The following is a 115,343-nucleotide window of genomic DNA, read 5'->3' as shown; positions in this document are numbered from 1 at the left end:
GAAAAAGCGTTAGATGAAGTTGGAATTACAACGAATAAAAACACAATTCCTTACGACCAACAAAGTCCATTTGTAACAAGTGGAATTCGTATTGGAACAGCTGCTGTGACGACTCGCGGATTCGGTGCTGAAGAAATGGATGAAATCGCTGCTATCATTGGCTTAACATTAAAAAACATTGATAATGAAGAAAAGTTAGCAGAAGCAACAGCTCGTGTAGAAGCATTAACAAGTAAATTTGAAATGTATGCATCTCTATAATCTATATAAGGTAAATAGTAAAATACAAAAAGAAAAGTTGGGAAGTTACCCAACTTTTCTTTTTGTATCAACGTTTAAAGTTGAATAATATGGTTACAAAATTGTTATAGAAAAATATCTATTTTTGGATTAAGCTTGAACTCAAAAATAATTTTCTGTAAAATAGATGCAATGCTTAAGTTATGTTAACGTTATCGTTTTTTTAAAGTAGGTACCATTCAAGGGCTTGAATGGTATTTAAATGTGGACATTTTTAAATTCAAAGGAGAGATTTTAATGGGCAAAGTATACGTATTCGATCATCCTCTTATTCAACACAAATTAACATACATACGTGATGTAAAGACGGGAACAAAAGAATTTCGTGAGCTAGTAGATGAAGTAGCGAGCTTAATGGCGTTCGAAGCAACTCGTGATCTACCTTTACAAGATGTAGAAATTGATACACCAGTATGTAGAACAACTTCTAAAGTAATTGCTGGTAAAAAGTTAGGAATTGTACCGATTTTACGTGCAGGTATCGGAATGGTTGACGGTTTCTTAAAACTAATGCCTGCAGCAAAAGTAGGGCATGTTGGCCTATACCGTGATCCAGAAACACTGCAACCAGTTGAATACTATGTAAAATTACCAAATGATGTAGAAGAGCGTGATTTTATTGTTGTAGACCCAATGCTTGCAACAGGTGGTTCAGCAGTTGAAGCAATCAATTCGTTGAAAAAGCGCGGTGCAAAAAACATTAAATTTATGTGCTTAATTGCTGCTCCAGAGGGAGTAGAAATTGTAAAAGAAGCGCACCCAGATGTTGATATTTATATCGCAGCTTTAGACGAAAAATTAAATGACCATGGTTACATTGTTCCAGGTTTAGGAGATGCGGGAGACCGTTTATTCGGCACAAAATAATTTCTCAGATACGGGTGATAAATAATGAAGCAACCAATTAAAGTAATGACGATATTTGGTACTAGACCGGAAGCTATTAAAATGGCACCACTTGTTCTTGAGCTAAAGAAACGTCCCGAGGAATTTGAAGCAATTGTGACTGTTACTGCTCAGCATCGTCAAATGCTTGATCAAGTGCTATCCATCTTTAATATTGAACCAGATTATGACTTAAACATTATGAAAGACCGTCAAACATTAATGGATGTAACAACTAGGGGATTAGAAGGTTTAAACGATGTAATGCAAAAAGTAAAGCCAGATATTGTGTTGGTTCATGGAGATACAACAACAACATTTATTGCGGGACTAGCAGCGTTTTATAACCAAATTCCTGTAGGGCATGTAGAAGCAGGTCTTCGTACATGGAATAAATATTCACCTTATCCTGAAGAGATGAATCGACAGTTGACGGGTGTACTAGCAGATTTACACTTTGCTCCAACAACGAAGTCTTCTGTTAATTTGAGAACAGAAAACAAGAATGAAGAAAATATTTTTGTGACAGGAAACACAGCTATTGATGCGCTGAAAACAACTGTAAAAGATTCGTATGAGCATGAAGTCTTACGTAACCTTGGTACTGATCGTCTTATCTTATTAACCGCTCATCGTCGTGAAAATTTAGGTGAGCCAATGAAAAATATGTTTAGAGCCGTAAAGCGCATTGTAACTGAACATGATGACGTACAAGTTGTTTATCCTGTGCACTTAAATCCTGTTGTACGTGAAACAGCCAATGAAATATTAGGCGATGATGATCGTATTCATCTTATTGAGCCATTGGATGTAATTGACTTCCATAACTTTGCGAATCGAGCACATCTTATTCTAACGGATTCCGGTGGCGTTCAGGAAGAAGCACCTTCTCTTGGTGTACCTGTGTTAGTATTACGTGATACAACGGAGCGTCCAGAGGGTATTGAAGCAGGAACGTTAAAGTTAGCTGGTACAGAAGAAGAAACGATTTACACCTTAGCGAAAGAGTTATTAATCGACACATCCGTTTATGAAACAATGTCGAAAGCATCTAATCCTTATGGAGATGGTCATGCTTCTGAACGTATTTGCGATGCGATTAGCTACTATTTTAAACATCGTGAAGAAAGACCTGAAGAATTTAAGCCGTTATAAAAATAAACCTAACACCTCTCACATGAATGCAGTCTATTTGTGACACGCTATGTTGAGAGGTGTTTTTATGTGGAAAATAACCATTTTATTATTATTAATATTTGGAGTAAACAGTACAATCACGTACAGTGAAGGCGTAGAGTTTCCAGATATTCAATCATTTGAAAAACAGGTGCAAAAAACATACATTCTCATACTGAACGAGCAGAATGTGGCAGTTGCAAAACAAGAAATAAAGAAAAAATATCCCAACGTAAGCATTAACCACGAATTTCGAGAAGTATTTACAGGTCTATCCGTATCGGGGACTTTATACGACTTACAAAGACTGCGAGAAGAATCTTATATTGATAGTTCACATGCTTCTGTTTCGTATCATGCAAAAAATGAAGGAAGCGCATCTTATATTGGCAGTGAAAAGGTAAGGGGCATGTTTGATAAAAAAAACCAACGTTTAACAGGTAGAGGGATAAAAGTTGGAGTGATTGATACAGGAATTGACTTTAATCATCCTGATTTAAAGTCAAATTATCGAGGTGGATATGACGTTGTCGACCAAGATTACTCTCCAATGGAAACAGTAAGTAAGCAAGGAGAGCCTACGCTTCATGGTACGCATGTGGCTGGTATTATCGGAGCAAACGGGAAGATGCGTGGAGTGGCACCTGAAGCTGAAATTTATGCTTATCGAGCATTAGGTCCAGGCGGTTCTGGTTCTTCTGAAAACGTTATTCTAGCTGTTGAAAAAGCCATTCAAGATGGAGTCGATGTTATTAACTTATCCCTAGGAAACGATATTAATGGGCCAGATTTACCGACTAGTTTAGCTCTGAATAAGGCCGTTGAAAAAGGAATCGTAACGGTAACGTCCAGCGGTAATTCAGGGCCAGGATTGTGGACTGTCGGATCTCCTGGAACAGCTCGAGAAGCAATTTCAGTTGGTGCATCCGTTTCTCCAACAAGCATTCCATTTATAAAAATGGAAAGTTTCCCACATGATATTTCTCTATCTCCATTACCCAATGCTGAGAAATGGGATATGGATCAGAAAATTGTATTAAAGGACGCGGGAAGCGGAAGGGAAATGATTGATGTTGGAAATAAGGTCGTCCTTATGCATACCGGGGAAATTCCTCTATCGAATAAAATAAACAAAGCTAAAAAAGCTGGAGCTAAAGCGGTAATTGTATACCATGCTATCAACGGAGTGGTAGATGAGACTGTAAGCGAATTGTTTTCAATTCCAGTAGTTATCGTTTCGAGTGATGTGGGGGAAGTCATAAAGAAAGAAATTCAAAAAGGAAACGTGTATGCATCTACTTTCTCCAAGACTATAGAGGATATTATTACCCCTTTTAGTTCAAGGGGCCCGGTTACGAGCACATGGGACATTAAGCCTGATGTAGTAGCGCCAGGCTATCAAATCATGAGTACGGTACCGAACGGGTATGAGCCTTTAAATGGAACGAGCATGGCAGCACCTCACGTAGCGGGAGCCTGTGCTTTACTTTTACAGGCTCACCCTGATTGGTCTCCTGAACAAGTAAAAGCTGCACTGATGAGTACGGCAAAGCCAATTAGGAATTTGAAGGGTGAATTATATCACGTATATGAGCAAGGCGCAGGAAGGATTCAAGTGGAACGTGCAGTAAAAGCAACAACGCTGTTATCACCTAGCACGTTACCTTTTGGAATTTTTGAAGGACAAAGTAGTAAAAGAATTAAAATGAGCATCTTTAATGAATCAAATTATAAAAACGTTTATCATGTTACGCCTCCAACAAAAAAGTCTGGTGAAACTTGGAGAGTACCGCTTTCTTTCACATTAAATCCTAAAGAAGCGAAGACTATTTCATTTGATCTTCAGGTAAACAGCCATCAAAAGAAAAAAGGCATATATGATGGACGGTTGGAAATTCGTGATTCACGTGAAACAATATCAATACCGTATTTGTATATGGTCGAAAAGCCAAATTACCCTCGAGTTATGGGACTGCAGGCTATGCAAGGAAGTGATGCTAATACTTATATATATGAAGCATTTTTACCTGAAGGAGCGGATGAATTTGGAATTGCTGTTTATGACACGGATACCCTTCGATTCGTCTCTTATTTAGATGTAGATAAGAAATTAGAAAGAGGAATGTTAAAGCGGAAAATTCAACTGCAGGAAGAGCTACCTAAAGGTGATTATAAAGTATTCGCATATGCTAAAAAAGATGGTAAAACAGAGGTAGTAAATGCGAGGCTGATGATTGAGTAAAAGGGCATCAAACCAAGGTTTGATGCCCTTTTACATTGTTCTTATTTAATTATGAAATATGTGTGGCAAAAATGTGAACATCCCTTTTTAGATTGTGAAGTTTTTAGCTTAAACACATTGACATTAAATATGTGCTATTGTATGCTAACAATGGATATAAATGATAAGGTTTTCAACACTTGAAAATCAAGGTTCGCTTGTGTTTTCGACTAACTGTTTTTAACTTTTTTGGTAATTTATACATAAGTTTGCATAGCTTTAGAGTATGTAGATTTTTTTGAAAAAAAAGAATTTACCAAAAAGGGGTTTTCTAAATGACTAAGCAAAAACGGCAGTCATTACAAGCGATTGCATTAATGTCCACCATTCTTTCTCAGTTAGCAGGTTCCGTATTAATCGGTCTATTTGGTGGCAAATGGATTGATGGAAAAGTTGGGACTGAGCCACTTTTTTTAGTTTTAGGCCTTCTTTTAGGGCTTGCAGTTGGCGTCTATGCCATGCTGCGCACAGTCCGACAATTTTTTTCAGGAGATTAATAATCCATGCAAGAATTGCAACATTTATTTCCAAGACTTCGATCCTACATATTTTATTTATTAGCAATATACGTTCTCGGATGGGGATTTACTCCTTATCAAACCGTGTTTTTAGGCCTGATTTTAGGTACAGCACTCAGTTTGTATAACCTTTGGGTTTTAGTAAGAAGGGCTAAACAGTTTGGACAAGCGCTGGATGAAGGAAAACGACCTCGTTCAGTAGGAACATTTGCAAGGTTTGCAACCGCTGCGCTAGCAGTTGTAATTACAATCTCTTATCCAAATACTTTTCATATTATTGGTGTAGTTATGGGATTAATGACATCCTATCTTGTCATTATCATAGATTTAGTTGTTCAAAATATACGCAGGAGATGGGAAGAGAGGTGAATATAGTTGGGTCATGAATCACCAACTCAAGATTTCTTTGGTCTTACGTTTAATCTCAGTAACATGTTGATGATTACCGTGGCGTCAGTCATTGTGTTTTTAATTGCAGTTTTATGTACTCGTACTTTAGCAATGAAGCCTACAGGTATGCAAAACTTCCTGGAGTGGGTATTAGACTTTGTAAAAGGCCTCATTAACAGCACAATGGATTGGAAGACAGGTGGACGCTTCTTAACACTAGGTGTAACGCTCTTAATGTATATCTTCGTTGCCAATATGTTAGGATTGCCATTTGCCGTTGTTGTCGATCACGAATTATGGTGGAAATCACCGACTGCTGATCCGACGATTACATTGACTCTAGCAGCAATGGTCGTTGTCTTATCACATTATTATGGTATTAAGATGAAGGGGTTCGCAGAATATGGTCGAGATTACTTCAAACCAATGCCTTTTCTATTCCCATTAAAGATTATTGAAGAGTTTGCAAATACGCTAACGCTTGGTCTACGTCTTTTCGGGAATATCTATGCAGGAGAAATTCTGTTAACTTTATTAGCAGGGCTTGCTACAAGTGGTACTGCTCTTGGATTATTTGGGGCGGTTGTGCCAACATTGGCATGGCAAGGCTTCAGTATTTTCGTAGGTGCAATTCAAGCATTTATCTTTACAATGTTAACAATGGTTTACCTGGCACACAAAGTGAGTCAAGACCATTAATTTATAAAACCTTCGCTCAAGCTTTACCCGTTTTGAGCGAGTTTAAAACATGTTGAAAAAATTCTATTTCACTAAGGGAGGACTTTATAAAATGGGTTTATTAGCAGCTGCAATTGCAATTGGTTTAGCGGCACTAGGTGCTGGTATCGGTAACGGTCTTATCGTATCAAAAACAGTAGAAGGTATCGCTCGCCAACCAGAAGCACGTGGTACATTAACAACAACAATGTTCATCGGGGTTGCATTAGTAGAGGCGATTCCTATCATCGCTGTAGTAATCGCGTTCATGGTTCAAGGTCAATAATTAGTAACTTAAAACGTTTAAAAGTGGCGAAGATCATTCGAAAAGAACCTTCGCCATTGCTTTATGTCTTTAATGAGCAAAATCATAGATGTTAAGTCTTTGAAGGGAGTGAAGCAGCCGTGTCAAATACGTTTGTATTAGGAGCATCAGGCTTTAACGGTGGAGATATTTTATTCCAATTAGTAATGTTCCTTATCTTGCTAGCATTGTTACGAAAGTTCGCGTTTGGTCCAGTAATGGGTATCATGAAACAGCGTGAAGAGCATATTGCAAGTGAAATTGATTCAGCTGAACAGCAGAATCAACAAGCACAAAAGCTTGTTGAAGAGCAACGCGAGCTGTTAAAACAGTCTCGTGAAGAGGTTCAAGTTTTAATGGAAAACGCAAGAAAATCCGCTGAAGAGAAAAAAGAAGAAATTGTTGCTGCTGCGCGTGAAGAGTCTGAGCGCTTAAAAGCATTAGCAAAACAAGAAATTCAGCAAGAAAAAGATCAAGCAGTTACTGCACTTCGTGAGCAAGTTGCATCATTATCTGTATTAATCGCGTCGAAAGTGATTGAAAAAGAATTGTCAGAGCAAGATCAAGAGAAGTTGATCAATGAGTACATTCAAGAAGTAGGGGATGTACGATGAGTCAGCCGGCAGTCGCGAAGCGTTATGCATTAGCTCTTTTTCAATTAGCTTCTGAAAAGCAATCTATCGATGCTTTACAAGAAGAATTAGACGTAGTGGAAGCAGTTTTCGCTCAAAACGATGATTTAATTGAAGTGTTAACGCATCCAAAGATTTCAAACAACCGAAAAAAAGACTTAGTTCGCCAAACGTTTTCAACGTTGACAGAAACGGTTCAAAATACGCTCCTTTTATTATTAGATCGTCATCGTATTCAAGTAGTAGGGGAGATCACTCGTGAGTATCGTGCTCTTGCAAATGAAGCACGAGGTGTGGCTGAAGCTACCGTTTACTCTGTAAAAGCATTATCTTCAGATGAAGAGCGTGCTATTTCTGAAACATTTGCACCAAAGGTAGGAAAGCATTCATTATATATTACAAATGTAATCGATAAGAGCCTAATCGGCGGCGTGAAGCTTCGCATCGGCAACCGTATTTATGACGGAAGTATTTCCGGGAAATTAGAATCGGTACATCGCGAACTTCTTGCACATAGATCGTAGATAGGGGTGAAATTCATGAGCATCAAAGCTGAAGAAATTAGTGCGCTGATAAAACAGCAAATTGAAAACTATCAGTCTGAGATTAAAGTGAGTGATGTAGGTACTGTTATCCAAGTAGGGGATGGTATCGCACGTGCTCATGGCCTCGACAATGTCATGGCTGGAGAGTTAGTTGAATTTTCAAACGGTGTCATGGGTATGGCACAAAACTTAGAGGAAAACAATGTCGGTATCATTATCTTAGGACCTTACACTGGAATTCGTGAAGGGGATGAGGTACGTCGTACGGGAAGAATCATGGAAGTTCCTGTAGGAGAACAATTAATTGGTCGTGTTGTAAACTCGTTAGGTCAACCTGTAGACGGTTTAGGCCCAATTGGAACAACAAAAACACGTCCAATTGAAAGTCAAGCTCCTGGTGTTATGGATCGTAAATCTGTACACGAGCCACTTCAAACAGGTATTAAAGCGATTGACGCGCTTGTACCAATTGGCCGTGGTCAACGTGAGCTTATCATTGGTGACCGCCAAACAGGTAAAACATCTGTGGCAATCGATACAATTTTAAATCAAAAAGACCAAGATATGGTTTGTATTTACGTAGCTATTGGTCAAAAAGAATCAACAGTACGTAACGTAGTAGAGACATTGCGTAAGCATGGAGCACTTGATTACACAATCGTTGTAACAGCATCTGCTTCTCAACCAGCACCAATGCTGTTCTTAGCACCTTATGCTGGTGTAACAATGGGTGAAGAGTTCATGTATAACGGCAAACACGTACTTGTTATCTATGATGATTTAACAAAACAAGCATCTGCATACCGTGAACTTTCATTATTACTTCGTCGTCCTCCAGGTCGTGAAGCATATCCAGGGGATGTATTCTACTTACACTCTCGTTTATTAGAGCGTGCTGCAAAATTATCAGATGCTAAAGGTGGAGGATCATTAACAGCTCTTCCATTTATTGAAACACAAGCAGGAGACGTATCTGCTTATATTCCAACAAACGTAATCTCGATTACGGATGGACAAATTTTCTTACAGTCTGACTTATTCTTCTCAGGTGTACGTCCAGCGATTAACGCAGGTCTTTCAGTATCACGTGTAGGTGGATCAGCTCAGGTTAAAGCGATGAAGAAAGTAGCTGGAACGCTACGCTTGGATTTAGCATCTTATCGCGAGCTTGAATCATTTGCTCAGTTTGGATCAGACCTTGACCAAGCTACACAAGCAAAGCTTAACCGTGGTGCGCGTACAGTAGAGGTATTAAAACAAGGCTTACACAAGCCGCTTCGCGTAGAAAAACAAGTAGCGATTTTATATGCGTTAACAAAAGGCTTCTTAGATGATGTACCAGTTGCTGATATCACTCGTTTCGAAGATGAGTACTTAGCATGGTTGGATTCAAATCGTAAAGAAGTTCTTGAAACAATTCGTACAACTGGTGGACTGCCTGAAGATGGTGCGTTTGAGTCTGCTCTTGAAGCGTTCAAGAAAACATTTGTAGCATCTGAGTAATCGTTAACTTTGTCAAAATGGTATGTTAAGACAAGCTTTTATTAAGGTAAAGGTGAACTTACGTTCACCTTTCATACCACGTGATCTTCTAAAACAAGGTGGTGAAACCTGTGGCATCATTACGTGATATACAAACGAGAATTACATCAACGAAAAAAACGAGTCAAATTACAAAAGCAATGGAAATGGTTTCAGCTGCAAAGTTAAACCGTGCCGAGCAAAACGCTAAGTCTTTCGTTCCTTATATGGAAAAGATTCAAGAAGTAGTTGCAAGCGTAGCAGGAGGCAGCAAAGGCGCTGCACATCCAATGCTAACGGCTCGTCCTGTAAAGAAAACAGGATACATTGTCATTACTTCAGATCGTGGCTTAGCAGGAGCTTATAATAGTAACGTTTTACGCGCTGTCTCACAAGCAATTGAAAAACGTCATGCATCTTCCGATGAATATGGTGTAATTGCAATTGGGAAAGTTGGGCGTGACTTCTTTATCAAGCGTGGTATTCCAGTGTTTTTAGAAATTACTGGTTTATCCGACCAACCATCTTTTGCTGATATTCAAGGAATTACTTCGCAAACGGTGCATATGTTTGCAGACGGTACATTTGATGAATTGTATTTATACTATAACCATTTTATTAATACAATCTCTCAAGAAGTAACGGAAAAGAAGCTGTTGCCGTTAGCTGATTTAGCTCCAACAGGGAAGCTTGTATCCTATGAGTTCGAGCCTTCTCAAGAGGAGATATTAGAAGTGCTATTGCCACAATATGCAGAAAGCCTTATTTATGGTGGCTTACTGGATGGAAAAGCAAGTGAGCACGCAGCGCGTATGACAGCGATGAAAAATGCAACGGATAATGCAAAAGACCTTATTAATAATCTTACCTTATCATATAACCGTGCTCGTCAAGCAGCAATCACGCAAGAAATTACGGAGATTGTTGGTGGAGCAGCGGCTTTAGAATAGAAATAAGACTTGAAAAGCAAGTTAGGAGGGAACACGATGGCAAAAGGACGCGTTACTCAAATCATGGGTCCAGTTGTAGACGTAAAGTTTGACAGCGGACACCTTCCAGCAATCTATAACGCCCTTAAAATTTCTCATAAACCTGTTAGTGAAAGTGAAGTAGCAATCGAATTAACATTAGAAGTTGCAATTCACTTAGGTGATAATACAGTTCGTGCAGTAGCAATGTCTTCAACTGATGGACTAGTTCGTGGACTAGAAGTAGAAGATACAGGCGCACCAATTTCTGTACCGGTTGGTGATGTAACGTTAGGTCGTGTGTTTAACGTATTAGGTGAGCATATCGATTTAGATGGACCAATCAGTGCGGGAGCTCGTCGTGATCCAATTCACCGCGAAGCACCAAAATTTGAAAACTTATCTACACAAGCTGAAATCCTAGAAACGGGAATTAAAGTAGTTGACCTTTTAGCTCCTTATATTAAAGGTGGTAAAATCGGTCTGTTCGGTGGAGCAGGTGTAGGTAAAACTGTACTTATTCAAGAACTAATCAATAACATCGCACAAGAACACGGCGGTATCTCAGTGTTCGCAGGTGTAGGTGAGCGTACTCGTGAGGGTAACGATCTATACCACGAAATGACAGATTCTGGTGTTATTAAAAAGACAGCGATGGTATTTGGTCAAATGAACGAGCCACCTGGAGCACGTCAACGTGTTGCATTAACTGGTTTAACAATGGCTGAATATTTCCGTGATGAGCAAGGACAAGACGTTCTGTTCTTTATCGATAACATCTTCCGTTTTACACAAGCTGGTTCAGAGGTATCAGCTCTACTTGGTCGTATGCCTTCAGCGGTAGGTTACCAGCCTACACTAGCAACGGAAATGGGTCAATTACAAGAGCGTATTACATCTACTAGCGTTGGTTCTGTAACATCAATCCAAGCGATTTATGTACCAGCCGATGACTATACGGATCCGGCTCCTGCAACAACATTTGCTCACTTAGATGCAACAACTAACTTAGAGCGTAAGCTATCTGAGATGGGTATTTACCCAGCGGTGGATCCGTTAGCTTCGACTTCGCGCGCGCTTTCTCCGGAAATCGTAGGTGAAGAGCACTATAACGTTGCACGTCAAGTTCAGCAAACGTTACAGCGCTATAAAGAATTACAAGATATTATTGCAATCTTAGGTATGGACGAGTTATCTGATGAAGATAAGCTTGTTGTACAACGTGCTCGTCGTGTTCAATTCTTCTTATCTCAAAACTTCCACGTTGCGGAGCAATTTACTGGTCAGAAAGGTTCATACGTACCAGTTAAAGAAACGGTTCAAGGATTTAAAGAAATTCTTGAAGGTAAATATGATCATTTACCAGAAGATGCTTTCCGTTTAGTAGGACGTATTGAAGAAGTAGTTGAAAAAGCGAAAAGCATGGGAGTAGAAGTATAATATAGGGACATAGGAGGTTTTTTGAATGAAGACAATCCATGTCAGTGTAGTCACTCCTGATGGCCCAGTTTACGATTCGGAAGTGGAAATGGTCAGTGCTAGAGCTCAAAGTGGTGAGCTTGGTATCTTACATGGACATATTCCGATGGTAGCTCCATTACAAATTGGAGCCGTCCGCTTGAAAAAAGGAAGCAGCAGTGATGAAGTTGTAGCTGTTAGTGGAGGCTTTCTTGAAGTAAGACCTGACAAAGTAACAATCTTAGCACAAGCAGCAGAGACGTCAGATATGATTGATGTTTCTCGTGCAGAAGAAGCAAAAAAGAGAGCAGAAACACGACTGCAAAGCAAACAAGATGACGTTGATCATAAACGTGCTGAGTTAGCTTTAAAGCGTGCTTTAAATCGCATAGAAGTTACTAAACAAAAAATGTAATAACTAAAGCCTCCTTAAGCTTTTAAGGAGGCTTTTTACATGTAAATAAAAAGATTATATTAAGTTAAAATATGTAAATTAAGTTATATAGAGGTAAATCTTTGCACATTGCGCTGGACTGTGATTAAATGAGATAGTGGCTTTTCTTTGTTTTTTATCATTATGTTAAGGAGGTGTGATCATGCTAATTGGTGGTATTGGTCCACAGGCGCTATTAGCGATGGTTTCTCACCTTATTTTTATTGTCATTACATGGTATGCGCTTCAAGGTTTTCAGATTGAGAAATTAATGAAGCCAAACCGGGTAGTACAAGCAAGAATCATGTTAATCTTGCTAACCATTACAATCGCTTCTACTGTTAGTAATTTCTTTTTGGATTACTTATTCTGGTCGCAGCGAATTCCTTCCTTATTTCAATAGAAAGTAGTGCTACCCTCTTAAAAGGCTGTCTAAAAATGACGACGAAACAGGTGTATTCATCTGGTTAATTTGGACAGGCTGATAGTAAGAAGAGGGAGTGAGGAAATGGGTAAAAAAATTAGTGTCTTTTTGGCTATTTTCATTGCAGGTATAATCGTATATTATGGAAGTTACGTGACCAATGCACAAGCTTCGAATTCAACGCTTGAAAAAATGGTTAACGTCTTAAATAAAGAAGCTGTAGAGATGAAAGAATGGTCATTGTATGCACGTGAAGAAGCTATGGACGTTACTAGTCTAGTAAACTTCCAAATGAAATCAAAACAGCTTCAAAGTAAATTTAGAGGTTTTAAATGGGACATTAAAAGGGAAAACGATGTATGGAAAGCTGAGGGTACAAGACAAACGGAATCTGTGAAAGAGTTGATTATGTTAACCTATACGGGAGATGAAAAAAGTAAGGGTGGATATATCTCATATGAGTTAATAGGACAAGGATTCACGACTCGGAATGTCAACGATGCCGAAGAGATTTTTAAAGACAATTATGAGCAACTTTTCCTAACAAATCCATTAATTTTCTCTTGTATAAAAGGTGAAATAAATGATAAGATGGAAAGTGTTTTGTCTTTACAAGTCAAGCAATTACTAACAGCATTCAATGCCCAGCAGATTGAATCGCTAATGGAAGAGTCATTTGTATCAGTATCAGCATATACTGGACTGTGGGAAGAAGCTCTTTCAAGTCAACAGCAGGAAATGAACTTACAAATTGCATTACGCAAGACAGGAATGGGCGGTCAAACAACCCTAGTTGTTGGCACACCTATTATTACGTCTGAATATTAATATATAGAAAATGGACGCGGAGGGGAATACCTTGGAAAAAATCATCGTCCGCGGTGGAAATAGATTAAACGGTACAGTAAAAGTAGAAGGTGCAAAGAATGCCGTTTTACCTATTATCACTGCAACATTATTAGCTAGTGATGGAAAAAGCATTTTAAATGATGTACCAGCTCTCTCCGATGTATTTACGATTGGCGAAGTTTTAAGACATCTGAATGCAGAAGTGGATTTTGAAACAAATCGTGTAGTTGTAGATGCATCAAGAGAATTAGAAACAGATGCACCTTTTGAGTATGTAAGAAAAATGCGAGCATCTGTATTAGTAATGGGTTCTTTATTAGCCCGTACTGGTAAAGCGCGTGTTGCGTTACCAGGTGGATGTGCAATTGGTTCTCGTCCAATTGATCAGCACCTTAAAGGTTTTGAAGCAATGGGAGCAAAAGTTACGGTTGGAAACGGCTTTATCTATGCTGAAGTTGAAGGAAGATTACAAGGTGCAAAGATTTATTTAGATTTCCCAAGTGTAGGTGCCACTGAAAATATCATGATGGCGGCAACGCTTGCTGAAGGTACAACAATTATTGAAAACGTAGCAAAAGAGCCTGAAATTGTGGATTTAGCAAACTTCTTAAATGCGATGGGTGCGAAAGTACGTGGAGCTGGAACTGGTACAATCCGAATTGAGGGTGTTAACAAATTATATGGTGCCGAACATTCAATTATTCCTGATCGCGTTGAAGCAGGTACGTTCATGGTAGCAGCAGCGATTACAGGTGGAGATGTGCTTGTACGTGGAGCTGTATCTGAACATTTGAGCTCGTTGGTAGCAAAAATGGAAGAGATGGGCGTGAAGATTATTGAAGAAGGCGACGGTTTGCGTGTTATTGGACCGGAGAAATTAAAGCCTGTTGATATTAAAACGATGCCACACCCTGGCTTCCCAACAGATATGCAATCTCAAATGATGGCATTATTGTTAGCAGCTGAAGGCACAAGTATGATTACAGAAACAGTTTTCGAAAATCGTTTTATGCATGTCGAAGAGTTTCGTCGTATGAATGCAGATATTAAAATTGAAGGTCGTTCTGTGATTATTAATGGTCCTTCAAAACTACAAGGCGCAGAAGTAGCAGCAACAGATTTACGTGCTGCAGCAGCATTAACGCTTGCTGGCTTAGTGGCTGATGGCTATACGCGCGTTACTGAATTAAAGCATTTAGATCGTGGCTATGTGAACTTCCACCAAAAGCTAGCGGGATTAGGTGCTGATATTGAACGTGTAAATGATAAAACACATCAAGTGGAAACATCACAACAAGTATCTGATGTAAATATGTAATAAAAAAGTATCTCGCTTTGTCGAGATACTTTTTTTTATGGACAAATTTAGAAAAGGTTTTGGATTGTCATAAAAGCTTGTCCCTATCCATAAATATGAATTATAAGGATTATTGAGTTCCTTGATAAATTCATAGATATGGAGGCTCTGTGTACATGAAGCAAATAAAGCCAATGATTATTCTAGCAGCGATCTTCTTTCTCGTCATTCTTTTAATTCCAACTTTATTGGTGATACCTTTTATTGAAAAGGAAAGCGATTCATTAATGAATAAAGAGAATAAAAAAGCGGAACAGTCTGAGGTAGAGGAAGCGCCTAGTTCACAGCTAGATGTTGATGTAGGCGTATATCGCTCTCAATCAGAGCAGGTAGAGACGTTGCCTCTTGAAGAATATCTAGTAGGAGTCGTAGCTGCTGAAATGCCTGCAGAGTTTGAATTGGAAGCATTGAAAGCCCAAAGCCTTGCAGCGCGCACTTATACTGTTCAAAAGCTTATGAATAGAGCAAATGCAGGCTTACCAGCCGGAGCAGACATTACAGATACTGTAAACGATCAAGTATATTTAAGTGAAAAAGAATTAAAAGAGCAATGGGGAAAAGAGTATGAGTGGAAAATCAAAAAAGTAAAAGATGCGGTTAAAAAAACAGAGGGACAAATCTTGACGTATAAAAATAAGCCCATTGATGCCACATTTTTTTCAACTAGCAATGGTTATACGGAAAATTCAGAGTCGGTGTGGTCAAATTCTATCCCTTATTTAAAGAGTGTCGAGAGTCATTGGGACACGAAATCACCTAAGTTTAAAAATCAAAAGATGGTATCTATTTCAGAGTTTGAACAGAAGCTAGACGTCAACATCTCACAATCTGGTGATGTAGGTAATATTATTTCAAAAACGCCTGGAAAACGAGTAGATTATGTGCAGGTTGGCAATAAAAAGATAGCTGGAACTGTGGTACGTAATAAGCTAAATCTTTCATCAGCTGATTTTACATGGAAGCGTGAGAATGACCATATTGTCATTGAAACTAAGGGATATGGGCATGGAATTGGTATGAGTCAATACGGTGCTAACGGTATGGCTATGGAGGGTAAATCTTATAAAGACATAGTGACTCATTATTATACAGGTGTAGCAATCGCCGGCTCAGACCAGTATGTTACACAGCTAACGGCTAAAAAGTAAATAAAAAAGCTTACTCTAGACATAGATCTAGAGTAAGCTTTTTTTGGGGAAATAAATAGCTTTATGTATATTTTTAAAACGTTTGTCGAAAAATAATCGAAAAAAACTTTTAGGTTGTGTATATATTCTTAAAATTGTGTTCAAACTGGTTGCTGAGGTGATGATACATGAGAGAGGAAGAAAAGAAACGTACTTCTCAACAATCAAAGGTTCACAAACTTTTTAGAAAGCGTTGGATTTTCCCGGCAATCTATCTGGCAAGCGCAGCAATTATCCTTACAGCCGTTCTTTGGTTTCAAGCGAATGGAAATAGTAACCTAAGCGAAGATGCTAAAGATCGTTATGGACAAGATGGGACTGCATATACAGAAGATGCAATGGAAGTAAATGCATCGCTTGAGAATTTAAAGATGCCACTTGTAAATGATAAGGATGCTGTTGTGAAGAAACCATTCTACGATGATCAAGCATCAAAGAAACAACAAGAAGCAGCACTCGTATTTTATAATAATACGTATCACCCAAACACAGGTATTGACTTAGCGGTAGAAGGTGATAAATCATTTGATGTAACAGCAGCTGCAAGTGGAACTGTTACAAAAGCCGAAAAAGACCCGTTGCTTGGATTTGTAATTGAAGTGGATCACAAAGATGGACTTGTTACGCAGTACCAATCGTTAGATGGAGCGACTGTTGAAGTAGGAGATGTTGTGAAACAAGGTCAAGTGCTTGCTAAAGCTGGAAAGAGCTTATATAACCAAGAAGCAAATAACCATGTTCACTTTGAAATTCGTAAAGATGGCGTTGCTATGAATCCTAGCGATTACTTTGGTAAATCAGTCTCTTCTATTAAAGAAGTGAAAGCTGCTGAAGTGACAGAACCGACTACAGCTGATGAGCCATCGAAAGGTGAAGAGCCATCAAAGGATAAAGAAGAGTCAAAGCAGGAAGATAAAACTGGTGACGAAGCACCTAAAGCTCCTGAAAAGAAAGAGCAATCTGCGGATGAATTAAAATCAAATGCATAATATAAACTAATAAAAGCCTACCTTCTCTTAAACTCAGTTTTGGGTTAAGAGAAGGAGGTTTTTCTCTATTTTTTGATAAAATAGATGAAATTTTTAAAAAAATAAAATAAATCACTTGTCCCTCTTGACTTTTATAGCATATATCTTCGTATAAGCTAATACACTGTTACAAACCTACAAAGAGAATGGTGGAAAAATATAGAATGTTTTTCATCATCTCACATCCAATTTAGGGAGGGCGAGTAGAGTGCACGATTACATCAAAGAGAGAACTATCAAGATTGGGAAGTATATCGTGGAAACCAAAAAGACCGTTCGTGTAATTGCGAAAGAGTTTGGTGTTTCTAAAAGTACTGTCCATAAAGATTTAACAGAAAGACTACCTGAAATAAACCCTGAACTAGCAAATGAAGTAAAAGAAATACTTGATTACCATAAATCAATTCGACATCTGCGTGGAGGGGAAGCAACAAAATTAAAATACAAAAAAGAAGAAGAAATTGTAAAGTAGTACGATTCCCCTTTACTATCGTAAGCAATAGGGTAGGAAAGGGGAATTTATATTGGTTAAAAAAGTAAAAAAATAAAAATTTTTATTAATAAATACATACATATACAATTTGTGATAAAATAGTAAATTAGGAAAAAAGAATGGTATGCATGCAATGATATGTAAACTGAAGGAGGATTTAAGGTATGTTAGCAAAAGACATCGGTATCGACCTTGGTACGGCTAACGTCTTAATTCATGTAAAAGGCAAAGGAATTGTATTAAATGAACCATCGGTTGTAGCAATCGATAAAAATACAAATAAAGTGTTAGCAGTTGGGGAAGAAGCACGTCAGATGGTTGGACGTACACCTAGTAATATTGTAGCAATTCGTCCTCTTAAAGATGGTGTAATCGCGGACTTTGATATTACAGAATCTATGTTGAAATACTTCATTAATAAGTTAAATGTAAAAGGTTTTTTATCGAAACCTCGCATTTTAATTTGCTGTCCTACGAATATTACATCCGTAGAACAAAAGGCAATACGTGAAGCAGCCGAAAAAAGTGGCGGCAAAACCATTTATTTAGAAGAAGAGCCAAAAGTAGCAGCTATTGGTGCGGGAATGGATATCTTTCAACCAAGCGGTAATATGGTAGTGGATATTGGTGGTGGAACAACAGATGTGGCTGTGTTATCAATGGGCGATATTGTAACAGCTTCATCTATTAAAATGGCTGGAGATCGTTTTGATGCTGAAATCTTACAGTATATAAAAAGCAAATATAAGCTGTTAATTGGTGAGAGAACAGCTGAAGAAATTAAGGTGAAAATTGGTACAGTTTTCCCTAACTCAAGAGAAGAAGAATTAGATATTAGAGGTCGAGATATGGTGTCAGGCCTTCCTCGTACAGTCACAGTAAAATCTCATGAGGTAGAGGAAGCGCTTAGAGAATCTGTTAGCGTCATTGTACAAGCATCAAAAAGTGTCTTAGAACGTACACCTCCAGAGCTTTCTGCCGATATTATAGATAGAGGTGTTATCTTAACAGGCGGAGGAGCTTTACTACACGGTATTGATCAGTTGCTAGCAGAAGAACTAAAAGTTCCCGTACTGATTGCTGAGAGTCCAATGGATTGTGTTGCAGTTGGTACAGGTATTATGCTAGACAATATCGATCGACTTTCTCGCCGAAGTATTATTTAATAATGAAATTCTTATCATACGCTTTTTGTAAAAGCGTAAATAAGATGATAACTCCTCTTTGTAAAGTATTACAAGAGGAGTTTTATTATTTCTAAAAGTGTGAGGTGGACAAGTTGTTTAAAGGTTTTTATACAGCGACAGCAGGAATGCTATCCCAACAGCGAAGAACAGATATGCTTACAAATAATATTGCTAATGCAAATACTCCAGGCTTTAAAGAGGATCAAGGAGTTATTAGAGCGTTTCCGGAGATGTTATTGCAGCGTATCGAAGAGCAGCAAAAAGGAAAAACTGTAACTCGTTCTCAAGAGAACATTGGAAGATTAAATACAGGAGTATACTTACAAGAAACGGTTCCTAATTTTGTGCAAGGAGATCTCCAGCAAACCGATTACCAAACAGATCTCGCACTGTTACAAACGAACTTACCAGACCAGAATGGTGGCTTATTTTTCGTAGTACAGAGTTCTGAGGATAACCTTTCTTATACACGAAATGGTAATTTTTCAGTAGACCCGGCAGGATTTTTAACCACTAATAATGGTGAATATGTGCTTAATATAAATAATGAACCTATCAATGTCGGAAGTGAAGAATTTAAAGTGGATAATCAAGGGAATGTAATGGTTAATGGTGAAGTAACGGGGCAATTAAATATTGCGTATGCTGATTCTATGGAAACAATCATTAAAACAGGAAACGGACTATACCAAACTGAAAATGGTGAGCTGTTGCCTTCAACTATTGAAAACGGTGACGCTTCTTACGAAATTAAACAGGGCTTTGTGGAGCGCTCTAATGTAAATATGTCACAAACTATGACTGAACTACTTACTGCTTATCGTACATTTGAAGCAAATCAAAAAGTGATGCAAGCTTACGATCGCAGCATGGAAAAAGCAGCCAATGAAATTGGTAAAGTAAGATAAGCATTGTATCAAATAATTGGAGGAATAATACGTGAATCGCTCGATGATTAATGCTACAAACACAATGACTCAATTGCAACAGCGCTTAGATTTAGTTGGAAGCAACTTGGCAAACGTAAATACAGTTGGTTACAAAAAGCGTGACGCGTCATTTAGTGATATGTTGTATCAACAAATCACTAATCAGTCGGATAAAGCAAGTGAACAAGGAAGAAAGACACCGCTTGGCATTCGTCAAGGAGCAGGAGCCTTTCTTTCTCAAACGAAACTTGTTACTACACAAGGTTCACTTCAAGAAACAGGGCGACAACTAGATGTTGCATTAACCAACCCAAACGTTTTCTTTCAGGTGCAGAGAGATAATAATGGTACAGTAGAAACGTACTATACAAAAAGCGGTTCCTTTTATCTTACCCCACTTGGAAACGGAGAAGTACAGTTAGTGAACGCAGATGGAAATGCAGTCTTAGATAGTGAAGGCAATATTATTTCCTTTAGCAAGGACTTTCGTGAGCTTCAAATTAATAAAGCTGGTGAATTAACTGTTGTTGGAAGTGAAGAAAATGAAGTTATTACGCTAGGTTTAACTCGAGTAAACCGTCCGCAGTCACTTGAGGCAGTTGGTTTATCTTTATTTAAGGTTCCTGATGCTCTAAATCAAGAAAATAGTATTCAAAGCTTACAGGGTGATGAACGTATGGAATCGGGGATTCAGCAAGGGGTCTTGGAACAATCGAACGTTGATATGAGCAAAGAAATAACGGATATGACATTGACGCAAAGAGCCTACCAGTTTAATTCGCAATCCATTTCAATTGCCGATCAAATGATGGGACTGGTAAACAGTATACGTTAATTATTCGCTTTGCTTTTTATAAAGTAGTAAATTATAACTAATTTTTTAATTTGTTCATAAACTATACCTTCACGTGGCATTCTAAGTACGTAGATTGAATTTATGTAAAAGGAGAGTTGCTACGATGAAGAAAAAAATACTTATGGGTTTAGGTTCAGCTGTGTTTGCACTTGCAACACTAGGGGCGTGTAACACGCAAGACCCACCGCCAGAAGAAGAGCAAATGGAAGAGCAAGAAAACATGGATGAGCAAAAAGAAGAAAATATGCAAGAACAAGAGATGCAAGACGAAAACGATATGAACAACATGGATGATAACCAGAATCAAAATGATGATGAAAACAATGAGAATGATCAAGAAGACCCAGTAGAAGATATGAATGATATGGAAGATAAAGATCGTAAAGATGAATAGAATGAGTATAAACAAACATGTCAGCTTAGGTTGTCATGTTTGTTTTTGTTTGAAAGCGTATACAATTGCCGGAATAAAGGGGTGATGGTATTTAATAGCTCTTTTTGAGGTACTTCTGGTAAAGAGTGCAGTTTTTGTAAAGCTTTTTTTAAATCAGGGTATTTTTGAAAGAGCATAAGTAGAGTGTGAACATCGTTGTCGGAAACATGATAAGTAGCAGATGAAGAGTTGAGTTTGTGGGGTTGTTGAAGGTGAGGTTCAGATTCTAAAAACTCATCTAGATTTATTTGGAAATGACTTTTAAGCAAAAGGCAGTCTGCTATATCGGGATATTGAATGGAAGTTTCCCATTTGGAAACTTTAGAGCGAGAAATATTAAGCAATTTTGCAAATTGATCTTGAGTCAAACCTGCATTAGCACGAAGCATTTTAATCTTAACAGCAATTTCTAACATAAGTACCACTTCTTTCTTCATATAGATTGTGTTCGGAATTAGGTCTAAAGTCATGTAAATGAGTAATATTCGAACTTAATTAAAAAAATACAGCAAAATGACAGAAAATTCAAGGTAATATTCGTTTATTTTTAAATTAAATAAAGTAAGATAGGGGTTTTTTAAAAAAAAGTGGTGAAAAAAATAAAGCTTAACTGATAAGTAAAAAAAGGTGAAGAAAAAGCTGTTGAATCATGGTAAAAAATATATTAATATACATAATACAAACAAGAAAGGAGTAGAGAAATGGCGAAATATTACTTGAAACGTAATCAAATAAAACATCGCAAAAGAAAGAATAGTCGAATGAATGATTTACCTTTATTTTTGGGGAAGCATAGAGAGTTTAAGCCTATTAATCCTTTACCCTCCAACCATAACCTTCACCGTATGACTCAACACCCTTTTAAGTAATATAAATTTTTAAATCTTCACGTGTTCTTTATATTTTCTCTTTCATTAGTAGGAAGAGTTTTGTTATTTCGTTTTTTATTATGAAGCTGATATTTAAACTGTGCTAATAATTCAGAACCTGTTAAACCTTGTTCAATCAAGTTAGCGAGAATCATTTCAGCAAAGTGTAGTTTTCTTTCAAGTAATGTACCTTTCATTAATACGCTTATCTGCTTATCGTTAATTGCTTTGACTGAAACAACCTGAACCGAAAACAAGGCAGGATCGTTGGTTGGTTTTGAGATAAGTGCCTCAATTTGTACAGGTTGATGATCTTTTAGTGGCAGCTCAAATAAGCGTGTAAACTGCTGATCAATAACAGCTTCGAGAATCCAATGGTTATCTGTATCTTCTTTATTAATAATTAACCCTTTATTTAATTCTAAATTATGTTTCTCTCCTTCATGATCAATTAGTTGTAGGCCGACTAATCGAAATGTTTTCATACAAAAGCTTCCTCCTTTAACAAATATGTTACTCGTATACCACTATTATAACATGAGGTATAAGAATATTCTTATTATTCAACCTTTTGATTGTGTAGAAATTGAATAAAGAGGTGATCAATTGATTAATGAAGTAGTGTTAGTAGGGCGTTTGACACGAGCTCCTGAACTAAAATATACTTCCGAAGGAATTCCTTTTTCTCACATTACAGTAGCTGTGAACAGAAATTTTCGTAACCAGGAAGGAGAAGTGGACGCAGATTTTGTATCAATAACGCTATGGCGGAAAAACGCTGAAAACATGACGAAATACTGTGATAAGGGGTCTATTATAGGAGTCGTAGGTCGTGTGCAAACACGTACGTTTGAAAACAACTTGCATCAACGCACTTATGTTACAGAAATTATCGCAGAATATGTTCGGTTTTTAAGCGGTAAGCCTTCCTCACCTGAAAATCAGCCATGATGCTTTTGAGCACTATAAGCTAAATGGAATTGCTTCATTATCTCTTTTATCCAAGATCAGAAAAACTTACTTTCCTCTCTTTATTATAATCCCCACTTTGCCATTGAACTCTCATCAATGGTTCTTTTTTGTGAAAAACTCCTCTAGCTGCAAGTAACAACTAGAGGAGTTTAGCTTTTATTTTGAGAAACGTTTCGCTCCTAGGTAGCGTTTGTTCCAATAGCTATTATCTAAGCTTGAAATAGTTACACCTGTTGAAGAGCCAGCATGAATAAACTGACGATTTCCTAGGTAAATTCCTAGATGTGAAGGTCCTGACGTATATGTAGTAAAGAACACCAAATCTCCAGGTTGTGGCTGACTTACCGACTTTGAAGCATTCCAAAAGCCCATTGTTGTATAACGAGGCATTGAAACTTGTTCTTTCATTACATAGTAAATAAATCCACTGCAATCAAAGCCAGATGGTGTTGTACCACCCCATTTATAAGGAACACCTATATATTTCTTTGCATCAGTAATCATTTTAGAAACATTTAGTTGTCCATTGGTTGGCGTTGTAGTTGAAGGAGTGCCAGTGCTTGGCGTAGATGGCGCTGCTCCAGATGTAGTTACTTTTAAGACCTGGTTGACATAAATAATATCAGATTTTAAGTTATTTGCTGTTTTAAGAGCAGAGACGCTCATTTTAAACTGAGCTGCAATTTTAGAAAGCGTATCACCCTGCTGAACTTTGTATGTACCATTTGTTGAAACCGACGGCGTTTGTGGTTCCGTTACTTCCGGCTTGGGGTTAGAAGATGTAGCTTGTCCATTTACTTTTAATGTTTGGTTGACATAAATAACATTTGATGAGAGTGAATTTACCCTTTTTAAATCTGAAACGCTCATTTTAAATTGAGCTGCAATCTTATATAGCGTATCGCCACTTTGTACTTTATAAGTAGAAGCAGTACTCGGTGTGGAAGGTGTTGGTTTTGCTGTCTCAACAGGTTTCGTAGCCTCTGATGGTTTTGATGCATTAGACGAAATCACGAGTGTTTGTCCTATATGGATAACATCAGACTTTAGGTTATTTTGAGTCTTTAAGTTTTGTACACTAGTTTGATATTTAGTAGCTATTGACCACAAAGTATCGCCTGACTTTACCTGAACAGAAGTAGAAGCAGCGTCAGCAGACGTTTGAAAAAGGGTAATTCCTCCTAATATCGATCCTATCGACAGGACAATTTGCTTTTTTTTCACTAGTAATCCTCCTTTTATATATGAATCTTTTAGACTATTTTCGACTCATTTTAATCATAATCTAAAAAAAAAGAAGAAGTAAAGGGTATTTTGTCACACAAAACACCTTTTTTCTTCTTTTGAAGCCGAATTTAATAAGGAGGTGGCTTTTTCTTTTCTTTTATTAATTGTATTGAAATAATTCTTGCAGTTCTTGCTGTGACAATTCTGTGATCCATTTGTCATTTTGAACTAACTGTTCACTTAGCGCGTATTTTTTCATCATCATATCATCAATCTTTTCTTCAATCGTCCCTAAGGAAATAAATTTATGAATATGGACAAATTTTTGTTGACCAATTCGATATACGCGATCCGTCGCTTGATTTTCGACTGCTGGATTCCACCAACGATCAAAATGAATTACGTGATTCGCGGTTGTTAGGTTCAAACCAACTCCACCTGATCGTAAGGATAAGATGAAAATGGAATGCTGACCAGATTGAAAAGATGCTACCATGTCATCACGCTCTGCTTTTGATAAACCTCCATGCAAGAATAATACATCTTCTTTTAAAGCTCTTTTCAAAGTACGTTTTAGCATGTTCCCTGTTTCAAGATATTGAGTGAAGATTAAGCAGCTTTCATTTTGTAGTTTAATTTGTTTTAGTAGCTCAACTGTCTTCTCAAGCTTAGGTGATCGAGTAATAGCTTGCTTATTAATTGGCTCTTTTAACAACAAAGCAGGGTGGTTACAAAGTAGTTTGAGCTTTGTTAGAAGTTGAAGAACCTGACCGCTTCGTTCAATTCCTTTTTGTTCTTTAAGATCGTTAAGAGTCGAATGAACAAGCTCTTCGTATAGCACTTTTTGTTCAGCTGTTAACTCAATATGCACTTTTTCTTCTTGTTTATCAGGTAGGTCTAAAGCAATTTTTTTATCTGATTTAGTACGTCTTAATAAAATGGGAGAAAGCAGTGCTTTTAACTGTTTCGATTTTTTTAGGTCTTGTTCTTTCTCAATTGGAATAACAAATTCTTTCTTAAACCTTTCTAAGCTATCTAGATAACCAGGATTTAGAAAATCAACAATAGACCATAGCTCGGTTAACCGATTTTCGATTGGTGTACCGGTCAGAGCAAATCGATGAGCTGTATTTAATTTTTTAACTGCTTTTGCCTGTTTAGTATGAGGATTTTTAATATGTTGAGCTTCGTCCAAACATACTGTATCCCAAACTTTCGCTTGAAAAAGTCCGGCTTCTTGAGCTACCAATTGATAAGTTGTAATGACTAGATCATAATCACTTATTTCATCTAGACTTGTTGTGTTTTCTGACGATAATCGGTTTTTACCATAGTGAGTATACACTTTGAGGTAAGGTGAAAATTTACTCAGCTCTTTCTCCCAATTCCCAATCAGTGAAGTTGGGCAAATAAGTAAAAAGGGCTTTTGTGCAGCGGCTAGTTCATTTGCTTTTGTAAAATAACTAATCAACTGAATCGTTTTACCAAGCCCCATGTCGTCTGCTAACAAGCCGCCTATCCCTATTTGACGTAGGTGGATTAACCAATTTAATCCTACCTGCTGATAATGGCGCAGGTTTCCTTTAAAAGCAGAAGAAAGTTGGGTAGGTGGAAGTGTATGAGCTTGCTTTAATTGATTAACAAGTGATTGAGAGTGTGAATTTAAGTGATATTTAATTGGCACGTTATTGCAATCATTATCAAATGAAAAAGGCTGTTTTAGATGCGAACGTAATACTTGATGGACGCTAACGCCTCGTTGCTTTGCTTCTTTTAGCAGCTTTTTCGCTTTTCTGATAAGCGTACTGTCTACATGAATCCATTGACCATCTAATTTTAGCAACTGTTTTTTCTTTTTAATCAAGTCGTTGAGCTCATCTTCCGTTAACCTATGTGAGTCTATAGAAACCGACCATTGAAAGTTTGTTAAAGCTTCTATTCCAAACGAAGACGCTTGGTTTTCTTCATGGACAGCGTGTACTTGAATTCGACCTTTTTTAATTCCTTTCCACCAGCTAGGTAGCTGCATGTGCACACCTTTTTGAATTAATTCATTGCTTTCCTGAGTCAGAAAGTTCCATAGCTCTTCATCGGATAACGTAGGTACCTTTCCTGACAAGGCATGTCGTAAGGTAGGTGATGAGTGCTTAATTCGTTCAACCTCATATAAAATAGCTTTTTCATTTTGATACTCATGAATCATGTCATCACGAATAAGAAAAGGGTCTTGATCGCTATCTGCAGGAATGGCTACTAGCTGAACTTCCCAAAAAGAACCTTCAAATAACGGTTCTTCAAATCGCACAGATACGGTATATTCACTTTGAGGATAAGGGATATTAGCCTCCTCGAGCAGCTGATAAGTATGATTGAGAAAAAGAAATTCAAGCACATTTTTTTCCCAAGTTGAATTGCTATTTCCCAATAAAGGCTGTGTTAATCCATCGACAGTTAATAGGTTCTCTTTTAGCTTTAAAGCTCTATTAAAGTAATCCTGAACTTCTTCTGAAAACGTTGGTTTTAATAAGTGTCCTTTTTCAATGGACAAAAAGAATGTGAAGCTATCCCATGCTGACAATAGAATACCACTCTTGCCGTCCAGCTCAAAAGGAGATAGAGTTGTACCGTAATAAGAAGAAGAATGCCATAAAAATAGGGAATTCTTCCATTTAGTTAGCTGTAGAAGCTGTTGGTTTCTGTCGGTGCAGTATAAAAACAACTTATCTTCGTATTTATCAATATGGAGCGTTAGTTCAAATAAATCAAACATCAGCATGAAGCCCTCTTTCTTTTAGTAGCTTTTGAAATAAGGATAGTGATTTTGTTTCACCATGTAAATAGTGTATATAACGATGAAACAACTTCGCTTTATTTGTTTTAATATAAATTTCTTGTAGTTTTAGTAAGTAATCACATGCAAGTGCATAGCTTGTTTTCTTACGCTCTGAAATAAAGTGACTAATAATTTGATGCAGGATTGGAATCGCATAATCTGCACGTTGTTGAATAACATATTCAGCTATTTCACTTGCTTGTTCGGCATCATCAAAGTCTAGCAGTACTTGAAGTTCCATCCATTCTTTTAAATATCCTTTGTTATGTAGATACTGGCTATATTCAATAAAGCTATACGGTAATAACAGCTGAAGGCACATGATATAAGGATCTTCTTTCTTTATTAGAAGTGCGTATTGTTTAAAAAGGTTCACTAAGATTGAAACCATATTTCGACTTCCTTGATAAGTGGAGGGAACAATCCTTACATACTCACCCATTTTATTTGAAAGATAGGTTATCCACACTGGCAAGCGCTCTGTTTCTTTTTGAGAAAGCAGTTCCTTTACCCAAGAGATATAGTAAGGAAGCTTTGATAAGTCATCTGGTTTTAGAGTTAGGATAGCTTCTTCATCTTTTCCATTTAAAAATAATAAATAGCTACGGGCAATAGTCGCGTGAATAGAGGTAAAAGGTTTAAGAATGGTTAATTCTTTGTTGATCCATTCCTCGTCATTTAATAAATTTGCCCATATAACCTCATATAACTTCATCAATTCATATTGTAATGAGTCACTTTCATCTAATAATAAGCGAATAAAAGATAAACTACTTTCAATAATGATTTTCTTATCATCTGGAATTGAACTTAGCTTATTAACTTTAGCTAATTCACTTACTTTATTAGTTAGCTTATAAAGGTGCACATATAAGAAGGACTCTTTTGTGTTAGCAGAGAGCTGAATCTGCTTTAACTCATTATTAAATTTTAAGACAGCGTATAGACCTCCATATAAAAGAAAAAGGTTTCGTAAGGTCGGTTCAGTTGGAGCTGTCTTAGTTAATAACATAAAAAACTCCTCATATAGATTTTGAAAAATAGAAAGGTTTTTGGTGGATTGTGCTTGCGAGAATTGATCGTATATTATATCAAACTGCTCGATCCACGCCTTAAAAGAAAGGTCATTGGAAAGAGAAGAAGGCTTTTTCGGTTGAATGAATAAGCTTTTTTTCCCTGCGCTTCGCCACTCTTGAAATAGTATTGTCAGCGGCTCATATTGGGCATAAAGAAAGAAAACCAAAGCGAATTGATGTTGGCAAAAATCACCATCATTGCACGTACACGAGCTTTTGAGTAAGTTGCTTGTATTAATTGTTGTGGTGAATCCATCTACGCGGTTAGAGATGGTGTCTGTGTCTTGCTTTATGCCAGTGTTTGAAATCTGCTTATATAATTGAAGCCCATCAGCAGCTTTTGCTTTATAAATTGGATTATTGTAGGGAAGAGTAGAAATAAATTTTGATTTTAATTTATAAATAAACTCGGTCATTTGACTCATCCTTTCAAAATGGAAGCGATGTAGAATTTCGTGACAGTTGTAATAAGGTTATTATAAAATACATTTATATGAATTGTAACAACCATGAATTTAATGGGAGGTAAATGAAATGACAGTACGTAAAGCAATCATACCAGCTGCAGGATTAGGAACACGATTTTTACCTGCAACGAAAGCGCAACCAAAAGAAATGTTACCGATTGTTGATAAACCAACGATTCAATATATTATTGAAGAGGCAGTAGCTTCTGGTATTGAAGATATTCTAATTATTAGCGGTCGCGGTAAGCGCGCGATTGAAGATCACTTTGATAAATCATATGAATTAGAAGAAACGTTAGCAGCTAAAGAAAAATGGGACATGCTTAAAGAAATCCAAGAAATTTCAAGCTTAGCCAATATTCATTACATTCGCCAAAAGGAACCAAAGGGGTTAGGGCATGCGATTAACTGTGCACAAAGCTTTATTGGTAATGAACCTTTTGCAGTTTTACTCGGTGATGATATTGTACAATCGGAAAAGCCTTGCTTAAAACAACTTATGGATGTTTATGAAGAACACCAATGTACGGTAGTAGGTGTTCAGGAAGTACCTCGTCAAGAAACGAATAAATATGGAATTATTGGAATTGAAGAGTCAATCCAAGATGATGTTTTTGAAGTAAATACGTTAGTAGAAAAGCCAAATCCGGCTGATGCACCTTCTACGTACGCAATTATGGGAAGATACATTTTAACACCTGAGATTTTTGATATTTTAAGTCAAGAGAAAATTGGTGCTGGGGGAGAAGTGCAGTTGACAGATGCAATTTTACAACTGAATGAATCTCAGCGCGTGTTAGCTCACTATTTCCAAGGTAATCGCTATGATGTAGGAGATAAGTTTGGTTTTATTAAGGCTACGGTAGATTTTGGTTTGCAAAGAGATGAACTGAAAGAAAAACTAATGGACTACTTTCAAACAATTGTAAAAGACAAATGATTATAGTAGATGAACTAGCGCACTGCAACTAGTGCGTTAGTTCTTTTGGTTTAGAAAAAGCTTAAAAAGATAAATCATTTGTTCGGTGATGAACAAAACAAAACTGATGCATAATATAAATAAGAAGACAATTTGAATAGTGTTTTTATATAAAAGCTATCATGATGCAAAAATTTTCGCTATAATATCATGTAGGTTTCATTTATAAAGTATGTCATATAAAGGAGATTTTCTGTAATGGCAAAAAAATTATGTGTAGTTGGCTTAGGGTATATTGGTTTACCGACAGCCGTTATGTTTGCAAATCATGGTTTACAGGTTCACGGCGTTGACGTAAACGAGCATGCAGTCAACTTAATTAAAAATAAACAGCTTCATATAGAAGAGAATGGACTACAAGAGCGCTTAGAAGAAGCAGTCGACAAAGGCTTATTCACGGTTAGTACAAAACCTGAAGAAGCAGATGTATTCATTATTGCAGTACCTTCGCCAATTAATAGTGATAAAACAGCTAATTTAAATTATGTAAGAGAAGCAACCAAATCAATCGTTCCTTATGTTCGTAAAGGGAATTTGGTTATTTTAGAGTCAACAGTTCCTCCTCGTACTGTAGAGGATGTTATGCTACCTGTTTTAAAAGAAACAGGACTAGCGTTTGGAACAGAATTATTTGTGTCTCATTCACCTGAGCGTGTTATTCCAGGTAAGGTATTTGAAGAACTGGTAAACAATGATCGCATTGTGGGTGGAATTAACGAAGAATCAAGTCGATTAACAGTGGAATTATATAAAGTATTCGTAAAAGGCAATATTCACGTAACAGATGCTACAACGGCTGAAATGGTCAAGGTTATTGAAAATACGTACCGCGATGTGAACATTGCTTTCGCGAATGAGTTAGCAAAAATTAGTGAAAAACTAGGTGTTAATGCTTGGGAAGCGATTAAGTTAGCGAACTATCATCCACGTGTAAACATTCATTTACCAGGGCCGGGTGTAGGGGGACACTGTATCGCAGTTGACCCATGGTTCTTAACAGAACTACAACCTGAGTTAGCGAAAATCATTTCTCTTTCTCGCCAAACAAATGATTCAATGCCAGAATATACCGCGCTAAAAGCAAAAAGCATTCTTGATGCAAAAGGCATTCAGCACGGTCGTGTTGCCGTATTAGGCCTAGCATTTAAAGGGAATATTGATGATATGCGTGAAAGTCCATCAACGGATGTATTGGCACATTTAGATAAGTTAAATGTTGATTACACGGCGTTCGACCCGCACATTAAAGAAAATAAAATTGAAAAGCAAACACAAGACTTAGAGGAAGCTGTAGCTCATGCAGACTTAATCTTAATTCTCACAGACCATAACGAATTTAAAGAAATGCTTCCGTCTGCAGTTGAAGATAAAATGCGTACCAAAGCTATCTTTGATACGAAAAATTGTATTCAGCGTGATGCATGGAAACAAGCAGGATTTGATGTTATTTTATTAGGTGATTCTAAAGTTTCTACAATGTAAGCATAATAAAGATAACAATGAAAGACGGGCTATAGCCTGTCTTTCATTACGAATAAACACAAAATTTTAGTATCTTTAAATAGGTGATTTGATGAAAGAGAATATCTTAGGTGTAGATGTATGTCACGACACATATGATGAGTTAGCAGTAAAGCTAATGGAAGATATTAATCAACGTAACACCTCGTTTATTGTAGCCATTAATCCAGAAAAGATCATGAAAGCCCAAGAAGATCGGGAGCTACGTACATTGCTAAATAAAGCAACGTATCAAATTCCAGACGGTATTGGTGTTATTTTGGCTTCTAAGCTTCGCAAAGGTAAAATCCGCGAACGAGTAACGGGAATTGATATGATGATGAAGCTTTGTGAAACAGCTGCTGTAGAAGGCAAGAAAATCTTCTTGTATGGTGCCAAGCCAGGCATAGCTGAAGAGGCGAAAGTCAAGCTAGAAGAGAAGTTTCCAGGTATTCAAATTGTGGGTGTACTTGATGGTTATGAAAAAGACGAGCATGTAATTGAAACAACTATTAATGAATCAAAAGCAGAGATCGTTTTTGTTGCATTAGGAAGCCCAGCACAAGAAAACTGGATTTTAGCAAACAAAGATCATTTATACCCTTCCGTTTACCAAGGGGTAGGAGGATCGTTTGATGTAATTTCTGGTCGCTTAAACCGTGCTCCAGAATTTTTTCAACGATTCGGGTTAGAATGGTTATATCGCTTAATAAAAGAGCCATGGCGTTTAAAAAGACAACTAGCACTACCAAAGTTCTTACTTAAAGCGCTAAAAGGATAATAAAAAAGAGAGCCTAGGCAAAAGGCTCTCTTTTTTATTACGCTTCTTTTTTATCTTTAATTTCTTCTGTTAGCTGATCTAAGCTGTGACGAACGTTTCCTTTTCCAGAAAAGTTTTCAATCAATTCTTTAACATCTAACCCAGATGAAGCTTTTAACGATTCTTGTAAAGTAGACATTAGGTTGGTAGCATAGCCAGTTACTTTATTGGCACCGCCATTTTCACCTGAGCTACCTGTATCAACGACTGTAATCTTATCAATATTAGATAAAGGTGCAGCAACTTGCTTCGCATATTCTGGTAGCATTTTGATAATCATATCCAATATAGCTGCTTGACCGAACTGTTCAAACGCTTCTGCGACTTTTTGTTTTGCTTCCGCTTCTGCAAGTCCTTTTAAACGAATAATTTCTGCTTCAGATTCACCCTGAGCACGCTCAGCATCCGCTTTTGCAAGACCATCAATACGAACGCGTTCAGCTTCTGCTTTAGCCATTGTTTCAACACGATACTTATTTGCATCCGCTTCTGCAAGTTGCTTCGCTTTTTCAGCAGCAGCAGCCTGCTCAACTGCGTAGCGATCCGCATCTGCTTTCTTTTTAACTTCAGAATCATATTGGCGTTCACGACGAAGAATTTCTTTTTCTTCTAACTCAATTTGTTTTTGACGCTCAATGATACGAATTTGCATTTCATGTTCTGTTACTTCCTGTTTTGCACGAGCTGTTTCTAAATCATATGCTTGGTCAGCACGAGCTTTTGCAATATCTTGTTCACGGCGGTATTCAGCCGTTTTTAATTGGTTTGCTTTTTCAGCTTCCGCAATTTCAGTATTTCGCTCTAGTTCCGCTTTTTGAGCATCTTTGTGTGCTTCTGCGCGCTTAATTCTCGTTTCTTTTTCAGCTTCAGCAGTAGCAATGTCAGCGTCACGTTTTACTTGGGCGATACGAGGTTTACCAAGGGATTCTAAGTATCCATTTTTATCACGTACATCCTTGATTGTAAATGAGACGATAACAAGCCCCATTTTTGCTAAGTCTTGAGAGGCTACGCGCTGTACTTCTTGTGAAAATTTCTCTCGGTTTTTATAAATTTCTTCCACAGTCATTGATCCTAAAATCGAACGTAAATGTCCTTCAAGAACTTCACGCGCTTCCGTTTCACGATCTTCTTTTGCTTTACCTAAGAACTGTTCAGCTGCAGTAGCAATTTCTGATATAGAACCGCCTATTTTAATAATAGATACACCATCGGCCATCACGGGTACACCTTGTTCTGTATATACTTCAGGTGTTGATACTTCTAATTTGCTTGATAATAAACTCAATGGTTCAGCTTGTTGAAATACGGGTAATACAAATGTACCTCCGCCTCGAACAATTTTGATTCTATTTCCAGATTCATCAACGTGAACATTCTTTGATCCTAAATAGCTACCTGTGACAATCAGTGCTTCATCAGGACCTGCAGTACGATATTTGGTAATAAATACTCCAATCAATACGATTAATAAAAAGACAACGATTCCAGCAATAATAAAAATGGACATAAATATCCTCCTCTTGATTATGAATTTGGTAGTGTGTAGTTGGTCGATTCGTAAGTAACAACAACCGCATTTCCATTTTTGATTTCAACAATCAATACTTTGGTACCTGACAAAATTTCTTGATTTTTTAAGCTAATAGCTGGTTTTGAAATAGTACCACTTACGTCTTTAACAACAACTTCACCGTATCCGTCAATAGGAATAGGAATGATGAGTTCGCCAATTCGGCCTTGAAGAGATGACTCTGTAAAAGCAATTGATTCTTCAGCAGATGATAAAGGAATAAGAACAAAAATATTAAGTAGTGTTACGAGTAATAGGGCAATAATTCCAGAGACAATCAGGTTTAAAATACTAGAAAATAGCTGTAATTGTTCTAAGATATAGCCGCTTGCACTGAAGATTGTAAAAAAGGAAAAAATGAGCGTAGGATTTAATCCAGGAATACCCTCAAATAATGCATCTAGTACGTCACCGAATAAAATGTATAAAAAGGTAAGGGTACCAAAACCAATTAGCGTGTAAAGGTAAATTGTCTGAATAGGTACCGAGAACAGTTCCAATTTGAAAACCTCCCTTCATTTAATTCTTATAAAAGGTAATACGCTCAAAAAATGGAAAAGTTTCATTTTTTATAAAAATAATAATTTTTTTTCAACTTTAAGGTTGAGATGATGCAGTAGATAAGCAATTGGTTCATTCATCCATTCGAATGTTCGTATATTTAAAAAGGCGGTTAAATACAATAGATAGGGTGTTGGTTAGCAAGAGAAAGATAGAAGAAAAATATAAGAGTGCAGGTGTGTATTAAATGATAGATACATAGAGAAAGTTAGTTTAAGCTTTATAAAGACAAATTCTTATTTAAGTAGTAAAATCAATATGGTATAATCCAGTTTAGGAGAAAACTAGTCAAAAAATTTTGTGCAATAGCTCGCTCATATGTAATATTATCCAAATCTAAATAACAGTAACATTTACTGCGATTTTGGTTAACATAAACCTGAGGAGGGTCTACATGTTATATTTGACCTTGTTTATTTGTTTTATTTCGTCTATTTTAGTCACTCCGCTTGTTAAAAAATTAGCATTTAAAATAGGTGCAACAGATAAGCCAAATCAACGAAAAGTTCACCAGAAAATTATGCCTCGTCTTGGAGGATTAGCAATATTTATTAGTTTTTTAATCGGTTATTTCCTTTTACAACCAACTAGCCCTTACGCTTTAGCAATTATCATCGGAAGTTTTATCATCATTATCACAGGTGTGTTGGATGATATGATGGAACTTTCAGCAAAAATTAAGCTAGGCGGTCAATTGCTTGCAGCATTAATCGTGGTGGTATATGGCGGTGTACAAGTTCAGTATATCAACCTTCCTTTTAACGGCAGTCTTGAGTTTGGCGTTTTGAGTATTCCTCTTACTATCATTTGGATTGTAGGGATTACCAATGCCATCAACTTAATTGACGGATTAGATGGTCTTGCAGCTGGAGTTTCTTCAATTGTATTAATTACAATTTCAGGAATGGCCATTATGATGAACGACGTGTTCGTAACGAGTATGGGCTTTATCCTGTTAGGCAGTACGCTTGGGTTCTTGTTTTATAATTTTCATCCTGCCAAAATCTTTATGGGAGATACAGGGGCACTGTTCTTAGGGTACATGATTTCGGTTTTATCTCTGTTAGGATTTAAAAATGTTACGTTAATTTCATTAATCGTACCGGTTATTATTCTCGGTGTACCGATTTCAGACACGTTCTTTGCAATTATTCGCCGTATCGTTAAAAATCAGCCGCTTTCGGCTCCTGACAAGTCGCACCTGCATCACTGCCTGTTGCGCTTAGGGTACAGCCATCGCCAAACAGTTTTAATTATTTACGGTATGAGTGCAATCTTTGGCTTAGCAGCGGTTATCTTTTCTCAGGTACAAACCATGTGGGGATCATTCCTCGTTCTCGCCATTTTAATTTTTGCAATTGAAATTATTGTGGAGAAAATTGGTCTGGTAGATAAAACATATCGACCACTACTCAATATGTTTCAAGCTCTGCGATATAAATAAAAAAAGCCTGTCGGCTCGGCCGACAGGCTTTTTTCTATTCTTTGCTTTCTTCGTCTAGACCTAAATGTTCGTGTAGCGTATCGCTTACTTCTTGAACAGCCATATCATCCAAGTCATAATAATAAACCCCATTAATCGTATCATCTGTCCCAGCAAGGTTTAATGTTTCAATCTCAATATTTTTTGAAGCGTAATCGTAGAACGAAAGCATCTCGCCAAACATTAAGTTTGTTTTCATGTTATCACCAACAGCTTCGATTAAGTTACCATATTTTGTCATAGACCCAATTGACGATGCTTCCTTAGCGATAGCTTGCATAAGCTGCTGCTGTCGCTTGCCTCGTTCAATGTCACTATCTTGTTTTCTTGTTCGAGCAATGGCTAGTGCTTCTTCACCGTTTAAGTGCTGTTTACCAGCTTTTAGTACGACCCCTTCATGATGGTCACTAGAGTCTTTTTCTTTTAAGTCGTAAGGTACATCAAATTCGATGCCTCCTAAAGAATCAACAATTTCAGTAAAAGCCTGAAAATTAAGCTTTACATAGTAGTCTACGGGAACATCGAATAGCTCTTCAACTGTTTCGACCGTTGCTTTCGGTCCACCATATGCATGAGCATGCGTAATCTTATCTTTTTTGCTGACTTCTGGAATATATACACGAGAGTCGCGAGGAATACTCACAAGCTTCACCGTTTTTTCTTTTTCGTTTAGCGTCGCTAAAATTAGTGCATCTGTACGAGCAGATTTCCCGAAATTTCGCGATTCGCTGTCATCAACCCCCATAAATAAAATGGAGATGTTGTCTTTCTTAGGGTCGATTTTTCGATCGCGCATCGGTGAAGAGTCACGATCTCCTAAGCTTTGAAATGAATCAGATGCAACGCTTTTTGCTTTAGCGAACAAATAAGAGCCGTACGCCGTAGCGGATAATCCAATGATTAAGATTGGCAAAAGAAAAAAAGAAAGCAATCTTCTTTTTCGCTTTTTTCGATTTACTCGTTTTTCAAAACGCCTATGCTGAGCCATATACGTTCTCCTTTAGTTTAGTAAGTTTTTACATAATTTTATTGTTTGTTGTTAGAATTCAATTTAAACAGTATGGTTTCAATATTACCTTATATTTTAGTAAGGAAAAGAACGACGCACTGTGACTCAGTGCGCTGTCTTTCATTTTACAATGTTTTTAATTCACAGTAAATAATTCATTATATCTCTTCTTCTAAATAGGTCACTTCGCCTGCTGAAATGTCTGCTTGGCCATTTGTAAGTTCCGTCATCCATGCTGTAAATGCATCTTTTTGACTCTCTTCGACAAATGTATCTACAATCACGTTATCTGCATAATGAATTTCTTTTAAGGCATAAGGTGAATTGCGTAATTCATTTTCTAGCTTGCCAAGCCACGTATAATCGACTTTTGTATGCATGATTTGCATAAGTGTACATTTTACGATGCCAATGTTTGTAAGGCCTTCAGATACTGAGTTGCTATATGCGCGAACGAGTCCTCCAGCCCCAAGCTTAATCCCGCCAAAATAACGCGTTACTACCACAACAGTATCTTTTAGCTCTTTTCGCTTCAGTACTTCAAGCATTGGTACACCGGCAGTACCACTAGGCTCACCGTCATCATTAGCTTTTTGAAACTGATCTCGCTCTCCGATTAAATAGGCAGAACAGTTGTGGTTTGCGCTCCAATGTTCTTTTTTTATCCCTTGAATAAAGTCTTGTGCTTCTTTTTCCGTTGTAGCACGCTTTGCATGGCAGATAAAGCGCGATTTTTGAATCACAATTTCATGTGCACCAGACTGTTTTACAGTATAATATTGAGGTAACAAGGTAGTAAAATGCCTCCTGTTTATATGATTTTATGTGTTTATTAAAGAAAAGTGGGTAATAGGTAATTAAAATTAAGAATAAAAGCAATTTTTTCTTATCTCACTTATTATAAAGCTTCAAAACTGATACATCAATTTGGAGCCTTGAATTGTTACAGTGTTGTAAAGTATTTATCAATGATAATGGACAAACTAACTAAACCAAAAGTTTTAAAAAAATAATCACATAAATGTTACGAATGACATGTAATTGTTAAACGAAACAGGATGTTTGTCCCTGTTAATGGTGAGATAGAAATGGTAGTCTTTTGGAGTAGAGTGTATATCATGCATGAAAAAAGTAGTGAGCAAAGATGTACACCAAAAGAACTTATTCTATTCTAATATAAGAAAAACAAGAAGGTATCTCATATGTTTTTCTATAGCCATGCTGTTTCTATAGATGCTGTCTTAATCATGTAAACTGGAGTCTATCCAGATTTCCTCGCAGTTCAAGTAAGTCGTACGAGAAAGCGTAATAACGTATTGGCATTTCTTCGAATGTGAGTGTAAGCTTGAGGTGAACAAATGTCAAAACATAAATTAACAAGTAAAATGTTAGATGAAATATTAGACAAAATCATTGGCACAGTTGGAAATAGTAAAGATGAAGTATATCGCTTATCTGAAAGTGCACGACAGGAATATGAAGAGATAAAAGAAGAACTAGAAGGTTTAAAAGCCAAAGTTTTGCATGTTATTGAACAAGGAGATCGCTTAGAGGCTCAGGCACGTTTAGCACGAAAGCGCTTAGCTGAGGTAAGTAAGCATTTTCAAATTTATTCTGAGCCAGAGGTGAAAGATGCCTACGAAAAGGCTCATGAACTGCAAACAAAGCTTTTGATGAATCAGCAGTCAGAACATCAGCTTAGAAGTAGGCGAGATGAACTTGAACGTCGATTGATGTCGTTGGAAGAAACCATTAAGCGTGCAGATCATCTGGTAGGGCAGATTTCAGTAGTGTTAAACTATTTAACCAGCGATTTGAAGCAAGTTGGAGAAATTGTTGAAGATGCTATTCAAAAAGAGTATTTTGGCTTTCGGATTATTGAAGCACAAGAGGAAGAGCGTAAAAGATTATCCCGTGAAATTCATGATGGTCCAGCACAAATGCTAGCTAACGTGATGATGAGGTCGGAATTAATTGAGCGTATTTACCGAGAGCGCAGTGCTCAGGAAGCTATGGATGAAATTCGAGATTTACGAAAAATGGTGCGTTCAGCACTTTATGAAGTGCGAAGAATTATTTACGACTTAAGACCAATGGCATTGGATGATCTCGGGTTAATTCCAACGCTTAGAAAATATTTAGATACGATTGAAGACTATAATGACGGTAAACCACGCATTACTTTCATTTCGATTGGACAAGAAAAACGTACTGCGTCAAAGCTGGAAGTAGCACTGTTTCGACTTGTACAAGAAGCTGTTACAAATGCGTTAAAGCATGCGGATGCCTCGGAAGTTCAAGTGAAAATTGAGTTTAATAACGAACAAGCAATTTTACTTGTAAAAGATGATGGATGTGGCTTTGATCAAAATCAAAAAAAAGAAAATTCCTTTGGTTTAATTGGAATGAAGGAAAGAGTAGATTTGTTGGGTGGAAGCATTGCTGTCCATTCAAAATTAAATCAAGGTACACTTGTTATGATTAAAGTACCGATTCTAAATAAATAATAAAAATAACAATAACATCAAATTAATATAGTAAATAACTATTCACTGTTAGATTTGGGGAGGAACCGAACATGCAAACAAGAATTGTCATCATTGATGACCATCAATTATTCCGCGAAGGAGTAAAACGTATTTTAGATTTTGAAAAAGATTTTGAAGTAGTAGCAGAAGGTGACGATGGTAACGAAGCGATTGGTCTTGTTGAAGAACATCAACCTGACGTTGTTATCATGGATATCAATATGCCAGCTGTAAATGGTGTTGAGGCAACAAAGCAGCTAGTAGAGATGAATCCAGATACGAAAGTTATCATTTTATCTATTCATGATGATGAAACATATGTGACTCATGCACTTCAAACAGGAGCAAGAGGCTACCTATTAAAAGAAATGGATGCAGATGCATTAATTGAAGCTGTTAAAGTGGTAGCAGAAGGTGGATCTTACCTACACCCGAAGGTAACGCATAGCCTAGTAAAAGAATATCGTCGACTGGCAGCTCAAGGTCAATCATCTTCATATCCACATGAGCCAATTGAAATCCGTCGTCCACTTCACTTATTAACTCGCCGTGAATGTGAAGTACTCCAGCTTTTAGCTGATGGAAAGAGCAACCGTGGAATTGGTGAAGCTCTATATATTAGTGAAAAAACAGTTAAAAATCATGTAAGTAATATCTTACAAAAGATGAACGTAAACGACCGTACGCAAGCCGTTGTTGTAGCAATTAAAAACGGTTGGGTAGAAGTACGATAAAAAAAAGCTCCGCATACATTTGTATGCGGAGCTTTTTTAGGTGAAAAGACATATGAAAAGCAAAAAAAAGTAGCCGATACATAACGTAGAGAACATATGTCGTAAAGCGACTTAATGGAGCGTGAATCTATGAAAATTCAGCAGTCATCCCATTCGTTGCATCACGCGATTGCGCCTTCGGCAACTACAGTTGCAACAGAAGATACGCTGCAAGGAATAGTTAAGGAAGTAATGAATGAAAAAGAAGTGCTTATGCAGGTAAAGGGACGTGAAGTACCCGTTTGGCTAGACCAGCCAGTACATGAAAATGATCATATTAAAATAAAAGTAACGCATATAAAAGAAGGTTATATAGAAGGACAAGTTTTATCGAAAACACCAACAGAGGTTTTTGAAGAACCGATTACAAGGCCAAATATGGCAGCTCCTTCAGAACAAGTACAAAAAGCTGCTCAAAGACTTAGAAATGCTGGATATCGAATAACAGAATCTTCGATAATAGCACTTGAACGTTTTTTTACTATAATAAATCGCTCCGCTTCACAAACAGATGAAACGATTTCTGCTCTTGTGAATAAAGAGTTAGAAGTGACGGTAACGCATCTTACTGCAATTGATGAAGCTCTTCATGGTGATGGATTAAAGGAGCTTTTTAAAGAAGCGGTTACCAATCGACCGAATTTGTCATTAGAGCTACAGATTAAGGTTGAAGAAGCTTTAGAAAGTGTAAAAGGAGCGACTCAATCGTCTTTTACCCAAGAGGAAATCAGCGTACTGCTTCAACGTCTAAAAACAAGTGATAACGTAGAGAGTATTCTTCAGCAATTAAAAAAGGTAGAAGAAATACCTAAGAATATCGTAGAGCAATTACAGCGTATTTTCCGAACGAGTCAAGAAGTCACAGCGAGCATTCTTAAAGAATTGAATCGAGACGACCTGCTGAAAAACATGCCCCTAACAAAACAAGAAATGCAGACTTTGCTTCTTGAATTAAAGAGTAGCGGTGTATCGCAAGAAGTTCAGCGAAAGCTACTAGAAGGCTTAAAGCTACAAGAACTTGTTCTTCAGCGCACCAGTGATTTGGTAACAGCGTTACAAACAAAACAAGCAGATATAAAAAACGTTCAAGAAGTACTTCATTTGGCGGTGCGTAAGTTTAGTCGTGAGCCGAATATAAAAGTTGCTCTTGAGCATCTTTCCAATCAAGTGTTACCAGTTTTAAAATCTCATCCGGAACACGCTAAAAAAGTAAGTGAAGCTCTTGTTGAGGCAAGTAAATTAGCAGATCAGCATAAAGAAATGGCTGCTAGAAAGCAAATAAATGAAGTTATATTGGCCACTAGCGAGAGTTCTGAGCAATCATCAGCAAAAGACCTACCTTTTCATGCTGCTACAAAAGATGTAGTTGTAACGGTTGTGACAGAAAAACTTGCGCATATCACAAAAGAATTTCAAAACATACAGCAGCAAGTAAATCGTCAGCTTCTCAATGTGTCGGATTTGCTTCAAGAATCAGCACCTTCAGCAAGAATGAAAGCTTCACAACTGTTAGAAGCAACCGTTAAGCAGCTAGATAAAGCGATTTTACAAAGTGATTTCATGTTATATGCTGATATGAAGTCTGAAAAAGAAATGTTGAAGGCTAGTCAGCTTCTTCAAGAAGCCAAACGTCTATTAGCACAAGGGGATCGCTCTCAAGCTCACGGCTTAGTTATGCAAATTAAAGAGATGATTAAAGGAATGGACTATAAGCCTTCTCACCAAAAGATGCTGCATTTTGTTCAAGACGATTTGTTTTCAAAAGCTGCTTTACCAGGAATTAGCATCGTTGATGAGTCAGAAATAGGAGCTAGAGATATCTATGAAACGGTAAAGAGGTTGGGGTTTCAGCGTGAAAAAGAGGCATTACATGTATTACAAGGACAACAGCAAGCATCCACAGCTGATGTTAAAAGTAGTCTGTTAAAAGGAGAATATGTGGGCGTGTCGGCTCAAACAACTGATTCAGCCCTTCAGCATATTACAGGACAGCAGCTCTTAAATAAGCAGGATTCCTCACCAGCGCAGCAGCTTTATATGCAGATACCTTTTACGTTAAAAGGTGAAATAGGAACCATGAAAGTATTTGTTCAGTCAAATAAGCAGCATGAAAAAATTGACTGGGAAAATACAAGCTTATACTTTCTATTTGAGACGAAGCAACTCGGTGAAATTGGCGTGATGTTAAAAGCAGCAGATCGTAGTTTGTCCATTTCATTTGAAACGAACAGTGACGTTTTTGTATCAAACGCTGATACGATTGTGGATGAATTAAAGGATAAAATTACAGCAATTGGTTACGCAATTACAGGGGTCTCCTATTCAGAGTTACGAAAAGGAAGCGAAGGAGAAGTGAAAGCACCAATTAAGAAACAAATCCCGCTGCTTTCAATGAAAGGATTTGATTATTCAATATGAACTATCAGTATATTAATACAGGGAATAGAAGGCAAAAGAGAGGACCTTCTGCAACAGTTATTCGCTATGAGCAAGGGGAAGGAGCACCAAAAGTCGTTGCGCAAGGTTCAGGTTTGACGGCAAATCGAATTCTTAGTCTTGCAAAGCAACATGATATTCCTCTGCAAGAAGACGAAACGCTTCTGACAAATTTGATGGATATTGAGCTAGGAGATCAAATCCCCCCACAGCTATACGGAGTTATTGCTGAAATTCTTTTATTTGTAAAAAAAGTCGAGGACATGAATGAAAATGGCTACTAGACGTGCCGATAAGTAAAAAAAGGACTACACAAGGGAGATATGATGAATTGGACTTTTTAACGGAAGAGCTTCTTTATCAAAAAACATCGCAGCAGCTCACGTCCATGCTGTATGAAAAAGCGATTTTAAATATCGAAGAAAGCATTGAACATATTCATAACAAAGATTTCTATACAGCGAATGAAAATTTAAAAAATACAAGTGATATTCTTCATCGCCTAGGCGTCGGTTTAAAGTATGAAGCAGGCGTTATCGCGGAGCAGCTGGATACGATTTATAACTACGTAGCAGAACGAGTGGTAGAAGGAAACATGAAGAAAGATATTACGATTTTACAAGACGCTCATCACGTTTTAAAGGAAATTTCAGTTGCTTGGAACAAGGCAATGAGTGAAGAGGTAGTCCAAAAGCGACCAAGCATTCGTAGAAAATTATCGTCTTATGAGAGCCAAATTAGTACAACGACATTATAAAGAGGAGCTTATTAAATGAGAATCAATCATAATATTCAAGCGTTAAATGCTTATAAAAACTTATCCACGAATCAAATGAATACGTCGAAAAGCTTAGAGAAACTATCATCTGGACTTCGTATTAACCGCGCAGCAGACGATGCAGCAGGATTAGCTATCTCAGAGAAAATGCGCTCTCAAATTCGCGCTTTAGATATGGCAGAGCGTAATGCGTTAGACGGAATTTCACTCATTCAAACAGCAGAAGGTGGCATGCAGGAAGTGCACAGTATGCTTCAGCGCATGCGCGAACTAGCCGTTCAATCTTCAAACGGCACATATCAAGATGCTGAAGACCGTGCGTATTTAGATGCTGAAGTGCAGCAGTTAAAGCAGGAAATCGACCGTATCGCACAAACAACACAATTTAACGGTACAAATTTATTAGATGGGAAAACAACGAATATTCAATTTCAAATTTCACCAGAGGCTCCGAGCTTAGCTCTAAAGTTAGCTAAAATTGGTGACGTTACGACGGCAACTTTAGGTCTTACGACAACTTCTATTACAACCGCAACAAATGCAACAATTGCTATTACTCAGCTTGATAAAGCGATTGCTGCCGTGTCAAAAGATCGCTCAACGCTTGGTGCTGCACAAAACCGCCTTGAGCATGCGATGAGCAATATCAGTACAATGAGTGAAAACTTAACGGCTTCTGAATCGCGCATTCGTGACGTGGATATGGCACAGGAGATGACGGAGTTTACGAAAAACAATATTTTAAACCAAGCTGCGCAAGCGATGCTTGCACAGGCTAACCAGCTTCCACAAGGAATTTTACAGTTGTTAAAATAATGGATTATGAAAAAGAGAGAAAAGCACGGTGCTTTTCTCTTTTTCCTGTATAATACAAGTAAAAATGAAAGAGGAATAGAAATGGATGTTCAGCGAATTAACGGACTGACAAATCAACTAAACGTTTCTAAAGCGAAAGAGGTTCAAGAATCAATTACGTTCACGGACGTTATGGCTAAAAAGCAGCGTGACCTCACCCATGAGCGTTTATCACAACTGGTGACAAAAATCGATGAACAAGGTCGTCACTTAGCCAAGAATCAGACGGTTGATGTGCTTCGAAAGTACAAAGCCCTGGTGAAAGAGTTTATGGATGATGCAGTTAAAAATGGCTTTGAACTGCATGGAGAGAGGGGCTTTAACAGAAGAGGAACGACAAAGGTATATAAGCTTGTAAAAGAAGTCGATCGTAAGCTTGTTGATTTAACAAACGACGTGCTAAATAAATCAACGAATGAGCTTCAGCTTTTAGCAAGAGTAGGTGAAATCCAAGGTTTATTGGTCAACATCTATACGTGAAAAGAGGGAAGGTTAAAAGGGCTTTCTTTGTTTTTGTAAACATGCATTTTAAATTGAAATGTTGTAAAATAGAGTGAACTTATTTTTAAATAATAAAAAAGGATGGACCCTTTCAAATGAAAACGGCAATTATTACTGATAGTACAGCGTATATATCAGAAGAAGTGCGCGCTCAACATGACATACATATGGTACCGCTTAGCGTTATTTTTGGTAGTGAAACTTATCGTGAAGAAATAGACGTAACGGCGGAAGAATATTTTCATAAAATTAAAGATGCCAAAACATTGCCAACAACCTCTCAGCCTCCAATTGGTGAGTTTGTTGAACTGTATGAGCAGCTACAGCGTGATGGTTATGAGTCAGCGGTCGTTGTAACGCTCTCAAGTGGGATTAGCGGAACCTATCAAGGGGCACTTTCAGCAAGCGAAATGGTTTCAGGTTTTGATGTACAAGTATATGATTCTGAAATTAGCTGCATGGTACAAGGCTTTTATGTTCTTGAAGGAGCTAAAATGGCGGAAGCTGGTCGTACGCCAGCAGAGATTGTGAATCGTTTTGATGAAATGAAAAAGTCTATACGTGCTTATTTTATGGCAGACGATCTTTCACATTTGCAGCGTGGAGGTCGCTTAAATGCAGCTCAAGCAATTATTGGAAGCTTGTTGCAAGTTAAGCCACTGCTTCACTTTGTTGATAAAAAAATTGTCCCTTATGAAAAAATCCGTACAAGAAAGCGCGCGTTAAAACGTATCGTAGAGTTACTGGATGAGGATGCACGTGAGCTTGCGCCAATGAAAGGCGTAGTGATTCATGCCAATCGCCCTTCAGAAGCAGCAGAATTTAAAGCAGAGCTGCAAGAAACGTACCCTCACATTGAGTGGACCCTGTCATACTTTGGACCAGTTATTGGTACTCATCTAGGAGAAGGTGCCATCGGTGTTGGTTGGTATAAAGAATAAAACCAAACTAACTTTTTGTTAGTTTGGTTTTTTTATTGCAGGAATTTAGTCAATGTATCTCGTACTAGTTAGGATGAAAGGAGCGATGTTTTTGCGTTTTATTCTACATGACAATCAGTTAGTACCAAATGCCTCACGGGAAGCGAAGGCGATCTCACAGCTTCCGGAGTGGTATACCCCCTCTGTTAACCCTGCATTTTTATTTAGTTCAAGTCTCCAACAATTCCTCGTTGGGAAGCAATTACTCCCTGATGAACTCACTTCATTTTCTTTTTCTACTCTTCATGAACATTACGAACAAGGCTATATTCGCTATCATAAGTCAATCATTAAAAAAGACGTGATGACCTGCATGCGCTGTGGAAATCAGCAGCAGCACCTATTTGCTTCGTTTCATTGTGGTCGCTGTTACAGCACGTGCACGTATTGTCGCGCTTGCATTGGGATGGGGCGTGTATCGGAATGTACGCCGCTTATCACATGGAAAGGTCCTCTTTTACGCAAGGTTTCGTCCCCAGCTCTTACATGGAAAGGCAAGCTTTCTCCTGCTCAGCAAACGGCTTCTAGCCAAATGGTAGAAGCCGTAAATTCAAATCAAGAGCTGCTCGTATGGGCCGTTTGTGGCGCTGGGAAAACGGAAGTTCTCTTTGAAGGTATTTCCAAAGCACTTGGTTTGGGTAAATCAGTATGCGTCGCCACGCCGAGAACGGACGTAGTTCTGGAGCTTCATCCAAGGCTTCAACAAGCATTTCAAGGATTGGAAGTAGTGGCGCTTTACGGTGGAAGTGCTGATAAAGGGAAGCACTCTTCCTTAATCCTCGCAACCACGCATCAGCTTTTGCGTTACCATGAAGCATTTGACGTCATGATCATTGACGAAGTAGACGCATTTCCTTATTCAGCAGAACCAATGTTGCAGTATGCTTCCAACAAAGCTCGTAAAGCAGAATCAACCCTTATTTACTTAACAGCAACTCCCAGTGAAAATCTTAAGCAACAGGTTAAAGAAAATAAGCTAGCAGCTGTCAAAATACCGGCTCGCTATCACCGGTATCCCATTCCGATACCTCGTTTTGTATGGTGTGGCAACTGGCAGAAGAGGCTTGTTAAAAAGAAGTTACCTTTCTCTATATCAAGCTGGATCAAGCAGCGAGTGTGTGATGATAAGCAGTGCTTTGTGTTTGTACCAAAGGTCAAATGGGTTCAGCCCGTTGTAGAACTCATTCAACAGCTAACGCCAAGCGTGGCTGGGGTGCATGCAGAAGATAAGGAGCGAAAAGAAAAAGTAAAAGCATTTCGTGAGCGGCAATATACCATTTTGGTTACAACAACCATTTTAGAACGAGGGGTGACTGTCCCTAATATTGATGTCGCTGTAGTAGGTGCTGAAAATGAAATTTTCACTGAAAGCGCACTTGTGCAAATTTCAGGCCGAGTTGGTAGAAGCGCAAACTTTCCAACAGGAGACGTGGTCTTCTTTCACTATGGGCAAACGGTTGAAATGAAAAAAGCGAAAAAGCATATGGTAGATATGAACGATATGGCAAAAAAACAAGGTCTAATTCAGATATGATATGGTGTTTACTGTGCCATACATCAATCGAACCCGCTCATAGCTTCTCGTCTCTGATTTCTCCACAGCAAAGAAAGTGGCTGTGTGAAACGTGCCAGTCATCTTTTAAAGGGCTTTCAGAGCCACTTTGTAGACGTTGTGGAAGAATGCTTAATGAGCTTCCTATAGCTTATTATGAGGGTGAATATTGCATCGACTGCGTTCAATGGAACAAGAAGAAATCACCTTTGATTCGCAACTGTTCATTATATAAATATAATAAATTCGCAAAAGAGGTAATGGCTTTGTTTAAATACCGGGGTGACTACGAACTTCATAAAATATTTACTGACGATTTCGCTCAGCTTTATAAGGTATATAGTCCCGAGAATCCCTTACTGGTTCCCATCCCTTTAAGCAAGGAACGAATGTATGAACGAGGGTTTAATCAAGCGGAAGCGTTGGCATCTTTACTCCCGGCAGAAGTAGCTTACCCTCTTACTCGTAAGCATACGGAGAAACAAGCGAAGAAAACGAGAGAAGAAAGGCTACAAAACCATAGGGTGTTTGAGCTTGTGGAGCCAGCGCTGGTTACAAAAAGAAACGTCATTTTAATTGATGATTTGTACACAACGGGCGTTACGTTACACGAAGCAGCGCTTTGTCTAAAAGATGTGGCGGCAGCAATCTATTCTTTTACAATTTACCGTTGAAAAAATAAGCGGTTCAGCCGATACAAAAGGAAATGAGAAGAGAAAGGGAAAAGGAGCATGTTAACGAATTGTTTACGTTGTGGAAGCTTATATGTTCAAAGTGGAGCACGCAACATTTGCCCAAGTTGTTATCAGGAAGAAGAAGACCAGTATGAGCGCGTGGTTACCTTTTTACGAAAGCGAGAAAATCGAACTGCAACCATGTATGAAGTCGTTAAAAAAACGAAAGTACCGGATCTGCGCATTCGGCAGTTTATTCAACAGGGGAGGCTACTAATAGCCAAATTTCCAAACCTAAGCTACCCTTGCCTAGAGTGTGGGCAAAGTATTAGAGAGGGAAAGCTTTGTCATAGTTGCGCTCAGCAGTTGAAAAATGATTTAGCGAAGCACGAAATAGAAACAAAACGTCAAAGTGAACGACAGGATCGATTATCAACTTATCGTTTGAAAGATAAATAATCTAGATAGAAAGAACTGGTTATCTTCTTTTAATAAAAATAATGGTTCTTAAGACCTTTTTGGTTTGGGTACAAAATCTCACTTATTTTGAAGGTTTTTAGCATGTTTGTGCATTTAGCCTCAACTTTGAGTCAGTTGCTAAATGTTTAATTCAAAGCTCCGATATAATGAGTAATAGATAGCGGATACAAACTTTAAAGAGGTGACGAAAAATGAAGATAAATTCAACTCATTCTAGCAGAATAAATCCATATCAAAAGGCAGCTGAAAAAATGGAAAAAGCTCAGCAAACAGGAAAACGAGATGGTGTTCAAATTTCAAAAGAAGCGAAAGAGCTTCAGCAAATGAGTACAAAAGCAACAGAGCATTCAGCAAAGATTGAACAGCTAAAGCAGCAGATTGAAAATGGAACATATAAAGTTAACGCAGAAGAAGTGGCGAAAGGGCTTATCAACTTTTATAAAAAGTAAAGGGAATGACAAAAATTGAATAGCGGCAAACTGAATGAAATTTTAACAAAGCAAATTGCATTGCATAAGAGCTTATTAGCTTTAACAGACCAGAAAACGGCAATTATTATTAGCCAAGATATCAAAGAGTTAATCCATGTGCTTAAAGATGAGCAAACGCATGTTGCGGCGATAGAAGCGTTGGAAAAACAGCGTATGTTGCTCATGGGAAATATCGAACAGATTGATCAAGCCATTGCCCTTCAACCACTTCAAAGCCAGCTCATTGAACTTATTGAAAGCATTCAGAAAAAAAATGAGTTAAATCAACAACTGCTAACACAATCTCTGCAGCTCATTAATCTTGAGCTTGACTTATTAACCTCATCTCAACAAGTAAATTCATATAATTATACAAAAGTAGAAAACGATGTACCACCACTTACACCAGCATCTACCTTTCAGTCAAAAGCGTAGAGAATGAAGGAGAGAATGTAATGATTTCAACTTTTCATGGGCTGCAGGTTGCAAAGCGAGGCATGAATGCGCAGCAGTCAGCGCTATACACAGTGGGGCAAAATATCGCCAATGCCAACACGCCAGGCTATACCCGTCAGCGCGTTACGTTTGAAGCGAGTACGCCTTACCCAACACCAGGAATGAACCGTCCAGGAGTGACCGGCCAACTTGGCACGGGGGTGGATGCCAAAACGATTGAGCGTGTGCGCGATCAGTTCCTTGATGTACAGTACAGAGGGGAAACGGTTAAGGTAGGTTATTGGAATGCTAAATCGGCAGCCATTGACAAAATGGAAGAAATTCTAAATGAGCCATCTGAAGACGGACTGTCGGCAACGTTTGATCAATTCTTCGAAGCGCTTCAAGACGTTGCCGCAAATCCATCAAATGCCGGTGCTCGATCTGTTGCACGTGAGAGGGCAAATGCGATTGCTGATACATTTACGTATCTGTCCACATCGCTGGAAGTTATTCAAGGTGATTTACAATCTGAAATTGACGTTACAGTCACGCAAATGAACTCGGTTCTTGAGCAAATCAATAACGTTAATAAACAAATTAATGACATTGAAGCGCACGGTTATTTGCCAAATGATTTATACGATGAGCGTGACCGTTTATTAGACGAGCTTTCACAGTTTGTAGAATTTGACGTACAGTACGATCAAACAAGCGGTAACAGTCTGCCCGTAGCTGAAGGAACCGTGACGGTTACGATGCAAACTGCAAATGGCCCTGTTACGTTAGTAAATGGTCAAACTCGTCAAGCTGCAGCGTTTACGATAAACGATAAGGACGGAATCGTAACGGATATTCGTGTAGGGGGCCAAACGCTTTCGCCAGCTAACCTTTCACAAGGTAAGCTTAAAGGATTGATTGAATCAGCAGGTTACGTAGATGAAAGTGGCCAAACTAAAGGCGTATATTCTGATATGCTAGCGTCTCTTGATAAAATGGCCTTTGAGTTTGTAAACTGGTTTAACGGCCAGCACGAAAAGGGCATAACGTTAGATGGCCAAACGGGTGTATCTTTCTTTAATCCAATTAACGAGGAAAAAGGCGCAGCGAAAAACATTACGCTATCAAATGAAATTATTCAAAGTACCAACAATATAGCGGCTGCTTCTCAGTCAGGAATAGATGGAGACCGTAAAGGAGACGGAAGCAATGCGCTAGAGCTGGCTAACTTCCGTGATAGTGCTCGTATTCAGCTTACTAACGATCAAACTGTATCCATGAAAGAATATTATCAGTCTCTTATTGGCCAAATGGCGGTTAACGGCCAGCAGGCAAACCGTTTAAAAGGAAACTCAGAAACGCTTCAACAAGCTGTGGAGCAGCGAAAGCAATCAACAAGCGCCGTTTCAATCGACGAAGAAATGAGCAACATGATTCAGTTTCAGCACGCATACAATGCGAGTGCTCGCATGGTGACAGTGATTGATGAAATGTTAGATCGTATTATTAACGGATTGGGAACGGGTGGTAGATAAAGATGCGAATTACACAAAGCATGTTGGCGGCCAACTCATTACGACATATTAACAGCAGCTACAATCAGCTCCAAACCTTGCAAAATCAGCTATCAACGGGTAAGAAAATTACGCGTCCGTCGGATGATCCCGTTGTCGCTACGAAGGGGATGGCATACAGGTCTAACCTATCTGAAATTGATCAATACAAGCGAAACTTAACCGAGGCTTATTCGTGGTTTGATAACTCTGAAGCAGGGCTCGAACAAGTTAACTCCATTTTTCAACGTGCTAAAGAGCTTATGGTTCAAGGGACAAACGGCACGAACGATGGACAAGATCGTCAAGCAATTGCCCGTGAAATTGAACAGCTGAAGCTTGATTTTATGCAGGTAGCAAATACGCAAGTAGCGGGCAGGTATATCTTTAACGGCGTGAACGTAGGAAACGCCCCCGTTACTCAAAATGCGGATGGCTCCATTGCATCTGAAATTAATGTCGATCCTTTTTCAGTTGAAGTATCAAAAGGCGTCAGCCTACGCGTCAACATTAATGCTGACCGTATCTTTTCGCAAGAAGCGTTTGATTTCATCAATAGTATTCAAGTTGGTTTTGAAAACAACGACGTTGAATCGCTTCAACAATTATCAACACAAGTGGATGACTATTTATCAACTCTATCAGCAGAGCGTTCAGAGCTTGGTGCAAGAAACAATCGCCTGGAGCTCATTGAAAATCGCATTGCTTCTCAAGAAATTATCGCTAGCCGTATGATTTCAGATAACGAAGATGCTGACATTGAGAAAGTCATTACGGACTTAACGATTCAAGAAAGCGTGCACCGTGCTTCCTTATCGGTTGGTGCTAAGCTCATTCAGCCAACGCTTCTTGACTTTTTACGCTAAACCAAAACTCCTTCTCTGAAGGGGTTTTTTTAGGAGGAATACTGATGCAAGTTAGTGCCACCCAGGCCTCTTACGCCATGCCATCCATCACTCAGCCCCAGCCAGTCGACGTTTCGACAGAAAAAATCCAGATTATTGTCGAAAAAACACCGTCCCGGCTTACTATTGATCAAACTAAGGCATGGGAAGAAATGAACCTGCAATCAATTTTAAAAAGAATGGCCGAAGAAGCAAATGAAGGAAAACAGGCGGTGATGGAATCTATCACAAAAGCAACCCAAGAAGGAAAAGAGTTAATGAAAATTGAACAGGAGGGTAATCCAATCGCTGATCAAGCCAAGCGCAACAGCGAAAAGCCCGTCTATCCAAGCAACATAACCTTTATTCCAAGTCCGTTTAGTGTCAAAATAAACTATGTACCTGAAACACTATCAATCTCAACAATTAAACAAGAGGTGTAGCTCATGCTTAAAACAGCTTATCACGGTGATGTTCAAATTGAACAACCCTCATTAACATTTGAAAAAGGTCTTCCCGGGTTTCCACACGAAACGCAATTTGTGGTTTTGCCGCTTCCAAACGCTGATATGTTCCACGTGTTACAGTCTACGAAAACGCAGGAAGTTGCTTTTGTGATGACCGAGCCGTTTCAATTCTTCCCAGACTATGACTTTAAATTAGATGAGACAACGGTCAAGCAGCTTCAGCTTGAAAGTGGCAGTGACGCTGCGGTATACGTCATTTTAACGATGCATGACGACGTGACTAAAATTACGGCAAACCTGCAGGCGCCAATCGTTCTTAACACAAAAAACAATCAAGCTAAGCAAGTTATCTTAAATAACGAAGCCTACCAAACAAAGCACGCGCTGTTTCAGCCCGTCAACAACTAAGGAGGGAACGACCATGCTAGTCCTAACGCGTAAAACGAACGAAACGATTAAAATCGCTGAAAACATTGAAGTGACCGTTCTCTCTATTAGCGGTGATCAAGTCAAACTCGGCATCAAGGCCCCGCGTGACGTTGAAGTCCATCGCCAAGAAATCTATGAAGAAATACAGCTGGAAAACCACCAGGCATCCAAGCCGGTAGCTAATATGATGGACATCTTAAAAATAATAAATGACACCAAACCAAGACTCTAAACCGTCTTGGTTTTTCTTTTGAAAAAAGTAAAGAAACCGCTAAACAATCTAAAAAAGAAGACGATATCATTCTTGTAAAGACAAACTGCCAGGCGGCCGATTGGCGGGGAGTCAAAATAAGCTCATACGGACGTGGGCGAAAACATATTCAAGGAGGAAATTATAATGAGAATTAATCATAATATTGCGGCTTTAAATACTTATCGTCAGTTCAATAATGCGAATAATGCACAATCTAGCTCAATGGAGAAATTGTCTTCAGGTCTTCGTATTAATAAGGCTGGGGATGATGCAGCAGGTCTTTCAATTTCTGAGAAAATGCGTGGTCAAATTCGTGGTTTAGATCAAGCCTCTAAAAATGCTCAAGATGGTATTTCTATGATACAAACTGCAGAAGGTGCATTAAGTGAAACTCATGACATTCTTCAACGTATGCGTGAGCTTTCTGTTCAAGCGTCAAATGATACAAACAATACTGATGACAGGGAAGCTATAGGTGAAGAGCTACTTCAGTTGAAAGATGAAATTGATCGTATCTCTAAGACTACAGAATTTAACGGTAAGAAACTACTCAATGGTGATTTATCAGCCACACAAAATGGTGGTACAGCAGCTGTAGGTACAGCGCTTAATACAACTGCAACAGCTAACATTTCTAAGATTGATGTTTCAGGTGCATTAGGTGGAGAAACTTATACTTTTACTGATGAAACAGGTGGAGATTTGACGTTAACACGTTCTGATGGTGTGTCTCAAACAATTTCATTAGATGCAACAATTGGTGCAGATGGTACAACGACTTTAAACTTTAATGAATTAGGTATCGAACTAGAAATCACTGGTGCATCAGCAAAAACAGCTGCTGATATTGCTGCGGATTTAGATGCATTAGACATTACAACGGGTGCAAACGCTTCTGCTAGCTTTGCGATTGGTTCTAATGGTACTAATGATGAAAAATTGGCAGTTTCTTTCTCAAAAATGGACTCTACAACTCTAGGAAGTGGAGCAGGTAGTCAAATATCTGATTTAGTAGCTGGTGCAGCTAGTGCTGTTGTAGATAATAAGACTAAAGCAGATGCACTTACAACAGTTCTTGATAATGCTATTAAAGACGTTTCAAAGCAACGTTCCACTCTTGGTGCAGCTCAAAACCGTCTAGATCACACAATCAATAACCTAAGCACATCTTCTGAAAACCTAACAGCTGCGGAATCTCGTATCCGTGACGTTGATATGGCGAAAGAAATGATGAATCAAACGAAAAACTCAATTCTTTCTCAAGCTGCTCAAGCAATGCTTGCTCAAGCTAACCAACAGCCACAAGGAGTTCTTCAACTTCTACGTTAATTTTAAGCTGAATAGAAAGACTCTAGTCTATGTACTAGAGTCTTTTTTTACTATGAAAAGGTATAAATGACAGCAATCCAGCCCATACTAATATCAAGGTATTCCCCTATCCCCTTTTTTATTGATCTTCTCCCGTGAGAAGGTCTTTTTTTATGAAAAAGGCTGAAACAGAAGTATTTCAGCCAATGGTAAGCTTGAACGATTGAGAGTTCGCAACTCTTAGTTGTCCAGGCTTTTTTGTGATTGGGCAAACCTAGTTTGGAGACGGAGTGGAATGGAGAGAAAGGCACTCGACTCCTCTGCGCGGAAAGCGAGTGGCCGTGGCGCAATGGAGCGAACGTGTTGAGCCAAACCATAGAGAGGGGAGCGGCTATTGTTTGGCTCTTAGAAGCAATCATTTTGTTATATTCCAAACTCTTGCTTATGTATAAATAGACGATAAAGCCGATTTGTCTTCGATTTGAGCGGGTTCTTGGGTAGAGATGTATTCAATCTTATAGCGGTTTAAGTAGTTTTTTTGAAGAATGGCACAGCCAATTTGCTTATCAGTTGTGGTGAACAAAATGATGCGCTTTTCTCCGTTGATCGTTTCGTCTTTTTGTATTTCTTGAATGGACAAGCTGGGTTCTTCTTTTTTCGCATAGATTTCAATTTTCGCTTGAATAGTAGAATACGAGTCGGTTTCTTTAATTGCTTTTTCGTTTGTATGAATAACGGCAAAGGCCGTGAGCATCCCGGCAAGTAGAAAAGGAATGATCGTTTTTTTCATGGCTGAGTAGCTCCTTTATAGAGGATCGTGACAATGTGGAATTTTAACAGCATTGTAGCACGAAAAGCCCCCAATAAAGGTCTAGATTTAAAGAAATAGGAAAATAAAACAGATTAATGGATAACAAAGGTAGCGCTCGTGACCTTCATCCCTGTCGAAAAAACAAGCCTTATCTCATGCGAAATCGTGTTTTTAAAGCGAAAAAGTACTGCGAACTACCTATAAACAATAAATAAATGCTTCCGATAACAATAGAAAAGAGTGCTTTTTAAGGGGTGGCTGTGATGGAGGGGACATCATTTTCAGCTAAAACGCTTCATTCAATTGCGTTAAGCTATGCCAATGTTCAGCAATCAAAAGAAACAAAACAGCTAGAAACAGAGTCAAAAGCGCTGGAAAGCAGCAATGAAGTAATCATTGCACAGCTTGAAAAAGCAGTGGAAGAGATTAATCGAAAGCTCGCGCCTACGTTTGTTTCGGTGCGTTTTCAGCTTCATGAAAAGTCTCATACGTATTTCGCTCAGGTTGTAAATGCAGAAACAAACGAAGTGATTCGTGAGATACCTCCCGAAAAGCTTTTAGATATGCATGCCGAGATGGAGCGGCTTGCAGGGTTAGTCATTGATCAAAAAATGTAATTGGCGGTGAAACAATGGTTCGTATTGGTGGATTAGCAAGTGGAATGGATATTGACCAAATCGTAAGTGACTTAATGAAAGCGGAACGTATGCCGCTGGATAAAATAAAGCAAAAAAAGCAAACAACAGAATGGCAGCGCGACCAGTATCGCGAAATGAACCGATTGCTAACGGAATTTCGTGATTCGGCTTTTAACATGACGCTCCAGTCAACATATATGGTGAAAAGCTCATCTTCAGCAGATGAATCGAAAGTTACGGCTACTGCGACAACTTCAGCAGGTAACGCGTCGTATACGTTATCAAACGTAACGATGGCGACGGCTGCCAAAAATATTAGCGGGGCAGTTTCAGGAACAACGAAAATTGATCCATCCAAAAGCTTATGGTCTCAGCAAAGTGCGTTTTCAGGTGGTCTAACGTGGCAGACTAAAACGATCAATCAAAGCGCGATTACGGTAGCGAGTGACACGACGAAGGTTTCGTTAGGAAAAGGAGCTATTTCTAATTTACCGACTTCTATTACGGTCAATGATGCGGACGGTGCTTCTACTAATTATACGGTTGTTAACAGCGCGGATAACCTAGGTGCAAACGATGTATTTATTGACGCGGCAACCGGTGAAATGACGTTTGGTACGCAACTTGCAAAAGATAGCGTGGTACAAGGGTTTGATTATGAACAAAACTACGTATCATTTGCCATTATAACCTATGATGAAAATGGAAAAGCGATTGAAGATGATCAAAAGAATGGGAAAATGAACTTTGAGTTTGATGGTACAAAATCTTTAAACGACGTTATTTCTACGATTAATAACTCCAAGGTTGGAATTTCTGCATTTTACGATTCAGGAACGGATAAAATCATGTTTACTCGTAAAGACACGGGTAAATTGACGAGCAGTACGGATGCGGCGGGTCCTCAAATGAAGCTTGAAGGTGATTTTCTGACCCAGACGCTAAAGCTCGATCAAACGAATGAACAAAGCGGAACTGACGCAACGTTTGAAATTAACGGCTTACAAACAACGCGAAAGTCCAATACGTTTACAGTAAGCGGCGTGAACTTTACCCTGCAAGATAACTTTACAGCCCCTGTGCGCGTAAATGTCAGCAATAACACGGATAAAGCTGTGGAATCAATTAAAAATTTTGTGACGAAATACAATGAGCTCATTGCCACCCTTAATGGTAAAATCACCGAAGAGCGCTACCGCGATTACGGTCCTTTAACTGATGCGCAGCGTGAAAGCTTAACGGACAAACAAGCGGAGCAGTGGGAAGAAAAAGCGAAAAGTGGATTATTAAAAAACGATTCAATTCTTTCAAGCGGCTTAAATCAAATGCGTTCCAACTGGTATTCAGCTGTTTCAGGACTTACGGGTGAATTTAAGCAGCTAACGGATATTGGAATTACGACAAGTACGAACTATATGGACCGTGGAAAGCTTGTTATTAACGAGACAAAGCTAAAGGAAGCACTTGAGAAAGATCCGCAGTCCGTTATGGATTTATTTTCAAAGAATGGTGAAACGACAAGCGAAAAAGGAATTGTCCGAAGACTTCGTGAATCCGTTGCGGATACGGTATCTAAAATTGAGCAGCGTGCAGGTCGCTCAACTTGGACGAATACGCAGTTTGTGCTCGGCCGTAATTTACGTGACATGGATGATCAAATTAGTCGATTTGAAAGTCGTCTTGTGCAGGTGGAAGACCGTTACTGGCGCCAATTTACGGCAATGGAAAAAGCCATTCAAAATTCAAACGCACAAAGCATGCAGCTATCGCAATATTTTGCTTAAACATAGCAACATACTAAAGAAAAAGTACGAGAAGGAGTGAAGGAAATGGCAGCAAATCCTTATCAAGCGTATCAGCAAGGGGCAGTTCAAACCGCTTCACCTGGTGAACTTACGCTGATGCTTTACAACGGATGTATTAAATTTATTAAAATGGCCCGTATGGGGTTTGAACAACATAATATCGAAGTGAAAAACGAAAACTTACTTAAAGCACAAAAAATTATTCAAGAGCTAATGGTTACGTTGGATACAAGTGCTACGGTTGGAAAAGAAATGATGGCGATGTATGACTATATGAATCAGCGTTTAATTGAAGCCAATGTTCAAAATCGCGTAGAAATCCTCGACGAAGTAGAGGAATATGCCGTTGAGTTTCGCGATACGTGGAAGCAGGTTATTCAAATGAATCGTAAGCAAACCCATGGTTCAGGTGGCCAAGTGTGACGTCTCTGGACTCCTTATATGACCTGACGGCTGAGCTCTATGGACTTGTACAACAGCCGCTTCTTGCAGAAGAACGTGAGGATATGATTACGAAAGTGGAATCTTTGCTTCAAGAGCGAAGTCAATATATTGACGAGCTTGTTCAGTCGAAAGAAAGCCAAAAAGATGCGAGAGGGAAAATCATCGTTAGCATGAATGCCATCATTGATTCAACATTGTTAAAATGGAAAAAAAGTGTTGAAGAGGACCTTCAAAAAACAAAGGCCAAAAAACAGCATGTTAATCGTTATGTTAACCCGTATGGAAATGAAACATTCGATGGAAGTTTTTACGATAAGCGAAACTGAATAGAAAGCATAAAAAATTGAAAAAATAAGGCCTTCTTCTCTTTGAAGAAGGTCTTTTTTTTGAGTTCCAACATACACTTTCTTAAATTTGAAAATTTATTCGCTGAATTTTCAAAAAAATATAGGTTTAAGAAGGGAAAGTGTCGGGTATTGTAGAAATATAGAGGTATAGCAATGATTAAAGGAGGAGTTCGAATATGATGTACAACATTCGTGGCGAAAACATTGAGGTAACTCCAGCAATCAGGGAATATGTAGAGAAAAAGCTCGGCAAGTTAGAGCGCTATTTCGATGGTACACCTAATGCTGATGTAAACGTAAACTTAAAAGTATACAACAACGACCAAAAAATAGAAGTTACAATTCCAATGACTGATCTTGTATTACGTGCTGAAGAGACGCATACAGATTTATATGCCGCAGTCGACCTTGTCCTTGATAAACTTGAGCGCCAAATTCGCAAGCATAAAACAAAAGTGAACCGTAAAATGCGTGAAAAAGGTGCTGAAAAATACCTATTCGCTGCGTTGGAAGGTGACTCAAGCGTTGCCGTTGCAGCTGAAACGGATGAAGAAGAGCTAGAGCTTGTCCGTACAAAACGATTTAACTTAAAACCAATGGATAGTGAAGAAGCAATTCTACAGATGAACATGCTTGGTCATAGCTTCTTTGTCTTCACAAATGCCGACACAAATACAACCAATGTCGTTTATCGCCGAAAAGATGGGCGATACGGACTGATTGAACCAAACTAAATACAGTAACTCCTAAGGCAGCGAGCTTTATTCGCTGTCTTTTTTAGCGCTGTCTAGTTTACTTTGCTTGTCCTGGTTCTTCTGGGCAATATTGAGTAAATGATCAATTCCGTAATATGAGTATAAGTTGCTACTTGTCTAGCCCCGATGTTACAATTTTATTCAGAATGTTTTATAATAAGGAAATAACAAGTACAAAATGTATTGATTATAAATAGAGGAGCGTTTAATATGCTTGGATTATTTAAAAAAGTGTTTGACGGAAATCAACGCCAAATCGGTCGTTTAGAACGAATGGCTGAACAGATTGATGCGTTGGGTCCTGATATTGCATCGCTGACAGATGATCAGCTTCGTGAGAAAACGGTAGACTTTAAAGAGCGTTATCAAAATGGTGAATCTGTAGACGATATGCTGACGGAAGCTTTTGCAGTTGTACGTGAAGCAGCAAAGCGTGTATTAGGCATGTATCCTTATAAAGTGCAGCTAATGGGTGGTATCTCCTTACATGAGGGGAATATCTCTGAGATGAAAACAGGGGAAGGTAAAACGTTAACTGCAACAATGCCTGTTTATTTAAATGCAATTACTGGAAAAGGCGTGCACGTTGTAACGGTCAATGAATACTTAGCAAGCCGTGACGCAACTGAAATGGGACGCCTTTATGAGTTTTTAGGCTTAACAGTTGGCTTAAATCTAAACAGCTTAACAAAAGATGAAAAGCAAGAAGCGTATGCTGCTGACATTACGTATACAACAAACAACGAGCTAGGATTTGATTATTTACGTGATAATATGGTGCTTTATAAAGAGCAAATGGTACAACGTCCGCTTCACTTCGCTGTAATCGATGAGGTTGACTCCATTTTAATTGACGAAGCGCGTACACCGTTGATTATCTCTGGAACTGCTCAAAAGTCGACGGCTCTTTACATTCAAGCTAACGCATTCGTTCGCACGCTTGATAAAGAAACGGATTATACGTTTGATGTGAAGACGAAGAGTGTTCAGTTAACTGAAGACGGAATGTCTAAAGCTGAAAAAGCGTTTGGTATCGAAAACCTTTTTGATATCTCGCACGTCGCTTTAAATCATCATATTAACCAAGCGTTAAAAGCACACGTAACGATGCAAAATGATGTTGATTATGTGGTAGAAGACGGGAAAGTCGTAATCGTCGACCAATTTACGGGTCGTTTAATGAAAGGTCGTCGCTTTAGCGATGGGCTTCACCAAGCAATCGAAGCAAAAGAAAATGTTGATATTCAAAACGAAAGTATGACGCTTGCAACAATCACGTTCCAGAATTACTTCCGTATGTATGAAAAGCTAGCGGGTATGACGGGAACAGCGAAGACGGAAGAGGAAGAGTTCCGAAACATCTACAACATGCAGGTAGTTGTAATCCCAACGAATAAAGACATTGCCCGTGATGACAAAGCAGACTTAATTTATAAAACAATGGAAGGCAAGTTTAAGGCCGTTGTGGAGGATATTGCTGAGCGCTATGCGAACGGACAGCCTGTGCTTGTTGGTACAGTAGCAATTGAAACGTCTGAGCTGTTGTCTTCATTATTAAAGAAAAAAGGCATTAAACACCACGTTTTAAATGCAAAGCAGCATGAGCGTGAAGCTGATATTATCGAAAATGCTGGTCAAAAAGGCGCGGTGACAATTGCAACAAACATGGCTGGACGTGGAACAGATATTAAATTAGGCGAAGGTGTTATTGAAGCAGGCGGCTTAGCTGTAATTGGTACAGAACGTCATGAATCTCGTCGTATTGATAACCAGCTGCGTGGTCGTGCTGGTCGTCAAGGAGACCCTGGGGTTTCTCAATTTTATCTTTCAATGGAAGATGAGCTAATGCGTCGCTTTGGCTCTGATAACATGATGTCCATGATGGATCGCCTTGGTATGGACGATTCACAGCCAATTCAAAGTAAAATCGTGACAAGAGCCGTTGAATCTGCACAAAAACGAGTAGAAGGTAACAACTTCGATGCGCGTAAACAATTGCTTCAATATGATGATGTATTACGTCAGCAGCGTGAAGTAATCTACAAGCAGCGTTTTGAAGTATTGGATTCAGAAAATCTGCGTGATATTGTAGAGCGTATGATCCAATCAACAGTTGAACGAGTTGTCGCTACGTATACACCAGGTGATGAGTTAGAAGAAGATTGGAATTTACAAGGTATCGTTGATTATGTAAATGCTAATATTCTAGATGAAGGGCAAATTACGGAAGAAATGTTACGCCGTAAAGAGCCTGAAGAAATTGTAGAAATGCTTGTTGATTATGCAAAAGCACGCTATAACGAAAAAGAAGATCAGCTTGAGCCAGAACAAATGCGTGAGTTTGAAAAAGTTGTTGTTCTTCGCGCAGTTGATTCAAAATGGATGGATCATATTGATGCGATGGATCAGCTGCGTCAAGGTATTCATCTTCGTGCATATGGTCAAACGGATCCACTTCGCGAGTATCAAATGGAAGGCTTTGCAATGTTTGAAAATATGATTGCCACAATTGAAGAAGAAGTGACGAAGTACATGATGAAAGCGGAGATTAACAACAACCTTGAGCGTCAAGAAGTAGCGAAAGGACAAGCTGCCGTGCACCCGAAAGAAGGGGATGCACCTGCGAAAAAAAAGCCAAAAGTTAACGCGGTTGATGTAGGTCGTAACGATACGTGCATTTGCGGAAGCGGTAAGAAGTATAAAAACTGCTGCGGAAAAGAAGCATAAAAGTACGGAAGCGTTATTGGTTTAGCGGCAAACTGTGTTACAATCACATACAGATAGTAACCCTCAGGAAGGAAATGGGCAGTCCCCATTTCCTTCCTGTGTGTCAAAAATATGATAGAGGTGTTTGAACGATGGATTTAGTAGAAATTAAGCAAGAGTTAGAGAAAACAGCTAAGCGATTAGCGGACTTTAGGGGGTCTCTTTGACCTCGATAACAAGCAAGCTCGTATCGATGAGCTAGATGAAAGAATGGCTGATCCAAGCTTTTGGGATGATCAGCAAGCAGCACAAACAGTCATCAATGAAGCAAATGGCTTAAAAGATGCTGTAAATCAATTTAATCACTTAGATGAAACATATGAAAATTTACAAGTATCGTATGAGCTTGTAAAAGAAGAATACGATGAAGATTTAGCTAGCGAGCTGGTTGACGAGTTAAAAGAGTTAACGTCAGGTATGAATGAATTTGAGCTGCAGCTTCTATTAAGTGAGCCTTACGATAAGAATAACGCCATTTTAGAGCTTCACCCTGGTGCAGGTGGAACGGAATCTCAAGACTGGGGCTCAATGCTACTGCGTATGTATACGCGCTGGGCAGAGAAAAAAGGCTTTAAGGTTGAGACGTTAGACTATCTTCCTGGAGATGAAGCTGGAATTAAAAGCGTTACGTTACTAATTAAGGGTCATAATGCATATGGCTATTTAAAAGCAGAAAAAGGCGTACACCGACTTGTCCGTATTTCACCGTTCGATTCATCTGGTCGTCGTCACACATCGTTCGTATCATGTGATGTCATGCCGGAGTTTAACGACGAAATCAATATTGATATTCGTACAGAGGATTTAAAAGTGGATACGTATCGTGCAAGTGGTGCGGGTGGTCAGCATATCAATACGACGGATTCGGCTGTTCGTATTACCCATCTACCAACTAACGTAGTTGTTTCTTGTCAAACAGAGCGTTCACAGATTAAAAACCGTGAGCAAGCAATGAAAATGTTAAAATCAAAGCTTTATCAGTTAGAGATTGAAAAGCAGCAAGAGCAGCTAGCTGAAATTCGTGGTGAGCAAAAGGATATCGGTTGGGGAAGTCAGATTCGTTCTTATGTATTCCATCCATATTCCCTTGTAAAAGACCACCGTACGAATACTGAGATCGGAAATACACAAAGCGTAATGGATGGAGATATTAATTTATTCATTGATGCGTACTTACGTTCACATATTTAAGAGTAGTATTATCCCCTGGATTTTCGCGCAAGCGCGGAACCAGGGGTTTTTTCTGACAGCATGAGTTGCTTAAAAGTTACATACGCTATGGTAAAAGTCGTTAACTGAGGTGACTATTATGAAAAGATCGCAAAGAGACGTATTTTCTGCATCTGACCGATTGCTGCAAATTGTCTATGTTATTGTTGGGGCAAGTATCGTGGCGGTAGCTTTTAATATATTTCTACTACCTAATCATATTGCATCGGGTGGTGTGAGCGGGATCAGTACGATTTTAAATGCTTTATTTGGGTGGTCTCCTGCTTATGTACAGTGGGCTTTTAACGTACCGCTTTTTCTTTTAGGAGCTTTGTTGGTTGGGTGGCAATTTGGAGCTAGAACCTTAGTTGGTACGGTTTTTTTACCATTTGTTGTCTTGTTAACAAGTGATATTCAACCAGCTACAACGGATCCTCTTCTTGGAGCGTTGTTTGGTGGCATTGGTGTGGGGGTTGGATTAGGACTTGTGTTTCGAGGGCATGCATCCACCGGAGGCACGGATTTAGCTGCACAAATTATTCACAAGTATACGTCGTTATCGCTCGGTATTTGTGTGGCTTTAATTGATGGGCTCATTGTGATTGCAGCTGCTTTGGTATTTGATTTAGAACGAGGACTATATGCACTAATCGGCCTTTATGTCACAAGTAAAACTATTGATCTTGTCCAAGTAGGCGTCGGGCGTTCGAAAATGGCACTTATTATTACGAATAAAGAGAAAGAAGTGCGACACGAAATTTTACATACAATTGATCGCGGAGTGACACGCTTGTCAGCCTATGGAGGATATACGGATGAAGAACGACCAATCTTAATGGTTGTTGTTGAACAAACAGAATTCACAAAATTGAAACAAACGGTTAAAGCAATTGACCCGTCTGCATTTGTCATTGTTGCAGACGCTTCAGAGGTACTGGGAGAGGGTTTTAAACGTTCGTAAGTAGGTTATAATAGAGTGAAAAACTTCACAAAAATGGTTAATTTTATTGTGGAATGAGGAGGGATAGCCATGAAGAAATTAGCATTAGCAATCATTGCAGGAGCATCTCTTACATTGGCAGCGTGCGGTGGAGGTAATGAGTCTTCTGAAACAGCTTCTGAAGCAAGTGGAGAAGAGCTTTATCAACAAAACTGTTCAGGTTGTCATGGGCAAAATCTTGAAGGTGCAAGAGGACCAAACCTTGAGAAGGCTGGCGCGAAATATTCACAAGAAGAAATTGAAGACATTATTAATAATGGTAAAGGAAGTATGCCAAAAGGCTTGGTAAATGAACAGGAAGCGAGTAAAATTGCGGAATGGTTAGCTGAAAAGAAATGATATAAAACGAGGAGCAAAGAGCTTCTCGTTTTATTTTTTTACAAAAGTTTAGGCGGAAATAGTCCCGCTATTTCTTTTAATTTCCTTGATAGAAGACGTCTTTTTAGGGAGATAAAACAGGTTATGTGAATCCGACTATTGTCATATTTGAAATGAAAATGTAATATTTTTAGGGCTTAAATTCTCGAAAAGTGATGTTATAATGAGAAAGCAACTGAAATGAGTCGTTTTTTTTGATTTTTTTTGTAGTTCTTTGTCGAAAGACGGGAATGAAAATAACACACTTGATTAGGTGATAACTGATGATTGAAATGCAAAATGTTTATAAAACGTATCCGAACGGTGTGAAAGCAATCAATGGGATTAGCATCAAGATTAATCAAGGTGAATTTGCTTATATCGTAGGACCAAGTGGAGCGGGTAAATCCACATTCATTAAAATGATGTACCGTGAGGAAAAACCTTCTACGGGCGACATCATTGTCAATGGCTCTAACGTAGCCAAAATTAAAAGTCACAAGGTACCAATCTTCCGTCGTAATATTGGGGTTGTTTTCCAAGACTTCAAACTTTTACCGAAGTTAACGGTATATGAAAATGTGGCGTTTGCTTTAGAAGTTATTGAGCAGCACCCAGAGGAAATTAAAAAGCGCGTAATGGAAGTGCTTGACCTTGTAAAGTTGAAAAATAAAATGCGTGCATTCCCAGATGAATTATCTGGTGGAGAGCAGCAGCGTGTGTCAATTGCGCGTTCTATTGTAAATAAACCAAAAGTGGTCATTGCAGATGAGCCGACAGGGAACTTAGATCCTGAAACGTCTTGGGAGATTATGGACATTTTTGAAGAAATTAATAAAAGCGGTACAACGATTTTAATGGCAACTCACAATCGTGAAATTGTAAATGCAATTCGTAAACGAGTAATTGCTATTGAAAATGGAAAAGTTGTGCGTGATGAAGTAAGAGGTGATTACGGATATGAAGGCTAGAACATTCGGTCGCCACTTACGAGAAGGAGCAAAAAGTCTTAGTCGAAACGGGTGGATGACTTTTGCATCAGCTAGTGCGGTAACAGTTACCTTACTACTAGTTGGTGTCTTTTTAACGCTTATGCTTAACCTAAATCATGTAGCCAATTTAATTGAAAACGACGTTGAGATTCGAGTACATGTCGATCCAGCAGCTACAGACGAAGAGCAGTCGGCTATTGAAGAGGAATTAAAAGCAATTAGCCGTGTTGATACGGTGTCTTTTTCTTCTAAAGACAAAGAGCTCAAAAGCTTAATTGATAGCATGGGTGAAGAAGGTAAAGCATTTGAACCTTTTGAACAACAAAACCCATTAAATGACGTATTTATTGTGAAAACAAAAACACCAAACGATGTGGCTAAGGTTGCTACAGAGATTGAAAAATACTCGAATGTTACAAATGTGCAATACGGACAAGGAGAAGTTGAAAAGCTGTTTAACGTCCTAGAAGTTGCCCGTAACATTGGAATTGCTTTAATTATCGGTTTGCTTTTCACAGCAATGTTCTTAATTTCTAATACAATTAAGATTACCATCGTTGCTCGTCGTGAAGAAATTGAGATTATGAGATTAGTAGGAGCAACAAACCTATTTATTCGCTGGCCATTCTTCATTGAAGGGTTGTTGCTTGGATTATTAGGTTCAATTGTACCAATTGGTGTCTTAATTGGTGTGTATACATTTGTATTCAATCAATCTGAGCCAAAATTCAACGGATATTTTGAGCTTTTACCAACGTTCCCATTCACGCTTCAAATTGCGCTATTACTTGCTGTAATCGGTGGATTTATCGGCGTTTGGGGAAGTATGCTATCAGTTCGAAAATTCTTAAAAAAATAAACTATATTATTCAGTACCACGACAAATCTAGCCTAAACGTTAGATTTGTCTTCTTACATATAAAGATGATAAGCACATAAAAAACATGTACAAATGAGGAGAACAGGCAAATGAAACGCAAAGTATTAACGGTTACAGCAGCGGCTTTTGTCGGGCTAAGTGGTGTATGGTTAAGTTCGGGGAATATCGCTTATGCAAACGGAGACATTGATAAAAAGATTAGCGACTTAAATGAAAAAAGTTCAAATGTAAACAAAAACATTAATGAAGGTAAAGAAGAAATAAAATCTTTACAAGAGCAACAGAAAAAAACAGAAGCCGAAATGAAGCGTTTAGATGCAAAAATTGGTGAGACAAATGAGAAAATTCGCAGTCGTGAGTCTGAAATATCAGAAACAAAGAAAGAAATTGAAAAATTAAAAAAAGAAATTGAAGAAGTAAAAGAACGCATTGAAAAGCGAAACGAACTGCTAAAAGATCGAGCTGTAGCACTACAGGAAAGCGGTGGCTCAGTAGATTACATGCAAGTTCTATTAGGTTCACAAAGCTTTGGTGACTTCATTAGCCGTGTTAGTGCAGTGTCTACGATTGTAGAAGCGGACCGTGAGCTATTAATTCAGCATGAGCAAGACAAAAAAGAGCTTCAAACAAAAGAAACCGCTGTTCAAACAAAGCTAGATTCACTTGAAAAAGCGTTAAAAGAACTTGAAACATTGTCGGCAGACCTTGAGAAGCAAGTCGCTGAAAAAGATAAATTAATTGCTACTTTACAATCCCAAGAACAATCAGCAAACGATGAAATTGTTGGTTTAGAAGAAGAAGCAGCTCTATTAGCTGACCAAAAGAAAGCGGCAGAAGGTGAAAAGGCAGCTTGGGAACAAGCGCAGCGTGAAAAAGCGAAAGCAGCAGAAGAAGCAAAGGCAAAAGCTGAAGCAGAAGCGAAAGCTAGTCAATCACAGCCAGCAGCAAAATCTGCACCAAGCGCAGCACCAGCTCAAAAAGCAGAAGAAGCTGCACCAGCAGTAACAAGTGGTTCGTTCATGCGCCCAGCTAACGGCCCAGTTACATCTCGATTTGGTTATCGTGAAACGTTTGGTCGCATGCACTACGGAATTGATATTGGAAAACGTGGCGGTAGCGTACCAATTGTCTCTGTAGCGGATGGAACAGTTATTCGAGCGTATTATTCATCATCTTTCGGAAATGTTGTATTTGTACGTCACAACGTCAACGGTCAAACTTGGGTATCAGTCTATGCGCACTTAGAAAGTTATAATGTGTCTAGCGGTCAGTCAATCGGAAAAGGCCAACAGTTAGGCTACATGGGTAATACAGGTCGTTCATTTGGTGCACATTTGCACTTTGAACTTCATAAAGGAGATTGGCAAGGAAGCAGCTCTGCTGTAAACCCTGAAAATTATATTAACTTCTAATTTTGTGCATATGTTGTACAAGCTTATCATAAAATCTTAACAAAAAGGCATCACACTTGATTTGTGTGGTGCCTTTTGCTACAAATAACACATGCATCCTTTTTATTACATAGTTTCAAGGCTATCTATTATAATAAAAAGAGATGGGTCAGGGTTGAGGAGGATGAAAGAGCTTGAATCGAAAAATAGTGGCATTATTAATGATACTCTCTCTTGTAGTTGGGGCAGCAGGTACTTATTTTGGATTACAATATGCAAGTGCTCAAAGCGCTGGTTTATCAAGTCTCTCGTCGGCTACAGGGACAAACAATGTAGATGTAAATGGTGAGTTTGAAAAGATTAAGCAAGCCTATGACCTTATATCATCCCAATATTATAAGGATGTAGATGAAAAAAAATTACTAGAAGGTGCTATTCAAGGAATGGTACAGACGCTTGATGACCCTCATTCATCCTATATGAATAAGGAAACAGCAAAGCAATTTGAACAATCGCTTGACTCATCCTTTGAAGGAATTGGTGCAGAAGTTAGCATGGTAGATGGCAAGGTTACAATCGTAGCACCATTTAAGGAATCACCGGCTGAAAAAGCTGGTTTAAAGCCAAATGACCAGATTTTAAAAATTGATGGTAAAAACATTGAAGGATTAGAGCTTTATGATGCTGTACTCAAAATCCGCGGTAAAAAAGGGTCAACCGTTAAATTAGACATTCAGCGTCCCGGTGTAAAAGATATAATGAAAGTTGATGTAGTCCGTGACGAAATTCCAATTGAAACTGTTTATTCATCTGTAAAGAAAGTAAATGGTAAATCAATTGGCTACATGGAGATTACTTCATTTTCTGAATCAACCCAGGATGAATTTAAAAAGCAGCTAAAAGAACTTGAAAAGAAAAACATTGAGGGACTTGTCCTTGATGTGCGTGGAAATCCAGGTGGCTATCTCCAAAGTGTAGAGAAAATGTTAGATGAGCTTGTAACAGGTAAAAAGCCGTATGTACAAATTGAAGAGCGTGATGGTGATCGCCAAACGGTTAAGTCTTCTTTAAAAGAACCAAAAGATTATCCAATTGTAGGACTAATCGATGGTGGTAGCGCATCTGCTTCAGAAATCTTAGCCGGTGCGTTAAAAGAAGCTGGTGGATATGACATCGTCGGTGAAAAGTCATATGGTAAAGGAACAGTTCAGCAAGCTGTGCCAATGGAAGATGGCAGTAACTTAAAGCTGACATTCTATAAATGGTTAACACCCGATGGCAACTGGATTAATGAAAAAGGAATTAAGCCAACTGTTGAAGTAAAGCAGCCTGACTATTACTACACAAATCCAATTCAAGTTACCAAAACACTGAAATTTGATATGACAGATGATCAAATTAAAAATGCACAGCAAATGTTAAAGGGATTAGGTTTTGAACCTGGCCGTACCGATGGATATTTCGGTAAGGAAACAGAAACAGCTGTAAAAGCGTTCCAAAAAACAAATGACCAAAAAGTGACGGGAGAAATTGACGAAGATACAGCAGCACTACTTCAGACGAAGCTGCTGGAAAAAATAAAGTCTAAAGAAGATGATCGTCAATTAGAAACGGCTCTAAAGCTTGCGAGCGAATAATGAATAACTACAAAAACCCCCTCTTTGCAGGCTTGTAAAGAGGGGGTTTTTGTAGAAATAGTGAGCATGTTTATTCCCTTTTTCTGTTACAATAAGTGAACAAGTTGTTTTTTCATCCATATTAATAAAGGAGGAGCTCACTAATATGGAAGAACAAAAAGAATTACAGCCAAAGGTAGAGAAGAGCTTTGAACTGATTGGTAAAAAATGGACAGGTTTAATCATTTACGTGCTGATGAGCGGTCCAAAGCGTTTTAGCGAGCTCAATGAGGCAATTCCAGCTTTAAGTAGAAGATTATTAACTGAGCGAGTTAAAGAATTAGAAGAGCATGATATTGTATTACGCACAGTTATACCGGAGCGTCCAATTCGAACAGAATATACTCTAACGCAAAAAGGAAAAGAGCTAGGGCAAATTTTAGGACCCATTACGCAATGGGCAGAAAGCTGGATTAAAGATTAACAAATACAGAAGTAGAAGACTAGCTATAGAAAGGAAGACCAAAGATGGCAAACGTTCTTTATATTACTGCGCACCCACTAAGTGAAGATGAATCATTAAGTATGGCGGTAGGTCAGCAATTTATTGAAGCCTACCAAAAAACAAACCCAAATGATGAAGTCGTTCATTTGGATTTATATACGGCTGACATACCATTTTTAGATAAGGACGTATTTAATGGATGGAAAAAGCTGCGCACAACGGGCTCTTTAGAAGAGCTATCATCAGATGAACGAATGAAAGTAGGACGACTGGCAGAATTAGGTGCACAATTTTTATTAGCAGATAAATATGTGTTTGTTACGCCGATGTGGAATTTTTCGGTACCTGCCATTATGAAAGCTTATATTGATGCAATTGCTGTATCAGGCAAGACGTTTACATATACAAAAGAAGGTGCGGAAGGTTTGTTAAAAGGAAAGAAAGCACTTCATATTCAAGCTCGAGGAGATGTGTATTCAGAAGGCCCAGAAGTAAACCGTGAAATGGGACATCGCTATCTAGAAGTAATGATGGACTTTTTTGGGATTGAATCCTTTGAGAGCATTATTATTGAAGGTCAGGTGAAGTTTCCAACTAAAGCAAAAGAACTCAAAGAAAAAGCAATAAATCAGGCGTTGAATATTGCTACTACTTTTTAAAAAGACTTTTACCAGTCTTTTTTTTATATTTAAAAGACATAATAAAAAACAGAGTAACCATTTAAACGCAAATAAAATAGTTGACTAAAAAGGTTACCTAAGTTACTATTAGTAACATAGTTATTAAAAAAAGTGACAGAAAGGTGCGAATTCAACATGGCAAAAGTATTATATATTACAGCACATCCGCATGACCATCAAACTTCATTCAGTATGGCTGCAGGAAAAGCATTTATCGACACATATAAAGAAGAAAATCCAAGCGACGAGGTTGTACACATTGACCTTTATAAAGAAGATATTCCACAATTAGATGCAGATATCTTTGGTGGATGGGGAAAATTAGGAGCAGGTGAAGCATTTGATAAGTTATCTGCTGACCAGCAGCGTAAAATCGCTCGCTTAAACGAATTAAGCGATCAATTTGCGAATGCTGATAAATATGTATTTGTAAATCCAATGTGGAACTTCTCATTCCCGCCGGTTATGAAAGCATACTTAGATTCTGTTGCTGTAGCAGGAAAAGCATTCCGTTATACAGAGCAGGGAGCAATTGGATTATTAACAGATAAAAAAGCATTCCATATTCAAGCAAACGGTGGTATCTATTCAGAGGGCCCAGCAGCAGATGTGGAGATGGGACATCGCTATATTGGCATTATGATGAATTTCTTTGGGGTTCCGTCATTTGAGGGATTATTTGTCGAAGGTCATAATGCAATGCCTGCCAAAGCAGAAGAAATTAAAGCAAGCGGCATTGAAAAAGCAAAAGAAGCAGCACGCAAATTTTAATAAAGAAGTAAGAAAAAGGGTATCTACACAGTAGATGCCCTTTTTTTGGGTAAATAGAATTGAACACATATGTGTAGAACAGACAGTTAACATACAAAAATGAATGATTTGTTCCTTTTCTCATAGTACTTGGAGGACTGTTTTTTAGAAAAAAACAACATTGGCGGTTGTTCTCATACTTTGTTAAAATGAAATTACTGGTTATACATATAAATCTGCGTTGATAAATAAAAATAAGAAGTTGAGGGAGTAGTAGGCGGTGGAAAGATGGAAGTCGTAATAGAGATTTTAAAAGGAGCGGGAAAGCTTTTTATACATCCGCTCACCTATTTATTTTTACTGGTTTCATTCTTTGTTGGTCTGGCACGCGTTAAGCGTGAACGAAAAAACTTTCACGTTCGAGTATTTGATTTTATTTTAGAAGCGAAGTATTTATTTTTTCCGGGTATTATTATTGGCTTAATCCTTTCAATTATCACTGTTTTAGTAGGGACATACGTAACTATTGGAACGCTTGTGTTTATTGCTTTAATCACGTTTCTTCTGAGTGGACCGTGGACATTCCGATGGTTATCGCCCGCTTATGTGTTAGGTGTAACCATTTTTGCTACGCTAGTTATTCCTAACGTAGGAATTGGAAGCGGGATTGTTCATACATGGTCACTTGAATTAAAGGATGCACATTTACCATCGCTAACGTTTTTGTTAGCGCTACTAGTAGTAGCAGAAGGGTATTTAATTTGGAAGTTTGGCGTAAAAGGAACCTCTCCTGCTATTATTAAGAGCAAACGAGGCCAAGAGATTGGTGCTCATTTCTCTCAAAAGCTTTGGGTTGTTCCGGTGTTTTTATTAGTTCCTGGTGATGCAATTACGTCCACTTTCAGCTGGTGGCCAGTACTTACGGTGGGGCAAACGTCGTTTAGCTTATTTTTTGTTCCATTTGCGATAGGATTTAGTCAACGAATTCAAAGCATGTTGCCAAGCGCATCAATTTCATTCACGGGAAAAAGAGTACTATTTTTAGGTGTTGGTTTAGTTTTAGTGGCATTTATAACATTGGTTGTTCCACTATTTTCACTTGTTGTGGCGGCTCTTGGTATCGTAGTTCGACAGTGGATTAGTACAAAACAACGTGTGGTAGATGAAAATTCAGCACCATTTTTCACAAAAAAATTAGAGGGTGTTATCATATTGGGAGTTATTCCAGGATCACCCGCTGAAAAAATGGGCTTACAAGTTGGAGAGTTAATTACAAAAGTAAACGGTGTGCCTGTATCAGAAGTTGCAAAATTTTACGAAGCGCTTCAAGTTAATAATCGCGCTTTCTGTAAATTAGAAGTGCTTGATTATTCGGGTGAGGTTCGCTTTGCTCAGCGCGCTTTGTACGATAATGAACATCATGAGCTAGGCATTTTATTTGTTCATAACTACAAGCAGCTAACATCGGAAGCTGTTTAAGTCAGAAACCCTATTTCTTTATGAAAAGAAGTAGGGTTTTTTTGTTTGAAAAAAGTATGGCAGATGTCTTAACAAACTTCTAGTATATTCCTATTATGTTAGATATAATCAAATTATCGATTGAACAAAAGTGTATATTTTATAAAAAATAAACAAATTTGTTCAAAAAATACACAGAAAGCGTTTACAAAATTGTAGAGAGGAGAGTATACTGAACATATAGTAAGTTAAGAATCTTTTAAATCTTAATGTGATGAAGGAGGCTTGGTATTGATGGAGGTTTTAATGAGAACGATGTTTCAATCGTTAGGCAAAAATCACTCAATGAATAAATTAGCAAAAAGGTATGGTCTACGGATGGGTGCAGCAAGATTTGTGGCAGGTGATTCAATTGAATCTGCTATTAATACTTGTAGAGAGCTTAACGCTGCAGGTAAGGTTGCAACGTTAGATCACCTTGGGGAATTTGTATATACCAAAGAGGAAGCAGCTGAATCTACTGATATGTGTGTGCAGACATTACATGCAATTGCGCACTCAAATGTTAATTCGAATTTATCACTGAAGATGACATCTCTTGGTTTAGATATTAGCGAAGAACTCTGCATGGACAATATGCGCAAAATTCTTGAGGTTGCCAAAATGCATGGAATTTTTGTTCGAATTGATATGGAAGATTATGCTCACTGTCAGCAGTCACTAGACATATATAAAGAGCTGCGAAAAGAGTATGATAACGTTGGAATTGTGATTCAAGCATATCTATATCGCACACAGCAAGATATTAAAGACCTAAATCAATATCAAGCAAACTTGCGCTTAGTAAAAGGGGCATATAAAGAGTCACCTGAAGTAGCATTTCCAGCAAAAAAAGATGTAGATGAAAACCTTAAAGAAATTATTAAAATGCACTTGGAAAACGGCAATTATACAGCCGTGGCAAGCCACGATGAAGCAATGATTGACTATACAAAAGAGTTAGTTAAAAAACTGAATATTCCAAATGACCAATTTGAATTTCAGATGCTATACGGTATTTGTGTTGAGTTACAAGATAAGCTTGTTAAAGAAGGTTATAAAGTGCGCGTATATGTACCGTACGGTGTAGATTGGTTTGGGTACTTCATGCGCCGATTAGCTGAGCGCCCAGCTAATGTATGGTTTGTATTAAAGAACTTTGTAAAATAATTTCACGTAAAGGGGTAGATGAATATGACAATTACAACAAAACCATCTGTATTTAAAAATGAGCCTTTCACTGATTTCACAGTTGAAGCAAATAAGGTAGCGATGGAAAAATCGTTGAAAAAAGTAAAGGGTGAGCTAGGGAGAACCTACCCAATTTCAATTGGTAACGAAACAATTGATACGGGAGATTATATTGTTTCAATTAACCCTGGGAGTAAAGATGACGTCATTGGTCGTGTGAGCAAAGGAACAACGGCTTTAGCAGAACAAGCAATGCAACAGGCGTTAACAACGTTTGAAACGTGGAAGAACGTTTCACCAGCTGAGCGTGCGGACTATTTATTTAAAGCAGCAGATTTAATGCGTCAGCGCAAGCATGAATTCTCTGCAATGCTTGTTTATGAAGTAGGGAAAAATTGGGCTGAAGCAGATGCAGATACAGCAGAAGCGATTGATTTTATGGAGTTTTATGCAAGAGAAATGCTTCGCCTTAGCGAGACGCACATTAATCAACCATTAACGCCTGTAGATGGCGAAAAGACGCAAATGACGTATATTCCACTTGGAGTAGGCGTAATCATCTCGCCATTTAACTTCCCACTTGCTATTATGGCGGGGACTACCGTAGCGGCAATTGTATCAGGGAACACTGTTATCTTAAAACCGGCTGATTCAGCTCCGGTTATTGCGGCTAAATTTGTAGAGCTTATGAAAGAAGTAGGTTTACCAGAAGGTGTCTTAAACTTTGTACCGGGAGACGGTATTGAAGTAGGCGAATACTTGGTTGAGCATCCAAAAACACGCTTTGTTTCTTTTACAGGTTCACGTGAAGTTGGTTGTCGTATTTACGAAAGAGCGTCTAAAGTACAGCCTGGACAGATTTGGTTAAAGCGTGTCATTGCTGAAATGGGCGGTAAAGATGGAATTGTGGTAGATGAAACAGCTGATTTAGATGCAGCTGCTGATGGAATTGTTGCAGCAGCATTTGGCTTCCAAGGACAAAAGTGCTCAGCAGGATCTCGAGCAATTATTGTGGAGTCTGTTTACGATGAAGTGGTAAACAAGGTTGTAGAACGCACGAAAAAGCTTAGTATTGGACTTCCGGAAGAAAATCATGCAGTCGGTCCAGTCATTGATCAAAAAGCATATAATAAAATTTTGTCGTATATCGAGATTGGAAAAGGTGAAGGAACGCTTCTAACAGGGGGTAGCCCTGCCGAAGGGAATGGCTTCTATATTGAACCAACTATATTTGGAGATGTGAGTCCGCAGGCACGTATTATGAAAGAAGAAATCTTTGGTCCAGTTCTTGCGATGGCAAAAGCAGCTGACTGGAAAGAAGCGATTGAAATTTATAACGATACAGATTACGGATTAACGGGTGGATTCTTCTCTCAGGATGAGAGTCGTATTTCAACTGCGCTAAATGAAATGCATTGCGGTAACTTGTACATCAACAAAAAATGTACGGGTGCGTTGGTAGGAGTACATCCTTTTGGTGGCTTCAATATGTCAGGAACGGATTCTAAAGCAGGTGGATATGACTACCTACTTCTATTTACACAAGGGAAAATGACAGCTAGAAAGATTTAATGAGATTTAATCAGAGGGGCCCTGGGCCCTTTCTGATTATTTTTTTATCATAAAATTTTTGATTACTTCTGAATTAAAATCTAGTATATTATTTCTATGCAAATTTGAGAGGAGAGATTTGATGGAGATTCAGCTGTTAAGTTCCATTGTGGTATACATGATCGGTATGTTATTAATTGGTTATTATGCTTACCGAAGGACTTCTAATCTATCAGACTATGTATTAGGAGGACGCTCGCTAGGCCCGGGCGTAACGGCTTTAAGTGCAGGAGCCTCTGATATGAGTGGATGGCTAATGATGGGATTACCTGGTGCTATGTTTGTTCAGGGGGTAAGTGCTTCGTGGATTGTAATTGGGCTTACGTTAGGTGCATATGCTAACTGGTTATTTGTTGCACCTCGTCTTCGTAAGTATACAGAAGTGGCTAATAATTCAATGACAATTCCAGCATTTTTAGAAAATCGCTTTAACGATGATTCCAAAATGTTACGCATGATATCAGCTATTGTTATTATTCTATTTTTTACTTTTTATGTTTCATCGGGAATTGTATCAGGAGGCGTTCTTTTTGAAACAACGCTGAATCTAGACTACGAGCTAGGCCTATGGGTTGTAGCTGGAGTAGTCGTAGCTTATACATTGTTTGGTGGCTTTTTAGCCGTTAGCTGGACCGATTTCGTTCAAGGAATTATTATGTTTGTTGCTTTAATCCTTGTGCCAGTTGTGGTTCTTACACAAATGGGTGGATTTGGCCCGGCAATGAGTGAGGTTCGAAACATTGATACGGACTTATTCAATATTTTTAGTGGCACAAGCTTCTTAGGTATCATCTCGCTGTTTGCCTGGGGCTTAGGTTATTTTGGCCAACCTCATATTATCGTTCGATTTATGGCTATCTCATCTGTAAAAGAAATCAAGCCTGCTCGCCGGATTGGAATGAGTTGGATGCTTGTTTCAGTGGTTGGAGCTATGCTGACGGGCTTTGTTGGTTTGGCTTATTACACAAAACAAGGGTTGGACATTGCCGATCCTGAAACGGTATTCATCGGATTAAGTACGATTTTATTTCATCCAATTATTACAGGTTTCTTATTAGCAGCTTTGCTAGCTGCCGTAATGAGTACCATTTCATCACAACTTCTTGTAACGTCAAGTTCATTGACAGAAGATTTGTACAAAACATTTTTCCGACGTTCAGCAAGTGATAAAGAACTAATGTTGGTTGGACGTGGATTTGTACTTCTTGTATCCATCATTGGTGTCATGATTGCATTTAATAAAAGCGGTACAATCCTATCCTTAGTCGGTTATGCGTGGGCAGGGTTTGGAGCTGCTTTTGGTCCTGTTATCTTATTGAGCCTTTATTGGAAACGAATGAATAAATGGGGAGCGTTAGCAGGTATGGTTCTTGGTGCCGTGACGGTTGTTGTATGGACAAAGATCCCTGGGCTATCGGATTTATTATACGAAATGATTCCAGGTTTTTTAATTAGCTTAGTTGGAATTGTAGTAGTAAGTCTATTAACACCTGCTCCGAACGAGAAAACGCAAAGCGAGTTTGAAGAATATAATCAATCAGCGTAACCAAAAAGACCTTTCTAATTTAGAAAGGTCTTTTTGGTTACAAGCCGTATTCTTTAATTTTGTTATACAATGTTCCTCTTGAAATTCCCAATAAATCAGCTGCGGCGCTCTTATTGCCATAGGTTCTTTTTAGCGTATCTTGAATAAGCTGCTTTTCAGAGGATGCTTCATTCAAAGGCTCATGAAGATTGATTTGACGTTTTAATTCAGCTGGTAAGTGTTGTGCCGTGATGGTTGGCAAATCGTTAAGTAAGATTAGTCGTTCTATAGTATTTCGAAGTTCTCGTACATTACCGGGCCACTCTTGATGACAAAGCGTTTCCACAATATCTTCATCAAGAATCGGTTTTGCCTTTTCGTACTTTATGCTAAATTCTTCAATAAATTGTGTAATGAGCGTTGGAATTTCATTCTGACGCTCTTTTAAAGGTGGAATATGAATATTGATGACCGTTAGCTGATAATAAAGGCCCTCATAAAATTCTCCTTGCTCGATTAAGCTCTCTAATAGGATAGATGTTGAAGCCATAATCCTTGTATTAACTTGAACTTGCTCATTACTTCCCGTCATGTAATAAGCAGCGTTTTCGAGATAGTCACACAGTTTAATTTGAACATCTAAAGGCATCTTATGAACATCTTGAATAAATAAGGTTCCGTTAGCTGCTAGCTCTAATTTTCCAGGCCTTTTATCGGTTGTAGGCTGTGAGAATACGCCTTGCTGATATCCGAAAAGCTCCATATCGATGAGGCCAGGAGGAATAGTTGCGCAGTTTAGCGTAATAAAGGGTTCGTTTCGTCTTGTACTATCGTAATGAATAGCCTGAGCAAGTAGTTCTTTTCCAGACCCTACCTCTCCGGTTAATAAAATAGGAATATTTGTAGACGAGACCTTTTTAGCCATTTCTATCTCTTCTTCAAGGGAAGAGTTCTCCCCAATAATAGAAGAAAATAAGCTCTTATCACCTACCAATGGGTCTTGTTCGACTTCTTCGTGCAGTCGAATAATATTGGTAATATCATGCTCGGTTGCCACTGCACCAATCACTTTATGACCTTTTACAATAGGTGAAGCATTTACTAACACATGCGTTTCTTTATTTGGCTTATGGTATGCGCCTCGGATTGGTCGACCTTCGTTTAAGATTTTATGTAGCACAATGGATTCATCATCGAAGTACGTATTAATAAACTCCCCAACAATTGCTTGTTTAGCGATTTTGTACGTATTTTCAGCCGCTGTATTCCACAGTACTACTTTTCCTTTATCATCAACAACCGTCACAGCATCGTTAATGGTTTCTCCCAGCGTTTCAAAATAAGAGAAAACATCTTCATTTTCAGCTTGTAGATAGTGAATCCAATCGGAAGGATGAAGTACACCGTGAATAGAATTAGTTTCGTATGCTTGGATAAGAACTGGACGCTCCCAGTTAACCTTTGATGTTTTGAGGTCAAGCCAAGTAGATATAGTAGAAGGAGACCAGTTGGTTTTATAAATCCAATCAATAATAGGCATGCTCATCGAAGCACTCTGGAGGGCGAACTGTTCTGTTGTATGAAAGATGTAATAATGTTTATCAAAAACGATAACATATTCAAAGTTAGAAAGTTCGGATTTTATCTGGGACATGGATGTAGATGGACTGGTTAAAATAAAGGAGTCGTTTATTTTAATTGAGCTCATTGGATTGTACTAAACCCCTTTCATATTCTTACTTTTCATTAAATGTATCATACTTTTTAAAAGGTCGCAAAGCGCTTCTTTTGATCTATTTTACAGCTAATTTGCAAAGGGATTATATATTTGCTCAGACTGGGTATACAAATGAGAGATGAAGAAACAAGGAAAATTTGAACAGTCAAATACTATTGAGTTCCATTATATAAAAAGAAGTGATAAAATACGAATATAAGTTCGTGTTTTAGGAGATTACGGTACTATAATTTTTAACACTAAGGGAATGGAGGTCTCTCTGTGGCAGATCAATTTAAGCTAGTATCCTCATATGAACCTCAAGGGGATCAGCCTAAGGCAATCGAAAAAATTGTCAAAGGTATTCAGGAAGGAAAACAGCAGCAGGTGTTATTAGGTGCAACAGGAACAGGTAAGACCTTTACGATTTCTAACGTAATTAAGGAAGTTAATAAGCCTACCTTAATTATTGCTCATAATAAAACGTTAGCTGGTCAGTTGTATAGCGAGTTTAAAGAGTTCTTTCCGGATAATGCAGTAGAATATTTTGTAAGCTATTACGACTATTATCAGCCGGAAGCCTATGTTCCACAAACCGATACGTTTATTGAAAAAGATGCAAGCATTAATGACGAAATCGATAAGCTGCGGCACTCTGCAACGTCTTCGTTGTTTGAGCGAAAAGACGTTATCATTATTGCCAGCGTTTCTTGTATTTATGGATTAGGTTCACCGGAAGAATATAAAGAAATGGTTGTCTCGCTTCGTGTCGGCATGGAAAAAGAGCGAAATCAACTACTTCGAGATCTTGTTGACGTACAGTATGAACGAAATGACATCGACTTTAAACGCGGGACGTTTCGCGTGCGTGGAGATGTAGTGGAAATTTTTCCAGCGTCAAGAGATGAGCGCTGCATTCGCGTTGAGTTTTTTGGTGATGAAATCGATCGGATTCGTGAAGTCGATGCTTTAACTGGAGAAGTACTTGGCGACAGAGAGCATGTTGCTATCTTCCCAGCGTCTCACTTCGTAACTCGTGAAGAAAAGATGAAAGTAGCCATTAAAAATATCGAGAAAGAGCTTCAAGAACAGCTTGAAAAGATGCGAGAAGCAGGCAAGTTACTAGAAGCTCAGCGCCTTGAACAGCGCACAAATTATGATTTAGAAATGATGAGAGAGATGGGGTTTTGTTCTGGAATTGAAAATTACTCTCGCCATTTAACACTACGTCCACCAGGATCAACACCATACACGCTGCTAGACTTCTTTCCAGAAGACTTTCTTCTTGTGGTAGATGAATCACACGTGACTATTCCACAAATTCGCGGAATGTATAACGGAGACCAAGCGCGTAAACAAGTGCTGGTTGACCACGGCTTTCGCCTTCCGTCCGCGCTTGATAACCGCCCGTTGAAATTCGATGAATTTGAAGATCATATTCATCAAATTGTTCATGTTTCAGCAACACCAGGGCCTTATGAGCTTGAGAAAGCGCCTGATGTCATTGAACAAATTATTCGACCAACAGGATTACTAGATCCGAATATTGAAGTGAGACCAATTGAAGGCCAGATTGATGATTTGATTGGTGAACTTCAAGATCGAATTGCGAAAAACGAGCGCGTTCTCATTACAACGTTAACGAAAAAAATGTCAGAGGACTTAACCAATTACTTAAAAGAAATAGGCATTAAAGTACAGTATTTGCATTCTGAAATTAAAACGCTTGAGCGAATTGAAATTATTCGAGATTTACGACTTGGTAAGTTTGATGTTTTAGTTGGAATCAACCTTCTAAGAGAAGGGCTCGACATTCCTGAAGTGTCACTTGTTACAATATTGGACGCAGATAAAGAAGGATTTCTACGATCAGAACGATCACTTATCCAAACGATTGGTCGAGCAGCGCGTAATGCCAATGGGCATGTTATTATGTACGCAGACCGTATTACTAACTCAATGGAAATTGCGATGAGTGAAACAAAGCGTCGTCGTAGCATCCAAGAAGAATATAACGAAAAACACGGCATTACGCCGCAGACGATTCAAAAAGAAGTTCGCGGTGCCATCCGAGCAACAATTGTAGCTGAGGATACTGAAAGTTACGATCAAGCACCTGCATTCGATAAAATGACTGGAAAAGAAAAACATAAAGTAATTCAAGAAATGGAAGAAGAGATGAAGGAAGCAGCTAAAGCTCTTAACTTTGAACGAGCCGCTGAGCTTCGTGACCTCATTTTAGAACTAAAAGCAGAAGGGTGATAGCAAGATGGCGATGGAGAAAATCGTAATAAAAGGCGCGCGCGCTCATAATTTAAAAAATATCGATATTGAAATTCCGCGTGATAAGCTGGTCGTACTAACCGGCTTATCAGGTTCTGGTAAATCATCGCTTGCTTTTGATACGATTTATGCAGAAGGTCAGAGACGGTACGTGGAGTCACTATCCGCATATGCTCGACAGTTCCTTGGTCAGATGGACAAGCCGGACGTGGATTCCATTGAAGGTTTGTCTCCGGCTATCTCAATTGATCAAAAAACAACGAGTCGTAACCCTCGTTCAACTGTAGGAACGGTTACAGAGATTTATGATTATTTACGTTTACTGTTTGCGCGTGTAGGGAGACCAACTTGTCCAAACCATGGAATTGAAATTACGTCTCAGACCATTGAACAGATGGTCGACCGTATTTTAGAGTATGAAGAGCGTACAAAATTACAAGTGCTTGCTCCCGTTGTATCTGGACGAAAAGGTGCACATGTAAAAGCTTTAGAAGACATTAAAAAGCAAGGCTATGTGCGCATACGTGTAGACGGAGAAATGCGTGAAGTAACAGAAGAAATTGAGTTAGATAAAAATAAAAAGCATTCGATTGAAGTAGTTATCGATCGAATCGTCGTAAAAGAAGGCGTACAATCTCGTTTATCTGACTCTTTAGAAACGGCTCTAAAACTTGGTGATGGAAAAGTTATTATCGATATTATCGGTGAAGAAGAGCTCTTATTTAGTGAGCATCATGCATGCCCGAAATGTGGTTTTTCCATTGGGGAGCTTGAACCTAGAATGTTTTCATTTAACAGTCCTTATGGCGCTTGTACAGCATGTGATGGATTAGGCATGAAGCTTAAAGTGGACGCTGAGCTGGTAATTCCGGATGATACATTAACATTACGAGAGAATGCTATTGCTCCTTGGGCTCCAACAAGCTCTCAGTACTATCCACAAATGCTAGAAGCAGTCTGTGCTCACTATGGCATTGATATGGATGTAGCGGTAAAAGACTTACCTAAGCATTTGTTAGATAAGATTTTGTATGGAAGCGATGGAGACAAAATATATTTCCGGTACGAAAATGACTTTGGACAAGTGCGTGAAAACGAAATTTTGTTCGAAGGTGTAATTCCAAACGTAGAGCGTCGTTATCACGAAACAAGTTCTGATTATATTCGTGAGCAAATGGAAAAATATATGGCTGAACAGCCTTGTTCAACATGTAAAGGCCACCGCTTAAAGAAAGAAGCACTTGCCGTTTTAATTGATTCGAAACATATTGGTAACGTGACTCGCTTTTCTGTTCAAGAAGCGTACAATTTCTTTAGCAGCCTGCAGCTTTCTGATAAAGAAATGAAAATCGCAGACATGATTTTAAGAGAAATTAAAGAACGACTCGGATTCTTAGTAAATGTTGGACTAGATTACCTCACGATTAATCGTTCAGCTGGAACATTGTCTGGTGGAGAAGCACAGCGTATTCGACTAGCAACGCAAATTGGCTCACGCTTAACAGGAGTCCTGTATATTCTAGATGAACCATCAATTGGTCTGCATCAGCGTGATAATGACCGCCTTATTCGAACAATGCAAGATATGAGAGACATTGGCAACACGCTAATTGTTGTTGAGCACGATGAAGATACGATGCTTGCTGCTGATTATTTAATTGATATTGGTCCCGGTGCCGGTGTCCATGGAGGAGCAGTTGTGTCACAGGGTACGCCAAAAGAAGTGATGGCAGATCCAAATTCATTAACGGGTCAGTATCTATCCGGAGACCGTTTTATTCCGTTGCCAACAGAGCGCCGCTCAGTTGACAAAAGTCGAATGATTGACATTGTAGGTGCAAAAGAAAATAATTTGAAAAATGTAAAGGCAAGTATTCCACTTGGAACGTTTACAGCAGTGACAGGCGTATCAGGGTCAGGGAAAAGTACGCTAGTAAATGATATTTTACACAAAACGCTTGCTCAAAAGCTTCATAAAGCAAAAAGTAAAGCTGGCGAACATAAAGAAATCAAAGGAATTGAGCACTTAGATAAAGTGATTGATATTGACCAGTCTCCAATTGGGCGTACACCTCGCTCTAATCCTGCTACGTATACGGGCGTCTTTGATGATATTCGTGACGTGTTTGCCCAAACAAACGAAGCAAAAGTGCGAGGTTATAAAAAAGGCCGCTTTAGTTTTAACGTAAAGGGAGGCCGCTGTGAAGCTTGCCGTGGAGACGGAATTATTAAAATTGAAATGCACTTTTTACCGGATGTATATGTACCGTGTGAAGTTTGTCATGGGAAGCGCTATAACCGTGAAACATTAGAGGTTAAGTATAAAGATCATAATATTTCAGACGTGCTGGATATGACGGTTGAGGATGCTTTGCATTTCTTTGAAAACATTCCGAAAATCAAGCGTAAGCTACAAACGATTTATGATGTAGGTCTTGGATATATTACGCTTGGGCAACCTGCTACAACGCTATCAGGGGGAGAAGCACAGCGCGTAAAACTAGCTTCAGAGCTTCATCGTCGATCAACGGGCCGAACGCTTTATATTTTAGATGAGCCAACAACTGGTCTCCATATTGACGACATTGCGCGACTTCTAAAAGTACTGCAACGCCTCGTTGAAAATGGTGACACAGTCCTTGTGATTGAACATAATCTGGATATTATTAAAGCAGCAGATTATTTAATTGATTTAGGACCTGAAGGTGGGGATAAAGGCGGTCAGATTGTTGGTACAGGTACACCAGAAGAAGTCGCGGAAGTGAAAGGGTCCTATACAGGCAAATATTTAAAACCGATTTTAGAACGGGATCGAAAGCGTATGGATGAGAAGATAAAAGAAGTTCAAACTGTTGGTAAAGCATAGAAGAAAGGAAAAGGCGCTAAAGGTAGCGCCTTTTTTCTATTTTATGTATATTGAAACTTTTTACAGCATAAACCGTATTACATAATAGTCTGCTTTTTCTTTAATAAAAAGGCAGTAAAAGTATGAAATAATGGGTTAAGATAGATGAATTTATAAACCAAAAGGGGAGAGTTGCATGCTAGAAAAGCGCAAGCAAATTTTACAAATGGTAGAAGAGGGAAAGTTGACCGTAGATGAAGCGTTAACGCTTTTAAATTCACTTGAAGCAAATCCTGAAGCAAATCCTGAACCAGCTGTGAACGTAAACACTTCATCACAACTGACGCCTTATGTTGGTAAATCGAGTAGCAGTTCTTCAACTTTTAAACCTTCGTCTGCATCTTTTAAAGAAAAGTTATTTAGCTTTGTGGATCAAACAGTCAAAAAAGTAAAGGATGTTGATCTAGACTTTAATTTTGGTCCATCGTTTAAAGTTCAGCATATTTTCCAACAAACAGAAGCTTATATTCAAGCAATCGATATTGATATTGCAAACGGAAGCGTGAAGGTAAAACCATGGGGAAGCCCTGACGTACGAATTGAGTGTGAATCAGATGTTTATAAGGTAGAGGGACAAGAGCAAGCACGGCAGGCTTTCTTAAAAGATGTCTTATTTTCAATTGAAAACGGTAAGCTGAAATTTAATGTGCAAAAAAAACATATGAAGGTAAAAGCAACGGTTTATATACCCGAAACCGAGTATGAGAGAGTGAATTTACGTGTGTTTAATGGTCCTATCGAAGGGGAAAGATTAAATGTAAGAGAATTAAAGGCTAAAACAGCCAACGGTTTAATTCGCTTTTATGAAGTGAATAGTGGACAGCTTGAAGCGGAAACATCCAATGGTCACATTGAGCTCTCACGTGTTTTCTCATCAAAATGTGAGATGGAGACAATTAATGGCTCTATAAAGTTTGATGGAGATTATAAAAAAATTGATGCGCAAACTTTTAATGGTGATATTGAAGGGTACCTAAAAGGAGAGCGCATTGAGTTAGCATTTTTAAAAACGACTACGGGACATATTGAGTTTTATACGCCGTCTCATCTTGGTATTGAAGGAGATTTAAAATCGAATTTAGGTAAATTCGTATGTAACTTACCTCAAATGGAGGTCATAGAAGAGAAAAAAGAGACGGTTATGAAACAGATGCGCTTCCGAGCATACCTTGAAGCAGCTAAATCGTATAAATTATTAGCGGAGTCCAAAGCTGGTTCAATCACAGTTAAGTAAAACGTTGGCATACACTAAAGCCTTTTGTAATCAGAATGATTAGGAAAAGGAGAAGATTGATAAATGAAAAAGTTATATAGATCACGCAAAAACAGAAAATTAGCCGGGATTATCGGCGGGATTTCAGAGTATACAGGGGTTAGTGCAACAATCCTTCGATTGATTTTTGCATTAAGCGTTCTATTCGTGATTGGAACACCACTTGTGGTTATCTATATCATTTTAATCTTTGTATTGCCAAATGAAGAAGGAGCCTATTAAGCATGTTTGTGAGAGGGATTATTAGCATTTTAATTAATGCACTTGTACTCATAGTAATTGCCGGTTATATCGATGCTTTTCAATTATCATCGCTTGGTGCCGCCATTATTGCCAGCATTATTTTATCCATTTTAAATATTATCGTGAAACCCATTTTAATTCTTTTGACGTTACCAGTGACATTTTTGACACTCGGACTGTTCTTATTCGTTATTAATGCAGCAACGTTAATGATTACGCAAGGTATTATGGGTGATTCGTTTATTATTGATGGATTCGGAACGGCTATTTTAGCAGCAATTATTATGTCTATTCTTAACTTATTAATCCAAAAGGTTATCATCGATCCTTTACGTTCTAAATAAAAGTAGCGCTAGCTTCATCGAAGCTAGCGCTACTTTGTTTTCTCTTCTCTTGCTTTTAGTGATAAAATAGAGAGAACCTTTAATGGTAAATACTATCATAGACAAAAAGCTATTGGGTACATGGTTTTAAACTAAAGGAGGATTTCAGGTGGTAACAGTTCGTACTAAAGATTTAGTTGAAAAGTTTAATTTAGAATTAATTAGTGGAGAAGAAGGAATTGACCGTCCAATTGCAACAAGTGATATTTCACGTCCGGGAATTGAAATGGCCGGCTATTTTACATATTATCCAGCAGAGCGCATACAGCTATTAGGGAAAACCGAACTATCATTCTTTGATCGCTTAGACGATGAAGAGAAGAAAATCCGAATGGAAAAAATGTGTACAGATATTACGCCAGCCATTATTATCTCTCGTGATATGTCTGTCCCAAAAGAATTGATTGAAGCTTCTGAACGCGAAGCAGTTCCTGTACTACGATCACCTTCTAAAACAACAAGACTATCAAGTCATTTAACGAACTTCTTAGAAAGCCGTTTAGCACCGTCTACTGCTCTTCATGGAGTGCTTGTGGATATTTATGGAATTGGTGTCTTAATCATGGGTAAAAGTGGCGTTGGTAAAAGTGAAACTGCGCTTGAGCTTGTAAAACGTGGCCATCGTCTAGTAGCAGATGACTGTGTAGAAATTCGTCAAGAAGACCAAGATACACTGGTAGGTAATGCTCCGGGATTGATTGAACACTTACTTGAAATTCGCGGTCTTGGTATTATCAACGTGATGACGCTGTTCGGTGCAGGTTCAGTACGTAGCTACAAGCGCATTTCATTAGTTATTCAGCTTGAAACATGGGATCAAAATAAGCACTATGATCGCTTAGGTCTTGAGGAAGATAAAATGAAGATTATTGACACAGACGTGACAAAAATCACGTTACCTGTTCGTCCAGGACGTAACTTAGCTGTTATTATTGAGGTGGCAGCAATGAACTTCCGTTTGAAACGAATGGGAATTAACGCAGCTGAACAATTCTCAAATCGTTTAACGGATGTTATTGAAGACGGTGACAGAGAAGACATTTAAGAAAGGGTGGTTCGATGGAAGCAAATATTCAGCCGCTTGATCGCGTGTTTTTAGAGCTTGGTCCACTGACAATTTATTGGTATGGGGTCATTATTGGAGCGGGTGTTCTACTTGCTCTTTATATTGCTACAAAAGAAAGCACGAAGCGCGGATTACCTAAAGACACGTTTATCGATTTAGTACTATTTGCAGTACCAATCGCCATTATTTGTGCGCGCATATACTATGTGGCGTTTGAGTGGGATTATTACTCACAGCATTTGAATGAGATACCTCAAATTTGGAACGGTGGAATTGCTATTCATGGTGGCTTAATTGGGGCCGTTTTAACTGGAATTGTTTTTTCACGCGTAAAAAAGATTTCATTTTGGAAGCTAGCGGACATTGCGGCACCAAGTATCATTCTTGGGCAGGCCATCGGACGCTGGGGGAATTTTATGAACCAGGAAGCGCATGGTGGTGAAGTATCACGCGCTTTTCTAGAAGGTTTACATTTGCCAGACTTTATCATTAATCAAATGTATATTAACGGTACATATTATCATCCTACGTTTTTATATGAATCGCTGTGGAACTTAGCTGGATTTGCGCTGTTAATTGCGCTGAGACGCGTAAACTTACGTAGAGGTGAACTGTTCTTAACGTACGTTATTTGGTATTCGATTGGACGATACTTTATTGAAGGAATGCGTACAGACAGCTTGATGTTGACGGATACGCTACGCATTGCACAAGTCATTTCACTTGTTTTAATTGCAGTAGCAGTCATTATTATCGCTATCCGTCGAAAAACAAATAAGGAAACGTATTTGGAAACAAGCAAAAAGAAACAGGGGTGAGGGAATGCTTAGGTCGATACAAAAGGGGATTATGGGAGGACTCAAAACAACGCTGACACTTGGGAAAGTTATTTTTCCAGTAACGCTAATTGTTTCACTCCTTCAATACACGCCGGTTCTGGATTGGTTTGCTACGTTAATTTCACCTTTGATGAAGTTATTTGGTCTATCAGGAGATGCAGCCATCCCGCTTGTGCTGGGGAACTTGTTAAATTTATATGCGGGAATTGCAGGGATTTTATCACTGGATTTAACGGTAAAAGAAGTATTTATTCTAGCTGTTATGTTGTCTTTCTCTCATAATTTATTAATTGAAACGAGCGTAGCTTTAAAAGTTGGTGTGAAGCTATGGGTTATTTTATCCGTTCGTATCGGGCTCGCTGTGATTTCAGCTATCGTCATCAACTTGGTATGGAATGGCGGAGGCGAACAGGCACAGTACGGATTTTTAGCAACAAAACATGAAGAGGTAAGCGGATGGGGAGCAATCATCTGGCAATCAATTGAAAAAGCGGGTTTTGGAATTCTACAGCTGGCTCTCATTGTAATTCCAGTCATGGTAGGAATTCAAATTCTTAAAGATATCGGGTGGCTAGATAAGCTTTCTTCAATGCTTGGTCCTTTTACACGCTTATTAGGCATGAAAGAAAATACGTCTACAACGCTTGTGACGGGTCTCTTACTAGGATTGGCATATGGAGCTGGCGTTATGATTCAAGCTGTACAAGAAGAAGGAGTTAGTAAACGTGATGCGACGCTTGCATTCATCTTTTTGGTCGCTTGTCATGCTGTAGTAGAAGATACGTTAATCTTTATTCCGCTAGGTATTCCTGTACTGCCGCTGCTTATTATTCGAGTAGTTGTTGCGCTCGTATTAACCATCGTTATTTCACGAATGTGGAAAGAGAATGAAGTAAGGCATAGAAAGGAAGTTTCATATGAGCATTAATACCGTTCTTTTTGATTTAGACGGAACGCTAATTGATACAAACGAATTAATTATTTCATCTTTTATGCACACATTAGACCATTATTATCCGAAGCAATACAAACGTGAAGATGTCTTGGCATTTATGGGCCCGCCTCTTTACGATACCTTTGTAAGGATGGATAAAGAACGAGTACATGAAATGATTGACACATACCGTACACATAACTTAAGTCATCATGATGAACTTGTAACAGAGTTTGAAGGCGTATTTGAAACGGTGAAATGGTTACATGAACAGAAGTACAAGTTGGCTATTGTTACCACAAAACAAATTAATACGGTTATGATGGGACTAAAGTTAACGAAGTTAGATCAATTTTTTGATGTGATTGTTGCAATTGATGATGTTCAGCATGCGAAACCTCATCCAGAGCCAGTTGAAAAAGCATTGGCACTTTTAAATGCACAGCCGGAAGAAGCTGTCATGGTAGGAGATAATCATCATGATATTCTATCTGGTAAAAATGCAGGTACGAAAACAGCCGGTGTGGCTTGGAGTGCAAAAGGAAGAGAGCATATTGCTTCGTATGAGCCGGATGTAATCTTAGAAGAGATGAAAGATCTGATTTCATGGCTAAGAGGAAAAGAGCAGTGAGAAAGACGAAACGGTTTCCTGTCGAAGGACCTAATTCGCTCTGGCACGTCTACAAAACCGTTCCATTTTGGAAGGTGATGCGTAATTTTATTGTGATTCAGCTCGCTCGCTATTCTCCTTTTTTATCATTTAAAAACTGGCTTTACCGCACGTTCTTACGGATGAAGGTAGGGCCTCAAACTTCTTTTGGACTGATGGTTATGCTTGATATTATGTTTCCAGAGAAGATAATGGTTGGAAGAAACTCAGTTATTGGATACAATACAACGATCCTCGCCCATGAATATTTAATTAAAGAATATCGACTTGGTGATGTGATCATTGGTGATGAGGTAATGGTTGGAGCTAATAGCACAATCTTACCTGGAGTAATAATCGGTAACGGAGCAATTGTTGCTGCTGGCACAGTTGTACATAGAAACGTAGAGCCTGGCTCTTTTGTTGGAGGAAATCCAATGAGGGTCATTTATACAAAAGAAGAAATGCAAAAGCGCACAGAAGAAAACAAATCAGCCACGACTTATCGCTAAGGAGTGGCTTTTTCTGTAAGAAAATAGCGCTATATGAGTTGACGATTACCTATAAGGGGTGTAAACTACTAATAACTTTAATTTATTATTTCGCTAATACATTAGTGTGGTAAAGTAAAAACCTTTTATGATTAAAAGTAGTGGTTTATATAGAGATAGATGCAACCAAGTTGAGAAAAGGAAGTGTCATAATGTCAAAGCTGTTTATGTTTGAAAAACCCTTAGGGATGAGAGATACATTACCATCTCTTTTTGAAAAGAAAAAGCAAGTTCGAAATCAGTTAGCAGAAGAAATTAGTAGCTGGGGCTATCAATATATGGCGACTCCTACTCTTGAATACTTTGAAACAGTTGGAAGCGCATCGGCCATTTTAGATCAACAATTATTTAAATTATTAGATAAAGAAGGTCATACGCTTGTTTTACGCCCTGATATGACGACGCCCTTTGCACGCGTGGCCGCTTCAAAACTTTTGAATAACTCACCGCTTCGCCTGGCGTATGAAGCAAATGTGTTTCGAGCTCAGCAGCGTGAAGGTGGTCGACCGGCAGAGTTTGAGCAAATCGGTGTTGAGTTAATTGGTGATGCAACAATGAGTAGCGATGCAGAAGTGATTGCGCTGATGATTAATGCATTGAAACGTGCTGGGCTAAAATCGTTTAAAGTAGCCATCGGCCACATTGGATTTGTGAACTCATTGTTCTTAGAAATTGTCGGGAATGAAGAACGTGCCAATGTTTTACGCCGCTTTTTATATGAGAAAAATTATGTTGGTTATCGTAACCATGTGAAGAGTTTAAACCTCTCTTCCATTGACAAGCAGCGCCTTTTACAACTTTTAAACTTACGTGGTGGAGAAGAAAAAATTAAAGAAGCCATTGAGCTTGTTGAAAATAAAGAAGGTAAAAAGCTTGCTGAGGATCTTCAGAGCCTTTGGAACATGCTGGCCGCTTATGGCGTAACGGAAGAAATTAAAATTGACTTCAACCTTGTAAGTCACATGAGCTATTATACTGGCATTCTATTTGAAGTGTTTGCTGAGCACGTAGGTTTTCATATCGGAAACGGTGGGCGTTATGATCAATTATTAGAACAATTTTCAACGAAAACACCCGCAACTGGATTTGGCATTCAGCTTGACCGTTTAATTGAAGCACTAGATGAAGAAGTATACGAAGAAGTACCTGTTTACGGTGTTTTATATAGTCAAGAACGGTTATCAGAAGCGTTAGCACTTGCGGCTGAACAAAGACGTGCAGGCAAACGCGTCGTTGTGCAAGACATTGTAGGCGTTGATGATGTCGATGTGTTTACAGCTGGTTTTGAAGAAGTATCGTTTCTTATTGGTAAACGTGGCAAGGGGGGACAATAATGACTGAATTACTAACAATTGCGATGCCAAAAGGAAGAATATTTGAAGAAGCTGCCCAGCTTTTGCGTCAAGCAGGTTTTCAACTTCCGCCAGAGTTTGATGACTCACGTAAATTAATTGTTGATATTCCAGAAGAGAACATGCGCTTTATTTTAGCAAAGCCAATGGACGTAACGACTTATGTAGAATACGGCGTAGCTGATTTAGGTATTGCAGGAAAAGACGTAATGCTTGAAGAAGAAAGAGATGTCTATGAACTCTTAGACTTACAAATTAGCAAATGTCATCTTGCTGTGGCTGGCTTACCCAATACGAAAAATTCAGAGATTGCTCAAAAAGTAGCGACAAAATATCCGAACGTTGCTTCCACTTACTTTCGAGAGCAAGGAGAGCAGGTTGAAATTATTAAGCTAAATGGATCAATTGAGTTAGCACCGCTTATCGGCTTAGCTGATCGTATTGTTGATATCGTTTCAACAGGAAGAACGCTACAGGAAAACGGCTTGGTTGAACTAGAGCATATCGGTGATATTACGTCTCGATTAATTGTAAACCCAGTTAGCTACCGGTTAAAAGATGAACGAATTGATGATTTAGTCAACCGACTATCAAAAGTTGTCGAAGCATCATGAATGAGGTGAATTTGATGAAGATTACACGCGTGACGGAAAGCGTTAGTTTAAAACGTACGATTGATCAGGGGACAGGAGCACAGCGTGAAGCCGTGCTTACCATTCTTAAAGACGTTAAAGATACAGGAGATCAAGCTCTGTTTTCATATACAGAAAAATTTGACGGTGTATCGTTAGAAGCGCTGAAAGTGTCGGATGCAGAGCGTAAGCATGCGTACGAAGCTATCGATAATGAAACCATTCAGATTATTAACGAGGCTGCGGCTAATATCCGTGACTACCATGAGCGCATGATTACGCAATCTTGGATGGTAACAAAAGAAGATGGCACGATCCTGGGGCAAAAGGTGACCCCTTTAGATGCCGTTGGTGTCTACGTTCCGGGCGGTTTAGCTGCGTATCCATCATCCGTGTTGATGAACGTTATTCCTGCTCAGGTAGCGGGTGTTAAGCGTATTGTCATGGTATCACCTGTGCAAAAAGACGGTTCATTACCGGCTGGTGTTCTTGTTGCTGCTACGGAACTAGGTGTAGAAGAAATTTATAAAGTTGGCGGAGCACAAGCCATCGGAGCATTGGCATATGGAACAGAAACAATTGAAGCGGTCGATAAAATTGTGGGCCCAGGAAACATTTATGTGGCTTTAGCCAAAAGAGAAGTATACGGATTAGTTGATATTGATTCGATTGCTGGACCGAGTGAAATTGTTGTATTAGCAGACGATACAGCAAGACCAAATGAAGTGGCAGCTGATTTGTTATCACAAGCAGAACATGATCAGTTGGCATCTAGCGTTTTGGTAACACCTTCTTTAAATCTAGCAGAAGCCGTAGCACAAGAGGTTCAAAAACAGCTTGAAACGCTACCTCGAAAAGCAATTGCTGAAGCATCTATTCAAGAGTATGGTGCAATTTATGTCACAGAAGAGCTTAATCAAGCGATTGATGTAGTTAATAAATTGGCTCCGGAACATCTTGAAATTATGACAGATGAACCGATGACGATACTCGGGAAAATTCGTCATGCTGGAGCTATCTTTCTAGGTAGATATAGCTCAGAGCCGGTAGGAGATTATTTTGCTGGCCCAAACCATGTACTACCAACGAACGGAACGGCTAAGTTTTCAAGTCCGCTATCCGTTGATTCATTTGTAAAAAAATCAAGCATCATTTCATATAGCGAGCAGGCGCTCAAACATAATAGTTCGAAAATTGCCGCTTTTGCAAGGTTAGAAGGATTAGAGGCACACGCTCGAGCAGTCGAAGAACGATTCAAAAAATAAAGCAAAGAGAGGGTTACATGATGAGAGAAGCTAGTATTAAACGCACAACAAATGAGACGGATATTTCACTGGCCATTGGCATTGATGGAGAAGGGAAAGCAGGAATTGATACGGGTGTTCCGTTTTTAAACCACATGCTGGATTTATTCACAAAGCATGGTCAGTTTAACTTAGATGTAAAAGCTGTAGGGGACATTGAAATTGATGATCACCACACAACAGAAGATATTGGCATCTGTTTAGGACATGCGTTTAAAGAAGCACTTGGTGATAAAAAAGGGATTAAGCGCTACGGAAATGCATTTGTTCCAATGGATGATGCGTTAGCACAAGTCGTAGTTGATTTAAGTAACCGACCTCATTTTGAATTTAAAGGCGATATTCCAGCATCACGCGTGGGTACCTTTGATACGGAACTGGTATATGAATTTTTATGGAAGTTTGCGCTTGAATCACGCATGAACCTGCACGTTATCGTTCACTATGGCCAAAATACACACCATATCATTGAAGCGGTATTCAAAGCATTGGCGAGAGCATTAGATGAAGCAACAACGGTTGATCCTCGCGTCAAAGGAGTACCATCAACGAAAGGAATGTTGTAAATGATTGGTATTATTGACTATGGGATGGGGAACTTGTATAGCGTAAGCAAAGCGCTTGAACGTTTAGACTATGACTACTTTATTTCATCTGAGCCAAGCGAATTGCGTAAAGCAAAAGGGTATATCTTGCCTGGTGTTGGATCATTTAAAGATGCAATGGAACAGCTGAATGAAACAAACCTTACAGCTTTTATAAAAGAAGAAGTGAAAAGCGGCAAGCCACTTTTAGGGATTTGTTTGGGAATGCAGCTTCTGTTTGAGGAAAGTGATGAAAATGGTAAGACGACGGGCCTTGGTTTCTTAAAAGGACGTGTTGAACTGCTGCCTGGAGTGACTCCAGAAGGTGAAGCTTATAAAGTCCCTCATATGGGATGGAATTCCTTACATATGCATGTAAACTCACCTTTGCTAGCAGGCATTGAGGAAGGCCACGTATATTTCGTGCATTCTTATTATGTAAAGACAGATGATCAAGACGTGCTTCTAGCAACAAGCTCATATGATGTTGACGTTCCAGCAGTTGTTGGAAAAGAAAACGTATTTGGCACGCAGTTTCACCCTGAGAAGAGCAGTGAAATTGGCATGGCGATTTTACAAAACTATGCAAACTTTGTAGAAGGAAGAGGTTGAACTCATGAATAACTTTTCAATTTATCCAGCAATCGATATGCGTGGCGGAAAATGCGTTCGTCTTTTGCAAGGAGATTATGATAAAGAAACGGTATACGGAGATTCACCAGTCGATATGGCAGCACAATTTGCTGGTGAAGGTGCGAAGTGGATTCACATGGTGGACTTAGACGGTGCCAAAGCAGCAAAACGAGTAAACAATGAGTTTGTTCTTGAGGTTAAGAAAAAGCTTGGAGTCAATGTACAGATTGGTGGCGGGATTCGTTCTGAAGAAGACGTAGCGTACTACTTGGAAAACGGAATTGACCGAGTGATTTTAGGAAGCGCAGCGATTTCTAATCCTGAGTTTGTTAAAAAGATGCTTCGTCAATACGGTGAAAAAATTGCAATTGGAATTGATGCTCGTGATGGCTATGTAGCAACCGAAGGCTGGCTTGAAACGTCAACCGTACAAGCAACGGAGCTTGGAAAAGAGCTTGCAGAAGCAGGTGCTGAAACGTTTATTTTCACGGATATTTCAACAGACGGTATGCTTTCAGGTCCAAACATTGAAGGTATTGTCAGCATGGCGAAAGCAACAGGTAAAAGCGTTATCGCATCAGGAGGCGTAAGTAAATTAGAAGATTTAAAAGCACTACAAGCGTATGAAAAAGACGGAGTGGTGGGTGCGATTGTTGGGAAAGCACTGTACACAAATCAATTTACGGTAAGCCAAGCGCTTGAAGAGGTGACATCATGATTACGAAGCGTATTATTCCTTGCTTAGACGTAAAGGAAGGGCGCGTAGTAAAGGGTGTTCAGTTTGTAGAGCTAAAAGATGCTGGTGATCCTGTAGAATTGGCAAAATTCTATGATGAAGAAGGCGCAGATGAGCTTGTTTTCTTAGATATTTCAGCATCTCACGAAGGGCGTAAAACCATGGTTCACGTAGTGGAAGAAGTAGCGGCACAGCTGGCCATTCCGTTTACAGTAGGTGGAGGGATTAATGCGGTTGAGGATATGAAGCGAATGCTGCGAGCAGGTGCAGATAAAGTATCGTTAAACACCGCTGCCGTCTTAAATCCAGACCTTATTACGGAAGGGTCAAACTTCTTTGGAGCACAGTGCATTGTAGTAGCTATTGATGCAAAATATGATGAAGAATTAGGCTCTTGGCGCGTGTATACGCACGGTGGACGCAACGCAACAGAATGGGAAGTGGTTGCTTGGGCGCAAGAAGTTGTCAAACGAGGTGCCGGTGAGATCTTGTTAACAAGTATGGACCAAGACGGTGCCAAGTCCGGCTTTAACTTAGCATTAACAAAAGCTGTAAGTGAAGCGGTAAGCATCCCTGTTATTGCTTCAGGAGGCGCAGGAAATGGTCAAGATTTCGTGGATGTATTTACGGAAGGGAAAGCGGATGCAGGCCTAGCAGCATCTATTTTTCACTATAAAGAAACGTCTGTTAAAGAGATTAAAACCTATGCAAAACAACAAGGAGTGAGCATTCGATGAAGGTGGAAAACGTTAAATTCAATGAAGATGGATTAGTCCCAGCAATTGTCCAGGACGCGGTTAGTAAAGAAGTGCTGACTCTAGCTTATATGAATGAAGAATCGCTAAAAAAATCTATTGAAACAAAAGAAACGTGGTTTTTCAGCCGCTCTCGCCAAGAACTTTGGCACAAGGGAGCAACATCTGGAAATACACAGCAAATCGTCGCGATGACATATGATTGTGATGCGGATTCGATTGTTGTAAAAGTAAATCCAAATGGACCTGCTTGTCATACAGGTGCGTACAGCTGCTTTAATGAAAACTTGTTAGAAGATGAAAGTGCGTCTCCTCAATCAGGGCGTTTTGATATTATTAATGAATTGGAATCAGTAATCGCGAAGCGCGAAGTGGAAATGCCAGAAGGTGCATACACAACTTATTTATTTGATAAAGGTGTCGATAAAATCTTAAAAAAAGTCGGTGAGGAAGCAGGCGAAGTAATTATTGCTGCCAAAAACCGTGATCATGAAGAATTAAAATGGGAAGTAGCGGACTTGTTCTATCACGTATTGGTACTTCTTCGTGAGCAAAAGCTTCCGCTTGATGATGTCTTAGCGGTATTAAAAGAAAGACATGCGAAGTAATAGGAAAGCTGACCTTTCAGGTCAGCTTTTTCATTAGCTAATATTTCTTTGGCTTTACTAAATACAGGTGTTACCGTAAGCTCCAAACTATGATATACTACCAACGTTGAAATCATGGACTTATCGGAGGACTTAATGAGAAAAAACTCAAAAGTGCACGAGAAGAAAGCAAAGGTAATTCCGTTTTTCAAAACGGGAGAAGAATATTTTGAAAAAGCACTTAAAGCATATCAATACAAAGATTTATATAAAGCAAAACGATACCTTCAACGAGCATCAGAGTTGGACCGAGATGAGCCGTTAATTTTATATCAGCTAGCCACTATTTTAAATGAGTTAGGTGACTATAAAGAATCAAATGAATTATTACTTCATATTATCAACGATTTGGATTCTACAATGGTCAATTGTTACTATGTAATTGCGAACAATTTTGCGCATCTTGGATTATTTCAAGAAGCCTATAAATACGTTCAATGTTATTTACAAGAAGATGAAACTGGGGAGCTCCTAGAGGAAGCGGAAGAGCTTGAAGACCTCCTTTCCATTGACTTAGAATCAGATGAAGAATATGAGGAAGATGCGCTTATTTTAAAACAGGAGCAGGCAAAACAGTTGCTGCAAGATGCTCAGTTTGAAAAAGCCATTCATCTACTAGAAGAAATTATTCGGGACTATCCTGAGTTTTGGTCAGCTTACAATAATTTAGCATTAGCTCATTTTTATCTTAATCAAACAAATAAAGCTATTAGCTTATTAGATGAAGTGTTAGAAAGAAATCCTGGAAATCTACATGCTTTGTGTAATCAATTGGTGTTTCATTATTACGGACATAATCAGGCCGCTGTGAATCATTTGATTAAACAATTAAGCTGCGTGTACCCTTTATCTCTTGAGCATCAATATAAACTAGGATCGACGTTTGCTCTTGTTGGAGAATACAAGTTGGCATATAGGTGGTTAAAGGGGCTATATAAAAAAGGGTTTCAAGCAGACTCTTCTTTTCACTATTGGCTTTCTTACGCTGCTTATCATGTAGGATTTGAACAGTTTGCTAAGGATATATGGAAAAATGTTGGAGATTCAGGTTCGACAGTAAAGTTGGAAGCTCCTTGGCAATTTAACGAGAAGAATAATCGTCGTTTTTATTCTGAAATCGATGTTGTTGCTCAAGAGAAATGTGAAAGTACACATATTCATGATCAGCTGTATAGCCTGTACATGGCCAAGAAACTTCCCGATAAAGAACGGCTGCTTCTATTAGAAAAAATTAAACCATACATACATACAAGTTCGTTACTTGATGAAGTATATACGTATGTATGGCAGAATAAGCAGCATGTCATGTTTGAAATTGCAGATTTAATCCAAGCTGAAATTGAATCCGAAGTAGAGGCAGCTGGTATCATTCAGTTTTGGTTTAACATATATGTAGAGTTGAACAATACAAAGGCTGCTAAATGGGACCATGTTAATGTAAATGGATGGGCATCTGCAGCGACTTATTGTTACCAAAAGCAAGAGCAACAAGCTGTTTCTCAGGCAAAGATAGCTCACCTATATAGTATTTCTTTATCAACGGTACGCAAATACGTTAAAATCGTAAATAACCTGCTGAGTTGAGCAAAAAAATAGACGGTAGTGTCGTTAGCGTATTAGGATAAAATTAATCAAAAAAATATGAATAGATTCCTAAAAGGAGTGTTACTCAATGACAGAAGAAAAAATCTATGATGTCATTATTATTGGAGCTGGTCCAGCAGGAATGACTGCTGCTGTATATACGTCTCGTGCGGATTTATCAACATTAATGATTGAACGAGGAATTCCTGGTGGTCAAATGGCAAATACAGAAGACGTAGAAAACTACCCTGGATATGACCATATTCTAGGTCCAGATCTTTCAAATAAAATGTTTGAACATGCGAAAAAATTCGGTGCTGAATATGCATATGGTGACATTAAAGAAATTATTGAAGGTGAAGAATATAAGACGGTTGTAGCTGGCAAAAAAGAATACAAAGCGCGCGCTATTATTATCGCAACAGGTGCAGAGTACAAAAAATTAGGTGCTCCTGGTGAAAAAGAATTAGGCGGACGCGGTGTTTCTTACTGTGCAGTATGTGACGGAGCTTTCTTTAAAGGAAAAGAGCTTGTCGTTGTTGGTGGAGGAGACTCTGCTGTTGAAGAGGGCGTTTATTTAACACGCTTTGCAACAAAAGTAACGATTGTTCACCGTCGCGAGGAGCTTCGTGCTCAAAAAATCTTACAACAGCGTGCATTTGATAATGAGAAAGTAGACTTTATCTGGAATCACACTGTAAAAGAAGTGAACGAAAAAGACGGTAAAGTAGGCAGCGTAACGCTTGTGAATACCCAAACTGGTGAAGAACAAGAATTTGGAGCTGACGGCGTATTCATTTATATTGGCATGGTTCCTTTAACAAAGCCGTTTGAAGGCTTAAACATCACAAATGCTGAAGGTTATATTGAAACGAACGAGCAAATGGAAACGCGTGTCCCAGGAATTTTTGCTGCTGGTGATGTTCGTGAAAAAGCACTTCGTCAAATCGTTACAGCAACAGGTGATGGAAGTATTGCTGCCCAAGCAGCTCAACACTATATTGAAGAACTGAAAGAAAAGTTAAAAGCCGTTAACTAATTTGTTACCTGCATCTTTACAAAAAGTTATTCTGTTTTAAAGTATTTGTAACGTACGTGCAATGTTTATGGGGTATTATATAAATAGTAATTGACCCCCTTTTATAAAAAAGTAAATTTGACGGGCGTAGGACTTGTTCCTAGGCCTTTTTTTTTGGACTATTTTTTGCACTATCGACATATATTTTCAGAAAATTTAGTATTAAATAAGTGTCTTCGTTGTGAGGGTTGTTTGTTTCGTAGTATAATGATAGACAGAAAAGTGAAGAGAAGAAGAGGTGGAAAGATGCAACGAGTTACGAATTGTGTATTAGTGAAAGATGGAAAAGTGCTATTACTTCAAAAGCCAAGGCGGAATTGGTGGGTAGCTCCCGGTGGAAAAATGGAACAAGGGGAATCTGTAAAGGATTCTGTTGTTCGAGAATTTCGTGAAGAAACAGGCATCTACCTGAAGAATCCAACTGTAAAAGGTATTTTTACATTTACAATGAAAGAAAATGATAAAATTGCATCCGAGTGGATGATGTTTACTTTTTTTGCTACCGACTTTGATGGGACAAATGTGCTAGAATCAGAAGAAGGAAAGCTAGGTTGGCATAATTTAAATGATGTTAGTGAATTACCAATGGCACCAGGAGATCACCATATTATTGATTACGTGGCAAAAGGGTCTGGTGTAATCTATGGTAATTTTACATACACGACTGATTTTGAATTATTGTCTTATCGAATCGATCCTTGCTAATGATTTATTTGGATAAACAATGAAAAATTTCGGTTTTAATAGGGGGTAAACAAATGAGTACTGGATCTGTAAGCGATATTCAATTAGTTATTATTACTGGAATGTCAGGTGCAGGAAAAACAGTGGCGATTCAAAGTTTTGAAGATTTAGGTTTTTTTTGCGTGGACAATCTTCCCCCAACGCTATTACCTAAGTTCCTTGAACTTATGAAAGAATCTGGAAATAAGATGAACAAAGTAGCGCTTGTTATGGATTTAAGAGGACGAGAATTCTTTGATAGCTTATTTGAAGCTCTAGATAATATGAGTGAAACAACATGGGTTATGCCTCAAATCCTCTTTTTAGATGCCAAAGACTCTGTTCTTGTAACAAGATACAAAGAAACAAGGCGTTCACATCCTCTTGCTCCTTCTGGATTACCGTTAGAAGGTATTAGTATGGAACGTGAGCTATTAGAGGAGCTAAAAGGACGTGCTCAGTTAATTTATGAAACCTCTGACTTAAAACCAAGAGAACTGCGAGAGAAAATTCTTACGCAGTTTGCTTCACATGCTTCACCTGTTTTTACAGTGAACGTTATGTCATTTGGATTTAAGTATGGAGTGCCAATCGATGCGGACCTTGTTTTTGATGTTCGCTTTCTGCCAAACCCGCACTATATTGATCATATGAGGCCAAAAACAGGACTTGAAGAAGAAGTTTCTTCTTATGTGTTGAAATGGAGCGAAACGCAGAAGTTTGTTGAAAAAGTGCTTGATCTTTTAACATTTATGCTACCGCAGTATAAACGTGAAGGGAAAAGTCAACTTGTCATCGCGATTGGCTGTACGGGTGGTCAACACCGCTCGGTTACTTTGGCTGAACATATCGGCCATCACTTTGAAAAAGACTATAAAACACATATTTCTCATCGAGACATCGAGAAGAGGAAGGAAAAATATAGATGAATAGTGAACAGCCTGCAAAAGTCGTTGTCATTGGAGGAGGAACAGGGTTGCCTGTATTATTAAGGGGATTGAAAGAATATCCTCTTGATATTACAGCAATTGTAACGGTTGCTGACGACGGCGGAAGTTCTGGGAGGCTTCGAGATGAGCTAGAGATTCCGGCTCCTGGTGATATTCGAAATGTGTTAGCGGCATTATCTGATGTTGAGCCGTTGGTAGAAGAGTTGTTTCAACATCGTTTTGAAACTGGAAATGAATTGATTGGTCACTCACTGGGGAATTTGCTTTTAGCTGCAATGACATCTATTACAGGTGATTTTGTGCATGCGATTCGTGAGATGAGCAAAGTGCTAAATGTTCGTGGTAAAGTATTACCTTCAGCTAATCGGAGCGTAGTGCTACATGCAGAAATGGAAGACGGAGTAATTGTCACAGGAGAATCTAAGATTCCGGAGTATGGAAAAAGAATTAAGCGCGTATTTTTATCTCCAGAAGATATCAAGCCTTCTGCTGAAGCGTTAAAAGCAATTCGTAAAGCTGACTTAATTATATTAGGTCCAGGTAGCTTATATACAAGCATCCTACCTAATTTACTTGTTCCAGATATTCGAGATGAGCTGTGTACGACAAAAGCGAGAAAAGTGTATGTGTGTAATGTGATGACGCAGCAAGGCGAAACATTAGGCTTTAAAGCAAGTGATCACGTAAAGGCTTTATATGATCATATGCCTTGTGCATTCTTAGACGCAATTATTGTCAATAATGCGCCAATTCCTGCGCCGTTAAAAAAGCGCTATGAAGTTGAACAGGCACAGCCTGTAGAGTATGACAGAGAAGTGCTGACTGAATTAGGGCTAGAAGTGTTGGAAGAACAAATTATTCAATACGATGGTAGCGTTATTCGTCATGATACGAAAAAAGTAGCACGTCTTATCTTTAATATGTTGCGTAACATCAATTGACCCAGCTTATTATGACAAAAGAACGGAGGTGAGAACGGTGTCGTTTGCTTCAGAAACAAAAAAAGAACTTACTAATTTAGAAGTGAAAGACTGCTGTGCAAAAGCAGAGCTTTCAGCTTTAATTCGAATGAATGGGTCTTTAGCATTTTCCAATCGTAACTTGACAGTGGATGTGCAAACCGAAAATGCAGCCATTGCTAGAAGAATTTATGTCCTTTTAAAAAAATCGTATAACGTAACAGTAGAGCTATTAGTTCGTAAAAAAATGAGGCTAAAAAAGAACAATGTTTATATTGTTCGCCTTGTAGAAAAAGCTCGGTTTCTATTGGAGGACTTAAAAATTCTAAATGAAGGCTTCACATTTACTCATAATATCTCAGAGGAGCTCGTCAAAAAGAAGTGTTGTAAGCGTTCATATTTAAGAGGAGCTTTCTTAGCGGGAGGATCGATTAATAATCCAGAGACATCCTCTTATCATTTAGAAATCTTTTCTCTTTATAAAGAGCATAACGAAGCGCTTTGTGAATTAATGAATACGTTTGGCTTAAACAGTAAAACACTTGAGCGGAAAAAAGGATATATTAATTATTTAAAAGAAGCAGAGAAAATCACAGAATTCTTAAGTATTGTTGGTGCACATAGCGCCTTGTTACGCTTTGAAGACGTTCGTATTGTACGAGATATGCGTAACTCTGTTAATCGACTCGTCAATTGTGAAACAGCGAACTTAAACAAAACCATTGGTGCTGCGATTCGGCAGGTAGAAAATATTCGTTATATTCAAGAGACGGTGGGGCTTGAAGTACTGCCTGAAAAGCTTCGAGAAATTGCGCGCTTACGAGTAGAATATCAAGATGTAACGTTAAAAGAGCTAGGGGAAATGGTATCTGGCGGGCAAATTAGCAAATCTGGAATTAATCATCGTCTACGCAAGATTGATGAAATTGCTGATAAACTGCGTGCTGGACAACCGGTTACGTAAAGCAAGGGACATGGGAGGGAAACGTAGTGGAAAAACAAGTAGAAATCAAATTGAGAACAGGCTTACAAGCAAGAGTGGCAGCCATGTTTGTTCAAGAGGCTAATCGTTTTACATCGGACGTATTTTTAAAGAAAGATGAAAAAGTAGTAAATGCTAAGAGTATTATGGGGTTGATGAGCTTAGCACTAAACCGTGGCACCGTTATTACGTTAATTGCTGAAGGTAGCGATGAAGAGGAAGCAGTTGAAGCTCTTTGTGCTTACGTAGAAAATGATGCATAAAAAAACCGTCCCTACTCGGGGACGGTTTTTCCTATTACTTCGGATCATTTGTTAAAATTTTATCAATTAATCCGTATTCAAGAGCACGTTCAGCAGTCATAAAGTTATCGCGATCTGTATCACGTTGAAGAACTTCTAATGGTTGACCAGTGCGCTCAGCTAAAATGTGATTTAATTTCTCACGTAAGAAAAGAATACGTTTAGCAGCAATTTCAATTTCTGTTGCTTGACCTTGCGCTCCACCTAAAGGTTGGTGAATCATTACTTCACTATTTGGTAATGCAAAACGTTTGCCTTTTTCACCTGCAGCAAGTAAGAAAGCACCCATTGAAGCAGCCATTCCGATACAAATTGTTGATACTTTTGGCTTGATAAATTGCATTGTATCGTAAATCGCCATACCTGCTGTAATTGATCCACCAGGACTGTTAATGTAAAGTGAAATATCTTTTTCTGGGTCTTCTGCTGCTAAGAATAGAAGCTGTGATACAATTGAGTTTGCAACGTTATCATCAATTGCACTTCCAAGCATAATGATACGGTCTTTTAACAGACGTGAATAAATGTCGTATGCACGCTCGCCGCGGTTTGTTTGTTCAATAACTGTAGGAATTAGATTCATATAAAATTCCTCCTTAACAAGAATAATTTGTTATGTACCTTATAATACATGTAAGGTCAATAAAGGTCAAACAAAAGAACTGTTCTTTACACATATTCGCTTTATCTCTTATGTATTCCTCTTCTGTACTCTATAAATTTTTCCCGATTGCCCTAAAAATAAACGTTGTATACTTGAAAAGATTGGTTTTCTTTCCTATAATAAAAGCAGTCATCATAGGAATAATGATTTATTTTATGCCCTCGTAGTGTAGTGGATAGCACAAGAGATTCCGGTTCTCTTAGGGTGGGTTCGAATCCTGTCGAGGGCGTCTTAAAGCGTTGCAAACTTGCAACGCTTTTTTATTTGTTCTGTAAAAACTGTATATTCTATATGTGGATAGACCTAATAATTCCTAAGTTAATTCGTTTGTCACGGTTGCCAATTTTGGCAGAATACTATAAAACAAGTATATAAGGAAAAGTAAAACTAAGGAGGAAAAATTGTGAAATCCCTTAACAAGTTTTTTATTGTCAGTGCATCTCTTGCGTTGTTGCTTTCCGCATGTGGTTCGAATGAAGAAGCATCAACACAAGAAAAGTCTCAGCAAGTTCAACAAGAAGATGAAGCATCAGTGTCAGAGGAGCAGTCTGACAGTAAAGATTCTCAGGCGAATAAAGAGCCAGAAGAGACTGAAAGTAATGACGTGGAGTCAAAAGGCGAATTAACACCAGATAAAGAAGAGCCAGTAGTCGAAGAGAAAACAAATGAGAATGTAAAAGAAAAGCCTTCCAACGAAAAGTCTTCAACCGAGTCACCTGAAGACAAGGAACAAACAGCAGTAACGAAAGAAGAGCAAGAAGCAAAGCCAGCAGAAGAACAAAAGCCAACAGAAGAACAAAAGGATGCTGCATCAAATGAAAAGCCAAAAGAAGAGCAACCGGTAGAAAATCCTGAAGTTCAAGACAAAGAATTAGTTCAAAGTGATAATCAAGAGTATGCAATTAAAGTACTTGAAGGCTACGAACTAGCTGCAGAAGAGCCTGGTCGTGATACGGTAATGTATAAAGAAGATGGCTCTCAATTTATGCGCATTGAACTTCTATCAGATATCTCCGAAAAACAAGCAGTAGAAGTAGTAAAGCAAACCGCAATGGCAGTTGACCCTAATGCTTCACAAAAAGCAAGCGTTCCAGCTGAAGGTAAGCTTGCGAATGCAGAGTGGTATGAAGCAAAGTCTAATGACGTGAATGTACAAGTTATTGTAACGAAAGGAACAAAGCCTGTTAAGATTACAATCTTTTCTAAATCAGCTGAGCAAACGGATAAATTTATTGAAATGGCAAATACGATTCAATAAACCGTTAGAAAAAGTCTGAAGGGTAAGCGTTTCAGCTAATTATACATCCGAACCATCAGCAGTAGTAGCTGTTGATAGTTGGGGTGTTTTTTGTTAGTTCGGAAAGCAAACAAAAAAATAACGGAGCGCAATGAAACGAACTTATTCTTACACCCTAACTACTGTAGAAAAGTCAGTATTTGTCTTTAGGGAAGAAACCATTTAGTAATTTTTCAGCCTCTCTTTGTTTCGATATATTTCTTCTTCTAACTCTTCTTGTAAGCGTTGCTAAGTGACAAAGTTCAAAGTAGAATAAACAGTGGGAGGGAGAAACAATGGAGGTAGGTTTATTTCAACAGCAGTCTTTAAAGCTTTCCATGTCGAAAGAGTTATCGCAGGCAATTTCTCTTTTACAATATTCATCGCTGGATATTGCATCATTTATACAAGAGCAAGCGATGCAAAACCCACTTATTGATTTTGGTGATGCCCCGTTATTTACAAGTAGACCTTCAGTTTATAAGCAAAGTGTTAATGATGATAAAGACTTACTAAACTCAATTGCTTCTAAGCAAGAAACATTAACTGAGCATTTGCTAAGTCAACTTGTTTTTTTGGAATTAACGATGAAGGAACAAGATATCATTTGCTATATGATTGAGAACTTGGATGAGCATGGGTACCTAAAGGAGGACTTAGTGCTTGTAGCACAAGCATGTAGTTGCACCTTGGAAGAAGTGGAAATAGTGTTAAATTCCCTTCAACAGCTAGATCCTATAGGGGTAGGAGCAAGAAATCTTCAGGAATGTTTACTGATACAGCTAGAGCAAAGCGGACAGCTTTCTGATGACTTAGAAATAATTTTGACAGAATATTTTCAAGAGTTTGCGTATAAAAAGTGGAATAAAATTTCAAAAGAGTGCGGCATATCGCTTGAGCAAGTTCAGAAATACCATGATCAAATTAAGCGTTTGAATCCTCGTCCAGGATTACTATATGCCACTCAAGCAGAGCGCTTTATCATTCCCGATTATATTATAAAGAAAGAGGGCGATGAGCTAGTCGCTTACGCCAATGAAGAGCTGGACTTCCGATTATCGGTTAATGATGCGTATAGACAAAGTTTAACGCTTCAAGATAATCATGCGGTTAAGCCATACTTGCAAGAAAAATACCGAGAGTTTCAATGGATTTTAAAAGGACTTCAGACCCGGAAACAGACGCTAAACGCAATTGTTCATGGACTACTAGAAAAGCAGCAAAGGTTTTTTCAACATGGCCCATCTTTTTTACAACCATTAACGATGAAGGAACTAGCAGACTATATTAACGTTCACGAGTCAACGGTGAGTCGAGCGACAACGCATAAGTATATTCAAACACCTTTTGGAACTTTTTCTATGAAGTCGTTTTTTACAGCGAGCTTAAAACAGGGTAACACTGAAGAAACCTCCGTCGTGACGGTAAAAGAGCTTATTAAACAGTTAGTAGAAAAAGAAGATAAAAAGAAGCCTTTATCTGATCAACAGCTCACGAATCAGTTATTAACACAGTATGATGTGAAAATATCAAGAAGAACGGTAGCTAAATACCGTGAACAGCTAAACATTGCTTCATCTAGTCAAAGAAAGGTTTATGTATAATCCGATTAAAAAGAAGGTGATGTCGATGCAGGTTGTTTTATATACAAGAAAAACATGTCCTTTATGTGAAGAAGCTAAAGAAATGTTAACTGCTTTACAGCATGACCTTGATTTTAGGGTGATTGAAAAGGATATTTACTTAGATGAACGTTTGCTAGAACAATTTCACCTTATGATTCCGGTTATAGAAATTGATGGTGAGGTTGTTATGTATGGCAAAATTCAAAGAGAAAATATAAGAAAGCGTTTACTTTTGAAAAAGGCCATCAGATGAGTTGAATAAAGGATTCACTCCTGTTAGAATAAAAAATGTAACAGGGTGAATTTTTTTTTGCGTAGGTGGGACAAAATATGTCTATGTGGGACTTTGATTGTCCAACGAGCTTACACCTTAAGGAGATTTAAACATGCGTTCATTAATAGAAGTACAACGAAAATTATTGCCTGAACTTCTATCTGTTATGCAAAAGCGATATCAAATCTTGCAGTACATACGTCTAATGCAACCAATCGGTAGACGCAACTTAGCTGTTAGTTTAGGATTAACAGAGCGTGTGTTACGCAGTGAGGTTACATTCTTGAAAGAGCAAGATTTAATCGATGTGCAGACAACTGGAATGACACTTACCACAGAAGGTGAGCTACTGCTACACGATTTAGAAATCGTAATGAAAGAAGTTTCAGGACTTCGATTATTGGAAACAACATTAAAAGAGACTTTTTCTTTAGCAGAAGTCGTTGTTGTTTCTGGAGATAGCGATTCTTCACTTTTTGTTAAAAACGAAATGGGTAGAGCTGCTGTGTCGTGCATCAAAGAGCGCCTTGTTGATTCCAAAAAGATTGTCGCTGTTACAGGTGGTACAACGCTTGCCGCTGTTGCTAATATGATGACACCCGATATTAAGCACCCTGATGTTCTATTTGTGCCAGCTCGTGGTGGGCTTGGTGAAAATGTTCAAAACCAAGCGAACACTATTTGCGCAAAAATGGCTGAAAAATCGATGGGTCAGTATCGTCTTCTTCATGTGCCAGACCAGCTAAGTGACGAAGCCTACAAGTCAATTGTAGGGGAACCTTCCATTCGGGAGATGATTCAATTAATTAAGTCAGCAAGTATGGTTGTTCATGGAATAGGAGACGCTATGACAATGGCGGAGCGTCGAAGGACATCTTCAGAAGACTTAGAAAAAGTCAAAAAAGGACATGCTGTTGGTGAAGCTTTTGGATACTACTTCAATCAAAAGGGAGAAGTTGTTCATAAAGTGAAAACAGTTGGCATACAACTCGATGATTTAAAGAACAATAAATGTGTCATCGCAGTAGCAGGTGGTTCTTCGAAGGCAAAGGCAATTCGAGCATTTATGCAACAAGCACATCATTCGATTCTCATTACAGATGAAGGTGCTGCAAAAGAGTTAGTAAGGGATTTTAATTAATCCCTGATTATAAAAAATACTTTTTACATTCAAGGAGGAAATACCCATGGTAGTAAAAATTGGTATTAACGGATTTGGTCGTATCGGCCGTAACGTATTCCGCGCAGCTTTAAAAAACGATAACGTTGAGGTAGTAGCAATTAACGACTTAACTGACGCTAACATGCTTGCTCATCTTTTAAAATATGATTCTGTACACGGTAAATTAGATGCAGAAGTAGTAGTAGATGGCAACAATTTAGTAGTAAATGGTAAAACAATCGAAATCTCTGCTGAGCGTGACCCAGCTCAATTATCTTGGGGTAAACAAGGCGTAGATATCGTTGTTGAATCTACTGGATTCTTCACTAAACGCGCTGACGCTGCTAAGCACTTAGAAGCAGGAGCTAAAAAAGTAATCATCTCTGCTCCAGCAAGCGATGAGGACATCACAATCGTAATGGGTGTTAACGAAGACAAATACGATGCAGCTAACCATAACGTAATTTCAAACGCTTCTTGTACAACTAACTGCTTAGCGCCATTCGCTAAAGTATTAAACGACAAGTTTGGTCTTAAACGTGGAATGATGACAACAGTTCACTCTTACACAAATGACCAACAAATCTTAGACTTACCACATAAAGATTACCGTCGTGCTCGTGCAGCAGCTGAGAACATCATCCCAACTTCAACTGGTGCTGCTAAAGCTGTATCTCTAGTGTTACCTGAATTAAAAGGTAAATTAAACGGTGGAGCTATGCGTGTTCCAACTCCAAACGTTTCTCTAGTAGACCTAGTTGCTGAACTTGACAAAGAAGTAACTGTTGAAGATGTAAACAACGCTCTTAAAGAAGCTGCTGAAGGCGATCTTAAAGGTATCCTTGGTTACAGCGAAGAGCCACTAGTATCTGGTGACTACAACGGTAACATCAACTCTTCTACAATCGACGCATTATCTACAATGGTAATGGAAGGTAACATGGTAAAAGTTATCTCTTGGTACGATAACGAGAGCGGATACTCTAACCGTGTAGTAGACTTAGCTCAATACATCGCTGCTAAAGGACTATAAGAAAAGCGAAAGCGACTCTTTAGTCATAGTTGGATAGATATCCCATAAGGTACTATTTTGTTTTTTATTGGATATCTTAAATGAGAAATACTATAATAAGACTTGCTAAGGAAGAGAGGGGAACCCCCCCTCTTCCTTGATTTATGTATCGGCTTCTAAAGCATAAACATCATCTTATTGCTAGTCGCGGAATTTTTCATATTGTAAGGCGCCAATGTATGAAAAATTACTGCAGCCAGCTATATTATGATTTACATAGAAGCCTACTTGCTTAGTACCCATAATACTTAAGGAGGCCTTTTGACGATGAACAAAAAAACGTTGAAAGACATCGATGTAAAAGGAAAGCGAGTATTTTGTCGCGTAGACTTTAACGTACCAATGAAAGACGGAAAAGTAACAGATGAAACTCGTATTCGTGCAGCTCTTCCTACTATTCAACACCTAGTAGAACAAGGTGCAAAAGTAATTTTAGCTAGCCATCTTGGACGTCCAAAAGGCGAAGTAGTTGAAGAATTACGTTTAACTGCTGTTGCAGAGCGTTTACAGGCTCTTTTAGGTAAAGACGTAGCAAAAGCTGACGAAGCTTTTGGCGAAAATGTACAAAAAACAATCGACGGCATGAACGAAGGCGATGTTTTAGTACTTGAAAACGTACGTTTCTACCCAGGTGAAGAGAAAAATGATGCTGAGTTAGCAAAAGCATTTGCTGAATTAGCAGACGTTTACGTAAATGATGCATTCGGTGCTGCTCACCGTGCACATGCTTCAACTGAAGGAATTGCTCACCATATCCCAGCAGTAGCAGGTTTCTTAATGGAAAAAGAACTTGATGTGCTTTCTAAAGCATTATCAAATCCAGACCGTCCATTCACTGCAATTGTTGGTGGAGCAAAAGTTAAAGACAAAATCGATGTAATTGATAATCTGCTTGATAAAGTAGATAACCTAATTATCGGTGGAGGACTTTCTTACACATTTATTAAGGCACTAGGCCATGAAGTAGGTAAATCTCTTCTTGAAGAAGATAAGATTGATCTTGCAAAATCGTTCATGGATAAAGCAAAGAAAAATGGTGTTAACTTCTACATGCCAGTAGACGTGGTAGTAGCAGATGACTTCTCAAATGATGCAAACACTCAAGTGGTATCAATTGAGAACATTCCAAGCGATTGGGAAGGTTTAGATGCGGGACCAAAAACGCGTGAAATCTATGCTGACGTAATCAAAAATTCTAAGCTAGTTATCTGGAATGGACCAATGGGTGTATTTGAACTAGATGCATTCGCTAATGGTACAAAAGCAGTAGCGGAAGCTTTAGCTGAAGCAACTGACACATATTCAGTAATCGGTGGAGGAGACTCTGCTGCAGCTGTTGAGAAATTTGGTTTAGCTGATAAAATGAGCCATATTTCTACAGGTGGCGGTGCGTCACTAGAGTTTATGGAAGGTAAAGAACTTCCAGGCGTAGTTGCTCTAAACGATAAGTAAGTTGAACGTAACAGTTGGATGGAGGACCGACCTGAAAACTGATGCTAAAAACGAACATCAAAAGAGTAACGAGTGGGAGATAAAAGAGATAAAAAGAGTGTGGACCGACCTCTTTTTAACAGCACCCTCTTTTTGATCCAACGTGAGTGAAGGGAAACCAACAATAAACAAAGGACGGTGTTACACATGCGTAAACCAATCATTGCAGGAAACTGGAAGATGAACAAAGTGCTTTCAGAAGCAACAAGCTTTGTAGAAGAAGTAAAAGGAGCAGTACCATCTCCTGAGAGCGTAGAATCAGTAGTATGTGCTCCAGCATTATTTTTAGATCGCTTAGTAGAAGCAACTAAAGGTACAGACTTAAAAATTGGTGCACAAAACATGCACTTTGAAGAAAGCGGAGCATTCACTGGAGAAGTAAGCCCAGTTGCACTAGCTGACTTAGGCGTGAACTATGTAATCTTAGGTCACTCTGAGCGTCGCGAAATGTTCGCTGAAACTGACGAAACAGTAAATCAAAAAACAATCGCTTCATTCAAACATGGTTTAACACCAATCGTTTGTTGCGGTGAAACAAATGAAGAGTATGAGCAAGATCAAACAAAAACAGTTGTAGCTAACCAAGTCCAAAAAGCGTTAGCTGGTTTAACTGACGAGCAAGCAAAACAAGTTGTTATTGCGTATGAGCCAATCTGGGCAATCGGTACAGGGAAATCTTCAACTGCAGAAGGGGCAAACGAAGTTTGTGCTTATATCCGCAGCGTAGTAGCAGAGCAATTCTCTCAAGACGTAGCAGATGCAGTTCGTATTCAATACGGCGGAAGCGTAAAGCCTGCTAATATTAAAGAATACATGTCTCAATCAGACATTGACGGTGCTTTAGTAGGTGGAGCAAGCTTAGAAGCTGCTTCATTCTTACAGCTTTTGGAGGCTGGTAAGTAATGAGCAAGAAACCAACAGCATTAATCATCTTAGATGGTTTTGCATTACGTGATGAAGAAAAGGGTAATGCAGTTAAACATGCAAAAAAACCAAACTTCGATCGTTACTGGAACGAGTTTCCACATGCGACGCTTCAAGCATCAGGTGAAGCTGTAGGTCTACCAGAAGGCCAAATGGGTAACTCGGAAGTAGGACACTTAAATATCGGTGCAGGTCGTATTGTTTATCAAAGCTTAACACGCGTGAATGTAGCAATTCGCGAAGGTGAGTTTGAGAAAAACGAAACGCTTGTAGCTGCGGTGAAGCACGCAAAAGAAAAAGGTACAAGCCTTCATCTTTTCGGACTTTTATCGGACGGTGGTGTTCACAGTCACATCGAGCATCTATATGCTCTTCTTCGCTTAGCGAAAAAAGAAGGTCTAGAGAAAGTGTATATCCACGGTTTCTTAGATGGTCGTGACGTAGCACCTCAATCTGCAGAGCAGTATTTAAAAGAATTAAATGAAAAAATTGAAGAGTACGGCGTTGGGGAAGTTGCAACACTTTCAGGACGTTACTACTCAATGGACCGTGACAAACGCTGGGAGCGCGTTGAAAAAGCTTATCGCGCAATGGTTTACGGTGAAGGTCCATCTTATACAAGCCCAGAAGAGTGCGTAAAAGACTCTTACGAAAACGGCGTATACGACGAATTCGTCTTACCTTCTGTTATTACAAAAGAAGACGGTTCACCTGTTGCGACAATCAAAGACGAAGATGCAGTTATTTTCTATAACTTCCGTCCTGATCGTGCGATTCAAATTTCAAATACGTTTGCAAACGAAGACTTCCGCTCGTTTGATCGCGGTGAAAAACATCCGAAAAACTTACATTTCGTATGCTTAACTCACTTTAGTGAAACAGTTAACGGATATGTAGCTTTCAAGCCTGTTAACTTGGATAATACGCTTGGTGAAGTATTATCTCAAAACAACTTAAAGCAGCTTCGTATTGCAGAAACAGAAAAATACCCACACGTAACGTTCTTTATGAGCGGTGGACGTGAAGCAGAGTTTCCTGGTGAAAAGCGAATCTTAATCGATTCACCAAAAGTAGCAACATACGATTTAAAACCTGAGATGAGTGCTTATGAGGTGACGGACGCGTTGCTTGCAGAAATCGAAGGGGACAAGCAAGATGCTATTATTTTAAACTTTGCAAACCCAGATATGGTTGGACACTCTGGTATGTTAGAGCCAACAGTTAAAGCAATTGAGACAGTCGATGAATGCCTAGGTAAAATTGTGGATGCGATTTTAGCTAAAGGTGGTACAGCAATCATCACAGCAGACCATGGTAACTCTGATGAAGTTGTAACGCTTGAAGGTAACCCAATGACGGCTCATACAACAAATCCAGTTCCAGTTATCGTAACAAAGCAAGGCGTAGAGCTTCGTGAAGATGGTATTCTAGGTGACTTAGCTCCTACAATGCTTAACCTTTTAGATGTAGCTCAGCCAAAAGAAATGACAGGTAAAACATTAATTAAATAATTGATTTTTAAAGGAGAGTTTTAAAATGCCAACAATTCTTGACATTTATGCACGCGAAGTATTAGATTCTCGCGGTAACCCAACAGTTGAAGTTGAAGTATACACTGAGTCAGGCGCTTTCGGACGCGCAATCGTACCAAGTGGTGCTTCTACTGGTGAACACGAAGCAGTAGAACTACGTGATGGTGACAAATCTCGTTACCTAGGTAAAGGTGTATTAAAAGCAGTTGAAAACGTAAACGAAATCATCGCTCCTGAATTAGTAGGTATGGACGCAACTGACCAAATCGGTATCGACCGCCTTATGATCGAGCTAGATGGTACTGAAAATAAAGGTAAACTAGGTGCTAACGCTATCCTTGGTGTATCTATGGCAGTAGCTCATGCAGCAGCTGACTTCGTAGGTCTTCCATTATACCGTTACCTTGGTGGATTCAACGCTAAGCAATTACCAACTCCAATGATGAACATCATCAACGGCGGTTCTCATGCTGATAACAACGTTGACTTCCAAGAATTCATGATCTTACCTGTAGGAGCTCCTACATTTAAAGAAGCAATCCGTATGGGTGCTGAAGTATTCCACGCGTTAAAAGCTGTATTATCTGCAAAAGGCTTAAACACAGCTGTAGGTGACGAAGGTGGATTCGCTCCAAACCTTGGTTCTAACCGTGAAGCATTAGAAGTAATCGTTGAAGCAATCGAAAAAGCTGGCTACAAAGCTGGTCAAGACATCCAATTAGGTATGGACGTTGCTTCTTCTGAATTCTTCAACAAAGAAACTGGTAAATACGATTTAGCTGGAGAAGGCCGCAACGGTTTAACTTCTGCTGAAATGGTAGACTTCTACGAAGAATTAGTTAACGAATTCCCAATCGTTTCAATCGAAGACGGTTTAGATGAAAATGACTGGGATGGTCACAAACTTTTAACTGATCGTATCGGTGGTAAAGTACAACTTGTTGGTGACGATTTATTCGTAACAAATACGAAGAAGCTTGCTCAAGGTATCGAACAAGGTGTAGGTAACTCTATCCTTATCAAAGTTAACCAAATCGGTACATTAACTGAAACATTTGAAGCAATTGAAATGGCTAAACGCGCTGGTTACACAGCTGTAGTTTCTCACCGTTCTGGTGAAACTGAAGATGCAACAATCGCTGATATCGCTGTTGCAACAAACGCTGGCCAAATCAAAACTGGTTCTATGTCTCGTACAGACCGTATTGCGAAATACAACCAATTACTACGTATTGAAGACGAGTTAGGTGCTCTAGCTGTATACGATGGTGCTAAATCTTTCTATAACTTAAAGAAATAAGTTATATGATTGATAAAAAAAGATGGATGAAAGCTTTCATCCATCTTTTTTTATTGTCCTGACTTGTACCAATAGTCATTTTATGATAAATTTACTTTAAAGTAGTCTGATTTTTAGCATATAAAAATATTTTGTATAGATAGCAACAATTTATTTTCCTTATCTACAGGAGGTAGCATATGCATCCATTTCTTATCACGCTGCTAGTTATTGTTTCAATTGCGCTAATCGTGGTTGTTGTTCTTCAAACAAGCAAATCCACTGGCTTATCTGGAGCAATTTCAGGTGGTGCTGAAACATTATTCGGTAAGCAAAAAGCGCGTGGACTTGATTTAGTACTGCACCGTTTAACGGTTGTATTATCCGTGCTGTTTTTCTTATTAACGCTTGCGGTATCATATTTTCAACTGTAAGTTCGTTTGTAAATACCACCTGATGTATACGAATTTGGTATGTGCCAAGTTGTATACATCAGGTGGTATTTTTCATAAGTGTTCAATTCTTTAACTTTAAATTCATGTAATGATATAATGGATGTTTAATGAAAAAGATTCCATTTTGCTTGAGCAAATGGCATTACATAGACAAGCACAATGATTAGGTCACGTTGTGTGAGACATATCACATAAAAAAATGACTGATTCCTTCCTAGTTGTAGACATTATAGAAAAAAGGAGTTAATTGAAATGAAAATTGCACAACCAAAACCATTTACTTTTGAAGGTGGAGAGAAAGCCGTATTGTTACTGCACGGCTTTACAGGTAATTCAGCAGATGTTCGTATGCTTGGACGTTTCTTGGAAAAGAAAGGATATACGTGCCATGCACCTCATTATAAAGGACATGGAGTAGCACCTGAAGAATTAGTACATACAGGCCCTGAAGATTGGTGGAAAGACGTAATGGATGGCTACCAGTTCTTAAAAGATCGTGGTCATGAAAGCATTGCAGCGGTTGGGTTATCACTTGGTGGCGTATTTTCGCTTAAATTAGGTTACACTGTACCTATAAAGGGTATTGTTCCAATGTGTGCGCCTATGTATATCAAAAGTGAAGAAATTATGTATGAAGGTGTTTTGGAGTACGCTCGCGAATATAAAAAGCGTGAAGGGAAATCTGAAGATCAAATCCAGCAAGAGATGGAAGAATTCAAGAAAACACCAATGAATACGTTAAACGCACTACAAGGACTAATTTCCGAAGTTAGGGACTCTGTTGATATGATTTATGCACCAACATTTGTTGTACAAGCGCGTAATGATCATATGATTAATACAGATAGTGCAAATATTATTTATAATAATGTTGAGTCACCTGTGAAAAATATTAAATGGTATGAAGAATCAGGTCATGCTATTACGTTAGATAAGGAAAGAGATCAGCTGCATGAAGATGTTTATCAATTCTTAGAAGCATTAGATTGGTAAAAGGCTAATTAAAAAATGAAGATGCATAAATGCTATTTTCAATAAACGGTGTTATTGATAAGCACAACGAAAAGGAGGGAAAGACATGGAACAAGAAATCCAACAGTACATTGACCGTTTGTTGACGTTCATGAAAGAAGAAACGTATAAACCTTTAACGGTCCAA

At 38.6% G+C, this 115,343-nt stretch carries 117 protein-coding genes and 1 tRNA gene (2 of these 118 running past the window's edge); 106 read left to right on the top strand and 12 right to left on the bottom strand.

Annotated elements, in window-relative coordinates; translation table 11 throughout:
• The 24 genes from EPL02_RS09320 to EPL02_RS09205 all read left to right on the top strand — a co-directional run.
• Positions 1-261, top strand: the 3' end of a protein-coding gene (locus EPL02_RS09320; protein WP_094911032.1) for a serine hydroxymethyltransferase. It extends 984 nt beyond the left edge of the window; the window shows 261 of its 1,245 coding nt (coding positions 985-1,245); the start codon falls outside the window, past its left edge; its stop codon occupies positions 259-261.
• 276 nt (positions 262-537) lie between these two features.
• The gene (gene upp, locus EPL02_RS09315) at positions 538-1,167 is read left to right on the top strand and encodes a uracil phosphoribosyltransferase (RefSeq protein WP_094911033.1); all 630 of its coding nucleotides are present in this window, start codon (positions 538-540) and stop codon (positions 1,165-1,167) included.
• A 24-nt stretch (positions 1,168-1,191) separates the two neighbouring features.
• The gene (wecB, locus tag EPL02_RS09310) at positions 1,192-2,340 is read left to right on the top strand and encodes a non-hydrolyzing UDP-N-acetylglucosamine 2-epimerase (RefSeq protein WP_094911034.1); all 1,149 of its coding nucleotides are present in this window, start codon (positions 1,192-1,194) and stop codon (positions 2,338-2,340) included.
• Positions 2,341-2,407: 67 nt separating this feature from the next.
• The gene (locus tag EPL02_RS09305) at positions 2,408-4,603 is read left to right on the top strand and encodes a S8 family serine peptidase (protein ID WP_165932538.1); all 2,196 of its coding nucleotides are present in this window, start codon (positions 2,408-2,410) and stop codon (positions 4,601-4,603) included.
• A gap of 314 nt (positions 4,604-4,917) precedes the next feature.
• A complete protein-coding gene (locus EPL02_RS09300) occupies positions 4,918-5,139 on the top strand; it encodes an AtpZ/AtpI family protein (RefSeq protein WP_131887535.1) in 222 nt (73 codons plus the stop codon).
• A 6-nt stretch (positions 5,140-5,145) separates the two neighbouring features.
• Complete coding sequence (locus EPL02_RS09295; RefSeq protein WP_094911036.1) at positions 5,146-5,529, top strand: ATP synthase subunit I; 384 nt, start codon at positions 5,146-5,148, stop codon at positions 5,527-5,529.
• A 6-nt stretch (positions 5,530-5,535) separates the two neighbouring features.
• Positions 5,536-6,249: a F0F1 ATP synthase subunit A gene (gene atpB, locus EPL02_RS09290; RefSeq protein ID WP_025908756.1), complete on the top strand. Its 714-nt coding sequence runs from the start codon at positions 5,536-5,538 to the stop codon at positions 6,247-6,249.
• Between the two features lie 91 nt (positions 6,250-6,340).
• Entirely contained in the window at positions 6,341-6,553 is a 213-nt protein-coding gene (gene atpE, locus EPL02_RS09285) for a F0F1 ATP synthase subunit C (protein ID WP_025908757.1), read from the top strand.
• 119 nt (positions 6,554-6,672) lie between these two features.
• Positions 6,673-7,185, top strand: a complete 513-nt coding sequence (gene atpF, locus EPL02_RS09280; RefSeq protein ID WP_025908758.1) for a F0F1 ATP synthase subunit B — start codon at positions 6,673-6,675, stop codon at positions 7,183-7,185.
• Positions 7,182-7,727, top strand: a complete 546-nt coding sequence (locus EPL02_RS09275) for a F0F1 ATP synthase subunit delta (protein ID WP_094911037.1) — start codon at positions 7,182-7,184, stop codon at positions 7,725-7,727. Before atpF ends, EPL02_RS09275 begins: the two co-directional genes overlap by 4 nt.
• A gap of 15 nt (positions 7,728-7,742) precedes the next feature.
• Positions 7,743-9,251: a F0F1 ATP synthase subunit alpha gene (gene atpA / locus EPL02_RS09270; RefSeq protein WP_094911038.1), complete on the top strand. Its 1,509-nt coding sequence runs from the start codon at positions 7,743-7,745 to the stop codon at positions 9,249-9,251.
• 110 nt (positions 9,252-9,361) lie between these two features.
• On the top strand, positions 9,362-10,219 hold the full coding sequence (locus tag EPL02_RS09265; RefSeq protein WP_094911039.1) for a F0F1 ATP synthase subunit gamma: 858 nt from the start codon (positions 9,362-9,364) through the stop codon (positions 10,217-10,219).
• 36 nt (positions 10,220-10,255) lie between these two features.
• The gene (gene atpD, locus EPL02_RS09260) at positions 10,256-11,677 is read left to right on the top strand and encodes a F0F1 ATP synthase subunit beta (protein WP_094911040.1); all 1,422 of its coding nucleotides are present in this window, start codon (positions 10,256-10,258) and stop codon (positions 11,675-11,677) included.
• Between the two features lie 25 nt (positions 11,678-11,702).
• Complete coding sequence (locus EPL02_RS09255; protein WP_094911041.1) at positions 11,703-12,110, top strand: F0F1 ATP synthase subunit epsilon; 408 nt, start codon at positions 11,703-11,705, stop codon at positions 12,108-12,110.
• 181 nt (positions 12,111-12,291) lie between these two features.
• Positions 12,292-12,531, top strand: a complete 240-nt coding sequence (locus tag EPL02_RS09250; RefSeq protein ID WP_025908764.1) for a DUF1146 family protein — start codon at positions 12,292-12,294, stop codon at positions 12,529-12,531.
• Between the two features lie 105 nt (positions 12,532-12,636).
• Positions 12,637-13,380 carry a YwmB family TATA-box binding protein gene (locus tag EPL02_RS09245; RefSeq protein ID WP_131887534.1) on the top strand — a complete coding sequence of 248 codons (744 nt, stop codon included), beginning with the start codon at positions 12,637-12,639 and terminating at the stop codon, positions 13,378-13,380.
• A 31-nt stretch (positions 13,381-13,411) separates the two neighbouring features.
• The gene (gene murA / locus EPL02_RS09240) at positions 13,412-14,719 is read left to right on the top strand and encodes a UDP-N-acetylglucosamine 1-carboxyvinyltransferase (RefSeq protein ID WP_094911044.1); all 1,308 of its coding nucleotides are present in this window, start codon (positions 13,412-13,414) and stop codon (positions 14,717-14,719) included.
• A 155-nt stretch (positions 14,720-14,874) separates the two neighbouring features.
• On the top strand, positions 14,875-15,906 hold the full coding sequence (gene spoIID / locus EPL02_RS09235) for a stage II sporulation protein D (RefSeq protein WP_131887533.1): 1,032 nt from the start codon (positions 14,875-14,877) through the stop codon (positions 15,904-15,906).
• Between the two features lie 167 nt (positions 15,907-16,073).
• The gene (gene spoIIQ, locus EPL02_RS09230) at positions 16,074-16,934 is read left to right on the top strand and encodes a stage II sporulation protein SpoIIQ (RefSeq protein ID WP_131887532.1); all 861 of its coding nucleotides are present in this window, start codon (positions 16,074-16,076) and stop codon (positions 16,932-16,934) included.
• 247 nt (positions 16,935-17,181) lie between these two features.
• Positions 17,182-17,445, top strand: coding sequence for a sporulation transcriptional regulator SpoIIID (gene spoIIID, locus EPL02_RS09225; protein ID WP_025908769.1), 264 nt, complete (start codon positions 17,182-17,184; stop codon positions 17,443-17,445).
• Positions 17,446-17,630: 185 nt separating this feature from the next.
• Positions 17,631-18,632 (top strand): rod shape-determining protein, encoded by a 1,002-nt coding sequence (gene mreB, locus EPL02_RS09220; protein ID WP_131887531.1) that lies wholly within the window; start codon positions 17,631-17,633, stop codon positions 18,630-18,632.
• 113 nt (positions 18,633-18,745) lie between these two features.
• Positions 18,746-19,561 (top strand): flagellar hook-basal body protein, encoded by an 816-nt coding sequence (locus EPL02_RS09215; protein WP_131887530.1) that lies wholly within the window; start codon positions 18,746-18,748, stop codon positions 19,559-19,561.
• Between the two features lie 31 nt (positions 19,562-19,592).
• A complete protein-coding gene (locus tag EPL02_RS09210; protein WP_131887529.1) occupies positions 19,593-20,417 on the top strand; it encodes a flagellar hook-basal body protein in 825 nt (274 codons plus the stop codon).
• A gap of 124 nt (positions 20,418-20,541) precedes the next feature.
• On the top strand, positions 20,542-20,832 hold the full coding sequence (locus EPL02_RS09205; RefSeq protein ID WP_131887528.1) for a hypothetical protein: 291 nt from the start codon (positions 20,542-20,544) through the stop codon (positions 20,830-20,832).
• A gap of 20 nt (positions 20,833-20,852) precedes the next feature.
• Here EPL02_RS09205 and EPL02_RS09200 read toward each other — a convergent pair whose 3' ends face one another.
• A complete protein-coding gene (locus tag EPL02_RS09200) occupies positions 20,853-21,287 on the bottom strand; it encodes a helix-turn-helix transcriptional regulator (RefSeq protein ID WP_165932537.1) in 435 nt (144 codons plus the stop codon).
• A 470-nt stretch (positions 21,288-21,757) separates the two neighbouring features.
• Positions 21,758-22,225: a YwpF family protein gene (locus EPL02_RS09195; protein ID WP_131887526.1), complete on the bottom strand. Its 468-nt coding sequence runs from the start codon at positions 22,223-22,225 to the stop codon at positions 21,758-21,760.
• A 121-nt stretch (positions 22,226-22,346) separates the two neighbouring features.
• Between EPL02_RS09195 and ssb the strand changes: the two genes are divergently transcribed.
• The gene (ssb, locus tag EPL02_RS09190; protein ID WP_131887525.1) at positions 22,347-22,691 is read left to right on the top strand and encodes a single-stranded DNA-binding protein; all 345 of its coding nucleotides are present in this window, start codon (positions 22,347-22,349) and stop codon (positions 22,689-22,691) included.
• Positions 22,692-22,868: 177 nt separating this feature from the next.
• Here the strand turns inward: ssb and EPL02_RS09185 are convergent, their stop codons facing one another.
• From EPL02_RS09185 to EPL02_RS09175, 3 genes are all read right to left on the bottom strand, one after another.
• On the bottom strand, positions 22,869-23,936 hold the full coding sequence (locus EPL02_RS09185) for a C40 family peptidase (protein ID WP_131887524.1): 1,068 nt from the start codon (positions 23,934-23,936) through the stop codon (positions 22,869-22,871).
• 163 nt (positions 23,937-24,099) lie between these two features.
• Positions 24,100-26,715, bottom strand: coding sequence for a DEAD/DEAH box helicase (locus EPL02_RS09180; protein ID WP_131887523.1), 2,616 nt, complete (start codon positions 26,713-26,715; stop codon positions 24,100-24,102).
• Positions 26,702-28,264 carry a hypothetical protein gene (locus EPL02_RS09175; RefSeq protein WP_131887522.1) on the bottom strand — a complete coding sequence of 521 codons (1,563 nt, stop codon included), beginning with the start codon at positions 28,262-28,264 and terminating at the stop codon, positions 26,702-26,704. Before EPL02_RS09175 ends, EPL02_RS09180 begins: the two co-directional genes overlap by 14 nt.
• A 118-nt stretch (positions 28,265-28,382) precedes the next feature.
• On the opposite strand from EPL02_RS09175, the gene galU reads away from it, so the two are divergent.
• The 3 genes from galU to EPL02_RS09160 all read left to right on the top strand — a co-directional run bounded on the left by galU (position 28,383) and on the right by EPL02_RS09160 (position 31,575).
• Positions 28,383-29,255, top strand: a complete 873-nt coding sequence (gene galU / locus EPL02_RS09170; protein WP_094911058.1) for a UTP--glucose-1-phosphate uridylyltransferase GalU — start codon at positions 28,383-28,385, stop codon at positions 29,253-29,255.
• A 237-nt stretch (positions 29,256-29,492) separates the two neighbouring features.
• Positions 29,493-30,776, top strand: a complete 1,284-nt coding sequence (locus tag EPL02_RS09165; RefSeq protein ID WP_131887521.1) for a nucleotide sugar dehydrogenase — start codon at positions 29,493-29,495, stop codon at positions 30,774-30,776.
• A 91-nt stretch (positions 30,777-30,867) separates the two neighbouring features.
• The gene (locus EPL02_RS09160; RefSeq protein ID WP_131887520.1) at positions 30,868-31,575 is read left to right on the top strand and encodes a WecB/TagA/CpsF family glycosyltransferase; all 708 of its coding nucleotides are present in this window, start codon (positions 30,868-30,870) and stop codon (positions 31,573-31,575) included.
• A 37-nt stretch (positions 31,576-31,612) separates the two neighbouring features.
• On the opposite strand, the gene EPL02_RS09155 is transcribed toward EPL02_RS09160, so the two are convergent.
• Together EPL02_RS09155 and EPL02_RS09150 are read right to left on the bottom strand one after the other, a co-directional pair.
• A complete protein-coding gene (locus EPL02_RS09155) occupies positions 31,613-33,124 on the bottom strand; it encodes a flotillin lipid rafts scaffold protein FloT (RefSeq protein WP_247600549.1) in 1,512 nt (503 codons plus the stop codon).
• A gap of 17 nt (positions 33,125-33,141) precedes the next feature.
• A complete protein-coding gene (locus EPL02_RS09150; protein WP_131887518.1) occupies positions 33,142-33,687 on the bottom strand; it encodes an NfeD family membrane protein in 546 nt (181 codons plus the stop codon).
• A gap of 455 nt (positions 33,688-34,142) precedes the next feature.
• On the opposite strand from EPL02_RS09150, the gene EPL02_RS09145 reads away from it, so the two are divergent.
• Entirely contained in the window at positions 34,143-35,192 is a 1,050-nt protein-coding gene (locus EPL02_RS09145; protein ID WP_094911062.1) for a glycosyltransferase family 4 protein, read from the top strand.
• 34 nt (positions 35,193-35,226) lie between these two features.
• On the opposite strand, the gene EPL02_RS09140 is transcribed toward EPL02_RS09145, so the two are convergent.
• Complete coding sequence (locus EPL02_RS09140) at positions 35,227-36,219, bottom strand: LCP family protein (RefSeq protein WP_094911063.1); 993 nt, start codon at positions 36,217-36,219, stop codon at positions 35,227-35,229.
• 179 nt (positions 36,220-36,398) lie between these two features.
• Positions 36,399-37,031, bottom strand: coding sequence for a YigZ family protein (locus tag EPL02_RS09135; protein ID WP_131887517.1), 633 nt, complete (start codon positions 37,029-37,031; stop codon positions 36,399-36,401).
• A gap of 567 nt (positions 37,032-37,598) precedes the next feature.
• Between EPL02_RS09135 and EPL02_RS09130 the strand changes: the two genes are divergently transcribed.
• The 19 genes from EPL02_RS09130 to EPL02_RS09040 all read left to right on the top strand — a co-directional run bounded on the left by EPL02_RS09130 (position 37,599) and on the right by EPL02_RS09040 (position 53,617).
• Positions 37,599-38,747 (top strand): sensor histidine kinase, encoded by a 1,149-nt coding sequence (locus EPL02_RS09130; RefSeq protein ID WP_094911065.1) that lies wholly within the window; start codon positions 37,599-37,601, stop codon positions 38,745-38,747.
• Between the two features lie 71 nt (positions 38,748-38,818).
• On the top strand, positions 38,819-39,502 hold the full coding sequence (locus EPL02_RS09125; RefSeq protein ID WP_025908789.1) for a response regulator: 684 nt from the start codon (positions 38,819-38,821) through the stop codon (positions 39,500-39,502).
• A 129-nt stretch (positions 39,503-39,631) separates the two neighbouring features.
• Complete coding sequence (locus EPL02_RS09120; protein WP_131887516.1) at positions 39,632-41,959, top strand: hypothetical protein; 2,328 nt, start codon at positions 39,632-39,634, stop codon at positions 41,957-41,959.
• The gene (locus EPL02_RS09115) at positions 41,956-42,261 is read left to right on the top strand and encodes an EscU/YscU/HrcU family type III secretion system export apparatus switch protein (protein ID WP_131887515.1); all 306 of its coding nucleotides are present in this window, start codon (positions 41,956-41,958) and stop codon (positions 42,259-42,261) included. The genes EPL02_RS09120 and EPL02_RS09115 overlap by 4 nt, the downstream gene beginning before the upstream one ends.
• Positions 42,262-42,308: 47 nt before the next feature.
• Complete coding sequence (locus tag EPL02_RS09110; protein WP_286175379.1) at positions 42,309-42,734, top strand: flagellar export chaperone FliS; 426 nt, start codon at positions 42,309-42,311, stop codon at positions 42,732-42,734.
• Between the two features lie 15 nt (positions 42,735-42,749).
• Positions 42,750-43,571 (top strand): flagellin N-terminal helical domain-containing protein, encoded by an 822-nt coding sequence (locus EPL02_RS09105; RefSeq protein ID WP_131887514.1) that lies wholly within the window; start codon positions 42,750-42,752, stop codon positions 43,569-43,571.
• 81 nt (positions 43,572-43,652) lie between these two features.
• Positions 43,653-44,090 (top strand): YaaR family protein, encoded by a 438-nt coding sequence (locus tag EPL02_RS09100; RefSeq protein ID WP_131887513.1) that lies wholly within the window; start codon positions 43,653-43,655, stop codon positions 44,088-44,090.
• 116 nt (positions 44,091-44,206) lie between these two features.
• Positions 44,207-45,052, top strand: coding sequence for a DegV family protein (locus tag EPL02_RS09095; protein WP_131887512.1), 846 nt, complete (start codon positions 44,207-44,209; stop codon positions 45,050-45,052).
• A gap of 85 nt (positions 45,053-45,137) precedes the next feature.
• Positions 45,138-46,625: an ATP-dependent helicase ComFA gene (locus tag EPL02_RS09090; RefSeq protein ID WP_131887511.1), complete on the top strand. Its 1,488-nt coding sequence runs from the start codon at positions 45,138-45,140 to the stop codon at positions 46,623-46,625.
• 284 nt (positions 46,626-46,909) lie between these two features.
• On the top strand, positions 46,910-47,317 hold the full coding sequence (locus EPL02_RS09085; RefSeq protein ID WP_131887510.1) for a ComF family protein: 408 nt from the start codon (positions 46,910-46,912) through the stop codon (positions 47,315-47,317).
• 57 nt (positions 47,318-47,374) lie between these two features.
• Positions 47,375-47,776 (top strand): TIGR03826 family flagellar region protein, encoded by a 402-nt coding sequence (locus EPL02_RS09080; protein WP_131887509.1) that lies wholly within the window; start codon positions 47,375-47,377, stop codon positions 47,774-47,776.
• A 212-nt stretch (positions 47,777-47,988) separates the two neighbouring features.
• Positions 47,989-48,246: a flagellar biosynthesis anti-sigma factor FlgM gene (gene flgM, locus EPL02_RS09075; RefSeq protein ID WP_094911074.1), complete on the top strand. Its 258-nt coding sequence runs from the start codon at positions 47,989-47,991 to the stop codon at positions 48,244-48,246.
• 15 nt (positions 48,247-48,261) lie between these two features.
• Complete coding sequence (locus EPL02_RS09070) at positions 48,262-48,702, top strand: flagellar protein FlgN (protein ID WP_094911075.1); 441 nt, start codon at positions 48,262-48,264, stop codon at positions 48,700-48,702.
• Positions 48,703-48,722: 20 nt separating this feature from the next.
• Entirely contained in the window at positions 48,723-50,237 is a 1,515-nt protein-coding gene (gene flgK, locus EPL02_RS09065; protein WP_131887508.1) for a flagellar hook-associated protein FlgK, read from the top strand.
• Between the two features lie 2 nt (positions 50,238-50,239).
• Entirely contained in the window at positions 50,240-51,121 is an 882-nt protein-coding gene (gene flgL / locus EPL02_RS09060) for a flagellar hook-associated protein FlgL (protein ID WP_131887507.1), read from the top strand.
• 44 nt (positions 51,122-51,165) lie between these two features.
• Positions 51,166-51,582, top strand: a complete 417-nt coding sequence (locus EPL02_RS09055; RefSeq protein WP_131887506.1) for a DUF6470 family protein — start codon at positions 51,166-51,168, stop codon at positions 51,580-51,582.
• Between the two features lie 3 nt (positions 51,583-51,585).
• A complete protein-coding gene (gene fliW, locus EPL02_RS09050; RefSeq protein WP_131887505.1) occupies positions 51,586-52,014 on the top strand; it encodes a flagellar assembly protein FliW in 429 nt (142 codons plus the stop codon).
• Between the two features lie 13 nt (positions 52,015-52,027).
• Positions 52,028-52,267, top strand: a complete 240-nt coding sequence (gene csrA / locus EPL02_RS09045; RefSeq protein ID WP_131887504.1) for a carbon storage regulator CsrA — start codon at positions 52,028-52,030, stop codon at positions 52,265-52,267.
• 165 nt (positions 52,268-52,432) lie between these two features.
• Positions 52,433-53,617: a flagellin N-terminal helical domain-containing protein gene (locus tag EPL02_RS09040; RefSeq protein ID WP_131887503.1), complete on the top strand. Its 1,185-nt coding sequence runs from the start codon at positions 52,433-52,435 to the stop codon at positions 53,615-53,617.
• 421 nt (positions 53,618-54,038) lie between these two features.
• On the opposite strand, the gene EPL02_RS09035 is transcribed toward EPL02_RS09040, so the two are convergent.
• A complete protein-coding gene (locus EPL02_RS09035) occupies positions 54,039-54,386 on the bottom strand; it encodes a hypothetical protein (protein ID WP_131887502.1) in 348 nt (115 codons plus the stop codon).
• A 284-nt stretch (positions 54,387-54,670) separates the two neighbouring features.
• Here EPL02_RS09035 and EPL02_RS09030 point away from each other — a divergent pair, with 284 nt between their 5' ends.
• From EPL02_RS09030 to putP, 20 genes are all read left to right on the top strand, one after another.
• A complete protein-coding gene (locus tag EPL02_RS09030; RefSeq protein ID WP_094911083.1) occupies positions 54,671-55,024 on the top strand; it encodes a flagellar protein FlaG in 354 nt (117 codons plus the stop codon).
• A 14-nt stretch (positions 55,025-55,038) separates the two neighbouring features.
• The gene (gene fliD, locus EPL02_RS09025; protein ID WP_131887501.1) at positions 55,039-56,829 is read left to right on the top strand and encodes a flagellar filament capping protein FliD; all 1,791 of its coding nucleotides are present in this window, start codon (positions 55,039-55,041) and stop codon (positions 56,827-56,829) included.
• A 45-nt stretch (positions 56,830-56,874) separates the two neighbouring features.
• Complete coding sequence (fliS, locus tag EPL02_RS09020; RefSeq protein ID WP_131887500.1) at positions 56,875-57,273, top strand: flagellar export chaperone FliS; 399 nt, start codon at positions 56,875-56,877, stop codon at positions 57,271-57,273.
• Complete coding sequence (fliT, locus tag EPL02_RS09015) at positions 57,270-57,620, top strand: flagellar protein FliT (RefSeq protein WP_131887499.1); 351 nt, start codon at positions 57,270-57,272, stop codon at positions 57,618-57,620. Before fliS ends, fliT begins: the two co-directional genes overlap by 4 nt.
• Before the next feature lie 197 nt (positions 57,621-57,817).
• On the top strand, positions 57,818-58,375 hold the full coding sequence (gene hpf / locus EPL02_RS09010) for a ribosome hibernation-promoting factor, HPF/YfiA family (RefSeq protein WP_094911087.1): 558 nt from the start codon (positions 57,818-57,820) through the stop codon (positions 58,373-58,375).
• Between the two features lie 231 nt (positions 58,376-58,606).
• Positions 58,607-61,123, top strand: coding sequence for a preprotein translocase subunit SecA (gene secA / locus EPL02_RS09005; protein WP_094911088.1), 2,517 nt, complete (start codon positions 58,607-58,609; stop codon positions 61,121-61,123).
• A 131-nt stretch (positions 61,124-61,254) separates the two neighbouring features.
• Positions 61,255-62,353, top strand: a protein-coding gene (gene prfB / locus EPL02_RS09000) for a peptide chain release factor 2 (RefSeq protein WP_131887498.1) whose coding sequence is annotated in 2 segments (ribosomal slippage) — positions 61,255-61,317 and positions 61,319-62,353 — 1,098 coding nt in all. Because the reading frame shifts where the segments join, the coding sequence is not laid out codon by codon here.
• A 118-nt stretch (positions 62,354-62,471) separates the two neighbouring features.
• Positions 62,472-63,332 carry a YitT family protein gene (locus EPL02_RS08995; protein WP_094911089.1) on the top strand — a complete coding sequence of 287 codons (861 nt, stop codon included), beginning with the start codon at positions 62,472-62,474 and terminating at the stop codon, positions 63,330-63,332.
• Between the two features lie 69 nt (positions 63,333-63,401).
• Positions 63,402-63,710 carry a cytochrome c551 gene (cccB, locus tag EPL02_RS08990; protein ID WP_094911090.1) on the top strand — a complete coding sequence of 103 codons (309 nt, stop codon included), beginning with the start codon at positions 63,402-63,404 and terminating at the stop codon, positions 63,708-63,710.
• 302 nt (positions 63,711-64,012) lie between these two features.
• Positions 64,013-64,699, top strand: coding sequence for a cell division ATP-binding protein FtsE (ftsE, locus tag EPL02_RS08985; RefSeq protein ID WP_061786090.1), 687 nt, complete (start codon positions 64,013-64,015; stop codon positions 64,697-64,699).
• Positions 64,689-65,579 (top strand): permease-like cell division protein FtsX, encoded by an 891-nt coding sequence (gene ftsX / locus EPL02_RS08980; RefSeq protein ID WP_094911091.1) that lies wholly within the window; start codon positions 64,689-64,691, stop codon positions 65,577-65,579. Before ftsE ends, ftsX begins: the two co-directional genes overlap by 11 nt.
• 110 nt (positions 65,580-65,689) lie before the next feature.
• Positions 65,690-67,012, top strand: a complete 1,323-nt coding sequence (locus tag EPL02_RS08975) for a murein hydrolase activator EnvC family protein (protein ID WP_131887497.1) — start codon at positions 65,690-65,692, stop codon at positions 67,010-67,012.
• A 173-nt stretch (positions 67,013-67,185) separates the two neighbouring features.
• Positions 67,186-68,628: a S41 family peptidase gene (locus EPL02_RS08970; RefSeq protein WP_094911092.1), complete on the top strand. Its 1,443-nt coding sequence runs from the start codon at positions 67,186-67,188 to the stop codon at positions 68,626-68,628.
• A 145-nt stretch (positions 68,629-68,773) separates the two neighbouring features.
• A complete protein-coding gene (locus EPL02_RS08965) occupies positions 68,774-69,091 on the top strand; it encodes a winged helix-turn-helix transcriptional regulator (protein WP_094911093.1) in 318 nt (105 codons plus the stop codon).
• 44 nt (positions 69,092-69,135) lie between these two features.
• The gene (locus tag EPL02_RS08960; RefSeq protein ID WP_094911094.1) at positions 69,136-69,771 is read left to right on the top strand and encodes an FMN-dependent NADH-azoreductase; all 636 of its coding nucleotides are present in this window, start codon (positions 69,136-69,138) and stop codon (positions 69,769-69,771) included.
• A gap of 156 nt (positions 69,772-69,927) precedes the next feature.
• A complete protein-coding gene (locus EPL02_RS08955; RefSeq protein ID WP_094911095.1) occupies positions 69,928-70,563 on the top strand; it encodes an FMN-dependent NADH-azoreductase in 636 nt (211 codons plus the stop codon).
• A 267-nt stretch (positions 70,564-70,830) separates the two neighbouring features.
• Positions 70,831-72,021: a PDZ domain-containing protein gene (locus EPL02_RS08950; RefSeq protein ID WP_094911096.1), complete on the top strand. Its 1,191-nt coding sequence runs from the start codon at positions 70,831-70,833 to the stop codon at positions 72,019-72,021.
• 273 nt (positions 72,022-72,294) lie between these two features.
• Complete coding sequence (locus tag EPL02_RS08945) at positions 72,295-73,209, top strand: proline dehydrogenase family protein (protein ID WP_094911097.1); 915 nt, start codon at positions 72,295-72,297, stop codon at positions 73,207-73,209.
• A gap of 24 nt (positions 73,210-73,233) precedes the next feature.
• The gene (gene pruA / locus EPL02_RS08940) at positions 73,234-74,802 is read left to right on the top strand and encodes an L-glutamate gamma-semialdehyde dehydrogenase (protein ID WP_094911098.1); all 1,569 of its coding nucleotides are present in this window, start codon (positions 73,234-73,236) and stop codon (positions 74,800-74,802) included.
• 121 nt (positions 74,803-74,923) lie between these two features.
• The gene (putP, locus tag EPL02_RS08935) at positions 74,924-76,387 is read left to right on the top strand and encodes a sodium/proline symporter PutP (protein WP_094911099.1); all 1,464 of its coding nucleotides are present in this window, start codon (positions 74,924-74,926) and stop codon (positions 76,385-76,387) included.
• A gap of 37 nt (positions 76,388-76,424) precedes the next feature.
• Here the strand turns inward: putP and EPL02_RS08930 are convergent, their stop codons facing one another.
• On the bottom strand, positions 76,425-78,074 hold the full coding sequence (locus EPL02_RS08930) for a sigma-54 interaction domain-containing protein (protein ID WP_131887496.1): 1,650 nt from the start codon (positions 78,072-78,074) through the stop codon (positions 76,425-76,427).
• A gap of 291 nt (positions 78,075-78,365) precedes the next feature.
• Here EPL02_RS08930 and uvrB point away from each other — a divergent pair, with 291 nt between their 5' ends.
• The 25 genes from uvrB to EPL02_RS08805 all read left to right on the top strand — a co-directional run bounded on the left by uvrB (position 78,366) and on the right by EPL02_RS08805 (position 102,391).
• Positions 78,366-80,345 carry an excinuclease ABC subunit UvrB gene (gene uvrB / locus EPL02_RS08925; protein ID WP_094911101.1) on the top strand — a complete coding sequence of 660 codons (1,980 nt, stop codon included), beginning with the start codon at positions 78,366-78,368 and terminating at the stop codon, positions 80,343-80,345.
• A 7-nt stretch (positions 80,346-80,352) separates the two neighbouring features.
• Positions 80,353-83,232 carry an excinuclease ABC subunit UvrA gene (gene uvrA, locus EPL02_RS08920; protein ID WP_094911102.1) on the top strand — a complete coding sequence of 960 codons (2,880 nt, stop codon included), beginning with the start codon at positions 80,353-80,355 and terminating at the stop codon, positions 83,230-83,232.
• 175 nt (positions 83,233-83,407) lie between these two features.
• On the top strand, positions 83,408-84,505 hold the full coding sequence (locus tag EPL02_RS08915; RefSeq protein WP_094911103.1) for a DUF4097 family beta strand repeat-containing protein: 1,098 nt from the start codon (positions 83,408-83,410) through the stop codon (positions 84,503-84,505).
• A gap of 63 nt (positions 84,506-84,568) precedes the next feature.
• Positions 84,569-84,766, top strand: a complete 198-nt coding sequence (locus tag EPL02_RS08910) for a PspC domain-containing protein (RefSeq protein ID WP_094911104.1) — start codon at positions 84,569-84,571, stop codon at positions 84,764-84,766.
• A 2-nt stretch (positions 84,767-84,768) separates the two neighbouring features.
• Positions 84,769-85,131, top strand: coding sequence for a phage holin family protein (locus EPL02_RS08905; protein ID WP_094911105.1), 363 nt, complete (start codon positions 84,769-84,771; stop codon positions 85,129-85,131).
• 148 nt (positions 85,132-85,279) lie between these two features.
• On the top strand, positions 85,280-86,215 hold the full coding sequence (gene hprK / locus EPL02_RS08900; RefSeq protein WP_094911106.1) for an HPr(Ser) kinase/phosphatase: 936 nt from the start codon (positions 85,280-85,282) through the stop codon (positions 86,213-86,215).
• 14 nt (positions 86,216-86,229) lie between these two features.
• The gene (gene lgt / locus EPL02_RS08895; RefSeq protein ID WP_131887495.1) at positions 86,230-87,054 is read left to right on the top strand and encodes a prolipoprotein diacylglyceryl transferase; all 825 of its coding nucleotides are present in this window, start codon (positions 86,230-86,232) and stop codon (positions 87,052-87,054) included.
• A 4-nt stretch (positions 87,055-87,058) separates the two neighbouring features.
• On the top strand, positions 87,059-88,003 hold the full coding sequence (locus EPL02_RS08890) for a nucleoside recognition domain-containing protein (RefSeq protein ID WP_094911108.1): 945 nt from the start codon (positions 87,059-87,061) through the stop codon (positions 88,001-88,003).
• Complete coding sequence (gene ppaX / locus EPL02_RS08885) at positions 87,993-88,640, top strand: pyrophosphatase PpaX (protein WP_094911109.1); 648 nt, start codon at positions 87,993-87,995, stop codon at positions 88,638-88,640. Before EPL02_RS08890 ends, ppaX begins: the two co-directional genes overlap by 11 nt.
• Entirely contained in the window at positions 88,637-89,170 is a 534-nt protein-coding gene (locus EPL02_RS08880) for an acyltransferase (RefSeq protein ID WP_094911110.1), read from the top strand. The genes ppaX and EPL02_RS08880 overlap by 4 nt, the downstream gene beginning before the upstream one ends.
• Positions 89,171-89,361: 191 nt before the next feature.
• On the top strand, positions 89,362-90,543 hold the full coding sequence (locus tag EPL02_RS08875; RefSeq protein ID WP_094911111.1) for an ATP phosphoribosyltransferase regulatory subunit: 1,182 nt from the start codon (positions 89,362-89,364) through the stop codon (positions 90,541-90,543).
• On the top strand, positions 90,543-91,175 hold the full coding sequence (gene hisG, locus EPL02_RS08870; RefSeq protein WP_094911112.1) for an ATP phosphoribosyltransferase: 633 nt from the start codon (positions 90,543-90,545) through the stop codon (positions 91,173-91,175). The genes EPL02_RS08875 and hisG overlap by 1 nt, the downstream gene beginning before the upstream one ends.
• Before the next feature lie 14 nt (positions 91,176-91,189).
• The gene (gene hisD / locus EPL02_RS08865; RefSeq protein WP_131887494.1) at positions 91,190-92,458 is read left to right on the top strand and encodes a histidinol dehydrogenase; all 1,269 of its coding nucleotides are present in this window, start codon (positions 91,190-91,192) and stop codon (positions 92,456-92,458) included.
• Between the two features lie 17 nt (positions 92,459-92,475).
• On the top strand, positions 92,476-93,063 hold the full coding sequence (gene hisB, locus EPL02_RS08860) for an imidazoleglycerol-phosphate dehydratase HisB (RefSeq protein ID WP_094911114.1): 588 nt from the start codon (positions 92,476-92,478) through the stop codon (positions 93,061-93,063).
• On the top strand, positions 93,064-93,693 hold the full coding sequence (hisH, locus tag EPL02_RS08855) for an imidazole glycerol phosphate synthase subunit HisH (RefSeq protein ID WP_094911115.1): 630 nt from the start codon (positions 93,064-93,066) through the stop codon (positions 93,691-93,693).
• 4 nt (positions 93,694-93,697) lie between these two features.
• A complete protein-coding gene (gene hisA, locus EPL02_RS08850) occupies positions 93,698-94,432 on the top strand; it encodes a 1-(5-phosphoribosyl)-5-[(5-phosphoribosylamino)methylideneamino]imidazole-4-carboxamide isomerase (protein ID WP_094911116.1) in 735 nt (244 codons plus the stop codon).
• Positions 94,429-95,187, top strand: coding sequence for an imidazole glycerol phosphate synthase subunit HisF (gene hisF / locus EPL02_RS08845; protein WP_094911117.1), 759 nt, complete (start codon positions 94,429-94,431; stop codon positions 95,185-95,187). The genes hisA and hisF overlap by 4 nt, the downstream gene beginning before the upstream one ends.
• The gene (hisIE, locus tag EPL02_RS08840; protein WP_131887493.1) at positions 95,184-95,813 is read left to right on the top strand and encodes a bifunctional phosphoribosyl-AMP cyclohydrolase/phosphoribosyl-ATP diphosphatase HisIE; all 630 of its coding nucleotides are present in this window, start codon (positions 95,184-95,186) and stop codon (positions 95,811-95,813) included. The genes hisF and hisIE overlap by 4 nt, the downstream gene beginning before the upstream one ends.
• 135 nt (positions 95,814-95,948) lie before the next feature.
• Positions 95,949-97,436, top strand: a complete 1,488-nt coding sequence (locus EPL02_RS08835; RefSeq protein WP_131887492.1) for a tetratricopeptide repeat protein — start codon at positions 95,949-95,951, stop codon at positions 97,434-97,436.
• A gap of 88 nt (positions 97,437-97,524) precedes the next feature.
• Positions 97,525-98,475 carry a thioredoxin-disulfide reductase gene (trxB, locus tag EPL02_RS08830; RefSeq protein ID WP_119542621.1) on the top strand — a complete coding sequence of 317 codons (951 nt, stop codon included), beginning with the start codon at positions 97,525-97,527 and terminating at the stop codon, positions 98,473-98,475.
• A gap of 285 nt (positions 98,476-98,760) precedes the next feature.
• Complete coding sequence (locus EPL02_RS08825) at positions 98,761-99,219, top strand: 8-oxo-dGTP diphosphatase (protein WP_025907442.1); 459 nt, start codon at positions 98,761-98,763, stop codon at positions 99,217-99,219.
• A 53-nt stretch (positions 99,220-99,272) separates the two neighbouring features.
• Positions 99,273-100,166 (top strand): RNase adapter RapZ, encoded by an 894-nt coding sequence (gene rapZ, locus EPL02_RS08820; RefSeq protein ID WP_094911121.1) that lies wholly within the window; start codon positions 99,273-99,275, stop codon positions 100,164-100,166.
• Complete coding sequence (locus EPL02_RS08815) at positions 100,163-101,128, top strand: gluconeogenesis factor YvcK family protein (RefSeq protein ID WP_131887491.1); 966 nt, start codon at positions 100,163-100,165, stop codon at positions 101,126-101,128. The genes rapZ and EPL02_RS08815 overlap by 4 nt, the downstream gene beginning before the upstream one ends.
• Before the next feature lie 37 nt (positions 101,129-101,165).
• The gene (gene whiA / locus EPL02_RS08810) at positions 101,166-102,110 is read left to right on the top strand and encodes a DNA-binding protein WhiA (protein WP_094911123.1); all 945 of its coding nucleotides are present in this window, start codon (positions 101,166-101,168) and stop codon (positions 102,108-102,110) included.
• Positions 102,111-102,136: 26 nt separating this feature from the next.
• Entirely contained in the window at positions 102,137-102,391 is a 255-nt protein-coding gene (locus tag EPL02_RS08805; protein ID WP_094911124.1) for an HPr family phosphocarrier protein, read from the top strand.
• Positions 102,392-102,425: 34 nt separating this feature from the next.
• Here the strand turns inward: EPL02_RS08805 and clpP are convergent, their stop codons facing one another.
• Positions 102,426-103,013 carry an ATP-dependent Clp endopeptidase proteolytic subunit ClpP gene (gene clpP, locus EPL02_RS08800; RefSeq protein WP_025907449.1) on the bottom strand — a complete coding sequence of 196 codons (588 nt, stop codon included), beginning with the start codon at positions 103,011-103,013 and terminating at the stop codon, positions 102,426-102,428.
• A gap of 238 nt (positions 103,014-103,251) precedes the next feature.
• On the opposite strand from clpP, the gene EPL02_RS08795 reads away from it, so the two are divergent.
• From EPL02_RS08795 to rnr, 13 genes are all read left to right on the top strand, one after another.
• Positions 103,252-103,323: transfer RNA gene (locus EPL02_RS08795), tRNA-Arg, on the top strand.
• Between the two features lie 174 nt (positions 103,324-103,497).
• Positions 103,498-104,352, top strand: coding sequence for a prolipoprotein diacylglyceryl transferase (locus EPL02_RS08790; protein ID WP_131887490.1), 855 nt, complete (start codon positions 103,498-103,500; stop codon positions 104,350-104,352).
• 314 nt (positions 104,353-104,666) lie between these two features.
• Positions 104,667-105,974 carry an RNA polymerase factor sigma-54 gene (gene rpoN, locus EPL02_RS08785; RefSeq protein WP_131887489.1) on the top strand — a complete coding sequence of 436 codons (1,308 nt, stop codon included), beginning with the start codon at positions 104,667-104,669 and terminating at the stop codon, positions 105,972-105,974.
• Between the two features lie 25 nt (positions 105,975-105,999).
• On the top strand, positions 106,000-106,248 hold the full coding sequence (locus tag EPL02_RS08780) for a glutaredoxin family protein (protein WP_094911127.1): 249 nt from the start codon (positions 106,000-106,002) through the stop codon (positions 106,246-106,248).
• Between the two features lie 133 nt (positions 106,249-106,381).
• On the top strand, positions 106,382-107,410 hold the full coding sequence (locus tag EPL02_RS08775; RefSeq protein ID WP_094911128.1) for a sugar-binding transcriptional regulator: 1,029 nt from the start codon (positions 106,382-106,384) through the stop codon (positions 107,408-107,410).
• Positions 107,411-107,456: 46 nt separating this feature from the next.
• Positions 107,457-108,464 carry a type I glyceraldehyde-3-phosphate dehydrogenase gene (gene gap, locus EPL02_RS08770; protein ID WP_025907458.1) on the top strand — a complete coding sequence of 336 codons (1,008 nt, stop codon included), beginning with the start codon at positions 107,457-107,459 and terminating at the stop codon, positions 108,462-108,464.
• A gap of 306 nt (positions 108,465-108,770) precedes the next feature.
• Positions 108,771-109,955, top strand: a complete 1,185-nt coding sequence (locus EPL02_RS08765; protein WP_131887488.1) for a phosphoglycerate kinase — start codon at positions 108,771-108,773, stop codon at positions 109,953-109,955.
• 186 nt (positions 109,956-110,141) lie between these two features.
• Positions 110,142-110,897 (top strand): triose-phosphate isomerase, encoded by a 756-nt coding sequence (gene tpiA, locus EPL02_RS08760; RefSeq protein WP_131887487.1) that lies wholly within the window; start codon positions 110,142-110,144, stop codon positions 110,895-110,897.
• The gene (gene gpmI / locus EPL02_RS08755) at positions 110,897-112,429 is read left to right on the top strand and encodes a 2,3-bisphosphoglycerate-independent phosphoglycerate mutase (protein WP_131887486.1); all 1,533 of its coding nucleotides are present in this window, start codon (positions 110,897-110,899) and stop codon (positions 112,427-112,429) included. The genes tpiA and gpmI overlap by 1 nt, the downstream gene beginning before the upstream one ends.
• A gap of 25 nt (positions 112,430-112,454) precedes the next feature.
• Complete coding sequence (eno, locus tag EPL02_RS08750; RefSeq protein WP_094911131.1) at positions 112,455-113,750, top strand: phosphopyruvate hydratase; 1,296 nt, start codon at positions 112,455-112,457, stop codon at positions 113,748-113,750.
• A 179-nt stretch (positions 113,751-113,929) separates the two neighbouring features.
• Positions 113,930-114,163, top strand: coding sequence for a preprotein translocase subunit SecG (gene secG / locus EPL02_RS08745; RefSeq protein WP_094911132.1), 234 nt, complete (start codon positions 113,930-113,932; stop codon positions 114,161-114,163).
• Positions 114,164-114,436: 273 nt separating this feature from the next.
• Entirely contained in the window at positions 114,437-115,177 is a 741-nt protein-coding gene (locus EPL02_RS08740; RefSeq protein ID WP_094911133.1) for an alpha/beta hydrolase, read from the top strand.
• Between the two features lie 85 nt (positions 115,178-115,262).
• Positions 115,263-115,343 carry the start of a ribonuclease R gene (rnr, locus tag EPL02_RS08735; protein WP_131887485.1) on the top strand. 2,274 nt of this gene lie beyond the right edge of the window, so only the first 81 of its 2,355 coding nucleotides appear in the window; the start codon lies at positions 115,263-115,265; its stop codon lies beyond the right edge, outside the window.

It is taken from the genome of Bacillus sp. CBEL-1 (genome assembly GCF_004348885.1).
In the GTDB taxonomy this organism is placed as follows: Bacteria; Bacillota; Bacilli; order Bacillales; family Bacillaceae_H; genus Priestia; species Priestia aryabhattai_A.
The sequence above is the reverse complement of the archived record's forward strand: the minus strand, read 5'-3'. Positions and strand labels throughout refer to the sequence as shown.

What these genes read in the sequence shown, in the direction of transcription:
- trxB (WP_119542621.1), top strand. Translation starts at nt 97,525, where the DNA reads ATGACAGAAGAAAAAATCTATGATGTCATTATTATTGGAGCTGGTCCA.
- hisF (WP_094911117.1), top strand. Translation starts at nt 94,429, where the DNA reads ATGATTACGAAGCGTATTATTCCTTGCTTAGACGTAAAGGAAGGGCGC.
- EPL02_RS09300 (WP_131887535.1), top strand. Translation starts at nt 4,918, where the DNA reads ATGACTAAGCAAAAACGGCAGTCATTACAAGCGATTGCATTAATGTCC.
- fliD (WP_131887501.1), top strand. Translation starts at nt 55,039, where the DNA reads ATGGTTCGTATTGGTGGATTAGCAAGTGGAATGGATATTGACCAAATC.
- EPL02_RS08890 (WP_094911108.1), top strand. Translation starts at nt 87,059, where the DNA reads ATGCTTAGGTCGATACAAAAGGGGATTATGGGAGGACTCAAAACAACG.
- cccB (WP_094911090.1), top strand. Translation starts at nt 63,402, where the DNA reads ATGAAGAAATTAGCATTAGCAATCATTGCAGGAGCATCTCTTACATTG.
- EPL02_RS09255 (WP_094911041.1), top strand. Translation starts at nt 11,703, where the DNA reads ATGAAGACAATCCATGTCAGTGTAGTCACTCCTGATGGCCCAGTTTAC.
- EPL02_RS08995 (WP_094911089.1), top strand. Translation starts at nt 62,472, where the DNA reads ATGAAAAGATCGCAAAGAGACGTATTTTCTGCATCTGACCGATTGCTG.
- ftsE (WP_061786090.1), top strand. Translation starts at nt 64,013, where the DNA reads ATGATTGAAATGCAAAATGTTTATAAAACGTATCCGAACGGTGTGAAA.
- EPL02_RS09245 (WP_131887534.1), top strand. Translation starts at nt 12,637, where the DNA reads ATGGGTAAAAAAATTAGTGTCTTTTTGGCTATTTTCATTGCAGGTATA.
- secG (WP_094911132.1), top strand. Translation starts at nt 113,930, where the DNA reads ATGCATCCATTTCTTATCACGCTGCTAGTTATTGTTTCAATTGCGCTA.
- EPL02_RS09030 (WP_094911083.1), top strand. Translation starts at nt 54,671, where the DNA reads ATGGAGGGGACATCATTTTCAGCTAAAACGCTTCATTCAATTGCGTTA.
- EPL02_RS09095 (WP_131887512.1), top strand. Translation starts at nt 44,207, where the DNA reads ATGAAAACGGCAATTATTACTGATAGTACAGCGTATATATCAGAAGAA.
- EPL02_RS09090 (WP_131887511.1), top strand. Translation starts at nt 45,138, where the DNA reads ATGTTTTTGCGTTTTATTCTACATGACAATCAGTTAGTACCAAATGCC.
- gpmI (WP_131887486.1), top strand. Translation starts at nt 110,897, where the DNA reads ATGAGCAAGAAACCAACAGCATTAATCATCTTAGATGGTTTTGCATTA.
- EPL02_RS08930 (WP_131887496.1), bottom strand. Translation starts at nt 78,074, where the DNA reads ATGAGCTCAATTAAAATAAACGACTCCTTTATTTTAACCAGTCCATCT.
- eno (WP_094911131.1), top strand. Translation starts at nt 112,455, where the DNA reads ATGCCAACAATTCTTGACATTTATGCACGCGAAGTATTAGATTCTCGC.
- fliW (WP_131887505.1), top strand. Translation starts at nt 51,586, where the DNA reads ATGCTTAAAACAGCTTATCACGGTGATGTTCAAATTGAACAACCCTCA.
- hisIE (WP_131887493.1), top strand. Translation starts at nt 95,184, where the DNA reads ATGAAGGTGGAAAACGTTAAATTCAATGAAGATGGATTAGTCCCAGCA.
- rpoN (WP_131887489.1), top strand. Translation starts at nt 104,667, where the DNA reads ATGGAGGTAGGTTTATTTCAACAGCAGTCTTTAAAGCTTTCCATGTCG.
- upp (WP_094911033.1), top strand. Translation starts at nt 538, where the DNA reads ATGGGCAAAGTATACGTATTCGATCATCCTCTTATTCAACACAAATTA.
- EPL02_RS08780 (WP_094911127.1), top strand. Translation starts at nt 106,000, where the DNA reads ATGCAGGTTGTTTTATATACAAGAAAAACATGTCCTTTATGTGAAGAA.
- EPL02_RS08835 (WP_131887492.1), top strand. Translation starts at nt 95,949, where the DNA reads ATGAGAAAAAACTCAAAAGTGCACGAGAAGAAAGCAAAGGTAATTCCG.
- lgt (WP_131887495.1), top strand. Translation starts at nt 86,230, where the DNA reads ATGGAAGCAAATATTCAGCCGCTTGATCGCGTGTTTTTAGAGCTTGGT.
- EPL02_RS09160 (WP_131887520.1), top strand. Translation starts at nt 30,868, where the DNA reads ATGAAAGAGAATATCTTAGGTGTAGATGTATGTCACGACACATATGAT.
- secA (WP_094911088.1), top strand. Translation starts at nt 58,607, where the DNA reads ATGCTTGGATTATTTAAAAAAGTGTTTGACGGAAATCAACGCCAAATC.
- EPL02_RS08950 (WP_094911096.1), top strand. Translation starts at nt 70,831, where the DNA reads ATGGAAGTCGTAATAGAGATTTTAAAAGGAGCGGGAAAGCTTTTTATA.
- EPL02_RS09155 (WP_247600549.1), bottom strand. Translation starts at nt 33,124, where the DNA reads ATGTCCATTTTTATTATTGCTGGAATCGTTGTCTTTTTATTAATCGTA.
- EPL02_RS08775 (WP_094911128.1), top strand. Translation starts at nt 106,382, where the DNA reads ATGCGTTCATTAATAGAAGTACAACGAAAATTATTGCCTGAACTTCTA.
- EPL02_RS09200 (WP_165932537.1), bottom strand. Translation starts at nt 21,287, where the DNA reads ATGTTAGAAATTGCTGTTAAGATTAAAATGCTTCGTGCTAATGCAGGT.
- EPL02_RS09130 (WP_094911065.1), top strand. Translation starts at nt 37,599, where the DNA reads ATGTCAAAACATAAATTAACAAGTAAAATGTTAGATGAAATATTAGAC.
- EPL02_RS09175 (WP_131887522.1), bottom strand. Translation starts at nt 28,264, where the DNA reads ATGACCGAGTTTATTTATAAATTAAAATCAAAATTTATTTCTACTCTT.
- fliS (WP_131887500.1), top strand. Translation starts at nt 56,875, where the DNA reads ATGGCAGCAAATCCTTATCAAGCGTATCAGCAAGGGGCAGTTCAAACC.
- EPL02_RS09115 (WP_131887515.1), top strand. Translation starts at nt 41,956, where the DNA reads ATGAACTATCAGTATATTAATACAGGGAATAGAAGGCAAAAGAGAGGA.
- hisD (WP_131887494.1), top strand. Translation starts at nt 91,190, where the DNA reads ATGAAGATTACACGCGTGACGGAAAGCGTTAGTTTAAAACGTACGATT.
- EPL02_RS08825 (WP_025907442.1), top strand. Translation starts at nt 98,761, where the DNA reads ATGCAACGAGTTACGAATTGTGTATTAGTGAAAGATGGAAAAGTGCTA.
- ftsX (WP_094911091.1), top strand. Translation starts at nt 64,689, where the DNA reads ATGAAGGCTAGAACATTCGGTCGCCACTTACGAGAAGGAGCAAAAAGT.
- hisH (WP_094911115.1), top strand. Translation starts at nt 93,064, where the DNA reads ATGATTGGTATTATTGACTATGGGATGGGGAACTTGTATAGCGTAAGC.
- hpf (WP_094911087.1), top strand. Translation starts at nt 57,818, where the DNA reads ATGATGTACAACATTCGTGGCGAAAACATTGAGGTAACTCCAGCAATC.
- EPL02_RS09125 (WP_025908789.1), top strand. Translation starts at nt 38,819, where the DNA reads ATGCAAACAAGAATTGTCATCATTGATGACCATCAATTATTCCGCGAA.
- EPL02_RS09180 (WP_131887523.1), bottom strand. Translation starts at nt 26,715, where the DNA reads ATGCTGATGTTTGATTTATTTGAACTAACGCTCCATATTGATAAATAC.
- pruA (WP_094911098.1), top strand. Translation starts at nt 73,234, where the DNA reads ATGACAATTACAACAAAACCATCTGTATTTAAAAATGAGCCTTTCACT.
- EPL02_RS08975 (WP_131887497.1), top strand. Translation starts at nt 65,690, where the DNA reads ATGAAACGCAAAGTATTAACGGTTACAGCAGCGGCTTTTGTCGGGCTA.
- EPL02_RS08915 (WP_094911103.1), top strand. Translation starts at nt 83,408, where the DNA reads ATGCTAGAAAAGCGCAAGCAAATTTTACAAATGGTAGAAGAGGGAAAG.
- EPL02_RS09305 (WP_165932538.1), top strand. Translation starts at nt 2,408, where the DNA reads ATGTGGAAAATAACCATTTTATTATTATTAATATTTGGAGTAAACAGT.
- EPL02_RS08905 (WP_094911105.1), top strand. Translation starts at nt 84,769, where the DNA reads ATGTTTGTGAGAGGGATTATTAGCATTTTAATTAATGCACTTGTACTC.
- hisG (WP_094911112.1), top strand. Translation starts at nt 90,543, where the DNA reads ATGACTGAATTACTAACAATTGCGATGCCAAAAGGAAGAATATTTGAA.
- EPL02_RS09250 (WP_025908764.1), top strand. Translation starts at nt 12,292, where the DNA reads ATGCTAATTGGTGGTATTGGTCCACAGGCGCTATTAGCGATGGTTTCT.
- atpD (WP_094911040.1), top strand. Translation starts at nt 10,256, where the DNA reads ATGGCAAAAGGACGCGTTACTCAAATCATGGGTCCAGTTGTAGACGTA.
- EPL02_RS08945 (WP_094911097.1), top strand. Translation starts at nt 72,295, where the DNA reads ATGGAGGTTTTAATGAGAACGATGTTTCAATCGTTAGGCAAAAATCAC.
- gap (WP_025907458.1), top strand. Translation starts at nt 107,457, where the DNA reads ATGGTAGTAAAAATTGGTATTAACGGATTTGGTCGTATCGGCCGTAAC.
- EPL02_RS08910 (WP_094911104.1), top strand. Translation starts at nt 84,569, where the DNA reads ATGAAAAAGTTATATAGATCACGCAAAAACAGAAAATTAGCCGGGATT.
- EPL02_RS09100 (WP_131887513.1), top strand. Translation starts at nt 43,653, where the DNA reads ATGGATGTTCAGCGAATTAACGGACTGACAAATCAACTAAACGTTTCT.
- spoIIQ (WP_131887532.1), top strand. Translation starts at nt 16,074, where the DNA reads ATGAGAGAGGAAGAAAAGAAACGTACTTCTCAACAATCAAAGGTTCAC.
- clpP (WP_025907449.1), bottom strand. Translation starts at nt 103,013, where the DNA reads ATGAATCTAATTCCTACAGTTATTGAACAAACAAACCGCGGCGAGCGT.
- EPL02_RS08740 (WP_094911133.1), top strand. Translation starts at nt 114,437, where the DNA reads ATGAAAATTGCACAACCAAAACCATTTACTTTTGAAGGTGGAGAGAAA.
- EPL02_RS09165 (WP_131887521.1), top strand. Translation starts at nt 29,493, where the DNA reads ATGGCAAAAAAATTATGTGTAGTTGGCTTAGGGTATATTGGTTTACCG.
- flgL (WP_131887507.1), top strand. Translation starts at nt 50,240, where the DNA reads ATGCGAATTACACAAAGCATGTTGGCGGCCAACTCATTACGACATATT.
- EPL02_RS09040 (WP_131887503.1), top strand. Translation starts at nt 52,433, where the DNA reads ATGAGAATTAATCATAATATTGCGGCTTTAAATACTTATCGTCAGTTC.
- flgM (WP_094911074.1), top strand. Translation starts at nt 47,989, where the DNA reads ATGAAGATAAATTCAACTCATTCTAGCAGAATAAATCCATATCAAAAG.
- EPL02_RS08965 (WP_094911093.1), top strand. Translation starts at nt 68,774, where the DNA reads ATGGAAGAACAAAAAGAATTACAGCCAAAGGTAGAGAAGAGCTTTGAA.
- spoIID (WP_131887533.1), top strand. Translation starts at nt 14,875, where the DNA reads ATGAAGCAAATAAAGCCAATGATTATTCTAGCAGCGATCTTCTTTCTC.
- EPL02_RS09120 (WP_131887516.1), top strand. Translation starts at nt 39,632, where the DNA reads ATGAAAATTCAGCAGTCATCCCATTCGTTGCATCACGCGATTGCGCCT.
- EPL02_RS09140 (WP_094911063.1), bottom strand. Translation starts at nt 36,219, where the DNA reads ATGGCTCAGCATAGGCGTTTTGAAAAACGAGTAAATCGAAAAAAGCGA.
- rapZ (WP_094911121.1), top strand. Translation starts at nt 99,273, where the DNA reads ATGAGTACTGGATCTGTAAGCGATATTCAATTAGTTATTATTACTGGA.
- wecB (WP_094911034.1), top strand. Translation starts at nt 1,192, where the DNA reads ATGAAGCAACCAATTAAAGTAATGACGATATTTGGTACTAGACCGGAA.
- EPL02_RS09295 (WP_094911036.1), top strand. Translation starts at nt 5,146, where the DNA reads ATGCAAGAATTGCAACATTTATTTCCAAGACTTCGATCCTACATATTT.
- EPL02_RS08960 (WP_094911094.1), top strand. Translation starts at nt 69,136, where the DNA reads ATGGCAAACGTTCTTTATATTACTGCGCACCCACTAAGTGAAGATGAA.
- galU (WP_094911058.1), top strand. Translation starts at nt 28,383, where the DNA reads ATGACAGTACGTAAAGCAATCATACCAGCTGCAGGATTAGGAACACGA.
- ppaX (WP_094911109.1), top strand. Translation starts at nt 87,993, where the DNA reads ATGAGCATTAATACCGTTCTTTTTGATTTAGACGGAACGCTAATTGAT.
- csrA (WP_131887504.1), top strand. Translation starts at nt 52,028, where the DNA reads ATGCTAGTCCTAACGCGTAAAACGAACGAAACGATTAAAATCGCTGAA.
- EPL02_RS09080 (WP_131887509.1), top strand. Translation starts at nt 47,375, where the DNA reads ATGTTAACGAATTGTTTACGTTGTGGAAGCTTATATGTTCAAAGTGGA.
- EPL02_RS09275 (WP_094911037.1), top strand. Translation starts at nt 7,182, where the DNA reads ATGAGTCAGCCGGCAGTCGCGAAGCGTTATGCATTAGCTCTTTTTCAA.
- flgK (WP_131887508.1), top strand. Translation starts at nt 48,723, where the DNA reads ATGATTTCAACTTTTCATGGGCTGCAGGTTGCAAAGCGAGGCATGAAT.
- EPL02_RS09145 (WP_094911062.1), top strand. Translation starts at nt 34,143, where the DNA reads ATGTTATATTTGACCTTGTTTATTTGTTTTATTTCGTCTATTTTAGTC.
- EPL02_RS08955 (WP_094911095.1), top strand. Translation starts at nt 69,928, where the DNA reads ATGGCAAAAGTATTATATATTACAGCACATCCGCATGACCATCAAACT.
- hisA (WP_094911116.1), top strand. Translation starts at nt 93,698, where the DNA reads ATGAATAACTTTTCAATTTATCCAGCAATCGATATGCGTGGCGGAAAA.
- EPL02_RS09055 (WP_131887506.1), top strand. Translation starts at nt 51,166, where the DNA reads ATGCAAGTTAGTGCCACCCAGGCCTCTTACGCCATGCCATCCATCACT.
- hisB (WP_094911114.1), top strand. Translation starts at nt 92,476, where the DNA reads ATGATGAGAGAAGCTAGTATTAAACGCACAACAAATGAGACGGATATT.
- EPL02_RS08875 (WP_094911111.1), top strand. Translation starts at nt 89,362, where the DNA reads ATGTCAAAGCTGTTTATGTTTGAAAAACCCTTAGGGATGAGAGATACA.
- putP (WP_094911099.1), top strand. Translation starts at nt 74,924, where the DNA reads ATGGAGATTCAGCTGTTAAGTTCCATTGTGGTATACATGATCGGTATG.
- EPL02_RS09035 (WP_131887502.1), bottom strand. Translation starts at nt 54,386, where the DNA reads ATGAAAAAAACGATCATTCCTTTTCTACTTGCCGGGATGCTCACGGCC.
- atpA (WP_094911038.1), top strand. Translation starts at nt 7,743, where the DNA reads ATGAGCATCAAAGCTGAAGAAATTAGTGCGCTGATAAAACAGCAAATT.
- uvrA (WP_094911102.1), top strand. Translation starts at nt 80,353, where the DNA reads ATGGCGATGGAGAAAATCGTAATAAAAGGCGCGCGCGCTCATAATTTA.
- EPL02_RS09195 (WP_131887526.1), bottom strand. Translation starts at nt 22,225, where the DNA reads ATGAAAACATTTCGATTAGTCGGCCTACAACTAATTGATCATGAAGGA.
- EPL02_RS08815 (WP_131887491.1), top strand. Translation starts at nt 100,163, where the DNA reads ATGAATAGTGAACAGCCTGCAAAAGTCGTTGTCATTGGAGGAGGAACA.
- atpE (WP_025908757.1), top strand. Translation starts at nt 6,341, where the DNA reads ATGGGTTTATTAGCAGCTGCAATTGCAATTGGTTTAGCGGCACTAGGT.
- EPL02_RS08765 (WP_131887488.1), top strand. Translation starts at nt 108,771, where the DNA reads ATGAACAAAAAAACGTTGAAAGACATCGATGTAAAAGGAAAGCGAGTA.
- mreB (WP_131887531.1), top strand. Translation starts at nt 17,631, where the DNA reads ATGTTAGCAAAAGACATCGGTATCGACCTTGGTACGGCTAACGTCTTA.
- EPL02_RS09105 (WP_131887514.1), top strand. Translation starts at nt 42,750, where the DNA reads ATGAGAATCAATCATAATATTCAAGCGTTAAATGCTTATAAAAACTTA.
- tpiA (WP_131887487.1), top strand. Translation starts at nt 110,142, where the DNA reads ATGCGTAAACCAATCATTGCAGGAAACTGGAAGATGAACAAAGTGCTT.
- EPL02_RS09205 (WP_131887528.1), top strand. Translation starts at nt 20,542, where the DNA reads ATGAAGAAAAAAATACTTATGGGTTTAGGTTCAGCTGTGTTTGCACTT.